Annotated in this window: 88 protein-coding genes and 5 tRNA genes (1 of these 93 running past the window's edge); 57 read left to right on the forward strand and 36 right to left on the reverse strand. The window is 34.8% G+C overall.

Features of this window, described 5'->3' with window-relative positions; genetic code table 11:
* The 3 genes from T420_RS0102285 to uvrA form a co-directional block, all read right to left on the reverse strand.
* Positions 1-731, reverse strand: a 731-nt coding sequence (locus T420_RS0102285; RefSeq protein ID WP_026501109.1) for a glutamine synthetase beta-grasp domain-containing protein, incomplete at its 3' end; no start/stop codon positions are given.
* A 56-nt stretch (positions 732-787) separates the two neighbouring features.
* Positions 788-1,126 (reverse strand): P-II family nitrogen regulator, encoded by a 339-nt coding sequence (locus T420_RS0102290; RefSeq protein ID WP_026501110.1) that lies wholly within the window; start codon positions 1,124-1,126, stop codon positions 788-790.
* A 271-nt stretch (positions 1,127-1,397) separates the two neighbouring features.
* Positions 1,398-4,313 (reverse strand): excinuclease ABC subunit UvrA, encoded by a 2,916-nt coding sequence (gene uvrA / locus T420_RS0102295; RefSeq protein WP_013544976.1) that lies wholly within the window; start codon positions 4,311-4,313, stop codon positions 1,398-1,400.
* 219 nt (positions 4,314-4,532) lie between these two features.
* Here uvrA and ssb point away from each other — a divergent pair, with 219 nt between their 5' ends.
* From ssb to T420_RS0102335, 7 genes are all read left to right on the forward strand, one after another.
* Positions 4,533-5,021 (forward strand): single-stranded DNA-binding protein, encoded by a 489-nt coding sequence (gene ssb / locus T420_RS0102300; RefSeq protein ID WP_013544977.1) that lies wholly within the window; start codon positions 4,533-4,535, stop codon positions 5,019-5,021.
* A gap of 425 nt (positions 5,022-5,446) precedes the next feature.
* Complete coding sequence (gene gyrA / locus T420_RS0102310) at positions 5,447-8,218, forward strand: DNA gyrase subunit A (RefSeq protein WP_013544979.1); 2,772 nt, start codon at positions 5,447-5,449, stop codon at positions 8,216-8,218.
* Positions 8,219-8,251: 33 nt separating this feature from the next.
* Positions 8,252-8,746 (forward strand): pantetheine-phosphate adenylyltransferase, encoded by a 495-nt coding sequence (gene coaD, locus T420_RS0102315; RefSeq protein ID WP_013544980.1) that lies wholly within the window; start codon positions 8,252-8,254, stop codon positions 8,744-8,746.
* An 8-nt stretch (positions 8,747-8,754) separates the two neighbouring features.
* On the forward strand, positions 8,755-9,345 hold the full coding sequence (locus tag T420_RS0102320) for a peptidylprolyl isomerase (protein ID WP_013544981.1): 591 nt from the start codon (positions 8,755-8,757) through the stop codon (positions 9,343-9,345).
* A 24-nt stretch (positions 9,346-9,369) separates the two neighbouring features.
* Positions 9,370-9,882, forward strand: coding sequence for a peptidylprolyl isomerase (locus T420_RS0102325; protein WP_013544982.1), 513 nt, complete (start codon positions 9,370-9,372; stop codon positions 9,880-9,882).
* Positions 9,883-10,318: 436 nt separating this feature from the next.
* Positions 10,319-11,437 (forward strand): tRNA guanosine(34) transglycosylase Tgt, encoded by a 1,119-nt coding sequence (gene tgt / locus T420_RS0102330; protein WP_013544983.1) that lies wholly within the window; start codon positions 10,319-10,321, stop codon positions 11,435-11,437.
* 457 nt (positions 11,438-11,894) lie between these two features.
* The gene (locus T420_RS0102335) at positions 11,895-13,088 is read left to right on the forward strand and encodes an MFS transporter (RefSeq protein ID WP_013544984.1); all 1,194 of its coding nucleotides are present in this window, start codon (positions 11,895-11,897) and stop codon (positions 13,086-13,088) included.
* Between the two features lie 496 nt (positions 13,089-13,584).
* Here T420_RS0102335 and T420_RS0102340 read toward each other — a convergent pair whose 3' ends face one another.
* Positions 13,585-14,799 carry an NADP-dependent isocitrate dehydrogenase gene (locus T420_RS0102340; RefSeq protein WP_013544985.1) on the reverse strand — a complete coding sequence of 405 codons (1,215 nt, stop codon included), beginning with the start codon at positions 14,797-14,799 and terminating at the stop codon, positions 13,585-13,587.
* 238 nt (positions 14,800-15,037) lie between these two features.
* On the opposite strand from T420_RS0102340, the gene T420_RS0102350 reads away from it, so the two are divergent.
* Positions 15,038-15,685, forward strand: a complete 648-nt coding sequence (locus tag T420_RS0102350; RefSeq protein WP_244392219.1) for a hypothetical protein — start codon at positions 15,038-15,040, stop codon at positions 15,683-15,685.
* Positions 15,686-16,453: 768 nt separating this feature from the next.
* Here T420_RS0102350 and T420_RS0102365 read toward each other — a convergent pair.
* Positions 16,454-16,528: transfer RNA gene (locus tag T420_RS0102365), tRNA-Glu, on the reverse strand.
* An 827-nt stretch (positions 16,529-17,355) separates the two neighbouring features.
* Here T420_RS0102365 and glpX point away from each other — a divergent pair.
* Positions 17,356-18,345 (forward strand): class II fructose-bisphosphatase, encoded by a 990-nt coding sequence (gene glpX, locus T420_RS0102375; RefSeq protein WP_013544987.1) that lies wholly within the window; start codon positions 17,356-17,358, stop codon positions 18,343-18,345.
* A gap of 108 nt (positions 18,346-18,453) precedes the next feature.
* Here the strand turns inward: glpX and T420_RS0102380 are convergent, their stop codons facing one another.
* On the reverse strand, positions 18,454-19,560 hold the full coding sequence (locus tag T420_RS0102380; protein WP_013544988.1) for a branched-chain amino acid aminotransferase: 1,107 nt from the start codon (positions 19,558-19,560) through the stop codon (positions 18,454-18,456).
* Between the two features lie 281 nt (positions 19,561-19,841).
* Here T420_RS0102380 and T420_RS0102385 point away from each other — a divergent pair, with 281 nt between their 5' ends.
* On the forward strand, positions 19,842-20,093 hold the full coding sequence (locus T420_RS0102385; protein WP_013544989.1) for a hypothetical protein: 252 nt from the start codon (positions 19,842-19,844) through the stop codon (positions 20,091-20,093).
* 168 nt (positions 20,094-20,261) lie between these two features.
* Here T420_RS0102385 and T420_RS0102390 read toward each other — a convergent pair whose 3' ends face one another.
* The 3 genes from T420_RS0102390 to T420_RS0102400 form a co-directional block, all read right to left on the reverse strand.
* Complete coding sequence (locus T420_RS0102390; RefSeq protein ID WP_157861856.1) at positions 20,262-22,688, reverse strand: SPOR domain-containing protein; 2,427 nt, start codon at positions 22,686-22,688, stop codon at positions 20,262-20,264.
* Between the two features lie 324 nt (positions 22,689-23,012).
* A complete protein-coding gene (gene argS / locus T420_RS0102395; RefSeq protein ID WP_013544991.1) occupies positions 23,013-24,779 on the reverse strand; it encodes an arginine--tRNA ligase in 1,767 nt (588 codons plus the stop codon).
* Positions 24,780-24,781: 2 nt separating this feature from the next.
* The gene (locus T420_RS0102400) at positions 24,782-26,011 is read right to left on the reverse strand and encodes a deoxyguanosinetriphosphate triphosphohydrolase (RefSeq protein WP_013544992.1); all 1,230 of its coding nucleotides are present in this window, start codon (positions 26,009-26,011) and stop codon (positions 24,782-24,784) included.
* A gap of 116 nt (positions 26,012-26,127) precedes the next feature.
* Here T420_RS0102400 and T420_RS0102405 point away from each other — a divergent pair, with 116 nt between their 5' ends.
* From T420_RS0102405 to glmS, 5 genes are all read left to right on the forward strand, one after another.
* On the forward strand, positions 26,128-26,451 hold the full coding sequence (locus T420_RS0102405; RefSeq protein WP_013544993.1) for a HesB/IscA family protein: 324 nt from the start codon (positions 26,128-26,130) through the stop codon (positions 26,449-26,451).
* A gap of 60 nt (positions 26,452-26,511) precedes the next feature.
* Positions 26,512-27,477, forward strand: coding sequence for a hypothetical protein (locus T420_RS0102410; RefSeq protein ID WP_049785185.1), 966 nt, complete (start codon positions 26,512-26,514; stop codon positions 27,475-27,477).
* Between the two features lie 49 nt (positions 27,478-27,526).
* Entirely contained in the window at positions 27,527-28,315 is a 789-nt protein-coding gene (locus tag T420_RS0102415; protein ID WP_013544995.1) for a cytochrome c biogenesis CcdA family protein, read from the forward strand.
* 15 nt (positions 28,316-28,330) lie between these two features.
* Positions 28,331-29,680 (forward strand): bifunctional UDP-N-acetylglucosamine diphosphorylase/glucosamine-1-phosphate N-acetyltransferase GlmU, encoded by a 1,350-nt coding sequence (gene glmU / locus T420_RS0102420; protein WP_013544996.1) that lies wholly within the window; start codon positions 28,331-28,333, stop codon positions 29,678-29,680.
* A gap of 174 nt (positions 29,681-29,854) precedes the next feature.
* Positions 29,855-31,672, forward strand: coding sequence for a glutamine--fructose-6-phosphate transaminase (isomerizing) (gene glmS, locus T420_RS0102425; protein ID WP_013544997.1), 1,818 nt, complete (start codon positions 29,855-29,857; stop codon positions 31,670-31,672).
* Between the two features lie 240 nt (positions 31,673-31,912).
* On the opposite strand, the gene recG is transcribed toward glmS, so the two are convergent.
* On the reverse strand, positions 31,913-34,018 hold the full coding sequence (gene recG / locus T420_RS0102430; protein ID WP_013544998.1) for an ATP-dependent DNA helicase RecG: 2,106 nt from the start codon (positions 34,016-34,018) through the stop codon (positions 31,913-31,915).
* A 396-nt stretch (positions 34,019-34,414) separates the two neighbouring features.
* On the opposite strand from recG, the gene dnaE reads away from it, so the two are divergent.
* Complete coding sequence (gene dnaE, locus T420_RS0102435) at positions 34,415-37,903, forward strand: DNA polymerase III subunit alpha (RefSeq protein ID WP_013544999.1); 3,489 nt, start codon at positions 34,415-34,417, stop codon at positions 37,901-37,903.
* A gap of 243 nt (positions 37,904-38,146) precedes the next feature.
* On the opposite strand, the gene T420_RS0102440 is transcribed toward dnaE, so the two are convergent.
* Both T420_RS0102440 and T420_RS0102445 read right to left on the reverse strand, forming a co-directional pair.
* Complete coding sequence (locus tag T420_RS0102440; RefSeq protein ID WP_013545000.1) at positions 38,147-39,421, reverse strand: FAD-binding protein; 1,275 nt, start codon at positions 39,419-39,421, stop codon at positions 38,147-38,149.
* 21 nt (positions 39,422-39,442) lie between these two features.
* On the reverse strand, positions 39,443-39,691 hold the full coding sequence (locus tag T420_RS0102445) for a zinc-finger domain-containing protein (protein ID WP_013545001.1): 249 nt from the start codon (positions 39,689-39,691) through the stop codon (positions 39,443-39,445).
* Between the two features lie 308 nt (positions 39,692-39,999).
* Between T420_RS0102445 and T420_RS0102450 the strand changes: the two genes are divergently transcribed.
* Positions 40,000-42,180: an RNA degradosome polyphosphate kinase gene (locus tag T420_RS0102450; RefSeq protein WP_026501114.1), complete on the forward strand. Its 2,181-nt coding sequence runs from the start codon at positions 40,000-40,002 to the stop codon at positions 42,178-42,180.
* Positions 42,181-42,188: 8 nt separating this feature from the next.
* Complete coding sequence (locus T420_RS0102455; protein ID WP_013545004.1) at positions 42,189-43,703, forward strand: Ppx/GppA family phosphatase; 1,515 nt, start codon at positions 42,189-42,191, stop codon at positions 43,701-43,703.
* A 57-nt stretch (positions 43,704-43,760) separates the two neighbouring features.
* Here T420_RS0102455 and rnd read toward each other — a convergent pair whose 3' ends face one another.
* Positions 43,761-44,921: a ribonuclease D gene (gene rnd, locus T420_RS0102460; RefSeq protein ID WP_026501115.1), complete on the reverse strand. Its 1,161-nt coding sequence runs from the start codon at positions 44,919-44,921 to the stop codon at positions 43,761-43,763.
* A 134-nt stretch (positions 44,922-45,055) separates the two neighbouring features.
* Here rnd and aspS point away from each other — a divergent pair, with 134 nt between their 5' ends.
* Entirely contained in the window at positions 45,056-46,846 is a 1,791-nt protein-coding gene (aspS, locus tag T420_RS0102465; RefSeq protein ID WP_013545006.1) for an aspartate--tRNA ligase, read from the forward strand.
* A 350-nt stretch (positions 46,847-47,196) separates the two neighbouring features.
* Positions 47,197-49,446, forward strand: a complete 2,250-nt coding sequence (gene parC / locus T420_RS0102470) for a DNA topoisomerase IV subunit A (RefSeq protein ID WP_013545007.1) — start codon at positions 47,197-47,199, stop codon at positions 49,444-49,446.
* 95 nt (positions 49,447-49,541) lie between these two features.
* Here the strand turns inward: parC and T420_RS0102475 are convergent, their stop codons facing one another.
* The 10 genes from T420_RS0102475 to rpe all read right to left on the reverse strand — a co-directional run bounded on the left by T420_RS0102475 (position 49,542) and on the right by rpe (position 58,694).
* Complete coding sequence (locus T420_RS0102475; protein WP_013545008.1) at positions 49,542-50,795, reverse strand: multidrug effflux MFS transporter; 1,254 nt, start codon at positions 50,793-50,795, stop codon at positions 49,542-49,544.
* A gap of 67 nt (positions 50,796-50,862) precedes the next feature.
* Positions 50,863-51,195, reverse strand: coding sequence for a Grx4 family monothiol glutaredoxin (gene grxD, locus T420_RS0102480; protein ID WP_013545009.1), 333 nt, complete (start codon positions 51,193-51,195; stop codon positions 50,863-50,865).
* Between the two features lie 100 nt (positions 51,196-51,295).
* Entirely contained in the window at positions 51,296-51,529 is a 234-nt protein-coding gene (locus tag T420_RS0102485) for a BolA/IbaG family iron-sulfur metabolism protein (RefSeq protein ID WP_013545010.1), read from the reverse strand.
* 52 nt (positions 51,530-51,581) lie between these two features.
* Complete coding sequence (gene purL / locus T420_RS0102490) at positions 51,582-53,795, reverse strand: phosphoribosylformylglycinamidine synthase subunit PurL (protein ID WP_013545011.1); 2,214 nt, start codon at positions 53,793-53,795, stop codon at positions 51,582-51,584.
* A 397-nt stretch (positions 53,796-54,192) separates the two neighbouring features.
* A complete protein-coding gene (purQ, locus tag T420_RS0102495; RefSeq protein ID WP_013545012.1) occupies positions 54,193-54,864 on the reverse strand; it encodes a phosphoribosylformylglycinamidine synthase subunit PurQ in 672 nt (223 codons plus the stop codon).
* Positions 54,865-54,875: 11 nt separating this feature from the next.
* Positions 54,876-55,115, reverse strand: coding sequence for a phosphoribosylformylglycinamidine synthase subunit PurS (purS, locus tag T420_RS0102500; RefSeq protein ID WP_013545013.1), 240 nt, complete (start codon positions 55,113-55,115; stop codon positions 54,876-54,878).
* A gap of 82 nt (positions 55,116-55,197) precedes the next feature.
* Complete coding sequence (purC, locus tag T420_RS0102505) at positions 55,198-55,962, reverse strand: phosphoribosylaminoimidazolesuccinocarboxamide synthase (protein ID WP_013545014.1); 765 nt, start codon at positions 55,960-55,962, stop codon at positions 55,198-55,200.
* A gap of 188 nt (positions 55,963-56,150) precedes the next feature.
* A complete protein-coding gene (locus tag T420_RS0102510) occupies positions 56,151-56,699 on the reverse strand; it encodes an RBBP9/YdeN family alpha/beta hydrolase (RefSeq protein WP_013545015.1) in 549 nt (182 codons plus the stop codon).
* Between the two features lie 9 nt (positions 56,700-56,708).
* The gene (gene purB, locus T420_RS0102515; RefSeq protein WP_013545016.1) at positions 56,709-58,010 is read right to left on the reverse strand and encodes an adenylosuccinate lyase; all 1,302 of its coding nucleotides are present in this window, start codon (positions 58,008-58,010) and stop codon (positions 56,709-56,711) included.
* Positions 58,011-58,019: 9 nt separating this feature from the next.
* Positions 58,020-58,694 carry a ribulose-phosphate 3-epimerase gene (gene rpe, locus T420_RS0102520; RefSeq protein WP_013545017.1) on the reverse strand — a complete coding sequence of 225 codons (675 nt, stop codon included), beginning with the start codon at positions 58,692-58,694 and terminating at the stop codon, positions 58,020-58,022.
* Positions 58,695-58,850: 156 nt separating this feature from the next.
* On the opposite strand from rpe, the gene T420_RS0102525 reads away from it, so the two are divergent.
* Entirely contained in the window at positions 58,851-59,390 is a 540-nt protein-coding gene (locus tag T420_RS0102525; RefSeq protein WP_013545018.1) for a flavin reductase, read from the forward strand.
* A 261-nt stretch (positions 59,391-59,651) separates the two neighbouring features.
* Here the strand turns inward: T420_RS0102525 and T420_RS06865 are convergent, their stop codons facing one another.
* Positions 59,652-59,945 (reverse strand): flagellar biosynthetic protein FliO, encoded by a 294-nt coding sequence (locus tag T420_RS06865; RefSeq protein WP_155914832.1) that lies wholly within the window; start codon positions 59,943-59,945, stop codon positions 59,652-59,654.
* Between the two features lie 265 nt (positions 59,946-60,210).
* Here T420_RS06865 and T420_RS0102535 point away from each other — a divergent pair, with 265 nt between their 5' ends.
* A complete protein-coding gene (locus T420_RS0102535) occupies positions 60,211-62,775 on the forward strand; it encodes a hybrid sensor histidine kinase/response regulator (RefSeq protein ID WP_013545020.1) in 2,565 nt (854 codons plus the stop codon).
* Between the two features lie 197 nt (positions 62,776-62,972).
* On the opposite strand, the gene purN is transcribed toward T420_RS0102535, so the two are convergent.
* Positions 62,973-63,584, reverse strand: a complete 612-nt coding sequence (purN, locus tag T420_RS0102540; protein ID WP_013545021.1) for a phosphoribosylglycinamide formyltransferase — start codon at positions 63,582-63,584, stop codon at positions 62,973-62,975.
* A complete protein-coding gene (purM, locus tag T420_RS0102545; RefSeq protein WP_013545022.1) occupies positions 63,581-64,666 on the reverse strand; it encodes a phosphoribosylformylglycinamidine cyclo-ligase in 1,086 nt (361 codons plus the stop codon). The genes purN and purM overlap by 4 nt, the downstream gene beginning before the upstream one ends.
* Positions 64,667-64,894: 228 nt before the next feature.
* Here purM and T420_RS06870 point away from each other — a divergent pair, with 228 nt between their 5' ends.
* From T420_RS06870 to T420_RS0102590, 7 genes are all read left to right on the forward strand, one after another.
* Positions 64,895-66,052 (forward strand): AI-2E family transporter, encoded by a 1,158-nt coding sequence (locus T420_RS06870; protein WP_013545023.1) that lies wholly within the window; start codon positions 64,895-64,897, stop codon positions 66,050-66,052.
* Entirely contained in the window at positions 66,049-66,738 is a 690-nt protein-coding gene (gene hdaA / locus T420_RS0102560; protein ID WP_013545024.1) for a DnaA regulatory inactivator HdaA, read from the forward strand. Before T420_RS06870 ends, hdaA begins: the two co-directional genes overlap by 4 nt.
* A 592-nt stretch (positions 66,739-67,330) precedes the next feature.
* Positions 67,331-67,407 (forward strand) — tRNA-Pro (locus tag T420_RS0102565).
* 87 nt (positions 67,408-67,494) lie between these two features.
* Positions 67,495-67,800, forward strand: a complete 306-nt coding sequence (locus T420_RS0102570; protein ID WP_013545025.1) for an ETC complex I subunit — start codon at positions 67,495-67,497, stop codon at positions 67,798-67,800.
* A gap of 36 nt (positions 67,801-67,836) precedes the next feature.
* Positions 67,837-67,913 (forward strand) — tRNA-Arg (locus T420_RS0102575).
* A 70-nt stretch (positions 67,914-67,983) separates the two neighbouring features.
* On the forward strand, positions 67,984-68,178 hold the full coding sequence (locus tag T420_RS0102580) for a hypothetical protein (RefSeq protein ID WP_013545026.1): 195 nt from the start codon (positions 67,984-67,986) through the stop codon (positions 68,176-68,178).
* 734 nt (positions 68,179-68,912) lie between these two features.
* Positions 68,913-69,278 carry a response regulator gene (locus T420_RS0102590; RefSeq protein ID WP_013545027.1) on the forward strand — a complete coding sequence of 122 codons (366 nt, stop codon included), beginning with the start codon at positions 68,913-68,915 and terminating at the stop codon, positions 69,276-69,278.
* A gap of 105 nt (positions 69,279-69,383) precedes the next feature.
* On the opposite strand, the gene rpsI is transcribed toward T420_RS0102590, so the two are convergent.
* Both rpsI and rplM read right to left on the reverse strand, forming a co-directional pair.
* Complete coding sequence (gene rpsI, locus T420_RS0102595; protein WP_013545028.1) at positions 69,384-69,869, reverse strand: 30S ribosomal protein S9; 486 nt, start codon at positions 69,867-69,869, stop codon at positions 69,384-69,386.
* Position 69,870: 1 nt separating this feature from the next.
* Complete coding sequence (gene rplM / locus T420_RS0102600; protein WP_013545029.1) at positions 69,871-70,335, reverse strand: 50S ribosomal protein L13; 465 nt, start codon at positions 70,333-70,335, stop codon at positions 69,871-69,873.
* Between the two features lie 242 nt (positions 70,336-70,577).
* Between rplM and recJ the strand changes: the two genes are divergently transcribed.
* Complete coding sequence (recJ, locus tag T420_RS0102605) at positions 70,578-72,362, forward strand: single-stranded-DNA-specific exonuclease RecJ (RefSeq protein ID WP_013545030.1); 1,785 nt, start codon at positions 70,578-70,580, stop codon at positions 72,360-72,362.
* Between the two features lie 16 nt (positions 72,363-72,378).
* Here the strand turns inward: recJ and parE are convergent, their stop codons facing one another.
* The 5 genes from parE to T420_RS0102630 form a co-directional block, all read right to left on the reverse strand.
* Positions 72,379-74,457 (reverse strand): DNA topoisomerase IV subunit B, encoded by a 2,079-nt coding sequence (parE, locus tag T420_RS0102610; RefSeq protein WP_013545031.1) that lies wholly within the window; start codon positions 74,455-74,457, stop codon positions 72,379-72,381.
* Between the two features lie 94 nt (positions 74,458-74,551).
* A complete protein-coding gene (gene lipB, locus T420_RS0102615; protein ID WP_013545032.1) occupies positions 74,552-75,277 on the reverse strand; it encodes a lipoyl(octanoyl) transferase LipB in 726 nt (241 codons plus the stop codon).
* Positions 75,278-75,598: 321 nt separating this feature from the next.
* Entirely contained in the window at positions 75,599-76,450 is an 852-nt protein-coding gene (locus T420_RS0102620; protein WP_013545034.1) for a TPM domain-containing protein, read from the reverse strand.
* Positions 76,451-77,098, reverse strand: coding sequence for a LemA family protein (locus T420_RS0102625; protein ID WP_013545035.1), 648 nt, complete (start codon positions 77,096-77,098; stop codon positions 76,451-76,453). It lies immediately after the preceding gene.
* A gap of 520 nt (positions 77,099-77,618) precedes the next feature.
* A tRNA-Val gene (locus tag T420_RS0102630) sits at positions 77,619-77,694 on the reverse strand.
* A gap of 225 nt (positions 77,695-77,919) precedes the next feature.
* Between T420_RS0102630 and T420_RS0102635 the strand changes: the two genes are divergently transcribed.
* From T420_RS0102635 to mfd, 22 genes are all read left to right on the forward strand, one after another.
* Positions 77,920-77,996, forward strand: a tRNA-Asp gene (locus T420_RS0102635).
* A 336-nt stretch (positions 77,997-78,332) separates the two neighbouring features.
* The gene (locus T420_RS0102640) at positions 78,333-78,698 is read left to right on the forward strand and encodes an NADH-quinone oxidoreductase subunit A (RefSeq protein ID WP_013545036.1); all 366 of its coding nucleotides are present in this window, start codon (positions 78,333-78,335) and stop codon (positions 78,696-78,698) included.
* On the forward strand, positions 78,689-79,270 hold the full coding sequence (locus T420_RS0102645; protein ID WP_013545037.1) for a NuoB/complex I 20 kDa subunit family protein: 582 nt from the start codon (positions 78,689-78,691) through the stop codon (positions 79,268-79,270). Before T420_RS0102640 ends, T420_RS0102645 begins: the two co-directional genes overlap by 10 nt.
* Positions 79,271-79,283: 13 nt before the next feature.
* Positions 79,284-79,892 (forward strand): NADH-quinone oxidoreductase subunit C, encoded by a 609-nt coding sequence (locus T420_RS0102650; protein ID WP_013545038.1) that lies wholly within the window; start codon positions 79,284-79,286, stop codon positions 79,890-79,892.
* Positions 79,893-80,114: 222 nt separating this feature from the next.
* The gene (locus T420_RS0102655; RefSeq protein ID WP_013545039.1) at positions 80,115-81,305 is read left to right on the forward strand and encodes an NADH-quinone oxidoreductase subunit D; all 1,191 of its coding nucleotides are present in this window, start codon (positions 80,115-80,117) and stop codon (positions 81,303-81,305) included.
* Positions 81,305-81,982 carry an NADH-quinone oxidoreductase subunit NuoE gene (nuoE, locus tag T420_RS0102660; RefSeq protein ID WP_013545040.1) on the forward strand — a complete coding sequence of 226 codons (678 nt, stop codon included), beginning with the start codon at positions 81,305-81,307 and terminating at the stop codon, positions 81,980-81,982. Before T420_RS0102655 ends, nuoE begins: the two co-directional genes overlap by 1 nt.
* Before the next feature lie 131 nt (positions 81,983-82,113).
* Positions 82,114-83,421 carry an NADH-quinone oxidoreductase subunit NuoF gene (gene nuoF, locus T420_RS0102665; RefSeq protein WP_013545041.1) on the forward strand — a complete coding sequence of 436 codons (1,308 nt, stop codon included), beginning with the start codon at positions 82,114-82,116 and terminating at the stop codon, positions 83,419-83,421.
* A 65-nt stretch (positions 83,422-83,486) separates the two neighbouring features.
* Complete coding sequence (gene nuoG, locus T420_RS0102670) at positions 83,487-85,556, forward strand: NADH-quinone oxidoreductase subunit NuoG (protein WP_013545042.1); 2,070 nt, start codon at positions 83,487-83,489, stop codon at positions 85,554-85,556.
* A 24-nt stretch (positions 85,557-85,580) separates the two neighbouring features.
* Positions 85,581-86,627, forward strand: coding sequence for an NADH-quinone oxidoreductase subunit NuoH (nuoH, locus tag T420_RS0102675; RefSeq protein ID WP_013545043.1), 1,047 nt, complete (start codon positions 85,581-85,583; stop codon positions 86,625-86,627).
* 13 nt (positions 86,628-86,640) lie between these two features.
* Positions 86,641-87,132: an NADH-quinone oxidoreductase subunit NuoI gene (nuoI, locus tag T420_RS0102680; protein ID WP_013545044.1), complete on the forward strand. Its 492-nt coding sequence runs from the start codon at positions 86,641-86,643 to the stop codon at positions 87,130-87,132.
* A 97-nt stretch (positions 87,133-87,229) separates the two neighbouring features.
* Positions 87,230-87,850 (forward strand): NADH-quinone oxidoreductase subunit J, encoded by a 621-nt coding sequence (locus T420_RS0102685; protein WP_013545045.1) that lies wholly within the window; start codon positions 87,230-87,232, stop codon positions 87,848-87,850.
* A gap of 13 nt (positions 87,851-87,863) precedes the next feature.
* Positions 87,864-88,172 carry an NADH-quinone oxidoreductase subunit NuoK gene (gene nuoK, locus T420_RS0102690; RefSeq protein ID WP_013545046.1) on the forward strand — a complete coding sequence of 103 codons (309 nt, stop codon included), beginning with the start codon at positions 87,864-87,866 and terminating at the stop codon, positions 88,170-88,172.
* 8 nt (positions 88,173-88,180) lie between these two features.
* Complete coding sequence (nuoL, locus tag T420_RS0102695) at positions 88,181-90,145, forward strand: NADH-quinone oxidoreductase subunit L (RefSeq protein ID WP_013545047.1); 1,965 nt, start codon at positions 88,181-88,183, stop codon at positions 90,143-90,145.
* Positions 90,145-91,614: an NADH-quinone oxidoreductase subunit M gene (locus tag T420_RS0102700; protein WP_013545048.1), complete on the forward strand. Its 1,470-nt coding sequence runs from the start codon at positions 90,145-90,147 to the stop codon at positions 91,612-91,614. The genes nuoL and T420_RS0102700 overlap by 1 nt, the downstream gene beginning before the upstream one ends.
* A 17-nt stretch (positions 91,615-91,631) precedes the next feature.
* The gene (gene nuoN, locus T420_RS0102705; protein ID WP_013545049.1) at positions 91,632-93,086 is read left to right on the forward strand and encodes an NADH-quinone oxidoreductase subunit NuoN; all 1,455 of its coding nucleotides are present in this window, start codon (positions 91,632-91,634) and stop codon (positions 93,084-93,086) included.
* Positions 93,087-93,896 carry a biotin--[acetyl-CoA-carboxylase] ligase gene (locus T420_RS0102710; RefSeq protein ID WP_026501116.1) on the forward strand — a complete coding sequence of 270 codons (810 nt, stop codon included), beginning with the start codon at positions 93,087-93,089 and terminating at the stop codon, positions 93,894-93,896.
* Between the two features lie 52 nt (positions 93,897-93,948).
* Complete coding sequence (locus T420_RS0102715; protein WP_013545051.1) at positions 93,949-95,625, forward strand: ribonuclease J; 1,677 nt, start codon at positions 93,949-93,951, stop codon at positions 95,623-95,625.
* 162 nt (positions 95,626-95,787) lie between these two features.
* On the forward strand, positions 95,788-97,116 hold the full coding sequence (gene proS, locus T420_RS0102720) for a proline--tRNA ligase (protein ID WP_013545052.1): 1,329 nt from the start codon (positions 95,788-95,790) through the stop codon (positions 97,114-97,116).
* 8 nt (positions 97,117-97,124) lie between these two features.
* Entirely contained in the window at positions 97,125-98,393 is a 1,269-nt protein-coding gene (locus T420_RS0102725; protein ID WP_013545053.1) for a lipoprotein-releasing ABC transporter permease subunit, read from the forward strand.
* Positions 98,393-99,073 (forward strand): ABC transporter ATP-binding protein, encoded by a 681-nt coding sequence (locus T420_RS0102730; RefSeq protein ID WP_013545054.1) that lies wholly within the window; start codon positions 98,393-98,395, stop codon positions 99,071-99,073. The genes T420_RS0102725 and T420_RS0102730 overlap by 1 nt, the downstream gene beginning before the upstream one ends.
* A gap of 72 nt (positions 99,074-99,145) precedes the next feature.
* On the forward strand, positions 99,146-99,436 hold the full coding sequence (locus T420_RS0102735) for an FAD assembly factor SdhE (RefSeq protein ID WP_013545055.1): 291 nt from the start codon (positions 99,146-99,148) through the stop codon (positions 99,434-99,436).
* Positions 99,437-99,441: 5 nt separating this feature from the next.
* Entirely contained in the window at positions 99,442-102,942 is a 3,501-nt protein-coding gene (gene mfd, locus T420_RS0102740) for a transcription-repair coupling factor (RefSeq protein ID WP_013545056.1), read from the forward strand.
* An 843-nt stretch (positions 102,943-103,785) separates the two neighbouring features.
* Here mfd and T420_RS0102750 read toward each other — a convergent pair.
* Complete coding sequence (locus T420_RS0102750; RefSeq protein WP_013545058.1) at positions 103,786-105,507, reverse strand: extracellular solute-binding protein; 1,722 nt, start codon at positions 105,505-105,507, stop codon at positions 103,786-103,788.
* Positions 105,508-105,920: 413 nt separating this feature from the next.
* Between T420_RS0102750 and T420_RS0102755 the strand changes: the two genes are divergently transcribed.
* Together T420_RS0102755 and T420_RS07500 are read left to right on the forward strand one after the other, a co-directional pair.
* The gene (locus T420_RS0102755) at positions 105,921-106,538 is read left to right on the forward strand and encodes an invasion associated locus B family protein (RefSeq protein ID WP_013545059.1); all 618 of its coding nucleotides are present in this window, start codon (positions 105,921-105,923) and stop codon (positions 106,536-106,538) included.
* Positions 106,539-106,657: 119 nt separating this feature from the next.
* Positions 106,658-106,819, forward strand: coding sequence for a hypothetical protein (locus T420_RS07500; protein ID WP_244392190.1), 162 nt, complete (start codon positions 106,658-106,660; stop codon positions 106,817-106,819).
* 34 nt (positions 106,820-106,853) lie between these two features.
* Here T420_RS07500 and T420_RS06875 read toward each other — a convergent pair whose 3' ends face one another.
* Positions 106,854-109,268 carry an Rne/Rng family ribonuclease gene (locus tag T420_RS06875; protein ID WP_013545060.1) on the reverse strand — a complete coding sequence of 805 codons (2,415 nt, stop codon included), beginning with the start codon at positions 109,266-109,268 and terminating at the stop codon, positions 106,854-106,856.
* 573 nt (positions 109,269-109,841) lie between these two features.
* On the opposite strand from T420_RS06875, the gene T420_RS0102765 reads away from it, so the two are divergent.
* From T420_RS0102765 to prfB, 3 genes are all read left to right on the forward strand, one after another.
* On the forward strand, positions 109,842-111,071 hold the full coding sequence (locus T420_RS0102765; RefSeq protein ID WP_026501118.1) for an N-acetylmuramoyl-L-alanine amidase family protein: 1,230 nt from the start codon (positions 109,842-109,844) through the stop codon (positions 111,069-111,071).
* Between the two features lie 161 nt (positions 111,072-111,232).
* On the forward strand, positions 111,233-113,698 hold the full coding sequence (locus tag T420_RS0102770) for a penicillin-binding protein 1A (protein WP_026501119.1): 2,466 nt from the start codon (positions 111,233-111,235) through the stop codon (positions 113,696-113,698).
* 164 nt (positions 113,699-113,862) lie between these two features.
* Positions 113,863-114,991, forward strand: a protein-coding gene (gene prfB, locus T420_RS0102775) for a peptide chain release factor 2 (RefSeq protein ID WP_155914833.1) whose coding sequence is annotated in 2 segments (ribosomal slippage) — positions 113,863-113,931 and positions 113,933-114,991 — 1,128 coding nt in all. Because the reading frame shifts where the segments join, the coding sequence is not laid out codon by codon here.
* 10 nt (positions 114,992-115,001) lie between these two features.
* Here the strand turns inward: prfB and T420_RS0102780 are convergent.
* Positions 115,002-115,343 carry the 3' portion of a peroxiredoxin gene (locus T420_RS0102780; RefSeq protein WP_013545064.1) on the reverse strand. Its footprint extends 147 nt past the window's final position, so 342 of the gene's 489 nt are visible here — the last part of the coding sequence; its start codon lies off the right edge, out of view; it ends in the stop codon at positions 115,002-115,004.

The raw sequence follows: 115,343 nt of genomic DNA on the forward strand, positions 1-115,343 counted from the left end.
TGCACAGCATATTTAAAAATTTGCATTTTATCAGCTTCACGAACAAGTGTATCAAATCGAATACCCAATTCATGTTGAGCTGCGGCTACTTCATGATGATGTTTTTCAACATGTACGCCCATATCTTTTAGCGCAGTAAGCATTTCAGAACGCATATCTTGGCAAGAATCGATAGGAGGAACAGGAAAATAACCACCTCCCATACGTGGGCGATGACCAAGATTGCCCATTTCATATTCAGTATCATCATTTGATGGATTTTCACTTGAGTCGAGTTTAAAACCTGTATTGTAAGGATCAGTTTTGTAGCGCACGTCATCAAAGATAAAAAATTCTGCTTCTGGTCCTATATAGATTGTATCACCGATTCCTAAAGACTTCATATAAGCTTCAGCTCTTTTAGCAATAGAACGCGGATCTCTACGATAAAACTCTCCAGAAATAGGATCAAGTACATCACATAATATGATCAAAGTCGATTGAGCAAAAAAAGGATCAATATGAGCTGTTTCTGCATCTGGCATCAATACCATATCGGATTCATTGATTGTTTTCCATCCAGCAATTGAAGAACCATCAAACATAACACCATCGGTAAATGTATCTTCGCAAATTTCAGCAATATCCATTGTAACATGATGCAACTTGCCTTTTGGATCAGTAAAACGTAAATCGACAAAGCGTATATCATTATCTATAATTTGTTTAAGAATGTCTGAGGCGGTTGTCATATTCAATTTCCTTATTGGATTGAGGTAAATAGAAAAGATAAAAAACTTTATAGATCTTAAAGGGCATCAATGCCAGTTTCACCAGTCCGGATACGGATAACATCATCGATAGGTAAAACAAATATTTTTCCATCTCCTATATGTTTTGTCTGAGCTGCTTTACGGATTGCTTCAATTGCTTTCTCTAAGATTTCATCGGTAACAACAACTTCAACTTTTACTTTAGGTAAAAAATCAATAACATATTTAGCACCTCGATACAGTTCTGTCTGTTCTTTTTGGCAGCCAAAACCTTTCGCTTCTGTTATTGTGATACCTTGTAAACCAATTCCTTGAAGCGCTTCTTTTACTTCATCAAGCTTGAAAGGTTTTATGATGGCTTCAATTTTTTTCATACTCAAAATTATCTCCAACGATTTTATTTTATAAAATTTATATACCATATTTATGATAACGAGACGTGCCTGAAAGTAATTTCTTCACGAAAAAATAAAAAATAGTGCAATTTATATTTTTGTTAGAAAAACTGTATTGCATCATACAATGTAGCGCTATTTACTTTATAGGATAAAAAATATAAAATTTATAAAGAGTAATAATGGTATAAATTAAGGCATTATTTTTTTATTAGTGTTTTATTAAGCATTTGATAATTTTGTGACCTATTTAAGATTTTAGATTGTGCAAAGGTCGACGTAGTAAGAGCTCTTTTAGAAACTTTCCAGTATAAGAACAAGGGACATTAATGATTTCTTCAGGGCGACCAACAGCAACAATTTCACCACCATTATCTCCACCCTCTGGTCCTAGATCAATAATCCAGTCAGCTGTTTTTATGACTTCGAGATTATGTTCAATAACTGCAACTGTATTGCCTTGCTCGACGAGTTCATGGAGTACTTCAAGAAGTTTGGAAATATCGTGAAAATGTAAACCGGTTGTTGGTTCATCTAAGATGTAAAGTGTACGACCAGTTGTTTTGCGTGAAAGTTCTTTAGCAAGTTTTACGCGCTGGGCTTCACCACCAGAAAGTGTTGTAGCTTGTTGCCCGATTTTAATATAACCAAGACCGGCTTTAACAAGGATTCCTATTTTTTTATGAATAGTAGGGATAGCTTGGAAAAATTCTTCTGCTTTTTCGACTGTCATATCAAGTATATCAGCAATGGATTTTCCTTTAAATTTCACTTCAAGTGTTTCTCTATTATAGCGCTTCCCTTGGCATACGTCGCAAGTAACATAGACATCAGGTAAAAAATGCATTTCGATTTTGATAACACCATCTCCTTGACATGCTTCACAACGTCCTCCTTTAACATTGAATGAGAAACGTCCAGCTTGATAACCGCGAGCTTTTGATTCTGGGAGTTCTGCAAACCAGTCGCGAATCTGAGTAAAAATCCCAGTATAAGTTGCTGGATTAGAGCGTGGGGTACGTCCAATAGGTGATTGGTTAATATCAATTACCTTATCAAGAAATTCTAATCCTTCAATTTTATCATAGCTTGCTGGGGTTTGATGGCTTCCCATGATATGACGTGATGCGGCTTTGAAGATGGTTTCAATAAGAAATGTTGATTTTCCTCCGCCTGAAACGCCAGTTATGCAAGTAAAAGTTCCGAGAGGAATGCTAGCACTAATATTTTTCAGATTATTACCTCTGGCACCGATTACTTTAAGTATTTTTGATTCTGATATTTTACGTCGTTGAGCCGGAAAACTAACAGTCATTTTTCCTGAGAGATATTGACCTGTTAGTGAAGAGGGATTGTTCATAATTTCTTGTGGTGATCCTTGAGCTATGATTTTTCCACCATGAACGCCTGCAGCAGGGCCAATATCAACAACATAGTCTGCAGTGAGAATAGAATCTTCATCATGCTCAACAACGATAATTGTATTTCCAAGATCACGTAGATGACATAGCGTCTTTAAAAGGCGTTCATTATCACGTTGGTGTAAACCAATGGATGGTTCATCTAACACGTATAGAACACCTGTGAGACCAGAGCCAATCTGTGATGCTAAGCGAATACGCTGACTTTCTCCACCTGAAAGTGTGCTTGAATTTCGAGATAAGGTAAGATATTCGAGTCCCACACGGTTCAGAAATGCTAAGCGCTCACAGATTTCTTTTAAAATCCGTGTTGATATATTACGCTGTTTTTCATTGAGATATTGATGGATGTTTGAAAACCAATCACTTGCTTTTAAAATGGACAGTTCTGATATCTGTCCAATGTGCATTCCGTGAATTTTTATAGCGAGTGCTTCTGGTTTTAGACGGTAACCATTGCAGGCTGGGCAAGGCGAAGAAGACATATAAGGTTCAATTTCTTCATGAAAATGTGTAAAATCTGTTTCTTTCCATCGTCGCTCCATATTCGGAATAACACCTTCAAAAGCTTTTTTTGTAGTGTAAGATTGTGCACCATCTTTATAGAAAAAGGAAATCTCTTTTGTTTTTGTTCCGTATAAGATAGCGTGTTGTGCTTCATTTGAAAGCGTATACCATTTGTCTGTGAGTTTAAACTTATAAACTTTGCCCAATGCCTCTAAAGTTTGATGATAATAAGGTGAAGATGATTTGGACCAAGGAGCAATAGCTCCAGCTTTTAAAGTAAGATTTTCATTTGGTATGATTCTTACTGGATCAATTACTTTTTTTATACCAAGTCCACCACAAGCAGGACAAGCACCAAAAGGATTGTTGAATGAAAACAAACGTGGTTCAATTTCAGGAATTGAGAATCCAGATATAGGACAAGAAAATTTTTCTGAAAAAATGAGTCGTTTGTGCGTTTCATTTGTTGATTTATTGACAGATTCCTTTGCGGTTTCATTTTCTGTTAAAGGCTGATCTGTCATTTCAGCAATTACAAGCCCATCTGATAATTGTAAGCAGGTTTCTATACTGTCAGCTAGCCGAGAATTGATATCATTACGCACGATAATGCGGTCTACTACTATATCTATATCATGTTTATATTTTTTATTAAGAGGAGGTATATCAGCTATTTCATAGAATTTTCCATCAATTTTTGCACGTTGAAATCCTTTTTTTAAAAGTTCTGCTAATTCTTTTTTATATTCACCTTTTCTTCCTCTAACTAAAGGTGCCATAATAAAAATTCGAGTACCTTCTGGAAGAGACATAATTTGGTCAACTATTTGACTCACTGTTTGACTTTGAATAGGGAGACCCGTAACAGGTGAATAAGGAATACCAATACGAGCAAAAAGCAGGCGCATATAATCGTAGATTTCAGTGATAGTACCAACTGTTGAACGAGGGTTGCGGTTAGTTGTTTTTTGTTCAATAGAGATAGCAGGGGAAAGGCCATCTATTTGGTCAATGTCTGGTTTGTGCATCATTTCCAGAAACTGGCGTGCATAAGCGGAAAGGCTTTCAACATAACGACGTTGGCCTTCGGCATAAATTGTATCAAAAGCTAAAGATGATTTTCCTGAACCGGAGAGTCCCGTTATGACGATAAGTTTATCACGAGGGAGGTCAAGATCAATATTTTTGAGGTTATGTTCACGTGCGCCGCGAATAGAGATATATTTTTGAGGAGACATGTTAATCCTTGGCGTATATGACAAAAATTGAGTACTGAATGTGAAATAAGACTATTTCTTTTAAATTACAATGTGTTCAATCACTGTGAAGGGAGAATACAAGTTTTGGTAAATAGATAAAGAAGATAGCAGCTTTTTATTTTTTATGATGAAATAAACTATACGCTGTTGTTAGCTTTTGCTATAATGTGAATGGTTTAAAATTGTGGAGTTTATACAATGGCTGGGAGCCTTAATAAAGTTATTTTAATTGGTAATCTTGGTGCGGACCCTGAAATCCGCCGTTTGAATTCTGGTGATCAAGTAGCAAATTTACGTATTGCTACTTCAGAGAGCTGGCGTGATCGCAATACAAATGAACGTAAAGAGCGTACAGAATGGCACAATATCGTTATTTTTAATGAAAATCTGATTAAAGTTGTTGAGCAATATTTAAAAAAAGGGAGTAAAATTTATATTGAGGGTCAGTTGCAGACACGCAAATGGCAAGATCAAAGTGGTAATGATCGTTATACGACAGAGATTGTTTTACAAAGATACCGTGGTGAATTACAAATGCTTAATAGCCGTGAAATAGGAAGTGGAGAGCAAATATCTAGTGTAAATCAGTCAGGTGGTGGTTTCGATCAGAGAGATAATTTTGACCAGAAGAACAATCAATTAGAAGGGAATTTTTCACACCAACTGGATGATGATATTCCTTTTTGATAATCTTTATAAAAATGTTATTGTGATTATTAGCATTGTTCAAAGAGAGGGATTCAAAGAGAGGGATAATGAGATTCACCTTCTAAATAGTAGTATAATTAGCTTATTGTAGATGAAATGATTATAAGTGCTATTTTATTATTATGATGATGAATGATATTATAATTGGTCATGAAAATATTTGTTTGTTTTTCATTAAGATGATAGTTAAAGTGATGTAAAAGATATATTTGTGTGGTCATTTGTTCTAATTTTAATTTAGGAAAGCACACGCTGTCGTTTCATACACGATTTTTAATAAAAGCAAATAACATATTGAAAATTATCGTTAAATTTTTACTCTATTGTAGAGAGCTGAATTAGCATTTTGCAATTTTTTTCGATATAAAAGATCAAAATGATTCTTTTTTGAAAGTATTGAAGTTGTGACCGATCTTACTACACAATCAGAACATGACGTACTAACCGGTATTGAACCAGTTAGTATTATCGAAGAAATGCAACGCTCTTATCTCGATTATGCGATGAGCGTTATTGTATCGCGTGCATTACCTGATGTACGCGATGGTCTTAAGCCTGTTCATCGACGCATTCTTCATGCGATGAATGAAATGGGTCTTTCTTTTAATAAATCTTATCGTAAGTCGGCAGGTGTTGTTGGTGAAGTTATGGGGAAGTTTCATCCGCATGGTGATGCTTCAATTTATGATGCATTGGTGCGTATGGCACAGGATTTTTCATTACGAAATCCGCTAATTGATGGACAGGGAAATTTTGGTTCTGTTGATGGAGACCCTCCTGCGGCAATGCGTTATACAGAATGTCGTTTAGAAAAAATTGCGGAAGAACTTTTAGCTGATATCGATAAAGAGACAATTGATTTTCAGGATAATTACGATGGACGTGAGCGTGAGCCTGTGGTTTTACCGGCACGTTTTCCTAATCTTTTAGTCAATGGATCGGGCGGGATTGCTGTAGGAATGGCGACCAATATTCCGCCACATAATCTTGGTGAAGTCATTGATGGATGTATTGCTTTAATTGATAATCCTACCATAACGCTTGATGAAATAATTGAAATTATTCCTGGTCCGGATTTTCCTACTGGTGGTATTATTCTTGGTCGTTCAGGTATTCGTTCAGCTTATGAAACGGGACGTGGTTCAATTATTATGCGTGCTAAGGTTGATATTGAAGAAGTTCGCAATAACCGACAGGCGATTATTGTAAGCGAAATACCTTATCAGATTAATAAAGCAACGATGATTGAGAAGATAGCTGAATTGGTGCGTGATAAGCGCATCGAAGGAATCTCTGATCTACGTGATGAATCTGATCGTGATGGGTATCGGGTTGTTATTGAACTTAAGAGGGAAGCAGTTGCGGATATTGTTTTGAATCAACTGTACCATTATACGCCATTACAAACTTCTTTTGGTTGTAATATAGTTGCTTTGAATGGGGGAAAGCCTGAGCAAATGACGTTGCTTGATATGCTTCGTGCTTTTGTTTCTTTTCGCGAAGAGGTGGTAAGTCGGCGAACAAAATATCTTTTGCGTAAGGCACGTGAACGTGCGCATATTTTAGTTGGTCTTGCTATTGCTGTTGCAAATATTGATGAAATTATAGCGTTAATTCGTGAAGCACCTGATCCTCAGACGGCGCGTTTACAGTTAATGGAGCGGCGTTGGTTGGCTGCTGATGTAGCATTTTTAGTTAAGCTTATTGATGATCCTCGTCATATTATCCATGAGAATAACACATATAATTTATCTGAAGAACAAGCTAGAGCTATTCTGGAATTACGTTTACAAAGGCTCACTGCACTTGGACGTGATGAAATTGCTGATGAGTTGAATAAAATTGGGGTGGATATTACAGATTATCTTCATATTTTGGCATCACGTTTACGGATTATGGGTATTGTTAAGGATGAATTAAGCACTCTTCGTGAAGAATTTGCAGCTCCCCGACGCACTATCTTTGGTTTCGGTAATATTGAGATGGACAATGAAGATCTAATTGTGCCCGAGGATATGGTGGTAACGGTTAGCCATAGTGGTTATATTAAACGTGTACCTCTCAATACATATCGTGCTCAGCGTCGTGGAGGTAAAGGGCGTTCTGGTATGTCGACAAAGGACGAGGATTTTGTAACCCGTTTATTTGTGAGTAATACTCATACACCTGTTCTTTTCTTTTCATCACGTGGGATTGTTTATAAAGAAAAAGTTTGGCGTTTACCTATTGGTACACCGCAATCGCGTGGGCGCGCTTTAGTCAATATGCTTCCTTTACAGGAGGGGGAGCGTATAACAACAATTATGCCATTGCCAGAAGATGAAGCAAGTTGGAGTAAATTAGATGTCATGTTTGCAACAACGCGTGGAACAGTACGCCGCAATAAATTATCAGACTTTGTTCAGGTAAATCGTAATGGTAAAATTGCTATGAAACTTGATGAAGAAGGAGATGCAATTCTATCTGTAGAAACTTGTACAGAGCGTGATGACGTTGTTCTGACAACAGCCAATGGACAATGTATTCGTTTCCCAGTTATTGATGTTCGTGTTTTTGCGGGTCGTAATTCGGTAGGGGTACGTGGTATCAATATGGTTGATGGTGATAAGGTTATTTCTATGACTATCTTGGAGCATGTTGAGGCAACATCGGTTGAGCGTTCTGCTTATATTAAACGTGCAATTAATGAGCGACGTGCTGCTGGTGCTGATGCCGAAGATGTTGTAATTGTTGATGAGAATGGAGAGGGAACAGAAACAGAATTGACAGATGAGCGTTATGCAGAGCTTGCTGCTCGTGAGCAAATGCTTTTAACAGTTAGTGAGTTTGGATATGGAAAGCGATCTTCTTCTTATGAATTTCGTATTTCAGGGCGTGGTGGAAAAGGAATTCGTGCAACCGATCCAACTAAAACTGCTGAAATAGGCAAGTTAGTAGCAGCTTTTCCAGTAAAAGCGCAAGATCAAATCATGCTGGTTTCGGATGGAGGACAGCTTATTCGAATTCCCATTGAGGGTATTCGTATAGCTGGTCGCTCTACAAAGGGAGTAACAATTTTCAATACAGCAAAGGGTGAAAAAGTTGTATCGGTTGAGCGTATTTCCGATCCTGAAGATGATGCGAACCAATTAGATGATGATAGTGAAAAACATTCTGGTACGGTTGATGTTAGTTAAAATAAATAACTCTGGAAGTATCGGGAAAAATAGATGACAATTGCTCTTTATGCAGGATCTTTTGATCCTATTACAAATGGTCACCTTGATGTTTTGCGAAGTAGTTTAGTTTTCTCTGATAAAGTAGTGATGGCTATCGGTATGCAAGCTACGAAAAGGCCATTTTTTAGTTTTGAAGAGCGTGTTGCTTTAATTGCAGAAGTAAGAAAAGATTTATTGAATATAAGCTCTGATAGGTTACAAGTTATTTCATTTGATAATCTTCTCATTGATAAAGCACGTGAAATTGGTGCCTCATTTCTCATTCGTGGATTGCGTGATGGTACTGATTTTGATTATGAAATGCAGATAGCAGGAATGAATGAAATGATGGCTCCTGAGTTGCGAACAGTTTTTTTACCAGCAAGTATTGCTAGCCGTATGATAAGTTCCACATTGGTGCGTCAAATTGCCACTATGGGAGGGGATGTTACACCTTTTGTTCCTCAAAACGTAGCACGAGCTTTGTACTTAAAATTTAAATCTTAAAGGGAAGAATGATTGTGTTTTTTAGAATTTTTAATATTTTAACATGTATTTTTTGCTTTTTTTCATTTAATGCTGCTGCAGATGATCATAATATTCTTGTTTTATCTCTTAAAAATGGTGATGTGATTATTCAGCTGCGTCCAGATCTTGCACCAAAACATGTTGCGCAAATTAAGAAATTAACAGAAGAAGGTGCTTATAATAATGTTGTATTTCATCGTGTTATTCCTGGTTTTATGGCACAGACTGGTGATGTGAAATTTGGAAAAAAAGACAGTGTCGATTTTGATCTTAAAAATGTTGGTAAAGGTGGTTCAAACTATTCTAATTTACCAGCAGAGTTTTCAGAACAACCTTTTAAGCGAGGCACTGTCGGTATGGCTCGTTCACAAGATCTAAATTCAGCAAATTCTCAATTTTTCATTTGTTTTGATGATGCTACTTTTTTAAACGGTCAGTATACTGTTGTTGGAGAAGTTGTAAAAGGAATGGAAGTTGTTGATAAAATAAAAAAAGGAACTGCAGATAATAATGGATCTGTAAAAAATCCTGATGTTATTAATGCTGCCTATTTGAAAATTGATAAAAAATATGATTAAAGATAAAAACAAAGGAATAGCACTATGGTCGAGCTTAAAAATCCGGAAAATACTTTAATTCTTGAAACAACAAAAGGAAAAGTAATAATTGAACTTTTCGCTGATTTAGCTCCTGGTCATGTTGTACGTATCAAAGAGCTTGTGCGTGAAGGCGCCTATGATAATGTTGTTTTTCACCGTGTTATTGATGATTTCATGGCTCAAACTGGTGATGTTCAGTTTGGCAAAAAAGATGATGAAAAATTCAATTTATCACGTATTGGTATAGGTGGTTCAGATAAACCCGACTTAAAAGCAGAGTTTTCGAGTCTTCCTCATAAACGTGGTACAGTTTCTATGGCACGTAGCCAGAATCCAAATTCGGCTAATTCGCAATTTTTCATTTGTCTCGCAGATGCTCCTTGGCTTGATCGCCAATATTCCATATGGGGACAAGTGCTTGAAGGTATGGAAAATATTGATAAGATCAAGCGCGGTGAACCTGTTGTGGATCCAGATGCAATTATTAAAGCCACAATTGCTTCAGATATTCAATAATATAGGGATGCTATGCAATATTCTTTTGCATTTTTTTAATGATATGAAGAGCATATGTAAATAATAATATATTTTCATGTATAGAGAGTTTTTAATGTTGAGATTTCAAAATAAAAGATTGAACTAAAGATTTGCTTGTCTATGTGAAAATACATATTTCATAAAATTTTCATTTTTATAATTTTCTAGAAATTTTCGATTAAAAGAAAATACATTGGTTAGCATAATGAAATATTAGATATTTTTTTATTGCAATAAATAATCATTTTAATTTTGTTGATCTTTTAATAGCAGATTTTATTTATTTCCTTTAATTTTTTTGACTAATTTCAGTATTAGTGAATAAAAGCAATCTATAATTTATAACTGCGGTAAAAAGGCAATTGCTTTTATTTTAGTAGTGATATGAGTTTCTGAAATCAAAAAGATAAGAATGATGATAAAAGCATTTCACTATAAAAAAATTTCTCAAGATGGATATGCTCGACAAGGTGAGATTATAACGGGACGAGGACGTATTCGCACACCTGCGTTTATGCCAGTTGGGACGGCTGGAACCATTAAGGCTATGTATATGGACCAGTTGCGTGCTCTTGGGACAGATATTATTTTAGGTAATACTTATCATTTAATGTTACGACCAGGAGCTGAGCGTGTTGCACGTTTAGGAGGGTTACATGAATTTGCCCGTTGGCCTGAACCTATTTTAACGGATTCTGGTGGTTTTCAGGTTATGTCTCTTTCAGGGATATGTAAGATTACGGAACAGGGCGTGATTTTCCGCTCTCATATTAATGGGGCGCATTATGAAATGAGCCCAGAGCGTTCTATCGAAATCCAAGGGCTTCTTGATTCTGATATTCAAATGCAGCTTGATCAGTGTATTGCATTACCGACATCTGAGAGAGAAATGGAAGCTGCTATGGAACTTTCATTGCGTTGGGCACAGCGTTGTAAAAAAGTTTTTGGTGATCAACCAGAAAAAGCAATGTTTGGTATTGTTCAAGGTGGAGATAATATGAAATTGCGTGAACGCTCTGCTCAAGCATTGAAAGAAATGGATTTGAAAGGCTATGCCATTGGAGGGCTTGCGGTCGGTGAACCTCAGGATGTTATGACAACAGTATTAGATGTTACTTGTTCAATTTTGCCGCAAGATAAGCCACGCTATCTTATGGGGGTAGGAACGCCAGATGATATCTTAAAAAGTGTAGCTCGAGGGGTAGATATGTTTGATTGTGTTATGCCAACGCGTGCAGGCCGTCATGGCTTAGCTTTTACTCGTTTTGGTAAAATTAATTTGCGAAATGCACGTTATGCAGAAGATCCGAATCCTCTTGATCCACAATCACCTTGCTCTGCTGCACGAGATTATAGTTGTGCTTATTTGCATCATTTAGTTAAATCTGGTGAATCTCTTGGAGGTATGTTATTGACTTGGAATAACCTTTTTTATTATCAACAGCTAATGCAGGGTGTCCGTGACGCTATTAAAGCAGGGCGTTACGCTGACTTTTGTGCTGATGTTGCAACATTGTGGATGCAAGGAAGATAAGATAATTAGTAAAGAAAACTGTGCTAATAAAGTAAAGCGTTAAGATAGCTTTTTCAGTAAATGCAAAACTGCGCTATCTTAAAGGTAGCTAGTATGCGTATATTTATTTCTCTTTTATATGCAATATTGAACAAAAATTATTGCTCCGGTACGCACTACCTGATCCGGAGAGAAGCAGTTTATTTTCTGTTTCTGGTAACTATCTAAATCAACAATGTTAATTCTAAGTTAGTAAATCCTTAAAGAAGTATGGAAATATCTTTTTAAGATGTTTTGTGTTTATTTTTGTAAAATATCATAAAAGTAAAACATGTAAATTGTATATCTTTTATTTTAGAAATTACTTTTGATATTAAAAGCGTATTATTTCCTGGTTTTACAGCACATTTAATAGAATATAATAGAATTCAGTATATAAAAATAATAAGATGAAAATTTTCTATGGATAAAATTTTTGATGTCTTTCAGAATTGATTTTAAAATCCAGCATTTGGGCATTTTAGCTCTTGCAGTAGGAAGTTTTGCTATTGGTACTGCTGAGTTTGTTGCAATGGGGTTGCAACCGGAGATGGCGCATAGCTCACATGTTAGTATTTCCACAGCGGGACAATATATTTCTTCTTATGCTTTAGGAGTTGTGCTTGGAGCGCCTATTTTAGCTGTTGTAACAGCTAAGCTGTCATATAAGGCTGTTTTAATAGGATTGATGTTTTGTTATGCTTTGGCGAATATTGCTAGCACATTTTTTTCTGACTTTAACGTATTGGTGATATTGCGATTTATCAGCGGTTTTCCACATGGTATTTATTTCGGTATTGCGACTGTGGTTGCATCTTCAATGGTAGAAAAAAATGAACGCTCAAAAGCTGTTGGTAGTGTTATGCTTGGTTTGACAGTTGCAACAGTTATTGGAGCACCAAGTGCAACTTGGATCGGTCAATTTATTGGTTGGCAAATTGCATTTCTTCTTGTAGGTGCTATTTCTTTGGTGTGTTGTTTTCTTATTTGGAAATTTTTACCTTCTGTTTCTAACATTGCAAAAACAAGCATTTTTAATGAATTAAGTGCATTAAAGAAAAAGGAAGTGTGGTTCCTATTGGCTATGGTTTCGATTGGTGCATCAGGATTATTTTCTGTTTTTACTTATATTAAGTCCACATTGCTTTGTGTTTCTAATGTTTCTCTTAAGTGGGTACCATTTATTATGCCATTGATGGGATTGGGAATGGTTGTGGGTAATATTTTAGGGCCTAAATTTGCAATTAAGATTGGTTCTTCAGCAACGATATTTTTTGCTATGCTTTGGAGTGCATTGGTTTTTTTTCTTTTTTTCTTTTTATCATATACTCCACTAACAGCAGCATTAGGATGTTTTCTTATTGGGACTTCTTTTGCATCTATGCCCTCTATACAAGCAAAAATCATTGATGTTGCTATGCCTGCACAGATGTTGGGCAGTGCTTTAATGCAGTCCGCTTTTAATATTGCCAATGCTCTTGGAGCAGAATTTGGAGCGTGTATTTTGAAATTAGGATATAGTTATGAATATACAGCTATTCTTGGAGGTATTTTAACTTTGTGTGGATTATTGATTTTTTGTTTTTTATGGTACATGGAAAAATATAATCAACATTTTTCTGATGATCTGTAAAGTAGAGAGTTTTTTGAAGCTATTTTGTTTTTTTTATTCAATTTTTTCAATGTTTAAAATCTAATTAGAAATACATTGAGCCGTAAAAATAGTCAAAAACAATAAGTGATAAAGTATTTATTATCAAGTTATTAATAAATGCTATAAAGAGTTTTTATTTAAAAATCATCTTTAAGTATTTCTTCAAAATTAATAATGTATCAAAATTATTGATGATTTTTTCTAATTCGATGTTTAACACCATTGAAAATAATTGAACGAAAGTGTTGGATTTACTAGCATGTAGAGTATTTTATAATATTCACGTTCGTAGATACAACCTTGCTATCAATGACAACTTCAATAGAAAATAATACTACACAGATAATAACAGTATCTTTATATAAAAATACAGGGATTTTTATTAGAATGAATCATAAAAACGTTTATTCTTAAAGGATTCATATAAAAAACTCAAACCTTTCTATATTTAGAGGGCTTTGAGTTTGAAATGATATTAGTGAGTCATTTCTTTTTTTAGATTTTCATCAATTTTATCAAGAAATCCTGTTGTAGATAACCATTTTTTTTCGGGACCGATTAAAATAGCGAGATCTTTTGTCATAAAACCTTCTTCAACAGTGTTAATACAAACTCTTTCCAATGTAGTGGCAAAATTTTTTAATTTTTCATTATTATCAAGTTTGGCACGATGCGCTAGCCCACGTGTCCAAGCAAAAATCGAAGCAATAGAATTTGTTGATGTTTCTTCATTTTTTTGATGCTGACGGTAATGGCGAGTTACTGTACCATGTGCAGCTTCTGCTTCAACAGTTTTACCATCTGGTGTCATGAGAACAGAAGTCATCAGACCAAGAGAACCAAATCCTTGAGCAACGATATCTGATTGAACATCACCGTCATAATTTTTACATGCCCAAACATAACCACCTGACCATTTAAGTGCAGAAGCTACCATGTCATCGATGAGACGATGCTCATAATATAATTTACGATTTTCAAATTCGACTTTAAATTCTGCGTCAAATATTTCCTGAAAGATATCTTTAAAACGACCATCATAGGCTTTCAAAATAGTATTCTTTGTCGAAAGATAAACAGGAACATTACGTTGAAGTCCATAATGAAAGGATGCACGGGCAAAATCACGGATTGATTCATCAAGATTATACATTGCCATCGCAACTCCTGCACTTGGAGCATTAAAAACATCATGCTCGATAACCTGACCATCGTCGCTAACAAACTTAATACTTAATTTTCCTTTACTTGGAAATTTGAAATCAGTTGCTTTATATTGATCGCCAAAAGCATGACGTCCGACAATAATTGGTTTTGTCCAACCTGGAACGAGACGTGGAATATTTTTGCAGATAATAGGCTCACGAAAAATAACACCCCCTAAAATATTGCGAATTGTGCCATTTGGTGATTTCCACATTTTTGTTAAGTTGAATTCTTTAACGCGTGCTTCATCAGGAGTAATGGTTGCACATTTCACACCAACCCCATATTGTTTGATAGCATTAGCAGAATCAATAGTTATTTGATCATTGGTTGCTTCTCTATTTTCAATGGAAAGATCATAATATTTAAGATCAATATCGAGATAGGGATGAATGAGCTTATCTTTAATATATCTCCAGATAATACGAGTCATTTCATCGCCGTCGATTTCAACAATGGGATTTGTCACTTTAATCTTTGCCATTAGGAGTCCCTTTTTTATTTAAATAATATTTTCCTATAGCATTTTCAGACTCATGATGGAAATTAAAAAAAAATAGTAGAAGAATATTAAATTTCAATTAAGGAAAAGCTCTTTGCGTATATAACTAGGTTTTTATTTTAAATGTTTGTTCTTTTAATTCTTCGTTTTCATTTTGAAATTTTTTTTATCTGTGTTATGTTAATCACAATATAGAGTATTATTGGGGTGCTCCACTTGAATGGGGGGAAGGATGATTTCTATTGACTCATTTCGATTAAATCCAAGAATTGATGCATACCAAAACCATAGCTCACATAAAAAAAATTTCACTGAAATACTTCAGCATACTGTTCATGTGCCATCTGTGCACATTAGTAGTAAAAGTATTATTCATTCGGATTTGCATGGTACATTATCATATCTTCAAGAGTTTGCTGATAATAAGGATCGATTTACAACAGTCTTACCTTCTTTAATTGATGGTAGTCATTCTATTGCTTCATGGGGAAGTTTGATTGAAGTTGATGCTTCACAATTTCAAGGTTATGATGGTGTTCCAAATGATCGTTTTCAGGTTTATGTTCCCTTGATAATGCATGATAATCAATTGAAAGATTTTGTGTATTATTTAGCAAAAAAAGGGAAACTATTTGGCGGACCACAGGCTTTGTTTAAAGCTCTAGAAAATAATGCTGTTGAAATATATAACCAATCAGATGTAGAAAATCTTATTGGAAAATCAGTTGATTGGAAACAAGGTAATATGTTTGGTACAATGTGGGATCGTCGTATGATTGATGAGCAATCAATCCAACAATTTCAACAAGAAGGTAAGCAAATATTTACTGGAGCTATAGGATCTATTCGTTTTTCTATTGTTTATTAAATATCATCAGTAGATTATATGATTTTTAAGGATATTAGTTTTTTTGTATGAATAAGTAAAAAGATTTTTCTAATAATATTCAATTTTTTGAATTGAAGAGACACAATTTATTTATATCAAGTTCTTTGTTTATTAAATGATAAAAACTCACAAGATAACTGAGAGAGTGCATTAGCAAAACTAAAATTTTTAAATTTAGTTATTGTATAAGAAATAGCATAAATAACAGGAGCGAGAAGCACTATGTTTATCTTGCAAGATATGCTTAATCTGTCAGAAGAAGATCGGATCAAAGCCTTAAAATTCCAACCTTTACTTTACAAAGAGAGAAAAGATTTTGTGAATAAAGTCAAAGATTGTCTTATACCATGGGAGTATCAAGTACTTGCTTTATAAGCAACTTGCTAAAAGTATCGGCATATCAGAAAGTAGAGCATGGGAAGTTACAGAAATTAATAAGAAAGCTCAAGAAGTATGCCAGGTAACCAGAAACAGAGCTCATGAGTCGAAAACGATAAGTATAGCCTGTTAAAAATATAAGGCATTGCATCTTTTTATTCATCGGGAAAGCTGTTGGGGTAGAGTATTGATTTAAAATACTTGTATCTATCTCAATTTTAATAATTTAAGGTGTGATAATTCCTTAAAAACTGGATTTATAGTGTGTTATTAAAGAAAAATATAAAATTCTACTCCTTCACCTTTATTAGATTGTCCTTGTCTTAAAAAACAATAAAATCAATAGACTATGTAAACAGAAAAAGCAACTGGTACGCCCAAGGGGAATCGAACCCCTGTTTCCGCCGTGAAAGGGCGATGTCCTAACCGCTAGACGATGGGCGCAAACCAGTGATGAGGCTTATAGAGAGGATCTTTTTACTTCGCAAGTCCTATAAGTGATTTTTTTAAAAAAAAATGCATTTTGTTGAATTATTTTTGAGACATGCATAGGATTATATAATCCAGATCATTTTACAAAACTTCAAATGATATAATATCTTATAAAAATCGATAATAAATTTTGATACGTAACAATAGTAATATTTTTATTGTTTTCGATAAAAAAATAGATGAAGATAATCAAATCAGGGTTTTATAATATGCAAAATAATTTTAAGTATCGTTTTATTAGTTTTTTATTATTTATTGTAGGATTTATGTATAGTGAAAACGTTACTTGACATAAACAAAAAGATTTATTCAAAAAAAATCACTATTTGCATTTTTTAATAAAACCGAAGATTGCTATAGAATAATTTACTAAGGTGCAGCAATATACATTTATTGGTCAGTTAAAAAATGAATAAATTGCAGGTTATAGATTTATTTGATGTAGTTAAACTAGAAGAGGATAAGCATCGCGAAGCTAAGATAATGTATTATGTTGAGAAAAAAGGTGAGAAACGGTAATTAATTTTCTTCTTTAATATTCACTTTAAAGCAAATTCTATAAATTTTTTCATTTATTATTTTTATATTTAGACAGATGAAATATTTGCGAACTGCAGCATTATATCAAAGATTCTTGATTTAGTTAATGAGCATTAAGAGGAATTGAATTATAGTTTTTTCTTGTGAAAATCTTTCATCTTTGCAAAAGCTGTATTATTGATATTTAGGAATAAAATGCTAACGTCGTTTTATTAATACTAATCCAATAGGACTTTTATATGACCCAATTAACTCAGAAGATTTTAAATGGACTCGATCGTATTTTAACTCTTGAATTAGTGCGTGTGACTGAATATGCTGCTGTTGCAGCTGCACGTTGGCGAGGACGTGGTGATGAAAAAGCAGCTGATCAAGCTGCTGTGGATGCAATGCGTCGAGAACTTAATTGTTTACCTATTGATGGTACGGTTGTAATTGGTGAGGGGGAGCGTGATGAAGCTCCTATGCTTTATATTGGAGAGAAAGTAGGACTTCAAAATGGAGTAGCAGTTGACATTGCACTTGATCCACTTGAGGGAACGACTATTTGTGCTAAAAGTCTTGCTAATTCACTTGCCGTGATTGCGATTGCCCAAAAAGGGAATTTGCTTTACGCTCCTGATGTTTATATGGAAAAAATTGCCATTGGTCCTGGTTATCCAAAGGGGGTGGTTGATATAGATGCTAAGCCTGCTGAAAATATTTATGCTCTTGCAAAGGCTAAGGGAGTGGATGCTAATCAAATTACTGTCTGCATTATGGATCGGCCTCGTCATACAGAATTGATTAATGAAGTGCGCAGAACGGGTGCGTCAATTCGTTTAATTGGTGATGGAGATGTTGCTGCTGTTATTCATACAACCGATTCAGATGCAACAGGTATTGATATTTATATGGGTATTGGCGGCGCACCAGAAGGTGTATTAGCTGCAGCAGCTTTACGTTGTATCGGTGGGCAAATGCAAGGGCGCTTACTACTTAATACAGAAGAGCAAATTGCTCGTGCTGCTAAAATGGGTATTAATAATCCTAATAAGGTTTATACAATGGAAGAAATGGCCAAGAGCGATGTTTTGTTTGCTGCAACGGGTGTGACTGATGGCAATATACTATCTGGTGTTAAATTTACTCGTGATTATATTCAAACAGATAGCCTCATGATGTGTTCATATACTGGGACAATTCGGAATATTAAAACAAAACACAGAAATCAGTCAAAATTTAACTGATTTCTTTTTAGTAGTGTTGCAAAAAATAAGGATGCATTGCTCAGAGAAATATATCCTTATGAATTCTTGAATATGAATTTTAAAGATTCTTTGTTCTTCATATATACGCTATGATATCTGAACAGAGTGTACCCAGCCGTTTTTATCTTCTATATTTCCTTTTTGTATATCGACAAGTTGTGTGCGAAGTTTTTCTGTGATCTCACCACATATTTCGTTCCCAATGATACATTCTCCGCCTTTATATTTAATACGGCCGATTGCTGTTATAACAGCAGCAGTGCCGCATGCAAAAGCTTCTTTAAGGCGACTATTTTTCACATCTTCTTTAAGTGTTTCAAAAGAATAAGGGCGCTCTTCTATTGTTAAACCCATTTGCTGTGCTAACTTTAAAATGGAATGACGAGTTATTCCTGCAAGAATAGTGTCGTTAAGTGCAGGTGTTACAAGTGTATTATTAGTCATAATGAAGCAAATATTCATTCCCCCGAGCTCTTCAATCCACCTATGCTCCACCATATCAAGAAAGAGTACCTGACTACAATTATTTTTAATTGCATTGTTTTGCGCGATTAGACTTGCTGCGTAGTTCCCACCACATTTGGCAGTTCCTGTCCCACCAGGACCAGCACGACTGTAGTCTGTTTCAAGCCATACACTAACAGTTGTTGCTTGCCCTGTAAAATATGATTCAACTGGAGATGCTATGATACAAAAAATATATTCTCGAGAAGGATGAACTTTCAATAGGCTGTCATTGCCAAACATAAAAGGGCGTAAATAGAGGCTAGCATTCGGGTAATCAGAAACCCATTTTTGGTCAATTTTTACTAATTGGTTCACTGCATCCAAAAAGATGTCTTTTGGTAATTCAGGCATAACTAATCGTTTCGCTGATTCTACAAAACGCTGTGCATTGGCATCAGGGCGAAATAACAAAATACGTCCATCTTTTGCACGATATGCTTTTAAACCTTCAAAGATTCCCTGCGCATAATGTAAAATAACACTTGCTGGACTAATTTCTAAAGATTTATATTGAGAAATAACAGCATCATGCCAACCTTTATCTTCATTCCATTTAATAATAACCATATGGTCTGTAAAAAACTGACCAAAACCAGGGCTTTGCAAAATTTCTTCACGTTTTTTATCTGACAAAGGTGAGGGATGCTTTTCTATTTTAAACAGAAGTGGTGATTTAAGAGAGTCCATAAGTTAAACCTTCTGAAACAATGTCTTATTTCTATATTTTTTGGTAGGATAATAAAATGTTTCTATTATAGTATTATTATTGGCAATTTCTTCGTTTCAATATTTTCTTACAGGATTTAGATTGTAGCAACTATTGATGTTTTGTTATTAGAATTTTGATTATAATCCTTATCGAGGAGTTTGGAACCTTTATAAGCGAATATCGTTTTCTGAGATACTGTAAATGTTTTTATCATTGAATGATGATTAAAAAGTAAGGAAACTGAGAAAAAGGATTCGCTATGATTGAAAAAAACTATCCAGTACATGAGGAGCGGAAAGCTGAAGAACAAGGAAACTGTAAATGGTTCAGTTCAATTGGTAAAAGTATTTTTACTATTGTTCTTGCTCTCCTCATTATTTGGTTTATTGCAGGATTTTTAGGAGCTTTTTGGAACAAATCACAAAGACATATGCCTGACAATAATACAACAGGGGTAAATCAAACGACAACAAATCCAAAAAAAAATCCAACAGCACCTTCAATACCTTAAAAAGTAATATGATTTTATCATTTTGAGAACCAGATATCTTTATAATATAAAAAGGATACAATTGAGCACAAGTAAAGAAAACTAGACATCTTAAAAGATAATCTGATACGAACTGAATATATTGGGAATATAATATAATGACAGCTGTTTAGTTTGTCACTATATTTGTTAATTTGTAATAAAACAGCTTCCCCCGGATCGTCTGATATCTTCACAAAGGTTTATAGCTTCATCACGATTTTGTGTTTGAACTCGGACACGATAGTAAGTACCTTTCCCTGATATAAGAGCAGATTGAATATTTAATGGTCGGGAGCCGATAACAGACCCAAATTTAGATTTTATTTTTCTCAAAGAATTTTTTGCTAGTTCAGAAGTAGGTTGGGATGAAAGTTGTACATAGTACCTTTCTCCATTTTCCATTGTTGTTTGTCTTGAAGAATCTGAATGAGAAGAAATAGGCATTGGAGCCTTTGAATTCAACTGGGATGGTGAAGGAACAGGTATAAATAAATCTCGCGTTTTTTCTTTAATAGCAGAGACAGAATTACTTTCTGTGGTGACATGACCAATATCAGTTATAGGAGTATGTCTTGTTTTTCCGCGATCCGTGAAGTTATATTCTGCTTCATTGTTCTTTGTATCAGATGATTGTAAAGGAACAGATAGCTGCTTTTGAGATTGTTCAGGTATAACTTTATGAGATTGTTCAGGTATAACTTTATTAGTTATTTCAAATTGAGTAACAGGTTTTTCATCTGTATGGCTACTCGAAGCCAATATAATTTTACCATCTGATTTTACAACAACAGTCTTAACTTCTCGTGTCGGAATAATATGATTAAGGGCTGTAGTGATTGCATCTTCAACATAAGCCTCATTAAGAGGAGAAGATGCAGGGTTCTCAGGTACTTTCTTGTTTAATACTGTTAAATCTTCAGGTGTTTCAGAATTGTCAAAAAGAACTTTTTGTGTACTTTCTTGTTTTGTATTTTTTTCAGTTATCTGTTTGTAAACGTCTAAATTGTGAGTAATATTATTCTCAGACTCAGTTATTTCTGGTTTGACTTTAAAAGGCGTATTATCAGCACGAATAATATTTAGATCTTCATTTGTATCTGATAATATAAAAAAGTGAATATAGCTAACGAGACCAATTGTTGCTATAATAAGAAAAGCAAGGCTTTTAGCGAGAATTCTTCCGATAGTAAAGCTTTTTGAGGAAGGATTCGCTAACGTATTAGTGGATGTTTCATTTGCATACTCATATTCTGAATCCTTAGGAAAGGAAGAGGAATAAAGTTTTCTATTTTCAGTGGAAGAATAGTTGGTATTTTGTTCTTGAGTATTTATGTTTAAATCTGCCATCAGATTTTGCTTAGCAGGATAAAAAGATTCATTTTTTTGTATTTGAGAAAAGTTTTCCGTTATAGTATTACCTATGCTAAATACATCAGCAAACTCTTTCTCTAAACTATCATTAGGCCCATCATATTTGGGTTCTTCATATGAAACTGCTGAAACCATAACTGGTTCAGTTTTTTCTACTATCTCCTCTGCAAATTTATAGGTATCAACATTGGGAGGAGAATTATCGCTATGTGTGAGATTTTCTATAGAAACACTACCCATTTGTGCGTTATCAAAGGTTCCTAATGTGGGGGGGAAATTTAAATTGTTTTGGTTATATTGCTTTCTTTGTTCATTATTTTTAGAGATGTTTTGAGTATTATGGATATCATTTCTAGTATATTGAATTTGGGCATTATTATATACTGAAGTTTTTGCAATATTATTTTCTTGTTTTAAATTTTCTTTTTCATGAGCATGAATAATACATTTTTCTTGTGAAAAATCTTCTAAATTAACGAATTTATCAGTTTGTGACGAATTCATGGTGGATGCAATATTAGTTAATTCATTTATTGCAATGCTGTTTATATTTGAAGCTGCATTAGAAGATGAATGTAATATACGCGCATTCGTGGAAGAAATTGGTGTATCGGTACAATGATTTTCAAGAGAATTTTGTTGAGAGGCTGCTGCTTCATATGAATAGTTTACAGATGTCTTGTAAGTACTTTTCTGATAATTATACTCCGGCTGTATGCCATAAACATCTATTTGCTGTGCCTTCACTGGAAAAGGAGGATTGGCCTCTTTATGTAGAGCTGCAGTAGATATATTATTACTCCTTGGATCTACACCATCAGTAAAAGAATTTCTTGTTTGTGCATTAAAATTATTTTCTTCAGAGGAACTAATATTAACAGGCTCTGATCTATTTTGCATTGCCTGAGCATTCCGGATCGGTAATGGAGAAAGTGTGTTTAAAATTTTCTCTTCATTATTATTGATATGATCATTGTTATTGATATGAGGAGAATGTTCTACTTTAGAAAAAAAATTATTTTGATCTGAAAGATTTACAGCAAAATCTTTTAACATATTTATGTGGTTTTGGTTATTAGCATTTAATTGCGTGTTCGATTGTTCATTGTTATCAAATGGTAATTCGCCACCTAAATTATTTTCAGTGATGTCTTCCAAAAAAGGTAAATCAAATGAAGAATAATCTCCAGAAACTTGAGACACTGAATGTTCTGCTTTTAATGGAGATTGGGCATTTTGAGCATTCTTTTTTTCATTTTCTAGATTTGAATTGAAAATTTGCGTAAGCCTTTCCACAGGATCATAATGCTCATGATCTCGCTCGGTTTTCTCTAGATTTTTGCGATCATTATCGCTCATAGGTCTTCTCACATGACAATCTGTATCTTTTTATGTACATCTATTAATTCCGATTTTATTATGCACTAAACTAATTTACTGTATATTAAATTTAGGTCTTTATAAATTAAAGAATATACAAAAAATATTTTAAATTAAATACCCATTTTATATATTTATAGAACTTTTTCAACGCATTTCTGTTGGTGCTTTTACTCCAATAATTGTGAGTCCCGATGATAAAATATTAATAATAGCTTGAATCAAACCAAGTCTGGCTAATGATAGTTCTTTATTATCAGTTTTAATAAAACGTAAATTAGGATTATCATTGCCTTTATTCCAATGTCCATGGAAGTGTGATGCAAGATCATAAAGATAAAATGCTAATCGATGTGGTTCTTTATGAATGACGGCTTGTTCAATGATACGTGGATATTCCGCGAGTTTGCGTATTAATAATATTTCACTCTCATCTACTAATTGGTCAAGATGTGCGATCATTGTATCGTTTGAAAGATTTTCAGTAAGAAAGCTTTCTTGTGTTTGACGAAAGATTGAGTGACAACGTGCATTTGCATATTGTACATAAAAAATTGGATTATCTTTCGATTGTTCTGTCACTTTTGCAAAATCAAAATCAAGAGGTGCTTCACATTTACGATAAAGCATCATAAAGCGAACTGGATCATAGCCAACTTCTTCTACAACATCACGAAGAGTAACAAATGATCCAGCCCTTTTGGACATACGCACTGGTTGACCATCTCGAAAAAGCTTTACTAACTGACACAATAAAACGGTTAGTGTGGCTTTATTGCCAGAAATTGCTTTTGCTACAGCTTCTAATCGCTTTACATAACCAGTGTGATCTGCACCTAGAATATAAATCATTTCATCAAAGTGGCGATTAAATTTATCACGAAAATAAGCAACATCAGCGGCAAAATAAGTATAAGAACCATCTGATTTAATTAAGGCACGATCTTGGTCGTCACCAATATCAGTTGAACGAAATAAGGTTTGCTCGCGCGGTTCCCAATCTTCTATGTTTTGCCCTTTTGGTGGTGGTAATGTGCCCTTGTAGATATAACCACTTAAAGTAAGGTCATTAATTGTACTACGAATGGCTTGCGCATTATTTTCATAAAGTGTGCGTTCCGAGAAAAAGACATCATGATAAATATTAAGAGCAGCTAGATCTTTGCGGATAATTGCCATCATTGAATCGATTGCATGTTCTTTTACTATGGATAAAGCTTCTTCTTGATCTATGATTAATAATTTTTCACCAAATTTTTGAGCAAGTGATTGCCCTAATGGTATTAAATATTCACCTGGGTAAAGCCCTTCTGGAATTTCACTAATTGTTTGTCCAAGTGCTTCACGATAACGCAACATTACAGAGTGAGCGAGTATTTTTATTTGTTCACCAGCATCATTGATGTAATATTCTTTAGTAACTTCATGACCAGTAAATTGAAGCAAATTAGCAAGAACATCCCCAATAACAGCACCGCGGCAATGACCAACGTGCATGGGGCCAGTTGGATTTGCGGATACATATTCTATATTGACTTTTTTCCCTTGTCCTATTTCAGTTCGGCCATAGGATATCCCTTTTTCAATCATTGTCTTTAAGGTTTCTTGCCAAAATGATTGTGTGAATTTAATATTAATAAATCCAGGACCAGCTACATTAATATGATCAATGTAGTCAAAAGATTGATCATTATTTAGAAGTTCTATAATTTTTTCTGCAAGAGCACGTGGATTTAGTCCAACAGATTTAGCAAGTACCATAGCAGCATTTGTTGATAAATCGCCATGTAAAGAATCACGTGGCGGATCAGCAACGATTTTTGATAAATCTAAAATTTTTCCATTTTTTTCTTTTATATCAGATAATTCGATTAGTTTTTTAATTTTATTTTCGAAATTCTTAAAAACATTCATGTTCAAATTCCATGTTGTATTTGAAATTGTAAATCGAAATCATCTGTATGGTTAAATAATCGATAATATTCACGCAAGGCATAATGATCGGTCATACCTGATAAAAAATCAGCAATAAGCCGCGCTAATTTTTGATCGGTTAAATCAGTTATTTTAATGTACCAATTTTCAGGCAATAAGTTTGGATTTTTATAATAACAGTCGAATAATTTTCGCACAATGCGTTTTGCTGTACTGCGACGTGCAAGGATTTTATCGTGATAATAAAGATTTTGAAAGAGAAAATGCTTTAACTGTTTTTCTTGAATAGCCATTATTGGAGAAAAGGTAACAATAGTTTGCTTCGCTTGATAAATATCGTTTATACTCTTTGGTTTGATGAGTGCTAAATTTTTTTGTGATTGTTCAATAACATCTTCAACCATGATCGTTATTTGTCTACGTACCAATTCATATCCGTATAGAGTTTGGTCAAGTTTTGGATATTTTTTTTTGATATCTTTTAATAATGAAGCGGTCAAAGAAACTTGCTCAAACTGATTAATTGTTAAAAAGTGTGAACGTAGACCATCGTCGATATCGTGAGCGTTGTAAGCAATATCATCAGCAATAGCTGCACATTGCGCTTCTAATCCAGCAAAGCAATTAAGCTCAAGATTCTGTTGTGCATTATATTGCAAAATATCAATAGAAACATTTTTATTGCTAGAATGAGAACCTAAAAGAGGACCGTTATGCTTTACAAGTCCTTCAAGTGTTTCCCAGGTAAGGTTTAATCCATCAAAATCTGCATAGCGTTGTTCTAATTTTGTAACAATCCTTAGCGCTTGTGCGTTATGATCAAACCCGCCATAAGGTGCCATCGCTTCATTCAGAGCATCTTCTCCTGCATGGCCAAAAGGCGTATGCCCAAAATCATGAACAAGAGCAATAGCTTCTGCGAGATCTTCATCAAGGCTTAGTGCACGGGCTAATGTGCGGGCAATTTGAGAAACTTCGATTGAATGGGTAAGTCGTGTCCGATAATGATCACTTTCATCAGCAATAAAAACCTGAGTTTTATGTTTAAGACGTCTAAATGCATTGGAATGAATAATACGATCACGATCTCGTTGAAAAGGTGTACGTGTGGTGTTTTCTACCTCATAAAATAGTCTGCCACGGCTTTTTTGGGGGTTCGTGCTATATACAGCTCGAGATTGATAATTGTAATTGATATTGTTTATATCCATTGCAAGTTATCCATTCTCACTTTAAATTTAGAATCAGTCATTATTAACAAAATTCTATGTATTTTGGATACTCTTTCTTTACAATTGAGTTCATTAATTCAAGGATCTAGTAACTTATGAGTGTGAATATTTCAGATTTTGCTGCCAAACAAATTGCAAAGATACTTGCAGGACAACCCGGAAAAATAGCTTTACGTATTTCTGTTGAAGGGGGTGGATGTTCAGGATTTTCTTATAAATATGATTTGGTCTCTGAAAATAAAGAAGATGATTTTATTATTAAAAAAGATGGAGCGGTTGTATTTATTGATTCAATATCTCTTCCTTTCATGGAGGGAGCTGAAATTGATTTTGTTGATGATCTTATGGGGCAATCTTTTCAAATTCATAATCCTAATGCTAGGTCATCATGTGGTTGTGGCGTTAGCTTTTCAATTTAGAATAATTGCTTTTCTATATTACTTCTTGAAAAGATTATTGATTTGATCAACAATGTAAAAATGGGAATTTTTATAAAAAAATCATATCAGATTTTGTGGCTGATAATGGCGTGTGCCTTATTAATTTGGAGTAGTTTTACATTTTCTGAAGAAAGGGAATTTAGAAGGAATCAAGGAGAACAATCAGCTAATTCCATTATAGATTCTCATGATCATAAAAAGGAAAATTCATATCTTTCGCAGCTTATATTAAATGCCCAACTAACGAATAATAATGAAAATATTATGAGCGGGTTAGTATGGCGTGTTTATGCACCTATTTTAGGGAATGAAAATAAGTTACTCTTGGTTGCAATTTATGAGGGTGGTACTGCACGTTTTGATTTAAAACCAGGGAGCTATCTTATTCATGTTTCATTTGGTCATGCAAGCTCTGTGGAACATGTTAGCTTAGAAAATGGGCAACATCTTATTAAGAATTTTAATCTTGATGCTGGTGGTGTTGTTTTCAATAGTACATTATTTAATGGTACAATTAATGAAAAAGAATTGCGTTTTACTATATATGAAGATGAAAAAGAAAATGATGATACGGGTGTAATCCTAGCAAATGTTAAAGCACAATCAGTTGTGCGTTTAAAAGCTGGTCACTATCACGTTGTTTCTCATTATGGTTCTGTTAATGCCATTATACGCTCAGATATTCAAGTAGAGGCCGGTAAAATTACTGAAGTGACCCTTGAACATCAAGCTGCTCAAATTATCTTAAAGTTGGTACGTCAAGAAGGAGGAGAAGCATTAGCAGATACAAGTTGGTCTATTACTAATGATTCTGGTGATATCATTTATGAAACAGTTGGTTCTTATGTTTTGCTTGTGTTAGTAGAGGGTGATTATATTGCTATTGCTAAAAATAAAGACAAAATTTATCAAAAGGTTTTTTCGGTAATTTCTGGCCATGATAAAGATGTGAATGTTATAGCAAATTCAAAAAATATACAACAATTTAATGAATCAATGGATTGATTCATTATTTTGAACGTAAATTATAATTATAAAGGGGATATTTAAAGTTTTGGTTTTAGAGTTTTCGACATTTAGTGTATTTTTTGCTGGTGCATTGTCTTTTTTATCACCATGTGTTTTGCCATTAGTTCCTCCTTATTTGTGCTATATGGCAGGTGTTAGCATTGATGATTTTCAATCAGAAAAACAAACTAGAAAAGCATCTATACGTTTAGTACTTTTGTCTTCTGTTATTGCTTTCGTGCTTGGGTTTACAACTGTTTTTGTTGTATTGGGTGCAAGTGCAAGTACACTTGGTAAATTTATTGGTTACTATCGTGATTGGTTCGCTATTGCTTCTGGAATTATCATTATTATTTTTGGTTTAAATTTTTTAGGTGTTTTTAAAATTGGTTTTTTACTGCGTGAGGTACGTTTTCAAGCACGAAAAACACCTGCTGGACCTTTAGGAGCTTATATTATTGGTTTAGCTTTTGCATTTGGTTGGACACCATGTATTGGTCCAATTTTGGGGCCTATTATAACACTTGCAGGAACGAAAGAAACTGTAAGTGAAGGAGCTATACTTTTAGGAGTTTATGCATTAGGTCTTGGAGTGCCTTTTCTGTTAGCTGCTTTATTTTCAAGTAGTTTCATGGGTTTTTTACGGGCTTTTCGTATTCATTTAGGAAAAGTTGAAAAAATTATAGGTATTTTTCTGATTATTACAGGTATTTTATTTTTGACAGGTTCCATGCAAAACTTATCATTTTGGCTTTTAGAAAATTATCCTTTGTTGAGTAATATTGAAACTATTAGTTGGCATGATATTTTAAGTTTATTTGGACTTTTTCGTTAGTTTTATGTGCTTTTTATGGTTAGAAGTTGTCTTTCTATTGTTCTAGCAGCAGGTGAGGGGACGCGTATGAAATCGTCTCTTCCAAAGGTGCTTCATAAAGTAGCTGGGTTGCCACTTGTGTGTCACGTGATAAGACAAATAGAATTATTAGATTTTACACAATTAGCGGTGGTTGTAGGGGGTGGTGCAGAAGATGTTACTAAAGTTGTACAATCATTTGTAAAAAATGCGATGATTTTTGAACAAAAAGAGCGTTTAGGTACTGCTCATGCTGTTTTATCTGCTCGATTTGCTTTGCAACAAGAAGTGGATGATGTTCTCATTATTTTTGGAGATACTCCTTTAATTGAACAAGATACATTGGTCAAAATTCGTGAACAACTTGCGAAAGGAGCAGATGTTGTTGTCACTGGTTTTTATACTTCTAATCCAAAAGGTTATGGTCGTCTTCTCAAGAAAAATGGTAAGATTGTAGCGATTATAGAAGAAAAAGATGCAAGCGATGAAGAGAAAAAAATTTCTTTTTGTAATGGCGGAATAATGGCCATTAATGGGAAGTATGCTCTTTCTCTATTAGATAAAGTTGATAATGACAATTTGAAAAAAGAATATTATCTGACCGATATTGTTTCTATTGCAGCGTGTGAGGGTTTAAATGTTCAGGTTGTTGAAGTACCTTTTGATAATGTTGTAGGAATTAATAATTGTTTTGAGCTTTTTGAGGTTGATATTTTATGGCAAAAACGTAAAGCGCGTGATCTCATGTTATCTGGTGTTAGAATACTAAAACCAGAAAGTGTTTATTTTTCTTATGACACGGAAGTTGAAAAAGATGTTGTGATTGAGCCAAATGTCTATTTTGGACAGGGGGTAAAAGTGCGATCTGGTGCAGTTATTCATGCATTTAGCTATTTAGAAGGTGTTGTGATTGGTATGGATGCGCAGATTGGACCTTATGCACGTTTGCGGCCTGGAACAGAGTTAGAACGATCGGTTAAGATTGGAAATTTTTGCGAAATTAAGCATGCAAAAATAGGAGAGTTTTCCAAGATTAACCATTTGAGTTATATCGGTGATGCAGAAATTGGAATGCATACTAATATCGGAGCTGGTACGATTACTTGCAATTATGATGGTTTTAAAAAACATAAAATTGTGATTGGCGACAATGCTTTTATTGGTTCTAATTCAGCACTTGTTTCTCCTTTGATCATAGGGGAAAGAGCCTATATCGCTTCAGGAAGTGTTATCACTGAAAATATTCCCGCCGATAGTATGGCTTTAGGACGTGCCCGGCAGGTGATAAAAGAAGATCGTGCAAAAAAATTACGTGAGCGTTTATCAGCAAATAAACAAAAGAATTAATTGTTTTTATTTATCTCTCAGTTTTAATAGTAATTTAATAATTCTTTAGAGAGTTGTTCTTAGTTATGACCATGTCATATCAATTTATAATGGCCGCTTAAAATCTAGAATGAAGATCATTTAATTATTTTATAGTGTCTATTATAAATTTGTGATGTAAATTGGAGTTTTTTAATGTGTGGAATTATTGGAATTCTTGGAAATAAATCTGTTGCATCCCGTTTGATTGATGGTTTGAAGCGCCTTGAATATAGAGGGTATGATTCCTCTGGTTTAGCAACAGTGCATAATGAGCGTCTTCACCGTGTTCGTGCTGAAGGTAAATTGGTTCATTTAGAAGAAAAGTTAAGAAAAACACCTTTGGAAGGTAATTTAGGGATTGGTCATACCCGTTGGGCTACACATGGAAACGCAGTAGAGCGAAATGCTCATCCTCATATGACTGAGCGACTTGCGGTTGTTCATAATGGTATTATTGAAAATTTTTTAGAACTACAAAAGGAACTAGTTGAAGATGGTTATACCTTCGAAACAGAGACTGATACGGAAGTTATTGCCCATTTGATTACGCGCGAATTAAAAAATGGCCTTTCTCCACAGGAAGCGACATACACAGGTTGGAAAAGGTTACAGGGTGCTTTTGCTCTTGCTCTTATTTTTGAAGGTGAAGACAATCTTATGATTGCTGTTCGTTCCGGTCCACCGTTAGCGATTGGCTATGGCAGAGATGAATTTTTTGTAGGATCAGATGCAATTGCTTTAGCTCCATTTACAAATCGTATAAGCTATATGGAAGATGGAGATTATGCAGTTATCAAGCGTGAAGGAATAAAAATTTACGATACAGATAATCAGCTGGTAAAACGCCCTATTACAACATTATTTGAAGGATCTTTGCTGGTTTCTAAAGGTCATCACCGTCATTTTATGCGTAAAGAAATGTTTGAACAACCTGAAGTTGTTTCACATAATTTGACGCATTATCTTGATTTTAGAAAATACACTGTGCTTGAAAATTTGATTGATTGGAGCAATATTAACCGAATATTATTCGCTAGTTGTGGAACAGCTTATTATTCAACTTTAGTTGCGCGTTATTGGTTTGAAAATTTTGCTGCTTTAAGTATTGATAATGATGTAGCTTCTGAATTCCGTTATCGTGAACCACCTATAACATCTGCTGTGTTATCAGTGTTTGTTTCTCAGTCTGGTGAAACGGCTGATACGTTGGCATCCTTACGCTACTGCAGAAATCTTGGTATAAAAACAGCAACAGTTGTGAATGTTATGCAGTCAACTATGGCAAGAGAAGCTGATTTTGTTTTACCGACATTCGCAGGCCCAGAAATTGGTGTTGCTTCAACAAAAGCTTTTACTTGTCAATTATCCACCCTTGCTGTAATGGCGCTTAGTGCAGCTAAGCAGCGTGGATATCTTTCAAAAACAACAGAACAGCAATTAGTTCAGCAATTAGCAGAAGTACCTCGGATTTTAAATGAAGTTTTAAAACTGGATGAAAAAATTGAAGAATTATGTCGTAGTTTAGTAAATGCAAAAAGTGTACTCTATCTTGGGCGGGGTACTTCTTATCCAATTGCTTTAGAGGGAGCGCTCAAACTGAAAGAGCTTTCTTATGTTCATGCTGAAGGTTATGCTGCTGGTGAGTTAAAACATGGGCCAATTGCACTGATTGATGAAAAAATACCGGTTATTATTGTTGCACCTTATGATAGATGGTTTGAAAAAACATTCTCTAATATGCAAGAGGTAGCTGCTCGCAATGGCCGTATTATTTTAATAACGGATAAAAGGGGAGAAGCAGCAATTCATTTTAATTCTTCATCAACTATTATCTTACCAAATGTTCCAGAATTTATTGCTCCTATTATTTATGCTTTGCCTATTCAGTTAATCGCTTATCATACAGCTGTTTTGTTGGGAACGGATGTTGATCAACCACGTAATTTGGCAAAATCAGTGACTGTTGAGTAAAAAGTGATTTATTTAAAAGAACTATAAAAATTATAAAAGAGCATTTACAACAAATATATAAAAATATTTTTATTTTATCGGAATTATTTTTTAAATATATCATCAATAATAATTAGAATGCTTTTAATACCCTTCTTGAAGCTCATTAAGAGTATATTTATACTTATGAGTGTATCAGAATCTTTTCTAACAACTTACAACTGAGTTTTTGGTGATTTTATTGAAAAAATTATTTTAAAATTAACCTGCACGTATTAATTGAAGAGCATCATCGCGTCCAAAAAGATAAAGAAGCAAGCGTACAGCTTGTCCTTGTTCTGAAGAAAGATTAGGATCGCGTTTTAAAAATAAATGTGCATTCCTCTTTGCTATAAGTAAAAGATCACTATGTACTGCAAGGTTTGCTATATAGAATTCAGGCATACCAGATTGTCGTGTTCCTAAAAGTTCTCCTTCACCCCGTAAACGCAAATCCTCTTCAGCAATTTTAAAACCATCTTCTGTATTGCGCATGATGTTAAGACGTGCTTCAGCTGTTTTTGTGAGAGGGCTTTTGTATAGTAGAATACAGGAAGATTTTTTATTTCCTCGTCCAACACGTCCACGTAATTGGTGCAGTTGTGCAAGACCAAAATGTTCCGCATGTTCTATGACAATGATTGAAGCATCAGGAATATCGATTCCCACTTCAATGACTGTAGTTGCAACCAAAATGCATATATTTGCATTTTTAAAAGATGTAATTACTGCTTCTTTTTCATCAGTAGACATTTTACCATGTATCATACCGACATGAGCTCCAAACCGTTTTTGTAAGCTCGCAAAGCGATTTTCAATGGAAGTAAGCTCGAGAGTTGTGGATTCTTCCACAAGGGGACAGATCCAATAAATTTTTTCTTCTTTTTGTAACGCAGTAGCAATTCGTTCTATAAGTTCGTTGATCCGTTCTGAAGGAATTGTTGCGGTTGTAATGGGTTGACGTCCAATTGGTTTGTCTGTAATTTTTGATACGTCCATATCACCATAAGATGTTAGTACTAACGTACGTGGAATAGGGGTTGCTGTCATAACAAGCATGTCAGGTTTATTGCCTTTTGCTGTAAGGGTAAGACGTTGGTGTACACCAAAACGATGCTGCTCATCAATAATAGCTAGGGCAAGATTGTTATAGGTAACATTTTCTTGTATCAGAGCGTGGGTACCAATAATGATAGAAGTTTCTCCTGATAAAATAGCATCAAGGATATTTGCGCGCACCTTTCCTTTTTCTCGTCCAGTTAATAGAGCTGTTTTTAAACCGATTTTTTCAACAAGAGGAGTGATTGTAGCAAAGTGTTGTCGAGCAAGAACTTCTGTTGGAACCATTAAGGCTGATTGTCCTGCATTTTCAGCAATTTGAGCTATTGCCATCAGTGCAACTACAGTTTTTCCTGTTCCTACATCACCTTGAAGAAGCCTTAACATGGGTTCAGGTGAAGCTAGATCACTTTCAATATCTTTTATTGCTTTTATTTGTCCATTTGTAAGCTGGAAAGGCAGGACTTCAAGTAGTTTTTTAGTATAAGCACCTGTTGATGGGCGAGAAATCCCTGAAAGTGATTTAGTTTCTAAACGTACAAGACCAAGAGCTATTTGACTAGCGAAAAATTCATCATAGGCAAGGCGCTTACGCGCTGTACTTTCTAAACTGAGATCATCAGGATTTATAGGAGCATGAATACGGCGTAAAGCAACAGGAAAAGAAGAAAAATTGTGCTCTTTTTTTACACTTTCCTCTATCCATTCTGGTAAGGGAGGAATACATTCAAGAGCTTTTTGCATTGCGCGTCTTATTGTTTTTGTAGAGAGCCCGGCAGTAGAAGGATAGATCGGTTCAATGAATGGTATTTGATCTAATTGTTCATGGAAGGCTATATGATCAGGGTGAATCATTGAGAGCTGTCCTTTAAACCGTTCTACTTTACCTGATACGATTACTTTTTTTCCTTCTGGCAATTGCTTTTCTAGCCAAGGGCGTTGGGCATGAAAAAATATTAAGTTTATTGTACCTGTTTGATCGTGACCGATGACACGGTAAGGTGATCGGCTATAATTCGTTGGTGGTGTATGTTGATCGATAGTAATCTCAAGGGTAACAATACCTCCTTCTTGTGCGAAAGCAATACCGGGTCGTTTTCTGCGGTCTATAACAGAATGAGGCATCAATCGGAGAAGATCAATAAGAGTGGGTTCGCGTTGCGTAAAATTAATATTTAAAACTTTAGCAAGTAAAGAACATATTTTTATATTGACTCCCGCAAGGGTGCTAATAGAGGTAAAAAGGGGATTCAAAAGGCTTGGACGCATACGAAAATTTAGCTTTCTTTGTTTATTTTTTCTAGTGTTTAGAAAGAATTTTTTGAAGATAAATCACGCAGTAATAGTATATGATAAGTATTTGCGTTATTGTTTTCTTAAGACTTGGATCATGAAATTAAATAGTCTGATAATGAAGAAAATGAGAACATGATAAAAAGGTAATCAACATTAGTCATTTTATATGATACTCTATTTTAGTTTATATGAGTTTTTTATTATGACTATAGGCATTTTTTTGATAGTTATTTATGGATATCAATGAAATTATTATTACATCTTCTAGATATTCTAGAATGCCAGAATTGTAGCTTAGTATAAATCAAAAATCGTTTTTACAAGATAAAAATTGCAATTTGGCATCTATTTTAATAGGAAATAGTGCAAGTGTCAGGAAAAAAAAGAAAAACACTAGATAATAAAGATTCTCTCCCTCGCTTTATTCACTTGAGGGTGCATTCGGCTTATTCACTTCTTGAAGGTGCTTTAAAAATCAAACAAATCATTCAGCACGCAATTTCTGATCATATGCCTGCCATAGCTATCACGGATACAAATAATTTATTTGGTGCTTTAGAATTTTCACAATACTGTTTTGCTGATGGTATTCAACCTATTATTGGTTGTCAACTTGCTATTGATTTTGATGATGAAAATTGTAACTCGTCTTTAGCTAAATTGCGCCATCCTTCTGATTATTCTTCCATCGTATTATTTGCTGCTAGTGAAACAGGTTATGCGCATTTGGTTCGACTTGTTAGTAGAGCATATCTTGATAAGAATGATAATGATCTTCCTCACATTAAAGCTGATTTGCTCTTGACCCATCATGAAGGAATTATCGCTTTAACTGGTGGTCGAAGTGGTCCGATTAATTTGGCTTTGGCTGAAGATAGAAAAGAACGAGCTGTTGAGCGTTTAACTTATTTGAAAAAAATTTTTGGTGATCGTCTTTATGTTGAATTACAACGGCATGGTTCTTATGATCGGAAAGTGGAAGCAGTTCTCATTGAATTAGCTTACACCTATGAGATTCCTCTTGTTGCTACTAATGAAGCGTTTTTTCTCAATAAAGAAGGATATGCTGCTCATGATGCACTCATGGCGGTTGCAGAAGGACAAGTTGTTTCTGATCCAGATCGTAAACGTGTGACACCAGATCATTATTTAAAGTCGCAAGATGAAATGATTTCATTGTTTTCTGATCTTCCAGAAGCTTTGGAAAATAGCGTTGAAATTGCTTTACGCTGTCATGCTTATGCACCAATTAGAAAACCAATTTTGCCACGTTTTATAGAGCAATCTGCAGATACATCTTCTGTTTTAGAATCAGAAGCTAAAGAATTATTAAATCAAGCTGAAGCAGGTTTAAAAATGCGTCTTGAGACAATTGGCTTAGCAGAAGGCTATACAATTGCAGATTATGAGCAGCGGCTTAATTATGAAATTTCAATTATTACGCGGATGCAATTTTCTGGTTATTTTCTCATTGTTTCGGATTTTATCAAATGGGCAAAAGCTCACGATATTCCTGTCGGTCCAGGGCGTGGTTCTGGTGCTGGCTCGCTTGTTGCTTATGCGCTGACTATCACCGATGTTGATCCTTTGCGCTTTTCTCTTTTATTTGAACGTTTTCTTAATCCAGATCGTGTTTCTATGCCAGATTTTGATATCGATTTTTGTCAAGAACGACGCGAAGAGGTTATTCGTTATGTTCAAAAAAAATATGGCTGTGATCAAGTAGCGCAGATCATTACATTTGGTAAATTGCAAGCACGTGCAGTATTGCGTGATGTTGGTCGTGTTTTAGAAGTACCTTATCGTCAGGTAGACTATCTTACAAAATTAGTTCCTGCTACTCCCGGTAGTAATGTTGAGCTAGCACAAGCTATTATCGATGAACCAAAATTTGAAGAAGAAAAGAAAAAGGATCCTGTTATTGGGCGTATGTTGGATATAGCGCTTCAGCTAGAAGGACTCTATCGTCATGCCTCCACTCATGCTGCAGGGATTGTTATTGGTGATCGTCCATTATCAGAGCTTGTACCGATGTATCGTGATCCGCGCTCTGATATGCCTGTAACTCAATTTAACATGAAGTATGTTGAACAATCTGGACTGGTAAAATTTGATTTTTTAGGTTTAAAAACGCTTACTGTTTTAAAGATGGCTGTAGATTTTGTTGCACGGAAAGGTACAAAAGTAGATTTATCCCATATTCCCCTTAATGATGAAGTGACTTACGCTATGATGTCACGTGGTGAAACAGTTGGCGTGTTTCAAGTTGAAAGTGCTGGTATGCGTAAAGCGCTTATCGGAATGAAACCAGATTGCATTGAAGATATTATTGCACTTGTAGCCCTTTATCGTCCTGGTCCGATGGAGAATATTCCGACATATAATATACGCAAGCATAAAGAAGAAGAAATTACCTCTATTCATCCTAAAATAGATCATTTGGTTAAAGAAACGCAAGGTGTTATTGTTTATCAAGAACAGGTGATGCAGATTGCTCAGGTGCTTGCTGGTTATTCACTTGGAGAAGCAGACTTATTGCGTAGGGCTATGGGTAAAAAAATCCATAAGGAAATGCAAGAACAACGTACACGTTTTGTAAGTGGAGCTGTTGATGGTGGTATTGATAAGGATCAGGCTAATGTTATCTTTGATCTTTTAGCAAAATTTGCGGATTACGGTTTTAATAAGTCGCATGCTACTGCTTACGCAATCGTTTCTTATCATACAGCTTATATGAAAGCACACCATCCTGTAGAGTTTTTGGCTGCATCTATGACATATGATATGACAAATACAGATAAGCTAAATGATTTTTGGCGTGAGGCATTAAGACTAGGAATTGAGGTTATTGCGCCTTGTGTGCAAACATCACACCGCATTTTTGAAGTTGGTGAGAATTGTATTTATTATTCTCTTTCTGCCGTTAAAGGAGTCGGAGATGTGGTGGTTGATCATATTGTGGCTTGTCGTGGAGATAAGCCTTTTAAGGATTTAGAAGATTTCTGTGAACGTATTGATCCTCGTATTGTGAATAAGCGTGCTATGGAAAGTTTGATTTATGCTGGTGCTTTTGATTGTTTTAATGTTGCACGTGAAGTTCTATTGGCAAGCCTTGTAACTCTTAATGCACGTGCTCTTCGTATTCTTGATAACAATTCTAGTGGCCAAATTGATATATTTGGGATGATAGGTGGATTAAAAGAACCTTTGATTTTATCTCAAGCTTCTCCTTGGTCTCCCGCTGAGAAACTCCATTATGAATTTCAGGCAATAGGTTTTTACTTTTCTGCTCATCCTTTGAGCGAGTACCAAGATGTTCTTATTAAAAAACGTGTTCAGACTTGGAAAAATTTTGCTGCCTCAGTTAAAGGAGGAGCAACCGCTGCTAGGCTTGCTGGGACTATTGTAGCGAGAAAAATTCGCAAAACAAGATCTGGTAAGAAAATGGGGGTTATTCAGTTTTCTGATACGAGTGGGCAGTATGAAGCAGTTATATTTTCCGAAGGACTTTCTGTGTACGGAGATATGCTGGAGTCTGGAAAGTCTTTTATCATTACAGTTATTGCAGAGGATCGCTCTGAAGGAATTAGTTTACGTATTGAAACAATTGAATCTTTAGAAGAACAGGCACTGCGACATCATAAAATGATGCGTCTTTTCATAAAAACAACAGATATGCTTCCGCAAATTAAGCAGAATTTAGATTCTAAAGGTAATGGAGAGGTAGCGCTTATACTGATTCAAGAGGATGGACTTCGAGAAGTTGAGATAGCTCTCCCCAAAAAGTATAAAGTGGATTCACGCGTAGTCAATGCTATGAAAGCCCTTCCTGGTATTGTCGATGTCGAGTTGAGCTAAATTAATAGGATAACGATTATTTATTTAGAGCAAGTAAATATTACATTTATTTGGTATTTTGAGAGTTATATTTTGAGTTAGGTTGAAATATTAAAGTAAGCTGATATTGGGAAATTTATATTTGCAAAATGAATGCCTCTATTTGCTTTACAAATTTTATTATTGAAGTTCAAAATCTTTTTATATTTACGATAAAAATAGATTAATAATTTTAGTTACTTAAGCGATTTCTGGCTATAACTTTTATAAACTGTCTATTACATGCTTTCTAATATCATTTTTTGTCAGGTTCATGGCGTCATAAGTATATAGCCAATCAAGACGAGACATAATATTTTCTGCTGTATGGATTTTCATAAAAAAATTACGAGCAATTGCTATAGGCCCAGTTGCATGATAGACAAATCTATTAAAATCTCCACGTTTTTTTACAGCTGTAACGCGCGGTCTGCGTATTTTTTCATAAAGTTTAGTAGCTTCAATAAGTGAGAGATCACTTAGAGAGAGCACTTCTGCTAATGTGGCAGCGTCCTCTATTGCCATAGCAACACCTTGTGCTGCGAAGGGCAAAAATGCATGCGCACAATCACCTACAAATACTTGCTGTTGTAGACCTAAAAAACGATTATATTTCATTTGAAATAGTGGCCAATAGCTCCATTCATCAATATGATTCAAGACTTGAAGAATTTCGGGATTCCAATCATTAAAAAGAGATTTGAGTGTCTCTTTATTTCCTATTTGTTTCCATTTTTTTCCTGGATTTTTTCCATGAGTGATGGCTACAAAATTGAATTTTTTTGCTGACTGAATGGGATAGGCAATAAGATGATTTTTAGGCCCCATCCAAGCAGTAATTGTTTTTATATTTTGTAATAAAGAACGAAAATTTGGAGGGAGATTTTCAAATTCTCTTGTTGCTCGCCATGCGATAAAGTTGCTGAAACTAGCTTTTTCATGAAAGGGAGAAAACTGTCGTAATGTTGACCAAACGCCATCACATCCAATAAGAAGTGATGTTGAGTAAAATTGATATTGTTGCGTTCTAGTTTTTTCTTCTATTGTGATTGTTTTTATTTCAATATTATCGGTTGCAGATTGAGTAAATGATATGATGTTTTCTCCCATTTTGTATTTAATGAGAGGATTTTTAATAACAGCATTATATAAAACTTTCTGTAAATCAGCTCGATGAATTGTAATATAAGGAAATTTCCAACGTTTTTCAGATAAATGGATAAGGTCAACATGCAAATGCGTTTTCAAAGATACACCATCTTTTAATTCAAGGAAATGCGGTTTAATACCCAATTTAATAAGTTTATTAAGAACTCCCCAACGAGCAAGAATGCGTGTTGCATTTGGAGTAAGTTGAATACCAGAACCAATATTATCAAGCTGTTTACGCTTTTCAATAATAATACTTGCAATTCCTTTATGAGCAAGTGCTAAGGCAGAGCTTAATCCTGCAATGCCTGCTCCAATAATTATTGGAGATTGATTTTTCAGTTGTTTCATATCAAAAGAACAGAGAATATGTTATAAAGAATCTTGGAGATGATATGTACAGCCTGTAGGATTTGTCTGATCATGTGATAATGTATGATTATAGCGATAAAGTGTTGAGCAGTAAGGGCAAATTTTTTCATCAGCTGCTCCCATTTCAATAAAAATATGAGGATGATCAAATGGTTCTGTGGCGCCTATACACATAAACTCTTTTACACCAATTTCGATTATTTTATATCCATTGTCATTTTGGAAATACGGAATATTGTGATCAGCCATAGTGCATAAACTCCAGATAAATTATCCTGATAAGGGATAATTTAGATCATGTATTTTTTATTAGTTTGTAATATGACAAACTATAATGCAAGATGCTTTTTAAAACAATTTACAAATGAAGATGGTTTCAATTGTTTTAAAATATTCTATAAGTAATATAAGAGGACTGGTCATTTTTATGGTTGAGGCAAAATGCTTGAAGCTTTTTGTAGTTTATAAATTTGATAAAAATAGACCACATAAAAATTTCTCTCTATAAGAACAAGATTTTTTATTCTGTAAAATATAAAACCGCTTAACTGAATTATATGAAAAAAACGGTTATAGATCAAATTACTATGCGGGATATAACGATGGACAATCCAGCGCGGTTTGTTAATCGTGAATTTTCGTGGCTACAATTTAATAATCGTGTCTTAATGGAAGCTGCGAATTCGAAGAATCCTTTATTGGAACGGTTACAATTTCTTTCAATTTCAGCAACTAATCTTGATGAGTTTTTTATGGTTCGTGTTGCTGGCCTTGTTGCTCAAATTCGTGCTGGGATTACAGAACTTAGTGCGGATGGGCTTACACCGCAAGAACAACTTGATTTTGTATTAACTGAGATTACGTATTTGCAAGCTAGTCAGCAACAGGAATTATGCATTTTATGTTATGAGTTAAAACAAAATAATATTGAAATTGTTTATTCTGATAAGCTCTCAGAAGCTGAAAAATTATGGCTTGAAAGGGATTTTTTTAAAAAAATTTTCCCTGTTTTAAAACCTTTTTTTATTGGTGCTACGCATCCTTTTCCATTTATCCCTAATTTAGGTCTTTCTACTGTATTTCAATTATTACGGCGCGTTGATAAGCATTCTATAATGGTATTGTTGCGTGTGCCTAATGCTTTGAACCGTTTTATTCTTCTTCCCCAAGAGGGGAATAGTTTTCGTTTTATTTCATTTGAAGATCTTGTTTCCCTTTTTATTGATCGTTTATTCCCTGGTTATGAAGTTAATGGGGCTGGAATATTTAGAATTATCCGTGATAGCGATATTGAAGTAGAAGAAGAAGCAGAAGATCTTGTTCGTTTTTTTGAAACTGCGCTTAAAAAACGTCGTCGTGGAGAAGTTATTCGAATTGAATTTAATATGAAAATGCCTGAAGATTTACGCCAGTTTATAACGAATGCACTTAGAGTTCCTAATAATTGTGTTAGTATTATCAATGGTTTATTGGCATTGAATATGATCTCAGAAATTGTTTCTATTCCGCGCAATGATTTAAAATTTATTCCTCATAGCTCTCGTGTTCCTGAATTTATCTGTGAGCATGATGGTGATTGTTTTGCGGCTATTCGTGAAAGAGACATTATTATTCATCATCCTTATGAATCGTTTGATGTTGTTATACAATTTTTACGCCAGGCTGCTACTGATCCTGATGTGGTTGAAATCAAGCAAACTCTTTATCGCACATCAAATGACAGTCCGATTGTTAGTGCACTTATTGATGCTGCTGAAAGAGGTAAGTCGGTAACCGCTTTAGTAGAATTGAAAGCGCGTTTTGATGAAGAAGCTAATATTCGCTTGGCACGTGATCTCGAACGTGCTGGAGTTCAAGTGGTTTTTGGTTTTATTGGATTAAAAACGCATGCTAAAATGTCTTTAGTGATAAGACATGAAGAAAATTGTCGTCGTTTTTATGTTCATCTTGGAACTGGAAATTATCATCCAATAACCGCTCAAATGTATACTGATCTTTCTTTTTTTACGACCGATGATGACATTGGTCATGATGTCGGGTTGCTTTTTAATTATCTCACTGAATATGTACAGCCAAATGAATCAATGAAAATAGCTTTTTCACCATTAACATTACGCAATCGTATTCTTGAACATATCAAAGGAGAAATTACCAATGCGCAAAAAGGGCAGGTGGCTGCTATTTGGATGAAGGTAAACTCATTGGTTGATCCTGAAATTATTGATGCTTTATATTACGCTAGTCAAATGGGGGTACAGATTGATTTGGTTGTGCGTGGTATATGTTGTTTACGTCCTGGTATTCCAGGGATTTCAGATAATATTCGTGCAAAATCAATTGTAGGAAGATTTCTTGAGCATAGCCGTATTTTCTGTTTTGGTAATGGTGAGGATCTACCAAATGAAAATGCTATTGTTTATTTAGGATCAGCTGATATGATGCCTCGCAATCTTGATCATCGTGTTGAAATATTGGTTCCAGTTTTTAATAAAATAGTTCACCAACAAATTCTTTCACAAATTATGTTGGCTAATATTATTGATAACCAACAAAGCTTTAATGTATTGGCTGATGGAACATCAAAACGTATAATACCGCGAGAAGATGAAAAGCTATTTAATGCGCAGGAGTGTTTTATGAACAATATGATTTTTTCTGAGTATGAAAAGTTTTTTCAGACTTCTACTTCGCATTTGATTAAATTGCTTCAGCAGCAGATGAAAACACGTAAAGACTGAAATATCGAATGACATATATAAATGCTCAAGGTCGATTGAAGGGGCATAAACCCGTAGCAGTTATTGACATTGGTTCAAATTCTGTTCGACTTGTTGTTTATGAAGGCCTTGTACGTTCACCGACAGTTTTATTTAATGAAAAAGTTCTTTGTGGTCTTGGTCAAGGTGTTGCAAAGACTGGGATTTTAGAAGAAAAAGCAATTGAAATGGCCTTGCGAGCACTGAAACGATTTCGTGCTATTTGTCAGCAGGTTGGTGCAGATGAAATCTATACTTTAGCAACAGCGGCAGCACGAGAAGCGAAAAACGGGTCAGTTTTTATTCAAAACGCTGAAAACATTTTACAAAATCAAATATATGTTGTTTCAGGAAATGAAGAGGCTGTTTATTCAGCTTATGGAGTTATTTCTACCTTTTATCGACCAAATGGCATTTCTGGTGATCTTGGTGGTGGAAGTCTTGAACTTATTGATATTCATGATTTTAACGTAGGTAAAGGGATAACACTGCCATTAGGGAGTTTGCGACTGCAATATATATCAAATAATGATCTTGTTTTGGCAAAAAAAATTGTTCATGAGCAACTTTGTAAATCTTCTATTGTTACCCATAAAGATATAGCTCATTGTTTTTATGCTGTAGGAGGAACTTGGCGTAATCTTGCAAAATTATATATGGTAATCAAAAATTATCGATTGCCTGTTATGCATAGTTATGAGGTTGATGTGCAAGAAATGGAAGAATTTTTGCTTCTTGTCATCAACGGTAGCATTGATAAGATAAAAGAAATTTCAGCTATTTCAAAAAACCGTCATCAGCTTTTAGCGTATGGCGCGGTTGTTCTTATTGAACTGATCAAATGTATAGGTTTTAAAAAAATAATTTTTTCTGGAGCAGGAGTTCGCGAAGGTTTTCTTTATTCAAAATTACTAGAAGAAGATCGTATTTCTGATCCATTAATTGCGGCATGCTTAGAAATGGCTACCTTAAGGGCACGCTCACCAAAGCAAGCAAGTGAGCTCATTGATTTTACTACAAATGCGTTTGAGGCTTTTGGAATTTCAGAAACTGAAAATGCATGTCGTTATCGTAAAGCGGCTTGTCTTCTTTCTGATATCGGTTGGCGTATACATCCAGATTATCGAGGTAATGAAGCAGCCAATCAGATAGCGTTAGGATCTTATCCGGGAATTTCACATAAGGGGCGTATTTATGCTGCATTAGCTATTTTTTTCTGTAATACGGGCTTATCGCTTGATAAGAAAGCTCCTGAGATTCTCAAATTAGCTACTAGCGATATTGTTGAAAAAGCGAGAGTTCTTGGTGGCATTATGCGTATTGCTAATCTTTTTAGTCCTTCTACTGCAGGAATTTTGCCTAATTTATCTTGGCAAAAGAAGCGAGATAATATTGCATTGCGTATTCCAGTACGCTATGCTGATTTAATAGGCGAACGACCTTTGGAGCGTTTACAGCAATTATCAAAAATAACTAAACTTTCTTTAGCTTTTGAGGTTTTTTGATACTTTTGCAATATGAATCGCAACATGGATCATAAAATTTTATTATATTTCTTATATTTATAGATAAAGTTTTTTGATTCTTACTTCTCCATTATTAAGATAAAACGCTATCTGGCCTTTTAGCATTTGTTCTGCCTTCTGACCAAAAATTTCGTAACGCCAACCATTCATAGCAGGAATATTTTGTGTTGTAGTACCATTAGCAATTTTTTTTAAATCATTAGATGTCGCTATAATTTTAGGTGTGATATCATTTTCATTTGCAACAAGCTTTAATAATACTTTAAGAAGATCAATTTTAGCAGCTATTTTATCATCAATAGCACTGTGCTTAGGAAGATCTGGTAGCGTAGTAAGATCAACTTCTAAGCCTTCGTGTATAGCTTTAATTAATGTCTGTATAGTTGATGGGTAATTCCAGTTTTTTTTAATGCTACGCAAACACTTCAGAGCAACTTCATCTTTTGGTTGTTGGATTGCGATTTCAATAAGATACTCATCTTTCATGATACGGCGACGAGGAACGTTATATTTGCGTGCTTCATGTTCACGCCAAGCTGCTATTTTTTGCAATACGGCAAATTGACGTTTTTTTGTAATTTTTCCTTTCACTTTTTTCCACGCTTCATTTTCTGGTATATCATAGGTTGTTGGTGCTAAGAGGATCGCCATTTCATCATTCATCCAATGGGTACGCTTCTTTTTCTCTAACTGCTTTTTTAATGTGAGATAAACGTCTCTTAGATATGTAACATCGGCGAGTGCGTAGAGTAGTTGTTTTTCAGAAAGAGGGCGACAGCTCCAGTCTGTAAAACGAGATGATTTATCAAGATGATGTCCAGTGCAACGTTGTACAATTTGATCATAGGAGATAGAATCACCAAATCCACAGATTGATCCTGCTACTTGTGTATCAAAGAGAGGAGAGGGAATAACTCCGCCAAGATGATAAATAGTCTCGATATCTTGGCGGGCAGCGTGAAAAACTTTGACAACTTTTTTATCGATCATCAGATCAAAAAATGGTTGTAAATTAATATCTTGTGCCATTGGATCAATAAGTGTCGTAATATCTGGTGATGCAACTTGGATTAGGCATAACTGAGGCCAGAAAGTTGTTTCACGGATAAATTCAGTGTCTACTGTTACAAAATTAGAATTGCGCAAAGCGGCAATGGTAATTTCAAGATCTGTTGTTGTTGTAATAAGTTTCATTATTTTATTATAACTAAGTAGATTAAATTTGTCTTTTATTGTATTTTTTTTTGGGTCTTTGTCGTCATATCTTGACAAATGACTGCTAAAAAGCGTTTGTAACGTATATAAGATAAATTACAACCAAAGGAAAAAATATGCACCGTTATCGCAGTCATAATTGCGCTGCTCTTCGTAAATGCGATATAGGAAGGCAGGTTCGTCTCTCTGGATGGGTCCATCGTGTTCGTGACCATGGTGGAATTCTTTTTATTGATCTACGAGATCATTTTGGGATCACACAAATTGTTGTTGATCCTAATTCACCAGCTTTTACAATTATAGAAAAGGTGCGTTCTGAATGGGTCATTTGCGTAGATGGGGAAGTACGTGTTCGTGCTGACGAAGTTATTAATACAACTCTCTCAACGGGTGAAATTGAAATTTTTGCGAAAGAGGTTGAAATTCTTTCAAGATCTGATGAGCTTCCTTTACCAGTTTTTGGTGAGCCTGATTATCCGGAAGACATTCGATTGAAGTATCGTTTTCTTGATTTACGTCGAGAAACTATGCACAAAAATATAATGCGTCGTACTGAAATTATTGCTTCCATAAGGCGGCATATGCAAGATTGCGCTTTTACGGAATTTACTACACCAATTTTGACAGCTTCATCTCCAGAAGGAGCACGTGATTTTTTAGTTCCAAGCCGCATTCATCAAGGAAAGTTTTATGCATTACCTCAGGCACCTCAGCAGTATAAACAATTGCTAATGATGTCTGGTTTTGATCGTTATTTTCAAATAGCTCCGTGTTTTAGAGATGAAGATCCACGAGCAGATCGTCTTCCAGGTGAGTTTTACCAATTGGATATTGAAATGAGCTTTGTTGAGCAGGAAGATATTTTTGCAACGATGGAACCCATTATGCGTTCTATTTTTGAGGAATTTGCAGATGGAAAATCCGTGACGCAAAATTTTCCTCGTATTTCATACGATGAAGCAATGCAAAAGTATGGTTCAGATAAACCTGATTTGCGTAATCCAATTATTATGGAAGATGTTTCTCAACATTTTCGTGATTCTGATTTTAAGGTTTTTTCTCAGATTTTAACGAACGATAAGGATGCATGTGTTTGGGCTATTCCTGCTAAAACGGGTGGTAGCCGTGCTTTTTGTGATCGTATGAATGCATGGGCTCAGGGTGAGGGGCAACCAGGTCTTGGTTATATTTTTTGGCGTGAGGAAGATGGAAATTTTGAAGGAGCTGGTCCTATCGCTAAAAACATTGGTGAGCAAAGAACTGAAGCTATTCGTGTGCAACTTGGACTTGAAAATGGTGATGCTTGTTTTTTTACTGCAGGGAATCCAAAGAAATTTGCATCTTTTGCTGGTGCAGTACGTACCCGGATAGGAGAGGAATTAGATCTTATTGATCGAGGATGTTTTTCTTTTGCTTGGATTGTTGATTTCCCATTTTTTGAATGGAATGAAGACGAAAAGAAACTTGATTTTGCACATAATCCTTTTTCAATGCCTCAAGGTGGTAAAGATGCCCTTGATTCCGAGGATCCTCTCTCTCTTAAAGCTTTTCAGTATGATCTTGTTTGCAATGGTTATGAAATTGCATCAGGCGGAATCCGTAATCATTCACCAGAAATGATGCTTAAAATTTTCAATATTGCGGGTCTTTCTAAAGAGGTTGTAGAAGAGCGTTTTGGTGGTCTTTATCGTGCATTTCATTATGGTGCTCCACCACATGGTGGTATGGCAGCTGGTGTTGATCGCATTGTTATGCTTTTGCAAGGTGTAAAAAATTTACGTGAAGTTTCTTTATTTCCAATGAATCAGCAAGCACTTGATCTTTTGATGAGTGCTCCATCCGATGTATCTGCTGTGCAGTTATGTGATTTAGGAATTCGGATTGCTCCGACTGTCAAACATAGTTGATAGAAATTGATTATACTATTTACGTGTATAATTTCGAATAAAAATTATCTGTTTTTTTATGTTGGTATGTTGGCTAAAATTACGTAAATTACAAAATAAAGCTTTTACTAGATTAAAATTCAATCTAATTTCAAAACAAAACAGCTACATGCATGATATCTGATATAATCGAAAGAATTATCCGTTATGTTATGATTTTGTTATAGTATTTATAAAGTAACTTTTTAAAATCACACTGTTTATTTTATGTTCATATAGTTTTGAATAAAAGAGTTGATTATTAAGAAGATCATTTTTGAGTGGTTTTATAGAAGACTTGTTCCTTATTTTTAAAATTGCTACCTTATATTATGTCTGATGAAATGATTCGATCTTTTGATAAGGAGCATATTGAGCCAATAGAATTGCGATCTGCTTTGCAAGAGCGCTATTTAGCCTACGCACTTTCTACTATCACACACCGTGCTTTGCCTGATGTACGTGATGGATTAAAACCTGTTCATCGGCGTATTATTCACGCGATGCGCTTACTAAGGCTTAATCCTGGAAAAGCTTATACTAAGTGCGCGCGGATTGTGGGTGATGTAATGGGGAAATTGCATCCTCATGGTGATGTATCTATTTATGACGCATTAGTACGTTTAGCTCAGAGTTTTGCTGTTCGCTATCCATTAATTGATGGACAGGGTAATTTCGGTAATATTGATGGAGATAATGCTGCAGCCATGCGTTATACAGAAGCACGCATGACTGAAGTGGCAATATTGCTTCTTGAAGGAATTAATGAAAATGCTATTGATTTTCGTTTAACCTATAATGAAGAAGATGAAGAACCTATTGTTTTACCAGGAGCTTTTCCTAATCTTTTAGCTAATGGTTCATCAGGTATTGCTGTTGGTATGGCAACCTCTATCCCACCGCATAACGTTGCGGAACTCTGTGATGCCGCGTTATATTTGATTGCTAATCCTCATGCAGATCATAAAGATTTAAACCAATTTGTGCTTGGGCCTGATTTTCCAACAGGTGGTATTTTGGTTGAACCTAAAAAAAGTATTGAGGATTCTTATCGTACAGGGCGTGGATTATTTCGATTGCGTTCGCGTTGGCATCAAGAGGAAGGGAATCGAGGTTCTTATGTGATTGTTGTTACAGAAATTCCATATCAAATACAAAAATCACGCCTTATTGAAAAAACAGCAGAATTATTACTCGCGCGGCGGTTGCCAATGCTTGAAGATATTCATGATGAATCGGCAGAAGATATTCGGATTGTGCTTGTTCCAAAAAATCGCACAATTGATCCTGAACTATTGATGGAATCACTTTTTAAATTAACTGATTTCGAAGTAAGATTTCCTCTTAATCTCAATGTACTGACTTTAGGGAAAGTGCCTAATGTCCTTTCTTTACGTGAGAGTTTGCAGCAGTGGCTTCAACATCGTAAAGAGGTGCTTATTCGCCGTTCAAATTATCGACTTAATGAAATTGATTGTCGATTAGAAATTCTGCAGGGGTATCTTATTGCATATTTAAATCTTGATGAGTTGGTTCAAATCATTCGTGAAAATGATGAACCTAAAAAGGAACTGATTGTGTGCTTTAAATTAACGGAAAATCAGGCTGAATCTATTTTAAATATGCGGTTACGTTCTTTACGTAAACTTGAAGAATTTGAGATCCGTAAGGAGTTTGATTCTCTTAAGATTGAAAAAGAAAAATTACAGAATTTATTAGCTTCTAATATCAAGCAATGGAAAATCATTGCAGAGGAAATTACAAGAGTTCGTAAAAGTTTTGGTCCTGACACTTTCTTGGGGAAAAGACGTACAACATTTGAAGATGCACCAAGGCATGATGTGAATGATATTCATCAAGCGATGATTGAAAAAGAACCAGTGACTATTGTTATTTCTGAAAAAGGTTGGATGCGTGCTTTAAAGGGCCATTTGAACGACTATAAAACACTTTCTTTCAAAGAAGGAGATTGTTTGAAGCTGGCATTTCCAGCATTCACTACAGATAAAATTATAGTAATAAGTACTGGTGGAAAGTTTTTTACTATTAGTGCAAATACTTTGCCTGGAGGGAGAGGGCATGGCGAACCAATTCGTATTTTAGTAGATATGGATAAAGAGCATGATATTCTCACAGCTTTTGTATACAATATGGAGGGGAAAAGACTTTTAATTTCATCGTATGGAAATGGTTTTATTGTTTCTGAAATCGATATTATTGCTAATACACGAAAGGGAAAGCAAGTGATGAATATCAAGTCTCCTGATAGCTTAAAACTCTGTATTCCGGTAAAGGGCGATTACATTGCAGTAGTCGGAGAAAACCGAAAGATGCTTATTTTTTCTATTGAACAAATACCGGAAATGAGTCGTGGTAAGGGTGTCCGCTTACAACGTTATAAAGATGGTGGTGTTGTTGATGCCAAAACTTTTACTTTATCAGAAGGTTTAAGTTGGCAAGATACAGCTGAGCGCAGTTTTAATCGTCAGGCTGATGAACTTGTTGAGTGGATGGGAACACGCGCAGGAGCAGGACGTTTTGTTCCGAAAGGATTTCCAAAATCAGGTAAATTTTCCAGTTAGCATGATGTAGTTATTTGATTGCTTAGTTGATAAAAGTATCATAAAGAATTTAGGGTTATAGGGATTTTGTTGTAGGAAAAAAGCTTTATTTATGGCTAAATTGATTCAGAATTATAGTGCGTAAAAAGGCGTCCATTTTCAGCCCATAAAACGAGAAGAATAGCTATGATACTGAGAAAGAAAAATCCTGCTGAATTAGGAATTGTTGTTTCATCAAAGCGTTGTGCTATGAAAAAGCCAAGACCTGTACCGATGGATGTTTGAAGAAAACCAGATACAGAGGATGCAGTTCCAGCGATTTTTCCTAGAGGTTCAAGGGCAAGTGTATTGAAGTTAGCCATAATACCACCACATGTAAACATCAGCATACAATATAATAGCATAAAAAACGGAAAAGGTATAATGCCTCCTGTTAGAACTGATTCAACAAACCAAATGCATGAAATAACACAAAATAGTAAAAGCATAGTGTGAGAAATAAGTCGCATTCCAAGGCTTTGAACAAGACGAGAATTGAAGAACGATGATATAGCTTGAAATGCAGCACCAAGAGCAAAAGCAACAGGAAACCAAATGCCTAAATTATAGATTCCTTCATAAACTTGTTGTGATGTATTAATGGCAGTAAAAATACAGCCTAAAATAATGGAAGTTGCAAGTGTATAACAAAGTGTTGAGCGATTGGTAATGATAAGCCATAAGTTATTTTTTACGGAAGAAAAAGAAAGAGATCGTTGTGTATAAAGGGTTTCAGGTAAGCGTATTTGAATCCAAATCATTAATCCAAAACCAACAATTGCCATGAATATAAAAATTAATTGCCATTGTCCAAATAACAAAATAATTTGCCCTATTGCTGGTCCAATCATTGTTGCAATAAGAAAAATCATCATGACTATAGACATAACTTCTGCCATTTTTCGACCATCGTAGAGATCGCGTACAATGGACACTGTGAGTACACGCATAGCTGCTCCTCCAATACCTTGCATGACACGCAGAATAAGCAATATAGGCAAACTCGATGCAAATATACACCCAATTGCAGCAAATGAGTAGCAGGCAAGACCAATAAGAACAAGTTTATGTCGTCCATAACGATCACTTATTGGGCCAAAGAATATTTGTGTAACACCATAGCTGATAAGATAACAAGAGATGATATAATGCTGATCATTTTCGTTAGTAGCATGCAAACTGTTTAAAATATCAGACATAGCTGGAAGCATGATATCAATTGCTATCGAATTGATTGCCATAAGTGCTGCAATGACGATAACAAATTCTTTATATCCGATTTTTTTTCTAATTGCATCTATATGCCTTTGTTCGTCGGCAGAATATGACATATGTATCCTTAAAATAAAAATTTCGACTGAACAATATCTAATAAAAATCTGAATAAATTAGAGATATTTATGATTTCGTAAAAGCTATGTTTTTTTCTTTCAGTAGTTCTTGCAGCTCATTGTTTTGAAACATTTCTTTGACAATATCACAACCACCAATAAATTCACCTTTAATATAGAGTTGTGGAATTGTTGGCCAATTTGAATAATCTTTTATTCCTTGACGTAATTCGCTAGAAGTTAAAATATTAATGCCTTTATAATTTAACCCTAAATAGTCAAGAATCTGAACAACTTGTCCAGAAAACCCACATTGAGGAGAATTAGGTGTTCCTTTCATGAATAAAACAACTTCATTTGTTTTAATTTCATTATCAATAAAATCATGAACAGTAGTCATTATTCATTCCTCAACATTGCGGATTTCGAAAAATACACATTTACCCTAATATCATTTTTTAATCGTATTAACAGAGTGAATGCAAGAGAAAATTTTGAGATTATTTAGGAACACTTGTTTGCAGAGCTAAAGCATGGAGAATGTTTCCTATATTTCCTTTAAGAGCATCATAGACCATTTTGTGCTGTTGAACACGGTTTTTTCCTCGAAAGCTTTCTGAAATAATTTCAGCTGCGTAATGTTCGCCATCTCCAGCAAGATCACGAATTGTTATTTTTGCATCGGGAAGGCTTTCACGAATAAGGGTTTCAATTTCATCTGCACTCATTGCCATGGACATTCTCCTTGATTTGTTAATTTTTTATGAGAATTAATATAAATGAATATTATTTACTCTTGTCCATAAATTTTGGAAACCAGCTTTCATAAGCATGAGTAAGTTCAGTTATTGAAAGTGTTAATACATCTTTTATATCAAGCGCATCACCTTCGACTGTACCAAGCTCTATTAAAGAAATTGCGTTTTTTTGCGCAAGCATTTTAAGATTATCTATTATATTAGGTTTGACTGCTAAAAGATAACGTCCTTGGTCTTCGCCAAAAAGTTCAGCGTGATGTGGTGATTGATTGCTTAATTCTGCTTTGATTCCTTTATCTGCTTTAATGACCATTTCTGCAAGAGCAATGGCTAATCCTCCATCAGAAATGTCATGGGCGGCATGAACAAAACCGCGATGGATAACATTGCGAACAAATTCGCCATGCTTTTTTTCAAGGTATAAATCCACATAAGGTGGAGCACCTGCGTCAATATTCAAAATGTCATGCATATAAATTGATTGCCCTAGATGTGATCCGCAAGAGCCAACTAAAACAATAATATCTTCGTTTTGCATACCACTGATCGTAGCCATTTTTGACCAATCATCAAGGAGCCCCACACCAGCTATTGTAGGTGTAGGAAGAATTGCTTTTCCGTTAGTCTCATTATAAAAAGAGACATTTCCTGAAACGATTGGAAAGTCAAGTATTTTGCAAGCTTCACTTATGCCTTTGAGAGCTAAAACGAATTGCCCCATAATTTCAGGCTTTTCAGGATTGCCAAAATTGAGGTTATCTGTGGCAGCGAGTGGTGTTGCACCTGTAGTGCTTATATTGCGCCAGCATTCTGCAACGGCTTGCTTTCCTCCTTCATAGGGATCAGCTTCGCAATAACGAGGTATTACATCAGTAGAAAAAGCAAGAGCACGTTTATCATTACTGCTTACACGGATAACACCTGCGTCACCTCCTGGTCTAACAAGACTATTCCCTTGGATCAGCGTATCATATTGCTCGTAAACCCAACGCCGTGAACTTTGATTAGCAGAATTCAAAAGTGTAAGAAGTGCATTGCCAAGATTATCAACTTTTTTAACTTCTTTTACTTTTAGAATAGATTTTTTAAGGGGTTCTACCCAAGGACGATCGTAGACAGGTGCTTCATTGCCAAGTTCTTTTATTGGGAGATTTGCTACTTCTTTTCCTTTATGTAGTACACGGAAACGTAAATCATCAATAGTTTTTCCGATAACAGAGAAGTGAAGTCCCCACTTATGAAAAATTTCTGCTGCTTGTTTTTCTAGTTCTGGTTTAAGTACCATGAGCATACGTTCTTGGCTTTCAGAGAGCATCATTTCATAGGCTGTCATATTAGCTTCGCGAACTGGTACTTTATCAAGATTAAGTTCTATTCCTAGATCTCCTTTTGCACCCATTTCAACTGAGGAAGATGTTAGTCCTGCAGCCCCCATATCTTGAATAGCAATAACGGCTCCTAATGCCATTAATTCTAAACAAGCTTCAAGAAGGCATTTTTCAGTAAAAGGATCACCGACTTGAACAGTTGGACGTTTTTCATCAATTGTATTATCAAATTGAGTAGAAGCCATTGTTGCTCCACCGACACCGTCACGTCCTGTTTTAGCACCAAGATAAACAACAGGAAGTCCTACACCTTGTGCCTTGGAATAAAAAATTGAATCTATCTTTGCGATACCAGCTGCAAAAGCGTTAACAAGGATATTGCCATTGTAGCGTTTATCGAAATTAACTTCTCCACCAACAGTTGGTACGCCAACAGCATTACCATAACCACCAATTCCAGAAACAACACCAGAAACAAGATGACGTGTTCTAGGATGATCAGGAGAGCCAAACCGTAACGCATTCATTATCGCAATAGGGCGGGCACCCATCGTAAAGATATCTCGTAGAATGCCACCAACACCTGTTGCAGCGCCTTGATAAGGTTCAATATAAGAGGGATGATTATGACTTTCCATCTTAAAAACTACGCATTGACCATTCCCAATGTCAATAACACCCGCATTTTCTCCAGGACCTTGAATAACACATTTTCCTTTTGTTGGTAAGGTTTTAAGCCATTTTTTGGATGATTTATAAGAACAATGCTCATTCCACATAGCAGAAAAAATTCCAAGCTCTGTAAATGTTGGCTCTCTACCAATTAACTCAAGAATACGTTGATATTCATTGGTTTTTAAACCATGATTTGCAATTAATTCTGGTGTGATGGCAATATCATTGCGAAGGGTCATTAGTTTTTCATTCCGTTAAGTTAATCAAATTAGCATCTATTATTTTTAACTCAGTAATTTGGATTATTAGATTTTTCGTTTGTTGATAATAATCCTATTAAGAATTATAAGGTAATATTTTAATAAATTGCTTTTTGAGTGAATTAATAAAAATACAATTTTTTATTAAAATTTTATGAGATATTATTAAAGTGAAATATTAAATTAAGTAGAAATAAAATTCCGGAACTAAAGTGATTTTTCATTTTCAGATCAACAACAATGTGTATTTAGAATAATATGTTTTAATGGTGGACAAAAAAAATATAATTAACAAGCTTTATTTTATATAATTCTTGTTTGGTACAGGCAGTGAATGTAAGAATAGCTAAGGAGTCTATGAAATATTTTTTTATGATCATGAATTTGCTAATTCTAAAACACTTTGAAAAAGTAAACGGCCATCAGTACCGCCATGCGCTGTTTCAATAAGATTTTCAGGATGAGGCATCATACCAAGCACGTTACCAGTTTTATTGATAATGCCCGCTATATCATTTATTGAACCATTAGGGTTCTCACCTTTTACATAGCGGAAAACAATCTGCTTGTTATCTTCCATTTGTTTCAATGTGTCATTATCAACAAAGTAATTACCATCATGATGAGCAACAGGGCAGCGGATGATTTGTCCTTTTTTATAAAGTCGGGAAAACTTTGTTTCAGCATTGGTTACTTCAAGTTTTACTTCACGACAAACAAATTTCAATGAAGTATTACGCATTAGAACACCTGGCAATAATCCTGCTTCTAGCAAAATTTGAAAACCATTACATACCCCTATGATTGTTATACCCTTTTGTGCTTTTTCGCAAACAGCTTGCAAAACTGGTGTCCGTGCACCAATAGCACCGCATCTTAAATAATCACCATAGGAAAAACCACCAGGAATAACAATCATGTCCACATCCGGAATTGTTGTTTCTGTTTGCCAAATTTTAAATGGCTCAACACCTGTTATGTGGTACAAAGCCGCAATCATGTCCTGATCGCGATTTAACCCAGGTAATTGAATAATAGCAGTTTTCATGGTTGGTTTACTTAAAGAAGTTCTATTGTGTAATTTTCAATAACAGTATTTGCAAGCAATTGCTCACACATTTTTTCAAGCATTTGTTTTGCAGATTCAATAGGCATATCATCAAGGATAATGTCAAAGACTTTTCCTTGGCGAATAGATTTAATATTTGTAAAGGCTAAACTATTTAAAGCATTAGCTATTGCTTCTCCTTGCGGATCAAGGACGCTGCTTTTTAAAGTAACTGTCACACGTGCCTTCATTTTCTTTCCTATTGTCAAAATAACTTTGTTTTGAAGATTAATATTTTATATAAAGTAAGATGAGATTGAACTGTTTTGCTTTTTATTTGACTAAGACTGGACCACTGGGACGTGGAGGTTCGTTTTCGTTCATAATACCAAGGCGTCTTGCAACATCTTGATAGGCATCAATAAGTCCACCCATATCACGACGAAAACGATCTTTATCCAGTTTCTCTTGTGTTTGCATATCCCATAAACGAGAAGAATCAGGTGAAATTTCATCAGCGAGAACAACACGCATCATTTCACCTATCCATAAACGACCAAATTCCATTTTAAAATCAACTAATTGGATACCAACGCCTGTAAAAAGTCCAGAGAGAAAATCATTAATACGAAATGAAAGTTGCATAATATCTTCTACTTCTTGTGGGGTAGCCCACCCAAAGGCAACGATATGCTCTTCTGTTACCATTGGATCATCAAGAGCATCATTTTTATAATAAAACTCAATGATAGATTGTGGAAGAGCTGTTCCTTCCTCTAATCCTAAACGCTTAGAGAGGGAACCTGCAACGATGTTACGCACAACAATTTCTAGTGGAATAATTTCAACTGCTTTGATAAGTTGTTCGCGCATATTAATGCGTTTAATAAAATGTGTTGGGATGCCTAAACGACCAAGCTGAGTAAAAATATATTCTGAAATACGGTTGTTTAAGACTCCTTTTCCATCGATGATTTCATGTTTTTTTGCATTAAATGCAGTTGCATCATCTTTAAAAAATTGAATATAAGTCCCTGGTTCAGGCCCTTCATATAGAATTTTGGCCTTTCCTTCGTAAATGCGGTGGCGACGGTTCATCATATTTCTCTATTCGTTTAGAGGTATCAAATATTACTGTTAAGAAAAACATTATCCTAATTGGTAAGAATTCTCAATGATTGCTATAATATTTACTACAGTTTTTATTGTTTGAAGTATGTAAAAGAAAGATTATAATATTTTATAGTAACATAAAGTTATAATTTTCCTGAGATTATTATATTAACTCAGAGCTTTGCAAGGAAGTGAGAAAGAATTATGAGTCCTTCTGGCCAAGGCCCATGCCCCGATTCTACATTAATATGACCAGACTGTCCAGCATCAACGAAGAGTGCACCCCAGTCATGAGCAAGTTTTTCTGCTACTGAAAATTGGCAAAATTCATCGTTACGGCTAGCTACAACCACTGAAGGGAAAGGTAAGCTTTTACGATGATATGGACCGAATGTCATCAAGCGTTTAGGACGTATTTTTTCATTCTCTATATCCGGTGGAGCAACAAAGAAAGCACCACAAATTTTCTTTGCATGATGTGTAGTTGCATGAATAGTTGTTGGAATTCCTAACGAATGAGCTATAATAACAACAGGTTTATTAGCCTTTATAATAGCAGTTTCAACAGTATTAACCCACTCTTTACAAACAGGTTTTGACCATTGAGTTTGTTGTACGCGTTGGGCGGTAGATAATTTTTGTTCCCATCGTGTTTGCCAATGATCAGGACCAGATCCTTTATAGCCAGGGATAATCAGAATATCGAGTTGATTTGCTTTCATGAATTTTTTCTATCCAAAGACCCGTTTAAAAATTGTATCAACATGTTTGGTGTGATAAGAAAGATCAAATTTTTCATGAAGTTCTGCTTTACTTAAAACTTTTGAAACATCTTGATCATTTAGCAATTCTTCTAAAAAATCTTTCCCTTGTTCCCAAACTTTCATTGCGTTGCGTTGTACAATTCGATACGCATCTTCACGGCTAGTGCCAGCTTGTGTAAGTGCTAAAAGTACACGCTGTGAATGAACAAGGCCACAAAATTTGTTAAGATTTTTTTTCATATTTTCTGGATAAACAATTAAATTTTCAATTACAAATGTTAGACGAGTAAGAGCAAAATCGAGTGTAATGGTTGCATCAGGACCAATATAACGTTCAACAGATGAATGAGAAATATCACGTTCATGCCAAAGTGCTACATTTTCCATCGCAGGTACTACAAATGCGCGTACCATACGGGCCAATCCAGTTAAATTTTCTGTTAAAACCGGATTGCGTTTGTGAGGCATTGCCGATGAGCCTTTTTGCCCAGAAGAAAAATATTCTTCTACTTCAAGAACTTCTGTTCGTTGCAAATGGCGTATTTCTATAGCTAATCTTTCAATGGATGAAGCAATAATACCAAGTGTTGTAAAGAACATAGCATGGCGATCACGTGGTATAACCTGAGTAGAAATAGTTTCAATATGCATACCTAATGCTTTTGCTACATGTTTTTCAACACGTGGATCAATATTAGCGAAAGTTCCAACAGCTCCAGAGATAGCACAGGTAGAAATTTCTTCTCGTGCAGTAAGCAAACGTTTACGACAACGAGCAAATTCAGCGTATGCGAAAGCAAATTTAACTCCAAATGTCGTAGGTTCAGCATGAATACCATGACTGCGCCCAATAGTAATCGTTTCTTTATGTTCAAAAGCACGGTTTTTCAGTGCTTCAAGAAGGCAATCTATATCTTGTAGAAGAATATCAGTAGCGCGCATCAATTGAACATTGAGTGTTGTATCTAATATATCTGACGATGTCATACCCTGATGAATAAAACGAGATTCTGGTCCAATAAATTCAGCCAAATGAGTTAGGAATGCTATAACATCATGCTTAGTGATTGACTCAATTTCATTAATACGATTCACATCAAATTTGGCAATTGCACCTTTTTCCCAGATAGTTTTAGCTGCTTCTTTAGGAATAATACCAAGCTGAGCCATTGCATCACAAGCATGTGCTTCAATTTCAAACCAAATACGATATTTTGTTTCTGGTGACCATATTGCTACCATTTCAGGACGAGAATAACGTGTGATCATGATTTTTCCTTATTGTGAGAGGATTGCAGCTTGGCGTAATGCATTAATACGTGTTTTGTAAAGATTTTTGTTACCATTTTTATAAATTGCAGAGCCTGCTACAAATACATTTGCACCTGCTTTTGCAGTTTTTCCAATTGTATCAACGGTAATGCCACCATCAACTTCAAGATCAATAGGACGATTGGCAATCATATTTTTTACTCGTTTGATTTTATCTTCCATTTCCAGAATAAAACTTTGTCCACCAAACCCAGGGTTAACTGTCATGATAAGGATGAGATCTAATTGATCGAGTAAATATTCGAGTATATGTTCTGATGTGCTTGGATTCACTGCAATTCCGGCTTTTTTCCCCATTGCTTTGATTATTTGCAACGAACGATGAAGATGAGTACTTGATTCTGCATGAATGGTTATAATATCTGAACCAACTTTTGCAAAAGCTTCAATATAAGGATCTACGGGCGCTATCATAAGGTGAACGTCAAATACTGCTTTTGTTAGTGGACGTAGAGCTTTAACAACATCTGGTCCAAAGGTGATATTAGGGACAAAATGACCATCCATAATATCAAGATGAATCCAATCAGCACCAGCATCAATGACATCTGATAATTCTTGACCAAGTTTAGAAAAATCAGAAGCTAAGAGTGAAGGTGCAATAAGATGAGAACGGGACATTAAGATCTCCTTAGTTGATCTTTTTTAGCATGTAATTTTATATGATAAATATACATTTTCATTGTTCGTATATGATATTAAGAGAGTAATAGTGTATAATAAAAGAAAATATTGAAATATATTTTGAAATTTTAAACGCTGTATAAGTCAAAAATTATGTCTAAGCATAAAACACATTTAATATCTAAACCTCAATCAATAGCTCCTGTTTCATCTCAAGAGTATCGGGATACTATGAGTCATTTCGCAGGAGCTGTGCATATTGTAACAACCGATGGTATTAAGGGAAGACGTGGAGTGACAATTTCAGCTTGTTGTTCCTTATCAGATGATCCTCCAACACTTCTTGTCTGTTTAATGCGTTATAACTCTGAAAATAAGATATTTATGGAAAACGGAAATTTTTGTGTCAATAGTTTAACAGGAAAACATCGTTTATTAGCCGATGTCTTTTCTGGGCGCTGTGGTTTTACACAAATGGAACGCTTTGCTACAGCCCAATGGAGTGTTTTGCAAACCGGAGCTCCCAGTTTATCAGGCGCTTTGGCCTCACTTGACTGTAATTTGATTTGCTGGCAAGAATATGCAACGCACTATATTTTGATTGGTGAAGTTGTTGCAATAAATCGGAATCAAGAAAAAGATGCTTTATTGTATTTTAATCGTGATTATCATACCTTAGCTTTATCCTTGTAAGCATATTTTTTCAAATATTGAAAATTTTCATTAGTACATTTAGCATTTCAATTTAATGATTGACTTAATTTCCAGGGTAAAAAATCTTTTCTAACATTTAACGCTAAAGGATCAATCAAAAAAAGCATGATTATACTTATGTATTTAAAATATATTAATCACTGAAATATAAAAAAATATATATTTAAGATTCTTATTTTGATTAATATTAATCAATATATAAACTTAGCATACAATATTTGGAATTTTTAAAGAGTCGTCTTATGCAATATGTTTGCTTATAAAATCCGATTCTACGCTGGTGATATTCGATTCTACAACAATGCCTGTTGATCCACCAATAAGAAGAACTAAATGTTCTGTATTGTCTCGACGTATTAAAACGAAACGGTGTGTACGATCAATAGAGATTGCATCGCATATAGCTAATCGTGGCTGATGCTTACTGTTAGTTCTAAATTGTATTTTATTTAAGTTAGTTAAAAACTTAATAACTACAGCGATTGCTACAATTATAATTATGAGATACAAAAAATTGATCATCATTTGTGCCATTGGCACGCCTATATAGCCTGATAACCAACCTTTCATATATATCCCTCCTAAATATTAATAATAGACTTATTATTTTTCATTTATAATATTATACAAAAACTTAGACTTTAAAAGTTACATTATAAAACATAATATTTGTATATCAATAATTTATAGAGATAAATATAATATATTTATAATTACAAGCAGATTATAGCATAAATGTAAATTATAGAAACAACAAAGGCAATTTATGACATAAAAATAGTCATAATTGAGGTAGAAAATGGATAAAAGTTTTGAGAATATTAATAAATTATTGTCTACTTCTATACGCTGGGAAATTATAATTGGCAGTACTATTTTAACAATAGTTTTTTTATTTATTATTGGATTGATAGGCATTTCTTATCCACAAGGCTATTTTTATAAAGCTGCTTTGATATTTCTTTTGATTTTAGCTATTATAGGTATTATAGCGCTTTTTTCTTTAGGAACAGGTATTTTCGGATATAGCGCTAGCGCTATGCAATTGCATAAAGATTTAAATTTTAAGATCTTTAATGAGATGGATGATGTAATTATAGTCTCTGATTTATCTGGCTTTGTTTATTATTCAAATCAAAATTATCAAAAAATTTTCACTTATAGGCCTGAATCTTCTTGTTATGTAGTTATTGCTGATCTTCCAAATGCTGGCGCACTTTCATATCGTTTAAAAGCCGCAGCATTAGGTGGTTTCCCGGCTCAAGAAGTATTAAAAATTGATCAATCAATTTTTATCCATTCAAAAAAGAAAGGCTCTGTTTGGTACAATATTTCTATTCATCCTATTATGGTTAAGAGGGGAAAAAAGCTTTTATTTTGGCGTATCACAGATGTTTCTCACTTCCAGCAATACCAGTGTAATGAAACTTTTTTCTTGAATTCACAGGAAGCTATCAATCATTTAGATCAAGCTCCTATTGGATTTTTGTCTGTGAATGCACAAGGAATAATTATTTATTTGAATACTGTTTTTGCTAAATGGTTTTTAATCGATTTAGCGAATTTTACTGTTGGTCAATATAATTTTGATCAATTATTTCATTCCGTTGGAAATAATAGTACATGGAGTGATATTTGTTGGAACAATAATAAACATCAAAATTCAAATTGCACGATACCCTATACATTCTCTTTATATTCGATTTCAGAAACTGGCAATAAAAAAATATTTAATTGTTTTATGTATGCTTCTTCTCTTGTAAAGGATGAGGCTATTTATCGCATTATTATGGTGCCACAAAAAATAGAAAAGAGTGAAAATTGTAACCAATCAAAATTGCCAAGCATATTAACCGAATATTTTAATGCAAGTCCTTTTGCAATAGCAGTAGTCACTAAAAAAGGACAATTTGTGTACGTAAATAATGCTTTTTTGTTGCTCACGGGGAAATCTAGTAAAGCTGTTAGTCTTTATGATATTATATCTCATTGTGATCATGTACAGTTAGAGTTCTTACTTCAACAGATTATAACGAATAAAAATTATTCAGCTCCAATAGAAACAGTATTAGAAGGTGATAAAAAACGCTATTTGCGTCTTTATACTATGCCTGTAACATTATACCATGATAATGCATTGCAAGATTTGGTGATTGTATCTGGAATAGAAATAACAAAACAAAAAATGCTTGAAGATAAAATAATACAAAGCCAAAAAATGCAAGCTGTTGGGCAGTTAGCTGGTGGTATTGCTCATGATTTTAATAATGTTTTAACAGCAATTTTAATGTCATGTGATTTTCTTTTAAACACACATCGCAGTTCTGATCCAGCACATGCTGATCTTATCAATATCAAAAACAATGCTAATCGTGCTGCTGCACTTGTACAACAATTATTAGCTTTTTCCAGAAAGCAAACACTTCGACCTGAAAAAGTTGATTTTACAGAGTTTTTATCAGATATACGCAATCTTATTTTACCTCTTTTAGGGAATAATATTCAGTTAAAAATCATTCATGGAAGAGATTTGTGGGATGTTAAAGTTGACCAAACATCTTTTCAACGTGTTATTATGAATTTGGTTATCAATGCACGTGATGCCATGCTTGATGGAGGAATAGTAACAATTACAACAAATAATATTACAAAACAGCAAAGTGCAGAATTTAATTATGCTGGTTTTGTTGTTGGTGAATATGTACAGTTAACCATTTCAGATACAGGTACTGGTATATCTGCTGTTATACAAGAAAAAATGTTTGAACCATTTTTTACGACAAAAGAAGTTGGTAAAGGTACAGGTCTTGGCTTATCAATGGTTTATGGTATTGTCAAACAGACAGGGGGGTATATTTACTGTGATAGTCAAGAAGGAGAAGGAACAACATTTCATATTTTTCTACCACGTTATATTTCTGATACGAGGAGTGAGATTTCTCAACAGATTGAAAAAGTAAAAGTAGAAGAACAGGAAAAGAATACAGATCTGACAGGTTCTGCTACTGTTTTATTAGTTGAAGATGAAGATTCTGTAAGAATGAGTGGTGTGAGAGCTCTTCAAATGAGAGGATATACGGTTTTAGAGGCTGCAAGCGGATTGGAGGCACTTGCTATACTTGAAGAAAATAGAGGTGTTGTTGATATTATTGTTTCTGATGTAGTTATGCCAGAAATGGATGGACCTACTTTACTTATAGAAGCGCGCAAAAATTATCCTGATATAAAAATCATTTTTGTTTCTGGATATACAAAAGATGCTTTTACTAAAAATCTTCCAAAAGATGCTGTTTTTGGGTTTTTATCTAAACCATTCACACTTAAACAGTTAGCATTAGCAGTTAAAGAAACGCTGGCACAATAAAATAGAGTGTTTTATATTTTTAGCTTTTTTCTTAAGCTATAGAATTTCAATATTTTTTGAGTATTATTACTATCTAAATAGTCAAATATTTCAGTAACTATATTGTTAATTTTTTATTTCAAGCTACAACTTTAAATCAAATAAAAAAAGTATTTAAATAAATGCTGCATTTAAAATTCTTGATGAAAAATTTTGGTTTAAAACGACAAAAGCTGTTGCTTGTAATCGATTGCTTTATTATTTCCTTGAATAAATGCTTTTAAAGCTTCTGGATAGAGTTTATGTTCAGCTTTCAAAACTCTTTCTGTTAAACTTTCTACAGTATCATTAGGGTGTATTGGGACCGCAGCTTGAGCAAGAATCTTTCCTGCATCCATTTCTTCTGTAACAAGATGAACAGTGCAGCCAGTGATTTTAACTCCTGCTTCTAAAGCTTTTTCATGAGTATTTAAACCTTTAAATAAAGGAAGAAGAGAGGGATGAATATTAAGTATCCGTTGTTCATAAAGCTTGATAAAATATGATGAAATAAGTCGCATATAACCAGCAAAGCAGATCAGGTCTGGTTGATATTGAGATAAAATAGTAAGGATGGCTTCCTCATGTGTTTTTTTAGTTGAATAATTTTTGCGATCAACGATATGAATAGGTACATTATTATCACGTGCTTTTTTAATGCCTGCAGCATGAGGATTATCACAAATAACCGCAACGATTTTAGCAGGATATTCTTTTTGTTGGCTAGCCTTAATGAGTGAAGCCATATTAGATCCGTTGCCGGAAATAAAAACAATTATTTGCTTTTTCATAAATTAAGTTTACCTTTATAAGTAACTTTTTTATTGTGGCATTTTGTTAAAATACCAAGTGGAATAACAATTTCTCCTTGAGCCTCAAGTGCTTTCGTAACAGATTCAGCTGAATTCTGTGCTACAATAATAACTATTCCAATACCACAATTAAAGGTTCGAAGCATTTCTGTTTCTTGTATTTTACCTTGTTGGGCAATCCATGAGAATACTGGTGGAATAGGAATTGCAGAAAGATTAATTTCAGCGCAAAGAGAAAATGGAAGAACACGTGGAATATTTTCAGGAAAACCACCTCCTGTGATATGCGCAAGAGCTTTAATTTCTTTGTAATTTCGTATGACTGGCAGAAGTGATTTTACATAAATACGGGTTGGCGTTAGGAATGCTTCACCAAGAGTTATTTCAGGGTTAAAAGGAGCAGAGTAATTCCATTTTAAATCACTTTGTTTAATGATTTGTCTTATCAGAGAAAAACCATTTGAATGAACTCCAGATGAACTAAGACCTAAGATGGTATCTCCTTCTGCGAGGTTTTTTGAAGGTAACAATGAATTCCGTTCAGTAGCTCCTACAGCAAAACCTGCTAGGTCATAATCTCCTTTTGCATACATACCAGGCATTTCTGCAGTTTCCCCTCCGATAAGAGCAGCCCCTGCTTGTTGACATCCTGCTGCAATACCAGAAACAATTTCTGCTCCTTGTTCCGCATCTAGTTTTCCAGTTGCAAAATAATCTAGGAAAAAGAGCGGTTCCGCACCTTGTACAATTAAATCATTGACGCACATGGCTACGAGATCAATACCAACAGTATTATGAATACCTACTTCAATTGCAATTTTTAGTTTTGTACCTACGCCATCGTTAGTTGCTACGAGAATGGGATCTATAAAACCTGCTGCTTTTAAATCAAATAGACCACCAAAACCGCCAATTTTTGTATCTGCACCTATTCGTTTTGTTGAGTGTACATAGGGTCTAATTTTTTCTACCATTGTATTCCCCATGTCAATATCAACGCCACTTCCTGTGTAGGTAAGATTATTATTAGGTTTTTTGTTTATTAGGTCTTGATTGCTCATTGGAGCCTTTCTTATGGGAAATCAGATCTTTATATTTATACAATGCCATGATAAATTTATCTCTGCAAGAGTTATTGGATTTATTATCCAAAATACAATTATTATTCGTATTGTTTGCTTGACTCAAGCGGAAGAAGTTCCATAATCTTTGTAGAATAATTTTGGGGATATTTATTAAATAGAATATCAAGTAGTTAAAGGAACTCTTTACTGCCAATGAACAAGAAAATGAATAAAAAAAACAAATCCCATGATTATTATACGGCTTATGTACCTGCTTATGCACAAGCACCATTACCAGATAGTATGAAAAAGCAAATTTTTTTCTGGCTAGGTACATTGATTTTTTTTGTTATTTTTATGTTTATTTTTGGATCAATTTTATTTCCTTTTATAGCAGGAATTGTATTAGCTTACTTTCTTAATCCGATTGTTCAAGTATTTGAAAAAATTGGAATTCATCGTGTTTTTGGTACTGTGCTAATTACTTTATTTATTATTGTTATTTTTGTGGTTGCTTTAATAATTTTGATTCCTATTGTCAGTGGACAGATACAAAAATTTGTAAGCAACGGTTTACCAATTTATGTCAATCGCATTCAAAACTTTTTTATTGAGCATAATTTTGATTGGGTAAGGCGTTACTTTGATAGTGATCCAAATGAGTTACATACTAATATTAAAGCGCTTTTAGGGCAAAGCTCCGATTTTATTACATCTCTATTGAATTCGCTTTTAAAATCAGGAAAATCTATTGTTAATATTATCAGTCTATTTGTAGTAACACCAGTAGTGACGTTTTATATTTTATTAGATTGGCCACATATGGTTGAGGCAGTTGATTCTTGGATACCACGCAGTCATCTTACAACTGTCCGCAGTCTTTTTCATGAAATGGATAGAGCTGTCGCAGGTTTTGTACGTGGGCAAGGAACTGCTTGTTTAATTCTGGCGGGCTACTATGCTATTGGTTTAACTATTACAGGGCTGAATTTTGCTCTTTTAATTGGTATGTTTGTCGGTCTCATAAGCTTTATTCCTTATATTGGTACGATGATTGGTTTTGTACTATCTATCGGTGTTGCATGGGTTCAATTTTATCCTAATTATTGGGAATGGATTGTTATTGTAATGGCAGTTTTTTTTATTGGGCAATTTATTGAAGGTTATATTCTGCAACCAAAGCTTGTTGGTTCATCAGTTGGCCTTCATCCAGTTTGGTTGATGTTTGCACTTTTTGCATTTGGTTCATTATTTGGTTTTACCGGTATGCTTGTTGCTGTTCCTGCAGCTGCTATCGTTGGCGTTCTGGTTCGTTTTGCTCTTCATATTTATCTGAATTCCCAGATGTATGCACAAAATGAGAATTTGGAGTCAATAGAATGAATAAACGTGAAATGCAATTACCACTCGATTTTTCTTATAAATCAATTTTTCAATTTGATGATTTGGTGGTAACAGATAGCAATCGTATGGCTTTTCAGCTGATTAATCATTGGCCAAACTGGGTCCCGCCTATTGCGATCTTAATTGGAGATAAAGGATCTGGAAAGACGCACTTTTCTAGTGTATGGGCTCAAAAGGCTAATGCCTTAAATATTTTTTATGATGAAATTGATCAGTTTATCGTTGAAGCTTCTTCAGGTAAACCATTTTTAATTGAGAATATTGATTCAGGTGAGATCGATGAAATTGGTCTTTTCCATTTAATTAATATCATTAAACAAGCAAATCTCCATGTGAATCATGCTACTTTATTGATGACTGCAAGGACATTACCATCTGCATGGAACTTAAAATTGAATGATCTAAAAAGTCGTCTTAATTCAGTAATGTTAGTTGCATTGGAACAACCTGATGATGAATTATTAACAGCTATTGCTTTTAAACTGTTTTCTGATCGACAAATTACAGTTCATTCAGATATTATTTATTATCTTATAAACCGTTGTGAGCGTTCTCTATTCTCATTAAAGTGCATTATTGATTCTGTTGATCGATTAGCTTTGCAAAGAAAAAGTAAGGTAACACGTGCTATTATTACAGAGGTTATTAATATGGGAATTCAGTAAATACTATTTTTAGTATAATTCTGATATTTTAGTAGAATTAGCCATATCTGCATATTATTTAAGCACATGGGAAAAATGCAGCTTAGTTCTTAGCTATAATGTCTTTATTTAAGCAATGATTGCATTTTTTTTAGTATGGCCGTATTTTCTAATTCTTTTTAGAAATCATAATGGCTTTGGAATAATTGTTAGTTTTTCTTAAAATAAGATAGACTATTTTATATGTATTTCAGTATCAATATATGCATTTTAAATAAGTCATTAAAAATAAAGGAAAATAACTCCTTTAGATAAGAAGTTTTTGAATTTTTATTGTGCTTATGTTATTTTTTCTTATAATCATTATAATAGTAAAAATACTGCTATGATGAATTGTTGCAAAATTTTTTGAGAATCTAAGGATATTTCTATTCTGCCTGATTTGGATTTTTTTGTGAGGATATTTTTCATTTCTATAGTGTATAATTCGATAAGAGAATGTTTGAAAGAATTTTTACATATTTAAATAATAGAAAAATTTTAAAAAAATGTGTTTTGCTCTTGCACTTCTGCTATGAAAATTTTAGGGAAGATACATTAAAAATATAAATGACGGAGCGTAGCGCAGTCTGGTAGCGCACCTGATTTGGGATCAGGGGGTCGTAGGTTCGAATCCTATCGCTCCGACCATGTTTCTATTGATATAATGCCATAATCGAACAGTGTGGAGTAAAAGTTATCATTTTGGTATTAATTTAATTAAAGGAAAAAAGCTTTATGATTGCGCGTATTTATAGTCCAGCAAAGACACCAATGCAGTCAGGCAAAAGAAATACGGGTTTTTGGATTCTTCAATATGAACCAGTACAGACAAAAATGATTGAGCCTCTTATGGGGTATACAGCAACAGCTGATATAAATAGTCAAATAAAAATTCGGTTTAAAACAAAAGAAGAAGCAATAGCTTTTGCTGTAAAAAACGCTATCCCTTATCGTGTAGAAAATTTGCATAAGCCTTTACAACGCGCTATTTCTTATTCTGATAATTTTCATAATAGTCGGCAGCAACCTTGGACACATTGAACGAAAATATCGCTTTTATTAATATAATTCTTATTTGGTCCCGTAGCTCAGCTGGATAGAGCAACGGCCTTCTAAGCCGTAGGTCACAGGTTCGAATCCTGTCGGGATCGCCAAATTCCAATAAAATTAATAGCGGTGACTTTTCCTAAACGAACTTGAAAACATTGTGCGGTTCTTTGATACATGATTACACCGCCACTTGTTCTTGTTGCTCTGATCCATTGTGCCGGTCTTGAATATAATTCTTCTCTTCTTCGTAATCACAAACGATTTTTTCTTGTCACTTTTGTTTCTCTTCATTTTTTGCAAGAGATGCAGGGCTGTGTGCCCTTTTTGCAAAGAGAGATCTGTGAGGCGATTAACTTTAGCGAAGCCTAGAATCTTGTCCTCTTCTGTTTGTATTTCGTGCATGAGGTTTTGGATTTGCATTATGACCTCAGGAGAGACTAATTACCTTTATGGAGTGAATCCCTAATTGATGCGTTCAGCCTTATTTTCGTTATAAATGCCTACAAACCCAAAGGCATGGTGTATGCGGCATTGGTCACGACCTTATGCCGTAGCATGTGCGTAGGGTGTTTTTCCATAGGTCTGTTCCTTATCTGTATTCACTTAAGTATTAGGTGACTTCAATAGGGTACCGTGCACTCTTGAGACAGATGGAGCATTTCATTGCGATAATGTTTCCATTCTGATCGATTTGATCTTCAAAGGTCATACCGTCAAAATGTATTTATAAATTGCATTTCAAGTTATTTAGTTGCTTCTTTTCTATTTTAAACAAAAATTTCTAGGTTATTTTAATTTTATATGATTTAAATGTTATTTTCCTGGTGAAATGATATTAAAAGTTGATCTATAAGCTAGTCAAAAATTTTAATGTTTTAATCTCAAAAATAAACAATAATGCAATTATACAAACATTATAGTTTTCTGTTTCTAGAAGTTTAAAAAAGATTATATCACTTGTATAATGAATGATAAAAAAATGGCTTTCATTATGGTTTATTTAGCTTCTTCAAAGTTTACAGTTTTTTTATTATCTTATCTTAGCGATGATAGATTTTAGTATATAATAGCCTTTTTATATAGGAAGGGTAGGAGTTATACGAATGTTAAAGAAAGTCATGATCGTGGAAGATAACGAACTTAATATGAAATTATTTCGTGATCTTATAGAAGCGTGTGGTTATGAAACAGTTGAAACACGTAATGGCCTTATTGCATTAGATTTAGCTCGTTTTTCAAAGCCTTCTCTCATTCTTATGGATATTCAATTACCTGAAGTATCAGGAATTGATATTATTAAACAATTGAAAGAAGATGGAGAACTCAAATCTATCCCCATTATTGCTGTAACAGCTTTTGCTATGAAAGGAGATGAAGAACGAATTCGTGCGAGTGGATGTGAAGAATACATGTCAAAACCTATTTCTGTTCCTCATTTTATTACAATGGTAAAATCCTTTTTGGACTAAAATTTAATTTTTAAAAAATTAGCTAAATAGTTTTAATTATTTTTTTTAAATAAAAAAAATCCCCACTGAAAATGAGGATTTAATACATCATTATAAAAATTCAAATTAACGTTTTGAGAATTGGAAAGAACGCCGTGCTTTCGCTTTACCATATTTTTTACGTTCAACAACACGGCTATCACGTGTAAGAAACCCTCCTTTTTTCAAAATAGTACGGAGTGCTGGTTCGTAATAAGTTAAAGCTTTTGAGAGTCCATGTCTTACCGCACCTGCTTGACCAGAGAGACCACCTCCAGCGACGGTTGCTATAATATCAAATTGAGTGTCTCTTTTTGTTGCAACAATTGGTTGACGAAGAATCATTCTAAGAACAGGACGAGCAAAATATTTGTCAAATTCTTTATTGTTAATAATAATTTTTCCAGATCCTGGTTTGATCCATACACGAGCAACAGCATCTTTACGTTTTCCTGTTGCGTAAGCACGTCCTTGTGAGTCAAGTTTTTGCACATGAACGGGAGCAATCTTTTCATTAACTTCTGTAGTACCTGTTGCAGCGCCAAGTTCAGAGAGGGAATTGATTTCAGCCATATCAAGCAATCCTTTTATTTTTGCAATTTAAAGCACCTACATCAAGAATTTCAGGCTGTTGTGCTGCATGTGGATGTTCGCTACCAGCGTAAACACGTAAATTTTTCATTTGGCGACGACCAAGAGGACCGCGAGGGATCATACGCTCTACAGCCTTTTCGATAACTCGTTCAGGAAAACGCCCTTCAAGAATTTGGCGAGCTGTACGTTCTTTGATGCCACCAATATAACCAGTATGCCAATAATACTTTTTGTCGGTATATTTTTTTCCGGTAAGAGCCACTTTATCTGCGTTGATAACAATAACATTATCACCATCATCGACATGTGGAGTGAAAGTAGCCTTGTGTTTTCCACGTAAGCGGTTAGCAACGAGTGTGGCAAGACGACCCAAAACAAGGTTTTCTGCGTTAATAATAACCCATTTTTTCACCACTTCAGCTGGCTTTTGTGAAAAAGTTGCCATAAGAAGTATCCTTTATTTATATCCCTTTAAAATAAGGGCATTTTTTGTTGCTTAACGTTGTGTATTATTATCACAACAAATACGCTGCAAGTATGCTATTTATCTGATATAATGTCTGATGATTTGCGTCAAGAGAAAATAAAACTTATATAAGTGAGCTATTATGATAGCTTTATTTTGATGATTTTACTCATTTAAGACTTGATTGTATTTTTGCTAATTGTGGAGTATTACCAACAATAATGCGACGATCTCATTATTTACTTAATGTCGAATCCTCGGCTTGGGGTCAGGCTTGGGTTGATGCTCTTGATATAGAGAGGGTTAATAACGCTCGTGCTATTTCTCAAAAATTTGGTTTACCGGACCAACTCGCTCGCGTTCTTGCAGCAAGAGATGTCGATGAATCCGAAGCTATTACTTTTATTAATCCAACACTACGCGTTTTAATGCCTAATCCAAAAGATTTTATAGATATGCACTGTGCAGCAGAGCGTTTGGTTAAAGCTATTATAAACCGAGAGAAGATTGCTGTTTTTGGCGATTATGACGTTGATGGTGCTTGTTCAGCAGCCCTTTTAGCACGTTTTTTACATTATTTTGGCATAATAGTAAAAATTTATATTCCTGATCGTATTATTGAAGGCTATGGTCCAAATGAACAAGCAATGAAAGGATTGGTACAAGAAGGGGCTAGTCTAATTATTACGGTTGATTGTGGTGCGAATAGTCCGGATGCATTAAGAGCAGCTAAGTTTGCAGGTGCTGATGTTATTGTTTTAGATCATCATCAAATGGAAAATGTTCACGAAGAAGCTGTTGCCCTTGTTAATCCTAATCGTCCTGATGATTTGTCTGAGCAGGGACATTTATGTGCTGCTGGTGTTGTATTTATTACATTAATATGGGTTAATCGTTTATTGCGGGAGAAAAAGTGGGGAGGAGCACTTCCTGATCTTTTAAGTATGCTTGATCTTGTTGCATTGGCTACCATCTGCGATATAGTTCCATTAAAAGGTGTTAATCGTGCTTTTGTGGTTAAAGGGCTTCAGGTGGCACGTTCTATGCGTAATCCTGGAATAGCTGCTTTAGCAAAGGTTGCGCATATAGGAGAACCACTCAATAGTTTTCATTTGGGTTTTTTATTGGGGCCTAGAATTAATGCGGGGGGACGTATTGGAAATCAAGCCTTAGGAGCATATTTGCTCAGCTGTAATGATAGAGATGAAGCGGATAGAATAGCACAACAACTAGACCAACTTAATAAAGAACGTCAAGAAATGGAAATGATTCAATTAGCTCAAGCAGAAGTTTATATTGATTCTATTTATCAGGATGAAGCAATGCCGTCATCATTTGTGATTGCTCATAAAGAATGGCATCCAGGTATCATTGGTATTCTTGCAGCTCGTTTAAAAGAACGTTTTTTTTGTCCTGTTTTGGCAATAGCTTTAAAAGAAGACGGAAGTGGTATTGGATCGGGGCGTTCAATTAGTGGTATAGATTTGGGAGCACTTGTGCATGAAGCAGTCACATTAAATTTATTAGAAAAGGGTGGGGGACATAGTATGGCGGCGGGGTTTACAATTCAATCGACAAAAATCGAAGCTTTTCGTGAATGGCTAGAAGAAAAAGTGTCTTTAATGGTTTCACAATTACGTGCTGAGAAATCTCTTAGTATAGATGGTTTTCTTTCTGCTTCTGGCGCGAATAAAGATCTTTTTGATATGATTGAAAAGGCAGGTCCTTTTGGTTCAGGAAATGCAACACCTGTTTTTGTTTTTCCTTCTCATCGGTTAGTCAATTTATACGAAGTTGGAAAAGGCCATTTGCGCCTTATTATTTCTGATATTGAAGGCAAAAAATTAAAAGGAATCGCTTTTGGTGCTGTAGGAACATCGCTTGGTAAGTTTCTTTCTAAAAATATTGGTAAAAAAATCCATTTGGCTGGTAATCTTAGCTTAAATCATTGGAGAGGAAGCATAAGTCCACAATTACGTGTTATTGATGCAGCTGCATTGGCTTGATAGATGTATTTTAATATCAAATATCTAGATTATCTGCAAAAGTAGAATTTTCTTGTATAAATCGAAACCGTGCTTCTGGCTTAGTTCCCATTAAATTTTCTACTGTATTTTTTGTTTCTTGCATGTCAACTGAATCTATAACAATACGTAAAAGTGTGCGTTTTTGGGGATGCATAGTTGTTTCTTTAAGTTGTTCAGCGCGCATTTCTCCAAGGCCTTTAAAACGTCCAATTTCAATTTTAGCCTTTTCAGTAAATTCAGTTTTTAGCAATTCGTCTTTATGTATATCATCACGCGCATAAGCAACTTTTCCTCCTTGTGATATTCTATAAAGAGGAGGCACAGCGAGATATAAATGCCCTTGGCGAATAAGATCAGGCATCTCTTGAAAGAAAAAGGTAATTAAAAGTGATGCAATATGAGCACCGTCAACATCTGCATCTGTCATAATAATGATACGCTCGTATCTTAGATCATCTTCACGATATTTAGAACGCGTTCCACATCCTAGTGCGAGGATAAGATCACTGATTGTTTGGCTTGAACTCATTTTTTCACGTGCTGCACTAGCTACATTTAATATTTTTCCACGAAGGGGTAAAATTGCTTGATTAACTCTATTTCGTGCTTGTTTAGCAGAACCACCAGCAGAATCACCTTCAACAATAAATAATTCAGCTCCAGCAGCAGAGTTTTGGCTACAATCTGCTAATTTTCCAGGTAGTCGTAATTTACGTACAACAGTTTTTCGATTTATTTCTCTATCTTGGCGCCGTTTTACGCGTTCTTCAGCTCGTTCAATAACCCAATCAAGAAGTTTTGTCGCTTCTTGTGGAGAATTAGCGAGCCAATGATCAAAAGGGTCGCGTATTGCATTTTCAACAATACGTTGTGCTTCAATTGTAGCTAATCGATCTTTAGTTTGGCCAACAAACTCGGGCTCTCTGATGAAAACTGAGAGAATTGCAATCGCTGAGATCATCACATCATCAGAAGTAATGATGGCAGAACGTTTATTGCCTATTAATTCAGCATAAGCTTTTAAACCGCGTAAGAGAGCTTGTCGTAATCCTGCTTCATGTGTTCCACCTTCTCCAGTTGGAATAGTATTACAATAAGATTGTACGCAAGCATTGCCACCGTACCAAGCAATGGCCCATTCAACTGAACCATGATCACCATGTCGTTTTGTTTTGCCAGAAAAAACTTCAGATGTTACACGATATTCATTTTTCAATGAGGATAACAAATAGTCTTTTAATCCATCTGGAAAATGAAAAACAGCTTTTTCAGGAATAGCTTTTATACCTTCAAGCATTATAGGATCACAATTCCAGCGAATTTTTACTCCACCAAAAAGATAGGCTTTAGAGCGTGCCATCTTATAGATTTGGCCTGGTTCAAAAGCTACTTTTTCGCCAAAAATTTTACTGTCAGGATGAAAGCGAACGCGCGTACCACGACGGTTATAAACATCACCTAGATTTTCTAAACCAGATTGAGGAATACCGCGTGAAAAACGTTGGCGGTAAAGTTTGCGCTCTCGTGCTACTTCAACTTCCATATCATCAGAAAGAGCATTAACAACAGAAATACCTACTCCATGTAATCCACCAGAGGTTTGATAAGCTTTTCCATCAAATTTTGCGCCTGAATGAAGTTGTGTCATAATGACTTCAAGAGTAGATTTATCTGGCATTTGAGGATGATTTTCAACAGGGATTCCACGTCCATTATCCGTAACTGTTAAATAACCTTGCCTATCCAATGACACATCAATTAAATCAGCATAACCAGCAACAGCTTCATCCATTGCATTATCGATGATTTCAGAAAATAAATGATGAAGTGCTTTACTATCTGTTCCACCAATATACATCCCAGGTCGTAAACGTACAGGCTCTAAACCTTCGAGTACCCGAATAGATAAAGCGCTATATTCATCTTCTTCTGTATTATTTTTGGAAGAAGATACAGGAATTGCTCGAGACACTTCTTGGGAATTTAATGAAATTTGCTTATTTTTTTCTTTCGCTTCTATACGAGATTGAGCATTATTTAAAATACTAAAAAGATCTTTATTATTATCGTTCATAGTACTCAATCGTTTGTTTAAATTTAGATTGTATAAATAAACTTTTAATCAGAATTAAACTTTATGCCTGTTTTTTATTTAAAAATCAATGCACTTAGGAAATATCAATTGTTGGACCAAAAATTTGTTCAAAAGCTCGTTTCATAGCAATGTCAACATCATGCATTGTTACAGTTAAGCCTAGATCTAGTAAACTTGTTACACCGTGATTTGCAATTCCACAGGGAACAATTCCTGTATAGTGAGATAGATCAGGATCGATATTAATACAAATGCCATGAAAACTTACCCATCTACGCATACGAATACCAATAGCAGCAATTTTATCTTCAGTCAGTGTTCCATTTATTGTTAGTGGACGATCAGGTCGAATAACCCAAACACCGACGCGATCTTCACGACGTTCTCCTTTAACGTTAAATTGTAAAAGTGTTTGTATGATCCACTGTTCTAATGCACTAATAAAGGCACGTATATCTTGTTTTCGGCGTTTAAGATCAAGCATAATGTAAGCAACACGTTGTCCTGGACCATGATATGTAAATTCACCACCACGACCTGATTCATATACAGGAAGAGAATGAGGAGCTAATAGATCTTTTTGTTTAGCACTTGTACCAGCTGTATAAAGCGGAGGATGTTCAAGTAGCCAGACTTGTTCATGCGCGATTTTTGCGGAAATATTCTCTACGCGTTCTTGCATATAGCGTAATGCTTCAGGATACTCGACTAAGTTATCACTTATTTTCCACTCAACTGGTGAAGTATGACCAGTTGTTTTAAACTGATGTGATAAATGATTGCGATCAGTATATTTCATTTAGACGTCATCAAAAATATGTATGAAGTTATTTGGTTTTTTATCAGTAAAAATAATGACGTACGATATAGAGTTGTTGATTGAAATGAAAATGAAAAATTAAAGGTGTCGACATTTTTCTTTCAAAGTAGTTAAGAATGAGCCTTATTATTCTAAATTATTGTAGTCTAACAAAACCTTAAAATGATTAGAATTTTTATAATTAATAATTTAATTTATTATTTTTTATTATATTTTTGTTTTTAAATAACTATTTTTTATTACATAGAGATAATATTCAACATAGAAGCGATGAGGCGATCAATTTGTACTAAAGATATTTTACCATCTTCCTGATGCGCCACCACCACCTGATGAGCCCCCTCGACCTCTAAAACCACTACCACTTGAATGCCTTCTAAAGGTACCATTGGAGCGTCTACCATTAGCACTTAAATTGATAAACCAAAGAGTAAAAACGATTCCCATCCAGCGATATTTTTGTGGACCTACTTTTTTGCCAAAAATCATTGCTAAAATAGGTAAACCAATCACCGTAAAAAAGACTAAAAATATAACTGTATTAGCTATCATTTCTTCTATTTTTTCCTGTTTACGTTGTATTTCAACAGCTTTAGCCTTTTCTTTGATTCTGTAAGTAAAATCAGAATCATTTTCTATAATAATTCTGATAATTGCATTGATCGCTTCGATAATTCCTTGTTGATAATTTTTATTACGAAAATTAGGAAGAATAAAATTATTGATAATGACTGCAGAAACTGCATCCGTTAATTCTCCTTCTAAACCATAGCCTACTTCAATACGTACTTCACGTTCGTTTGGTGCAATGACAAGTAATACGCCATTATTAATCTTCTTTTGACCTAAGGCCCACTTTCGGAAAAGGGAATTACTATAGGTTTCAATATCAATTCCAGAAAGAGTAGGGACAGTTACAACGACAATTTGATCACCTGTTTTTTCTTCCAAAGCAGAGAGCTTTATCGTCAGATTTTCTATTGTTGCACGATCAAGTAAACGAGCTGTATCATTAATGTGACCAATTAAGTGGGGGAATGAGATTTGCGAGTAAACAACACTATTCAACGTAATAACTAAATATAGAAAACTTGTAAAAGCTAAAAAAAATAAAATAACGCTGCGTTGAATAGAATATCGAAATGATTTCATTTAATTAAAATTAACCTGCGGTGTTTGTTGAACATTACTATCAATAGTAAATGTTTGCATAGATTTTGCATCCCGAAACCACAACTTTGCCCAAATCATTGTTGGCATTGTTTTGAGTGCAGTATTATACACGCGTACTGCTTCAATATAATCACGGCGAGCAATAGAAATACGATTTTCAGTTCCCTCTAATTGTGATTGAAGAGCTAAAAAATTCTGATTTGTCTTAAGATCAGGATAATTTTCAACAATAGCCATCAGGCGTGAAAGTGCACTTGATAAATTTGCTTGATTACTGAGATATTGTTGCATAATGTCTGGGTTATTTAACATATCAGCATTAATGGTTGTTTGCGTTGCTTTTGAACGTGCCTCGATAACATCAGAAAGTACAGTTTTCTCGTGTGATGCATAACCTTTAACAGTTTCTACAAGATTAGGAACGAGATCTGCACGACGTTGATATTGATTTAGAACTTCACTCCACGCCGCATGGGCTTTTTCTTCATTTGTTGGTATTGCATTAAACCCACATCCACTTAAAAGCGGTATTAAAAACGCTAAAAAAATGATAACAAAAAATCGTTTTAGTATGTTTAATATAGGATAGATAGCTACAGTTTTTTGTGCAGTTAGTGCGTCTGACATAAAATATCTCCAAAAACTTATTCACAATAATATAGAAATATAGAGCGTATCTTATTATATGACAAAATATTTTAGATTTTGCAAATTTAGTCATTTATATTGATGAATTAGTTTATTATTTTCTAATAATTTGTTTAGTGGAAAGGCTATTATAAATTCTTTGATGCTTTGATGAGAATTAATGAATTTTTGCCACTTACTAATAATTGGAATTTGAATTAATTGTTAAAATTATTATATTTTCTCTCATCTAGAGCTAAATACATTATATGACTATTTTGATTAATTTTAATGGTTTCTGATTCTTATTTCTTATTCAAAATTTATAGTTTTGAATATTTGGCTCCTAATTTCATGTCCATTCTAATTAGTTTTTTTTAATGTCTGATTATGAATTAGATGCACTGATCTCTCTTTTTAAAGCTACATTTGAAACTTATTCCCACACCTTTATTATAATACCATGCCATAACTTAAAAAGGATCAATAAAATCAGTATCTTATGTGTTATATAGATGCATGGTGGGCGATGAGAGACTCGAACTCCCGACATCCTCGGTGTAAACGAGGCGCTCTACCAGCTGAGCTAATCGCCCGATGTAATAATTTACAATTGGATGTGCACTTTATTAAGGAAAAAAAAATTTAAACGCAAGAATAAAAGATATTATTTTTTAATGTTTTTTAGAGAATAGGAGAGTTTTTAATTTTTTCATTGTTTATTTGATTTTTTTAAAAAAAACGTTTCATTCTTCTTGACAGGAACGAATGAAAATCCTACACGACCGTTTATACCAATATTAATTGGTTTGAAGAAGTGCGCGGGTGTAGCTCAGTTGGTTAGAGTGCTGGCCTGTCACGCCGGAGGTCGCGGGTTCGAGCCCCGTCACTCGCGCCATTTCGAAATATTTTTAATTTTCTATGTCTATAGTATACGCTTTTTTCTTTGCAGGATGCTACTCAGTATGCTTAGAACTAATAATTATAGCATATTCTATAAAATTTTTAGCTGATATTTAATTTTTTTCTTTTTTCATATAGTTTTATGAGAATAAGGGCTTGCGTCTTTCTTTTCTCTGCGATACCTATAAGAAATGAGATGAATACTGCGCGGCATGCCCTAATCTGTAAGAGCGAAATTAGTGTTATAATTAATTATTGTATATTATATGTTGATCTAGACAATATTCGATGATTACGTTAATTCAAAACCTCATTAAGGTGGAAAAGGATTATGATTGATTTATTGAGCTCTTATTTACCGGTATTAATTTTCATTACTGTTTCGGCAATTATAGCTGGGGTTCTTTTAATCATACCTTATATTGTCGCCTATCGTGCTCCTGATCCTGAAAAATTATCAGCTTATGAATGTGGGTTTAACTCATTTGATGATGCTCGAATGAAGTTTGATGTTCGATTTTATCTAGTTTCTATTTTATTTATTATTTTTGATCTTGAGGTTGCTTTTCTTTTTCCTTGGGCTGTTTCATTTGCTTCAATAGGTATATTTGGTTTTTGGTCAATGATTTTATTTTTAGTAATCTTGACGATTGGGTTTATATATGAATGGAAGAAGGGAGCACTTGAATGGAATTAGGATTTAATAATTCAACGGTTGTTACTCCGAAACCGAAAGGAATCATTGATCCAAATACAGGTGAGTTAGTAGGCTCTAATGATAAATTTTTCAGTGATATTAATACTGAATTAGGAGACAAAGGCTTTTTGGTAACTTCGGCAGATGCTTTAATAACTTGGGCGCGCACAGGTTCATTGATGTGGATGAGTTTTGGTTTGGCCTGTTGTGCAGTTGAGATGATGCAATGCTCAATGCCTCATTATGACAACGAACGTTTTGGATATGCACCGCGCGCTTCACCGCGTCAATCTGATGTTATGGTAGTTGCTGGTACTCTAACAAATAAAATGGCACCTGCTTTACGTAAAGTTTATGATCAAATGCCTGAACCACGTTATGTGATTTCTATGGGGTCCTGTGCAAATGGTGGGGGATATTATCATTATTCTTATTCGGTTGTGCGTGGATGTGATCGTATAGTCCCAGTCGATATTTATGTTCCAGGATGTCCTCCTACAGCAGAAGCGTTGCTATATGGTATCTTGTTGTTGCAAAAAAAAATCCGTCGTACTGGATCTATAGAGCGATAGGGGCTTTATGATAATGAATGAGGTATTAATCGAGCTTTCTAATTATTTGAAAGATAAATTGGGAGATAAAATAGAAGAAAGTGTCTTTGCATTTGGAGAATTGACGATTGTATCGCGCCTTAATGCAATTATTGATGTTTTAATGTTTGTTCGTGATGATTCTCGTTGTCAATTTATCAATATTACAGATATTAGTGGTGTAGATTATCCTTCTCGTGAAAAACGTTTTGATGTGTCTTATCAGTTATTATCTCCACGACATAATTTACGTTTACGTATTAAAGTACGTACTGATGAAAATACTCCTATTGCTTCTGCTTGCTCCGTTTATCCTGGAGCTGAATGGTATGAGCGTGAAACCTACGATATGTATGGCATTTTATTTTCAGGACATCCAGATTTGCGGCGCATTTTGACGGATTATGGATTTGAAGGGCATCCTTTGCGCAAAGATTTTCCCGTGACAGGATTTGTAGAGTGTCGTTATGATAATGAAGCTAAACGCGTCATTTATGAGCCTGTTATTTTACGACAAGAGATGCGTAGCTTTGACTTTCTTTCACCTTGGGAAGGTAATGAATATGTTTTGCCATGTAATGAAAAGTCAGGAAGCAAAAAATAATATTAAGGCATTGAAGATGCGGTTAAAAATTATAGCTTTTGTAAAGTAATTGATAATTTTCAATAAGGATAGTGTATAGAAAGTTGTATATTGCATATGAATTATTTGCACATAATAAGGGATAAGGGGCTATTTTGTGTTTCGCATTATAATAACAATAATAACAGAATATTGTTCGTGTTCAATTTTTAAGAGTACATTGAGAAAAATAAGAGGTTGATAGTGGCTGAAGTCAATGTTCGGAATTTTAATATTAATTTTGGTCCACAACATCCTGCTGCGCATGGTGTTTTGCGTATGGTTTTAGAGTTGGATGGTGAGGTTGTTGAGCGTGTGGATCCACATATTGGATTGCTACACCGTGGCACAGAAAAATTAATGGAAACAAAAACTTATCTTCAGGCAGGTCCTTATCTTGATCGTTTAGATTATGTTGCTCCTATGAATCAGGAACATGCTTTTGTGCTTGCTATTGAAAAATTATTGGGTGTTGAGGTTCCTAAACGAGGGCAATTGATTCGTGTCCTATTTTCTGAAATTGGACGTATTCTTAATCATTTGCTTAACGTAACAACACAAGCAATGGATGTTGGTGCTTTAACACCACCACTTTGGGGTTTTGAACAACGCGAAAAATTGATGATTTTTTATGAACGTGCATGTGGTGCGCGTCTTCATGCAAATTATTTTCGTCCTGGTGGTGTACATCGAGATTTGCCAGAATCTTTAATCGAAGATATTGGTAATTTTATTGATCCATTTCTTATTGCTCTTGATAAACTTGATGCGCTTATAACACCCAATCGGATTTTTAAACAACGGAATGTAGATATTGGTGTGGTAAGTATTAATGAGGCTTGGGCTCGTGCTTTTTCTGGAGTAATGATACGTGGAGCTGGTGTTCCATGGGATTTGCGCAAAAGTCAACCTTATGAATGTTATGATGAAATGGAGTTTGATATCCCTGTAGGTAAAAATAGTGATTGTTATGATCGTTACCTCATTCGTATGGAAGAAATGCGTCAATCAACAAAAATCATGCGACAATGTGTGAACCGTTTACTTGGTTCTGAAAGAAATGGGCCGGTCTCGAGTTTAGATCGTAAGATTGTGCCCCCAAAACGCAGTGAAATGAAAAATTCAATGGAAGCGCTTATTCATCATTTTAAACTTTATACGGAAGGTTTTCATACTCCTTCTGGAGAAGTTTATGTTGCTGTAGAAGCTCCAAAAGGTGAATTTGGCGTTTATCTGGTTTCTGATGGAACAAATAAGCCTTATCGTGTTAAATTACGTGCTCCTGGTTTTGCTCATCTTCAAGCCATGGATTTTCTGACACGAGGCCATATGCTAGCAGATGCAACGGCTATTCTGGGTTCGATTGATATTGTTTTTGGGGAGATTGATCGTTAATGTCTGTACGCCGTCTTGCAGATGATATCCACCAACCAGCAGAATTTTCTTTTACAAAAGAGAATCAGGTGTGGGTGCAAAATACCATAAAGAAATATCCTATAGGGCGTGAGCAATCTGCTGTCATTCCCTTGTTAATGCGTGCTCAAGAGCAGGAAGGTTGGGTAACGCGTGCTGCGATTGAACATATCGCTGAGTTACTTTCGATGGCTTATATTCGTGTTTTAGAAATTGCAACTTTTTATACTCAATTTCAACTTAAGCCAGTTGGAACAAAGGCGCATATTCAAGTTTGTGGTACCACTCCTTGCATGCTACGTGGTTCTGGAGAATTGATCAAAGTTTGTCAGAAAAAAATTCATTATAAGCCTTTTATTACTAATCAAGATGGAACATTATCATGGGAAGAAGTAGAATGTCTTGGTGCTTGTGTTAATGCTCCAATGGTTATGATTTTTAAAGATACTTATGAGGATCTTACAGCTGAGCGTCTTGAAGAAATTATTGATGCATTTGAGGCAGGTAAAGGTTCTGATATAGCTGTAGGACCACAAAATAATCGTAAATCATCAGAGCCTATCAGTGGCTTAACTTCTTTAGTTGATGGAAATGAAAATAAAATAAAATCATTCAAGTCTTCAAGGAAAAAGAGTAATGAAGAAATGGAAGTTGGATGAATATTTCTTTAAATTAGGAAATATTAATTACTTATCGATTGTAAAAATATTTTAATATAAAATAAAAGTATTAAAAAATTGAATTAGGAAAATGCTAAAAATGCATTCAGTGATAGAAAAAAAGGTGGTGTATGCTCGCTGATAAGGATCGCATTTTCACCAATATTTATGGTTTTAAAGATAAATCGTTGAAAGGTGCGATGTTGCGTGGACATTGGGATAATACCAAAGCGATTATTGAAAAAGGCCGTGATTGGATTATTGATGAAATGAAGGCATCAGGCTTGCGTGGTCGTGGTGGTGCTGGTTTTCCTACTGGTATGAAATGGTCCTTTATGCCGAAACAAAGTGATGGTCGACCCCATTATTTGGTTGTAAATGCAGATGAGTCAGAACCAGGAACATGTAAAGACCGTGATATTTTAAGACATGATCCTCATACTTTGATTGAAGGATGTGTTATTGCTACTTTTGCAATGGGAGCAAATATTGCTTTTATTTATGTCCGTGGTGAATATATTCGTGAGCGTGAAGCGCTTCAGGTTGCAATTGATGAGTGTTATGAAGCAGGTTTGCTTGGCAAAAAGACTAAATATGGTCATGTTTGTGATATTATAGTTCATCATGGTGCTGGAGCTTATATTTGTGGTGAGGAGACAGCTCTTCTTGAGAGTCTTGAAGGAAAAAAAGGTCAACCTCGACTTAAACCTCCATTCCCTGCAAATATGGGAGTTTATGGTTGTCCAACAACCGTTAATAATGTAGAATCTATTGCAGTTGTTCCTACGATTTTGCGTCGAGGTGCTTCCTGGTTTTCATCGATTGGTCGTGCAAATAATGTTGGAACAAAATTGTTTATGATTTCTGGACATGTTAATGCACCTTGTACATTTGAAGAAGCTCTAGGTGTTTCTTTTCGTGAATTGATTGAAAAACATACAGGTGGTATTCGTGGTGGATGGGATAATCTTTTAGCAGTTATTCCAGGGGGTGCTTCTTGTCCGATTGTTCGTGGAGAAGATATGATAGATGCCATTATGGACTTTGATGGGATGCGGGATATTGGATCTTCTTTTGGTACGGGTGGTGCGATTGTCATGGATAAATCAACCGATATCATTAAGGCGATTTGGCGTATAGCAGCTTTTTTTAAACATGAAAGTTGTGGTCAATGTACACCATGTCGTGAAGGCACCGGGTGGATGATGCGTCTTTTGGGACGTATGGTTGAAGGAAGAGCGCAAAAACGCGAAATTGATCTTCTATTTGAAGTTTCTAAGCAAGTTGAAGGGCATACTATTTGTGCACTTGGGGATGCTGCAGCATGGCCCATACAAGGGTTAATACGTAATTTTCGTTCAGAAATTGAACAAAGAATTGATGATTATACGCGAAGTGCAATTCAAAGCAAAAATATTGCTTTGGAAACATTAAAATAAAGAGTTTAGTTAAAAAAAAATAATGAAATACAATTTAAATAGGTTATTCGCGAGCTGGATTGGTGATGATAAGTATTAAAGTTGATGGTAAAGAAATTGAAGTTCCTGACTACTACACATTGCTTCAAGCCGCTGAAGCTGCAGGTGCTGAGGTGCCACGTTTTTGTTTCCATGAAGCTCTATCAATTGCTGGAAATTGTCGTATGTGTTTGGTTGAGATCAAAGGTGGGCCTCCAAAACCACAGGCTTCTTGTGCTATGGGAGTTCGTGATTTACGATCAGGACCAAATGGTGAATTACCTGAAATATTTATTAACACGGAGATGGTCAAAAAAGCCCGTGAAGGCGTTATGGAATTTCTCCTCATTAACCATCCATTAGATTGTCCCGTATGTGATCAAGGTGGTGAATGTGATCTTCAAGATCAAGCAATGTTTTATGGACGTAATTTTTCTCGTTATACAGAAGATAAACGTGCTGTTGAAGATAAATATATTGGACCACTTGTAAAAACTGTTATGACACGATGCATTCATTGTACACGTTGTGTTCGTTTTACAACAGAGATTGCAGGTGTTTCGGATCTTGGCTTAATTGGCCGTGGTGAAGATGCTGAAATTACGACATATCTTGAAAAAGCTATAACATCCGAATTGCAGGGCAATATTATTGATCTTTGTCCAGTAGGTGCTTTAACTTCAAGGCCTTATGCATTTCGTGCTCGTCCATGGGAATTGGTTAAAACAGAGTCGATTGACGTAATGGATGCTCTTGGTAGTGCTATTCGCATTGACAGCCGAGGGCGTGAAGTTATGCGAATTGTGCCACGCATTAACAAAGATGTAAATGAAGAATGGATTTCTGATAAGACACGTTTTATTTGGGATGGATTACGCACTCAACGACTTGATAAACCTTATGTTCGAAAAGATGGAAAACTTCAGCCTGTAAGTTGGTCAGAGGCTTTTGAAAAAATTAAAATAGTTGTATCTGAGACTTCAGCAAAAAAAATTGGAGCAATTGCTGGAGATCTTGCATCTGTTGAAGAAATGTATGCACTTAAATCATTATTGCTTTCATTAGGTTCAAAGTTATTTGATTGTCGTCAAAGGGGTATGGTTTTATCCCCTGAACTAGGACGTTCGAGTTATATTTTTAATCCCACTATTGCAGGCATCGAATGTGCTGATGCATTGTTAATTGTAGGATCTAATCCACGTGCTGAAGCTGCTGTTTTAAATGCACGTATTTTAAAACGTCAACGAGTAGGAAGAATTCCAATTGCGTTAATCGGAGAGCAGGTCGATTTGCGCTATCCATATTCTTATCTTGGAGCTGGTACTGATGCCTTAAATATGCTTATCAGTGGAGAGAATATATTTTTTGATGTATTGAAAAAAGCTGAGAAGCCGCTTATTCTTATTGGGGAAGGTGCTATTTCAGGCAAGGAAGGTTTATCTATTTTAAAAAATCTTGCAAAATTAGCTGATCTTGTTGGTGCTCTTAGTGAAGAATGGAATGGATTTGGTATTCTTCATAATGCTGCATCAGCTGTTGGAGGACTAGATATTGGTTTCACTTCTAAATTGGGAACTAAAAATATTGTTAAAACCTGTGAGGTTTTATTTTTACTTGGTGCTGATGAAGTAGAATTAACCAATAACAAATCCTTTATCATTTATATTGGTAGCCATGGTGACAATGGTGCGCATGCTGCTGATGTGATTTTACCAGCATCTGCTTATACTGAAAAATCAGGGCTTTATGTTAATACAGAAGGTCGTGTTCAAATGACAAATCGAGCTGGTTTTGCTCCAGGTGAAGCAAAAGAAGATTGGGCTATTTTACGCGCTTTATCTGATGTTTTAAATAAAAAGCTTCCTTTTGATTCATTATCTCAATTGAGACAAAATTTATTTAATGATTTTCCACATCTTTGTGCTATTGATGATATAACACCTTCATATATAAGTGATCTTAAAGCTCTGGGTTCACAAATGATTGTTCTGAATCCACAAAAATTTACTTCTATGATTAAAGACTTTTATTTGACAAATCCAATAGCACGTGCTTCTGCAGTTATGGCAGAATGTTCGTCTCTTGCGAAAAGTCACACTACAGAGATTATGAAGTAAGGACAGAGAGGAAAAGGAACAATTATGTACGATTTCTTTATAATCTGGCTATTGCCATTATTGATTATAGTGGGCAAAACGCTTCTCCTTTTAGTTGTTCTTTTGGTTTTGATTGCTTATTTGCTTTATGCGGATAGGAAAATTTGGGCAGCTGTACAGTTACGACGTGGACCGAATGTCGTTGGTCCATGGGGCTTATTGCAGTCTTTTGCAGATTTAATTAAATTTGCTGTTAAGGAGCCTATTATCCCTGCAGGTGCTAACAAAGGTGTTTTTCTTCTTGCTCCGTTTGTTTCAGCAGCACTTGCATTATCAACATGGGCAGTTGTTCCGGTTAATGAAGGTTGGGAAATTGCAAGTATTAATGTTGGTTTATTATATATACTGGCTATTTCATCTCTTGAAGTTTATGGTGTTATTATGGGAGGATGGGCATCAAATTCAAAATATCCTTTTTTAGGAGCTCTTCGTTCAGCAGCACAAATGGTTTCTTATGAAGTTTCAATTGGTCTTGTTCTTGTTACAATTGTTTTAGTAAGTGGTTCATTAGATCTTACAACAATTGTTCTTGAACAAAATAAAGGTTTTGGAAAGAGTATTGGTTTACCATTCAGCAGTTTTCTTGATTGGAATTGGTTAATTCTTTTTCCAATGTTTATTATATTTTTTATTTCTGCACTGGCAGAAACAAACCGTCCCCCATTTGATTTGGTTGAAGCAGAATCTGAGCTTGTTGCTGGGCACATGGTTGAATATTCTTCAACCCCTTATATGCTTTTTTTTCTTGGAGAATATGTTGCTATCGTTTTAATGTGTGCATTGACAACTATTCTGTTCTTAGGTGGTTGGTTGCCTCCTTTTGATGTTTGGTGGCTTAATTGGGTTCCTGGTGTGATTTGGTTTGTTCTGAAAGTTTGCTTTGTATTTTTTGGATTTGCTATGGTTAAAGCATTTGTACCCCGTTATCGCTATGATCAGTTAATGCGTCTTGGTTGGAAAGTATTTCTTCCTATTTCATTGGCAATGGTTGTAATGACCGCTTCTGTTTTGCAATATACTGGTTTAGTTTAAGAGGAAATTTTATATGTCAAGTCTTATTCAAGCAGCAAAATCACTCCTTCTATTGGAATTCGTGAGTGCCTTTTTTCTGGCAATGCGTCAATTTTTTGCTCCAAAACCTACAATTAATTATCCCTATGAAAAAGGTTTTGTTTCTGCACGTTTTCGTGGTGAGCACGCTTTGCGTCGTTATCCGAATGGAGAAGAACGGTGTATTGCATGTAAATTATGTGAAGCAATTTGTCCTGCACAGGCTATTACAATTGAAGCAGGACCTCGGCGTAATGATGGCACACGTAGAACTATTCGTTATGATATTGACATGGTTAAATGTATCTATTGTGGTTTTTGTCAAGAAGCTTGTCCAGTTGATGCTATTGTGGAAGGACCTAATTTTGAATTTGCAACAGAAATGCGTGAAGAACTTTATTATGATAAAGAAAAACTTTTAAACAATGGAGATCGTTGGGAACGAGAAATTGCTCGTAATATATTAATAGATGCACCTTATCGTTAGGTGTATTATTAAATGGAGAAGTCGGATAATGTATCCGATAAGTGGTAATCTGGTATGAATTCTCATACCAATTGTTTAATTAATTGAGGGGAAGCCCATGCTAACAGGTCTAGCGGTGGCATTTTTCTATATTTTTGCTTTCATCATGCTTATAAGCGCGGTCATTGTTGTTTCTGCGCGTAATCCTGTTCATTCAGTATTATTTTTAATATTGGCATTTTTTAATGCTGCAGCTTTATTTTTACTCGCAGGAGCGGAATTTTTAGGACTTATCCTATTAGTTGTCTATGTTGGTGCTGTAGCAGTTTTATTCTTATTTGTAGTTATGATGCTTGATGTTGATTTCGCTGAATTGAAAAGCGGTGCACTAAAGTATGCTCCCATTGGTGCTTTTATTGGTGTTATTATCGCCATAGAGCTTATTTTTGTTTTTATTAATAACCGTTTTTCTCCAATTTCAGAAATTCATGTTACACAACCAACATCAGATTCAACACAGCGGACAAATACACAAGCACTAGGAGATATTCTTTATACAGATTATGTCTTCTATTTCGAAATTTCAGGGTTGATTTTATTGGTTGCGATGATTGGTGCTATTATTCTCACACTTCGTCACAGATCAGGTGTTAAACGACAGTCGGTTGCAGTTCAAGTTGCTAGAACAGCAGAAAATGCAATTGAAATAAAAAAAGTTGAATCAGGTAAAGGTATTTAGTGGAAAGATTATTATGTACATTGATATTGCTCATTATCTCACTGTTTCTGCATTGACATTTACAATTGGTATTCTTGGTATCTTTCTAAATAGAAAAAATGTGATTGTTATTCTTATGTCAATTGAGCTTATATTACTCTCAGTCAATCTCAATTTTGTTGCGTTTTCAGCTTTTCTTCATGATTTAGTTGGGCAGGTATTTTCTTTGTTTATTTTAACAGTAGCTGCTGCTGAAGCAGCAATTGGTTTAGCAATTCTTGTTGTTTTTTTTCGTAACCGCGGTTCTATTGCGGTTGAAGATGTTAATGTGATGAAGGGCTGATAAGTGTGATGTATTATATAATCGTCTTTCTTCCGCTTTTAGGCTTTTTAATTGCCGCAATAGGTGGAAAAACTTTAGCTCCTCGTGCCAGTGAGCTTATAACATCTAGCTTTATGGTAATTGTTGCTGGATTATCATGGATAGTTTTTTTGAGTATTATTTTTGGTAATGATTCAACAGTCGATATACCATTATTGCAATGGATAACTATTGGTAAACTAGCATTCAATTGGTCTTTGCATATTGATACATTGACAGCTGTCATGCTTGTTGTAGTAAATAGTGTTTCAGCATTAGTTCATATTTATTCAATTGGGTATATGCATCATGATCCTTCAAGACCTCGTTTTTTTGCTTATCTCTCTTTGTTTACATTTATGATGCTTATGTTGGTGACAGCTAATAATTTAATTCAAATGTTTTTTGGATGGGAAGGTGTTGGGCTCGTATCTTATTTGCTGATTGGTTTTTGGTTTCAGCGAGCTTCTGCTAATAAAGCAGCAATGAAAGCTTTTGTGGTTAATCGTGTTGGAGATTTTGGTTTTCTTTTAGGAATTTTTAATATTTTTGTTTTGTTTCAGTCAGTTAATTTTGTAGATATTTTTACAAAAGCTGCAGACAATAATTTTATAAAAGGTATGACTTTTTTAGAAGGCTATTTTGGTGGACAAACAGTAATTACTATTACATGCCTTCTTTTATTTGTCGGTGCTATGGGTAAATCAGCACAATTTCTTTTACACACATGGCTTCCTGATGCAATGGAGGGACCAACTCCAGTATCTGCTCTCATTCATGCAGCAACAATGGTAACAGCTGGTGTTTTTATGATTGCACGTATGTCACCAATTTTTGAACTTTCTCCGAATGCTTTAACAGTCATCATTATCATTGGGGCAACAACAGCATTTTTTGCTGCAACTGTGGGACTTGTACAAAATGATATCAAGCGCGTCATTGCTTATTCTACTTGTTCACAGCTTGGTTACATGTTTGTTGGGTTAGGAGTTGGGGCTTATGGAGCAGCTATTTTCCATCTCTTCACGCATGCTTTTTTTAAAGCCTTATTATTTCTTGGTGCGGGTTCTGTAATTCATGCTGTATCTGATGAGCAAGATATGCGAAAAATGGGTGGATTATATAAACATATAAAAACAACTTATTGGATGATGTTTATAGGAACCATTGCATTAACAGGTTTTGGAATTCCTGGAACTCTTTTTGGTGCTGCAGGCTTTTTTTCAAAAGATGCTATTATAGAATCTGCTTTTGCATCGCATAATATTGCTTCAGAATATGCTTTTTGGCTTCTTGTTGTATCTGCTTTATTAACGAGTTTTTACTCTTGGCGGCTTGTATTTATGACATTTCATGGTAAGACGCGAGCAACTGTTGATGTTATGCATCATGTGCATGAATCGGCTTCGGTTATGTTGGTTCCATTATTTGTTTTATCTATTGGAGCATTGTTTTCTGGTGTAATTTTCCAACCTTACTTTTTGGGTGACTTTTATGATTCTTTTTGGAAAGGTGCATTATTTACAGGAAGTCACAATCATATTCTTCATGAATTACACAATGTACCCAATTGGGTAAAGTGGTCACCATTTACAGCGATGATCCTTGGGTCCATTTTAGCTTATTTATTTTATATTTTAGTTCCTTCAATTCCTAAAAAAATTGCTGAATTTTTGCCTATATTATACCGATTTCTTTATAACAAATGGTATTTTGATGAAATTTATAATGTTTTGTTTGTTCGTTCTGCTTTGGGAATTGGTAACTTTTTTTGGAAAGTGGGTGACAATAAGATTATTGATGGTTTAGGTCCAAATGGTATTGCAGCACGTATTATTGATATCACTAATAAAGTTGTTCGAATACAAACAGGTTATCTTTATCATTATGCATTTACAATGCTGATTGGTGTAGCAGCACTGATTACATGGATGATGATCGGGAGCTTGAACTAATGACAGACTGGCCTATTCTTTCTACTGTTACATTTTTGCCACTTGTTGGTGTATTTCTGATTTTATTAATCAAGGACGATAGTGAAGAAGCAAAATGCAATATACGCAATGTGGCATTTTTTACGGCTATGTTTGTTTTTGTTATTTCTTTAGTTATTTGGGCAGGTTTTGATAATACAAACTCTGATTTTCAAATGGTTGAAAAATTCCATTGGTTAGGTGGTGATATTAGTTACCATATGGGTATTGATGGTATTTCTGTACTTTTTGTTGTTCTTTCAGCTTTTCTGTTACCTTTCTGTATTTTAGCAAGTTGGAACACTATTCAAGATAGATTAAAAGATTACATGATTGCTTTTCTTCTTCTAGAAGTCGCAATTATTGGAGTTTTTTGTGCTCTTGACGCGATCTTATTTTATATCTTTTTTGAAGGTAGCCTTATTCCAATGTTTATTATTATAGGTGTTTGGGGTGGAGCGCGTCGTGTTTACGCAAGTATGAAATTTTTCTTATATACTTTGCTTGGTTCAGTACTTATGCTGGTTGCCATTATGGCTATGTATTGGGAAGCAGGTACACTTGATATACCAACTTTGTTGACCCACCAGTTTACTACACATATGCAGATATGGTTATGGCTTGCATTTTTTGCTTCTTTTGCAGTTAAAATGCCAATGTGGCCAGTTCACACATGGTTACCTGATGCTCATGTAGAAGCACCAACAGCAGGCTCTGTTATTTTAGCTGGTATATTACTTAAATTGGGTGGTTATGGCTTTATTCGTTTTTCGTTACCAATGTTTCCTATTGCTTCAGCTGATTTTGCTCCTTTAGTTTTCACGTTATCGCTTATTTCAATTATTTATACATCGTTAGTTGCGCTTGTTCAAAATGACATAAAGAAACTTATCGCTTATTCATCAGTAGCGCATATGGGATACGTAATGATGGGCATTTTTTCTGCTAATGAACAAGGTATTCAAGGTGCTATTTATCAGATGCTATCGCATGGAATTATTTCAGCAGCTTTATTTCTCTGTGTTGGAGTGATTTATAATCGTCTGCATACGCGTGAAATTTCGGCATTTGGCGGTTTAGTAAATAACATGCCCAAATATGCTGTTGTCTTCTTGATTTTTACTATGGCAAATATTGGTTTACCTGGAAGTTCTGGATTTATAGGTGAATTTTTAACCCTAATAGGTGTTTTCCAAATTAATAAATTTATTGCTGTTTTTGCTACAACTGGTGTTGTTTTATCAGCGGCTTATGCACTTTATCTTTATCGGCGTATCATTTTTGGTTCTTTAGATAAAGAAAATTTGAAAGTTCTTCTTGATTTATCACCAAGAGAAAAATTCACCCTTTATCCAATGGTTATTCTTACAATATTTTTTGGTGTCTATCCAACACCGATTTTTAAAACAACAACGTCTGCAGTAAAAGCCTTGATCAACCAGCTGCACTAAATAAAAGATGAACGCTCATGCAAACTGAAATAATAGCTCAATTAGTGTTAATTTTTCCTGAGATTTTAATTGCATTGGGAGCGATATCACTGCTTTTAATCGGTGTTTATTCCGGTGTGCACTCATATTTAACTGTTACGGGGTTAACAATCGCTCTTCTTATTGCAACTATTGTTATCATGATAGTCTTTCCGAAAAGTGGTATTTTTTGCATAGATGCACTCATTATTGATTCTTTTAGCCGTTATATGAAAATCTTAACGCTTATCGGTGCATTATTTGCTCTTATTATGTCTGTTTCTTTTACCTGTACTCAAAAATTTGATATATTTGAGTTTCCAGTATTGGTTCTATTTGCAACCCTTGGCATGATGTTCATGATTTCAGCAGGTAATATGTTATCTCTTTATATGGGCTTAGAGCTACAATCTTTGTCTTTGTATGTTTTAGCTGCAATTAATCGCAATAATATTAAATCCTCTGAAGCTGGATTAAAATATTTTGTTCTAGGTGCATTATCTTCAGGATTACTTCTTTATGGTATTTCATTGCTTTATGGTTTTACCGGTCAAATTGGCTTCCATGAAATTGCATTAGCTTTAAAAGGTGAAACCTTACAGTTAGGCATTATTTTTGGAATTGTCTTTATTTTAGCTGGTTTGGCGTTCAAAATTTCTGCTGTTCCATTTCACATGTGGACTCCTGATGTCTACGAAGGTGCGCCAACACCTATTACAGCGTTTTTCGCTGGTGCTCCTAAAATTGCTGCAATGGCATTAACTATTCGTATAATTGTTGTTGCCTTTATTCCACTTAATAATTCTGATGATCTTATGCCTGCGTGGCAGCAAATTGTAATATTTATAGCGATTGCATCAATGATATTGGGTGCATTTGCTGCAATTGGTCAAAGTAATATTAAGCGTCTAATGGCTTATTCGTCGATTAGTCATATGGGGTATGCGCTTGTTGGGTTAGCTGCTGGAAATATGGTTGGGGTAAAAGGTGTTATCATTTATATGACTATTTATCTTGGTACGATACTTGGTTCATTTGCTTTTATTCTTGGCATGCGATCGCATGACGGAAATGTTGAAAATATTTATGATCTTGCAGGATTGGCAAAAAGCAATCCATTTATGGCTATTATTATGACAATCCAGCTTTTTTCTTTAGCAAGTATACCACCTATGGCAGGTTTTTTTGGTAAATGGTATACATTCTCTGCGGCTGTTCATGCAGGTCTTACTCCACTTGCTGTCGTTGGTGTATTGGCTTCTGTGGTTGGTGCTTTTTATTATTTACGTCTCATCAAAATCATGTGGTTTGATGATGCAAAATCTAGCTTTATTTCTTTATCGGGTGAACTTAAGTTTTGTCTTAGTCTTTCTGCATTGTTTATTTTATTTTACGTATTTTTTGGAATTTGGTTTTCTAAATTAGCAGAACAAGCAGCTGCAGCATTGTTTTAGTTGAACATGGTTTATGTGTTATCAGATTTTGCACAAAAACAAGGATATGATATTGAAGCATATGAAAGTGTTGACTCAACAAATCTTGTTGCACAGCAAAAAGCACATGCTGGTCATCATGGTTATCTTTGGATTGTTGCGAATGAGCAAACACAGGGAAGAGCCAGAAGAGGGAGAATATGGAGTAGTCCAAAAGGAAACCTTTATTCTAGCCTTTTATTAATTGACGATATTATTCACCAGACTGCTGCTCAACTTAGTTTTGTTGCTGGAGTGAGTATGGTAGAGGCTATAAAACAATTTATAAAAAATGAAAAACAAATTAATAACCTTGTTAGTTTGAAATGGCCGAACGATATTTTGCTTAAAGGAGCTAAAAGCTGTGGGATTTTGCTTGAGCTTTTTAAATTAACTTCACAAAAATATGCATTGGTTATTGGTATTGGTATGAATGTAGAACACCATTATGAAGATGCACCATATCCAACTTCAAGTATAAAAAATATTGGTTTGAATGTTGATAGAAAACAATTATTTACGGTTCTAACACAATATTTTGCTGAAAATTATCTTCTTTGGAAACAATCGAATGGATGTGACATAATTAGTAAAAAATGGCTTTTATATTGTTCTCATGTTGGGCAACATATTAAAGTAATCAACGATAAAAGGATCATTGAAGGTACTTTTGATGGTCTTGATTGTAATTTTAACTGTATTGTAAAACAAACAAATGGTCAGCAAACAATCATAACATCTGGAGATGTTCATTTTGGTTTAGGTTTTTCTGCTAATGCCGGTTGTAATTGACTTATAAAGTTTTATTTCAGCATGAGTTATCTTAATGATTTAGGAGACATCTATGACTGCTGCTAAAAAGAATGAATTGGTTTTTCTACCTTTAGGAGGAGTCGGAGAAATAGGAATGAATCTAGCTGCCTATGGATTTGGTCCTAAAGATTGTCGTGAATGGTTACTTGTTGATATGGGGGTTAGTTTTGCAGGTCCTGAATTACCTGGAGTAGATCTTATTTTGCCGGATATTCGTTTTTTAGAAAATGAAAGACATAATATATGTGGCCTTATTTTAACCCACGCTCATGAAGATCATTATGGTGCTGTTCTTGATTTATGGCCAAAGCTTAAAATTCCACTTTATTGCACTCGTTTTACAGCTGGATTGTTAGAGAGTAAAAGGCAATCAGATTCTGAACTTCATGAAATTCCAGTCAATATTTTTCAATCTGGCGATTGCTTTCAGGTTGGATCGTTTTCAATTGAAGCGATTGCTGTTAATCATTCAATTCCAGAAGCTGTTTCTTTAGCCATTACAACATCTTTAGGAAATGTCATTCACACTGGAGATTGGAAAATTGATCATACACCTTCACTTGGAGCTGTAACAAATGAAAAACGGTTTCGCGCTTTAGGAGATAAAGGTGTATTAGCCTTACTATGTGATTCAACTAATGCACTTCAAGATGGTATGTCGCCATCAGAAAAACAAGTTCAGGAAAGTCTTTCTGAAATTATTTTGCAAGCTAAAGGTCGAGTTGCTATTGCAACTTTTGCCTCTAATATTGGGCGTATACGCTCAATTGTTCTTGCTGCTATATCTGTTGGACGTCAAGTTCTATTAGTAGGGCGTTCTTTAAAGCGTAGTGTTATGGTAGCGCAAGAGCTTGGTTATATGGATGGTTTAGCACCATTTATAACAGAAGAAGATTATGGCCATACTCTGAGAAAAGATATTGTTTTGGTGGTAACTGGTAGTCAAGGTGAACCACGTGCTGCATTAGCAAAACTCTCGCGAAATGAAATAAAAAATATTGTTCTCTCTCCTGGTGATACAGTTATTTATTCGTCACGTAATATTCCAGGCAATGAAAAAGCTATTATTGATATACAAAATCGTTTTATTGATCAGGGTATTAATGTTATCACGAATCGTGATGCTCTCGTTCATGTTTCAGGCCATCCCCGTCGTTCAGAACTTTTGCAAATGTATGATTGGACAAAACCACAGATACTTGTTCCTGTACATGGTGAAGCAGTACATCTTACAGCTCAGTCAACTTTAGCACATCAAGTTGGCATAAAGACAGTCGCTAGGATTAAAAATGGTGACATATTTCGTCTTGCACCAGAACCAGCAGAAGTTACCGATCAAGTCCTTGTTGGTCGTATCTATAAAGATGGTTTTCTTCTTGGTGATGAAGACGAATTAGGTATTCGTGAACGTTGCAAACTAAGTTATGTTGGTCATGTTGCTGTTTCTCTTCATATGAATAGTAAGCATGATTTAATTGATGATATTGGACTTATCACATGTGGTCTCCCTAAAAGTAATGGGGCAGGGGAATTATTAGAAGATATTCTTTTAAATGTTATCGAAAATGCCATTAATGGTATTCCACGTATTAAGAGAAAAGATAATGAACTTGTCCGGAAAGCAGCAAGGCGTGCAGTAAGAGCATCTGTTAACAAGATTTGGGGGAAAAAGCCTATCTGTGTAGTTTTTTTACATCAATTAAAATAAAAAAGTATTTTAATATTCACTTATTATTTTTAATAAAAAGATAGAACATAATATTTTCAATATTATTATCGTCATATTTGCAAGCTTTCAGAATGTAGCTATAAATATAATTTTTAAAATTGCTGCACTTTGATAAGTTTAATTAGGAGTTGATAAATTTTAATGCGTCTTTCTCAATATTTTCTTCCTATTTTAAAAGAAAATCCTAAAGAAGCAGAAGTTGTTTCACATCGATTTATGTTGCGCGCTGGTATGGTGCGTCAACAAACATCAGGAATTTATTCTTGGTTACCATTAGGCAAAAAAGTTCTTGACAAGATTTGCAAGATTATTCGTGAAGAGCAAGAACGAGCTGGTGCTGTAGAAATATTGATGCCAACGATTCAATCTGCCGATCTTTGGCGTGAAAGTGGCCGTTATAATGATTATGGTCTTGAAATGTTGCGCATTAAAGACCGTCAAGACCGTGATTTACTCTATGGTCCAACCAATGAAGAGATGATAACAGATATTTTCCGTTCATATGTTCGTTCTTATAAAGATCTTCCACTTAATCTTTATCATATTCAATGGAAATTTCGTGATGAAATTCGTCCACGTTTTGGTGTAATGCGCGCACGCGAATTTTTGATGAAAGATGCTTATTCTTTTGATCTTGATTATGCGAGTGCAAAAACATCCTATAATCGTATGTTTGTTGCTTATTTACGTACCTTTTCTCGCATTGGCTTGAAAGCAATTCCTGTGCGTGCTGATACAGGTCCAATTGGTGGTGAACTTAGTCATGAATTTATCATTTTAGCTGAAACAGGTGAAAGTTCTATATTTTGTGACAAACGATTTCTTGAATTTACTGTTCCACCTATTTCAATTGATTTTACTGATAAGGATATTTTGGCTGACATTGTTAGGCAGTGGACATCTTTATACGCTGCAACGGAAGAAATGCACAATGAAGAGGAGTGGAGTAAAGTTTCTACCAATAATAAGCTTGCGGCGCGCGGTATTGAGGTAGGACATATTTTTCATTTTGGTACTAAATATTCTGCTCCAATGGGAGCAAAAGTTATGGGGCAAGATGGAAAAGAGCACTTGATCTCTATGGGATCTTATGGAATTGGACCTTCGCGTCTTGTGGCAGCGATCATTGAATCTTCTCATGATGAACATGGTATTATTTGGCCAAAGCCAATTACACCATTTGATTGTGGTATCATTAATATGAAACCAGATGATGAAAAATGTAGCTATATGTGTGAAACTCTTTATCAGCGACTTATACATGGCGGTTTTGATCCATTGTTAGATGACACGAATGAGCGTCCTGGATCAAAATTTGCAACAATGGATTTGATTGGTCTTCCAATACAAATGATTATTGGTCCTAAAAGTGCTGCACAAAATGAAGTTGAAATTAAAGACCGAAAAACAGATGCTAGAGAAATTTTAACGGTTGAAGCTGCACTCAACCGATTCTCTATAATGTGTTAGGCAATATTATGAATGTTTTGAGAAATAAAGGATTTTCATCTTATGAATGGATGATTGCTTTCCGTTATATGATTCCTAATAAAAAACATATGTTTACATCTATTGTTTCAATTATTTCTTTAATTGGAATTATGTTGGGAGTTTTTGCTTTAGTTGTTATTATGGCAGTCATGAATGGTTTTCGGACAGAGCTTCTTAGTCGTATTTTAGGGATGAATGGGCATCTTGTTGTGCAAACAATTGATTCCAATTTTACTGATTATAATACTCTTATTTCTTCTCTGGAATCTACCAAAGGTATAAAATTTGTTCTACCTATTATTGAAGGACAAGCTCTTGTTCAGGGTAATTTTGAAGGAGGAACTGGTGCTTTAGTTCGTGGTGTACGTCAAGAGGATTTAGAGAAGCTTAAAACAGTAGCTCAAAATATTATCTCAGGTACACTTGCTCAGTTTGATAAAGAAGAAGGTGTTGCAATTGGAAGTGGTTTGGCGGAAAAATTAGGTCTTACAGTCGGAAGTGATCTTCGCATCATTACACCAAATGGTGATGACACGCCCTTTGGAGTTACGCCACGTGTCAAAGCTTATAAAGTGGTTGCTATCTTTGAAGTTGGTATGTCAGAATATGATTCAATATTTATTTTTATGCCTCTTCATGAAGCACAGATTTTCTTTAATCTAGGGGAAAAAATTCAATCTCTAGAGTTATTTCTTAATGATCCTGATGCCATTGATCAAATAAAGCCGGTGATAGAAAAAGCAGTTAATCAACAAATTAATTTAATTGATTGGCGTATGCGGAATCAAGCTTTTTTTTCAGCCTTACAAGTTGAACGAAATGTTATGTTTTTTATTCTCTCTCTTATTATCCTTGTTGCTGTTTTGAATATCATTTCAGGATTGATAATGCTTGTAAAAGATAAAAGCTATGATATTGCAATTCTGCGCACAATGGGAGCAGATCAAAGTGCGATTATGCATATATTTATTATCACTGGTATGGTAATTGGACTTATTGGAACGATATTGGGTTTGATTTTAGGAATTATAGTTACTATCAATATTAATCATGTTCAGGATTTTATATCTTGGTTGTTTAATGTCGATGTTTTTAATCCTCAGCTTTATTTTTTAGCAAAATTGCCAGCACGGATTGAATGGGGGCAAACTGCTATGGTAGTTATGATGGCTTTGTTTTTATCCTTTCTTGCGACACTTATTCCGGCCTGGCGTGCTGCTAAATTAGATCCTGTACAAGCTTTGAGGTATGAATAATGTCTATTGTTTTAGAGCTTGTAGAGATTGAGAGATATTTTTTTGATAATGACAAACCTTTAGTTATTTTGGACAAAGTTAATTTTGTTCTAAAACGTGGAGAACTTGTAGCACTTGTAGCGCCGTCTGGTTCCGGAAAATCAACACTTCTTCATATTGCTGGATTATTGGAAAAACCAACATCTGGTGATATTTTATTGCGCGGTGTCTCTTGTGCAAAATGTTCTGATAATGAGCGGACAGCAATCAGACGAAATCATATTGGTTTTGTCTATCAATTTCACCATTTGCTTCCAGAATTTACAGCTTTAGAAAATGTTATGATTCCTCAAATGATCGCAGGATTGAAAAAATCAGTTGCGGGAAATCGTGCCCTTAAATTATTAACCTATCTTCGCGTTGCTCATCGCGCTAAACACCGTCCATCAGAATTATCAGGAGGTGAGCAACAACGTGTTGCGATTGCACGTGCTGTAGCAAATGCACCTTCTGTACTTTTAGCTGATGAGCCTACAGGAAATCTTGATCCTATAACTTCAGCTTATGTATTTCAAGCTTTATCATTACTTGTTCGCCAATCTGGTCTTGCGGCTCTTATTGCCACACACAATTATGGTTTAGCTAAACAGATGCACCGTCGAATTACACTTAAAGAAAAAAAAATTATTGAACTTCCTTAATATGAGATACAAAATTTATTCTAAAAAGAACACTATAGTATATGTTTATTTTCACCTATTAAGGAGATTTTTATGACAAATTTAGCCATTGATGAAAATCAATTGGATTCACGTCGTCGTCGATTGATTTTTCGTGCATGGCATCGAGGCATTCGTGAAATGGACTTGATTTTGGGCCAATATGTTGATGCACATATTGCTAAGATGAATGATCAGACAGTTTCTGAACTTGAATATATTATGTCTTTTGAAGATCGTGATTTATTAACATGGATTACAGGGGAAGTTTCTGTACCATATAAGGTAGATAGTCCACTTTTTCGCGACATTATAAATTATCGTTCTCGTATAAATTTTAATTAATTAAAATGGCTATATTAAAAAAAATTATTATTCCAAAAAATACGCATGGTTATATGATTTTTGATGGTGTTGTTGACGGATTTGAAGCTTTTGCACTTGCTAAATTAAGTGCAGAAATTGCTAAAGATAAACCACTTGTTTACATTGTCCGTGATGGAACAAAAATGGCTTATTTACAGCAAGCTTTAAATTTTATTAAACCTAATTTACCTGTTCTTCAGTTTCCGGCATGGGATTGTTTACCTTATGATCGCGTATCACCTGGGATAATTATTACTGCACGTCGGCTTTCAGCTTTGGCTCATATGTCAGACCTGCGTAAAAATCCACGTTCTGCAATTATACTAACAACAGCAAATACAATTATTCAAAAACTGCCACCTTGTGTAATGATTGATGAACAAATTATCCATGCGCGTGTTGGTCAATGCATGGATATGACACATTTGATTCATTATTTAGAACGTAATGGCTTTGAACGCGTTGCAACTGTACGTGATATTGGTGAATTTGCTGTAAGAGGAGGAATTATTGATATTTTTTCTCCTAGTTATACAGAGCCTCTGCGTCTTGATTTTTTTGGCCATACCTTAGAGGCAATTCGCGTATTTGATTCAGCTACACAACGAACAATAGCGAACAAAACAGAATTATTTTTGCAGCCAATGAGTGAAATTATCCTCACTCCTAAGTTCATCAGCCGATTTAAAAGCAATTATATTCGTGTTTTTGGTGTACCCAAAAAAAGTGATATGCTTTATGAAGCTGTTTCCCAAGGGAGGCGTTTTCCAGGTATGGAGCATTGGCTCCCATTTTTTTATGAAAATCTTAATAGCTTTTTTGATCATTGTGGTAATTTACCTGTTGTTTTTGAGCATCTGATAGAAGAAGTTCTCATTGAACGCCATCGCCTTATTGAAGATTATTATAGTGCTCGCAGAGAATGCGAAAGTAATCAAGAAAATGCTGTTTCTTACAATCCAATAGATCCTAATCTTCTTTATTGGACACCAGAACAAGTTTTAACATGTATAGAACAATCTGGTCAGCGTATTGATTTTACACCTTTTAATATTTCACAAACAGTTGAACAAACAGTTATTCATACGAATGTTACACAAGGCTATGATTTTATAAAAGAACGTAATGCTCTAGATAAAAATGTTTTTTCAAGTGTGGTTGATCATATTGCTTCATTACGATCTGCTGGAAAGAAAGTACTTTTGGCTTTTTGGAGTGAAGGATCTATGGATCGTTTACTGCAAGTTCTTGATGAACACGGGTTACAAAAAGTAGAAATTGCAAAATCCTTGCAAACTGTAAAAGCGACACCACGTGATCGTATCTTAGCTGCTGTTCTAATGATAGAACATGGCTTTGAAATTGGAGATTTTGTTATTATAGCAGAACAAGATATCCTTGGTGATCGACTAGTAAGATCACTAAAAAGGCGCAAGAATAAGGCGCATTTTATTTCTGAAATTACTTCATTAAATTCTGGTGATATCGTTGTACATGTTGATCACGGTATTGGACAGTTTATTGGTCTCAAAACTATTATGACAACTGGAATTTTACGTGATTGTTTAGAAATCAACTATGCTGGAGGCGATCGGCTATTTTTGCCCGTTGAAAATATTGAACTTTTATCTCGTTATGGATCAGAAAACACGAATGTAACATTGGATAAATTAGGGAGTGCTGGTTGGCAAACACGTAAAACACGTCTTAAAAAGCATTTGTTGAAAATTGCTGGTCAATTGATCTGTATAGCTGCAGAACGCGCTACGCGTTCTGCACCTGCTTTAACCCCACCAGTAGGGCTCTTTGATGAATTTGTTGCATGTTTTCCTTATGAGGAAACAGATGATCAAATGGATGCGATTGATGCTGTTTTAGATGATTTAGCATCAGGAAAACCAATGGATCGTTTAATCTGCGGTGATGTTGGTTTTGGCAAAACAGAAGTTGCTATTCGAAGTGCTTTTGTTACAGCATTAAATGGTTATCAAGTTGCTGTTGTTGTGCCAACAACTTTACTTTCACGACAACATTACAAAACCTTTATGTCACGTTTTGAAGGGTTACCGGTTAAGATTGCTCATTTGTCAAGGCTTGTAAAAACGAAAGAACTGGCACAAGTTAAAAAAGGTATTTCAGAGGGTACTATCGATATTGTTATTGGAACACATGCATTACTCAATGACTCAGTCAATTTTTCACGGTTAGGGCTTCTTATCATTGATGAAGAACAGCACTTCGGAGTAAAACATAAAGAGCGTCTAAAAAAGCTAAAAAGTGATATTCATGTTCTTACACTTTCAGCTACTCCTATACCAAGAACTTTAAGCCTTGCTTTATCAGGGTTACGTGAACTTTCATTAATCACGACTCCGCCTATTGATAGAATGGCTGTACGTACTTTTATTTCACCTTTTGATGTGATGGTTATACGCGAAACATTATTGCGCGAATATTATCGAGGTGGACAAAGCTTTTATGTTTGCCCTCGTATTTCTGATCTTTCTTATGTAGAAGAATATCTCAAAACGCATGTGCCTGAACTTAAATTTGTTATAGCACATGGACAAATGCCAGCTCGACAACTTGATGATATTATGAATGCATTTTATGATGGACAATATGACGTATTACTTTCAACTACCATCATTGAATCAGGTCTTGATATTCCGACAGCAAATACATTAATTGTGCATCGTGCTGAAATGTTTGGTCTTTCTGCACTCTACCAGTTACGTGGTAGAGTAGGGCGTTCAAAACAACGCGCTTATGCGCTTTTTACTTTTCCTTCTGGCAAAGTTTTAATTCCTGCAGCAGATCGTCGTCTTAAAGTTTTACAATCTCTTGATACATTGGGTGCAGGTTTTCAACTAGCTAGTCATGATATGGACATTCGAGGTTCAGGTAATTTATTGGGTGAAGAGCAATCAGGACATATTAAAGAAGTTGGTTTTGAACTCTACCAAAAAATGCTTGAAGAGGCAGTTGCTGAATTAAAAGATGACGAATATAACACGGATAATCAGTGGTCACCTCAAATTTCTCTCGGTACAACAGTGATTATACCAGAAAGTTTTGTTCCTGATTTATCATTACGTATGGGGCTTTATCATCGTTTGACAGAGCTTGATAATCTAGAAAAAATTGATGAATTTGGAGCTGAATTAATTGACCGCTTTGGTCCTTTACCACTCGAAGTTCAAAACCTACTTAAAGTCTTTTATATAAAAACATTATGTAGAAAAGCACATGTGGAAAAATTAGATGCTGGACCAAAGGGGATTGTTATACAGTTTCGTAATAATTACTTTGAAAGTGGTATTGCTCTTGTTCAGTGGATTGAGAAACAAGGCTCGATGGCAAAAATTCGGCCAGACCAAAGTATTGTTCTTATTCGTGATTGGACTACAATAAATGAAAGACTTGTTGGTGCTACAACTATTATGACACAGCTTGCAGAAATGGCAACAGAATGCGCCGCTTAATAATTGCGACAGATAACGTAATGGTTAAACAGTTATAAGAGTTTTATCTAACTTTTGTAAAGAAATTAGAATAATATGGCTACATTCCAAAATTACTAATTATAACTTTATGTAATATTTAAGCAAAATATGCTTATCTGAGTCTACTTTACTAAGGAATCTCTCACAGTCAATCCCTTTCTGATTTAACTCTTAGTAAAAAATCAAATATCTTATGCAAAAAAAGGAAATCATTGAAGAAAAAAATCTACTATGGTATTAATTTGAATGTAATTCGTAAAAAAGTCTGAAAATTCTCTTATACTTGTAGATGCTTTTGCTGAAGAAAAGAAGATCCGATTGAAATGAAGAAGCTTTCGGAGGATGATAAGATATTTCGTGATGAATAGCGATTGTAAGGTTACTCTTAGAAAACGATATCATAAAAAAAGAGTATGAATAGGAGAATGTAAAAAAAAACAAATTAAAGAACAAAACTGCGAATGACCAGTTAGAGTCTGAGTTGTGCAAAAAATTTGGTTGGAAAGAAGATTTTAGTTGGGTAAAAGACGCAATCGATTTAAATCTAGTATTAAGAATTGAATTAAAATTTATGTATAGCGGAAATACTTATTATTCTAAAATTATTCTAAAAAAACGTCATAGGAAAAGAAAATTTATTACATATAGTAATAATCTTGCACAGGAATAATCCAAAACACGTCTTTTTGTTCTGCAAGAATTACAAAGGATTATATAATATAATGTTTCCAAACAAATCGCATGCACTTTTATATAAAAAAATTTTTGAATAAATAAAATTTAAAACAATTTTTGTAACGGTTGTTTTCGTTTTTATTTTCCTTATTCTCGCCACCAAGTTTGAAGGCGAGAGCCATATAATGATGTATATGCAGGATGTTTAAGATATGACCACCTTGCTATAAACTGTTTAGGTAAATGATAAAGCGGTATATAATAACTGCCAGAAATCAGAATTCTATCCAAAGCACGCACTGCTGCAATGAACTCGGTATCTGAGCGTGCATCAAGTATTGCTGTTATCATAGCATCTATAGCGGGATCAGATGCTCCTGAAAAATTAAAACTTCCTTTCAAATTTCGAGAAACAGAAGCCCAACGATTTATTTGTTCATTACCTGGTGACAGAGAATTTTTTAATTTGCCAATAATCATATCATAATCAAATATCCCTAAGCGATTTTGATATTGGCTATCATCAACAGTTCTTATCTCAACATCAATACCAAGACGTGATAAAGTACTCTGAAATGCAAGAGCAACTTTTTCTTCTTCAAATGCTTGAGTCATAATCTCAAATTTAAAAGGCAAACCATCAGGTGTGATAGCTTTATTGTTTTTTCTGGTAAAGCCTGCTTCTTTTAGAAGTTTCCAAGCCTTTTGAGCAGACTGACGCTCCATACCTGATCCATCTGTTTTAGGAATATGCCAACGTCCATTCATTACTTCAGGAAGAACAGCACCAGGATAAGGCGCTAAAAGTTCTTTTTCCTTTTCACTTGCTGGTTTTCCAATAGATGAAAGAACAGATCCATCCCAATAGCCTTCTGTTCTAGTATAGATATCATTAAAAAGGTGATGGTTAACCCACTCAAAATCAAAAAGCATCGAAAGTGCTTGGCGTACTTTTCTATCTTTAAAAATAGAACGGCGTGTATTAAAAACAAAACCAATGAGATCGGCAGGTGTACCTTTCGAGAAATTTTCTTTTATAACCCGCCCTTCGCGAATAGCTGGAAAATTATAAGAAAGCTGCCAGCGACTTGGATTGGTTTCAATAAAAATATCAACAAGACCTTTTTTAAAAGCCTCAAAGTGTGCGGTATTATTGCGAAAATATTCTATTTGAATGGTATCAAAATTATTTAAGCCCTTATTAACAGGGAGATCCTTGCCCCAATAATTGGGATTACGTTTATAAATAATCCGCTCTCCTGGATCAACATGCTCAATAATATAGGGACCACTTCCCGGAATTTTAACTAAGCCGTTTTTTTCAAAATCATCAACATTAATAGCATGCTTTGGTAATACTGGCATTACACTCGCCAAAAGAAGCGGAAATTCACGATCTTTTGAATGTGGAAAACGCATTTTAATACCATGAGAACCAATTTTTTCGATAGACTCTATACGTTTCATATATCGATCAAAGGGTGGCCTTCCTTTATCTTTTAGCAATTTGACTGTAAATAAAACATCTTCAACTGTTATATACTTTCCATCTGAAAAACGAGCTTTTGGATTAAGAAAAAAGATAATTTCAGTACGTTCATCATTTAGCTCAACTTTTTCTGCAAGAAGACTGTATAGCGTAAAAGCTTCATCCCGAGAACGTACCATCATTGTTTCATAAACAAGACCAGAAAATTGCTCATCAGACAACAGACCTCGCGCAGTTGTTCTAAAGCTACGGATAACAAATGGATTTAATCCATTAAATGTCCCAACAACTCCATAGGTAATTTTTCCTTTTTTATTTGCATTAGGATCAGCATAAGGAAAATAGTCAAAATTATCTGATAATTTTGGTGTTCCGTGCATAGCGATACCATTCGCTATAGCACTACGACAACAAAGAAGAATTATAATTATAAAAGTCAAAAAAAATTTAAAATAACAAGAGCTATGACATAACATAGAATTTTATTTTCATCATAATCAAAGGTGATTCTTTAATTCTATTTCATAGATGAGGATATTTTATGAATCAATTTGAAAAAAAGCTAATAAGATAAAAAAATATGCTATGCATAATACAAAAGAGTTAATTATTTATTTAATGAGCTTTCTTTTTCTAGATTTTACTTTTTTCTTTGTGTTAAATTAAAAAGAATAAAAAAATACCATTCTGTAATTTAATTATACTTAATTGAAAATTATGTTTAATCTCCTATTTAGAAATTATTATATTTAGGAAATTATTCTAAAAGCGTATTGAAAGGATTAACTTAATCATGTCGCATAAAAATACTTACTTTTCTGTTTCAGTATTAGCTGGAGCTATTGCTTCTTTTCTTGTCATCCATACTCCAGCAAATGCACAGAGTTTATCTCAAGGGTGGTATAAAGTTTGCAATAAACAGCATGATGTTGATATTTGTAATACGATGAACACTGTTGTATCACATACCGGTCAGCCTTTGACAGCTATTAATTTAGTCGAAATAAAAGGCAAACAAAATGAAAAACGCATAGGTCTTCAAGTGCCTACGGGACGCTTGCTACCAGAAGGTGTTCATATTCAAATTGGGAATGATTTCTCTAAAAAGATTCCTTATGTTATTTGTAATGGAACGAGCTGTATTGCCAATGATGTTTTAGATGATAAACTAATTTCTGCTATGAAAGCTGGCTCAAAAATGGTTATAACCACTGTTAATTTCCGCGGTACAGCCAATCCTATAGAATTTTCTCTTAAAGGATTCACTACCGCGTATACAGGTCCTGGTATAGACGAAAAGGCATTCCAACAAGAACAAACAAAATTGCAACAAGCTATTCAATCAAAACAAAAAGAGATTGAAGATCGTATGAGAGCTGAACAAGAAAAAGCAAAGAAAACAGCAAATTAAAGAAAAGATTTGAAAAGTGTTTTAAAGGTATCTTTTGATATTTATTTGCTTAAATCGCTATAGAATATTATATAATTCTATAGCGATTCTTTATTATTTATTTTTTTGAGAAAAAACCTTTGCGTTTCCACCAACCAATACGCCCAGTTTTTTTATCAGTTTCAGTTTCTACCCCTGATGATGTCACAACAGGTTCAATAGGTGGTGCTATTGTAACTGGAGAAGTTTGTTCAACATTTTTTTCGATTACAGGTTCTTGTTCTGTTATTTCAGTCGTTTGAACAAATTTCTTAGTCTCTTCTTTTCTTCGTGCCCTTAGCGTTGATTTTTTTTGTTTATAGAAATCTCTTCATTCACTTCATTTGCGAATTCATTTATTGCTTTTATTTTAGGTTTTCGATTAGATTTGGTGACTAATTTTTCTTCAACAAATTCTTCTTGTTTTGGTGTTGTTATATTTTTATCCTTTACAAGGCTCCGTTTATTTTTTAAAGGCTCTGAAGACTTCACATTATGCTTTGTAGATTTAATAGCAACATGAGTTTTTATAATTTCATCTTGTTGTGTGCTGATTAAGTGCCTTTTATAACCACGAGTACCTTTATTAAACCCAACTGGTTCAGCAGCTGGAATATTATAATATTGGCGATATTCTGCTTTAATTTCTTCTAAAGCTTGCTTGGCAAAATCCCCAATAGGTTCTGCATAAGGGACACGAAACTGATAATTATTATCCTGATTACGCCGACCTCCGCGGCGTCCACGACGACGTCCACGACGACGAGTATCATCATCATTTTGAGTATTATCTTTATGAGCATCAGCAAGAATGCCATCGTTATTAGATTCAATTTTGTTGTTTTTACGCCGACGCCGTTTGTTATTTTCAACTGATGTTGTATCTTTAGTAGTTTTGCTTGTCATTAAGACAGTGTTTTTATCATTATCTTCGATAACCGTCGAAGTAAAAGAATTGCCCTTTGCTATTGAGCCTTTAGAAATAGCAAGATGTTGCGTTCCAATACTATCGTCCGCTTCAATATTAATACTAAGCCCAAAACGTGTTTCTAAATTAACAAGAATATTGCGTTTATGATTTAGTACATAAAGTGCTGTTGCTACGGATGTGCGTACAATAATATTATACTGTGAGTTGCGGAGAAGATACTCTTCAATTGAACGCATAACATGTAAAGCGATTGATGATTCAGAGCGTATATTTCCAGTTCCAGCGCAATGTGGGCAAGGTTGTGTAGTGCTTTCTAGAACAGATACACGAATACGTTGACGACTCATTTCCATAAGGCCAAAATGTGAAATATGACCAACCTGAATACGAGCGCGATCGTTCTTTAAACAATCTTTCAATTTTTTTTCTACAAGCTTAATATTACGGGTTTCTAGCATATCAATGAAATCAATCACAATTAAACCAGCGAGATCACGTAAACGTAATTGACGCGCTATTTCTTCTGCAGCTTCAAGATTGGTTTGTAATGCTGTTTTTTCAACAGAATGTTCTTTAGTAGAACGACCAGAGTTTACATCAATAGCAACGAGTGCTTCTGTTTGGTTAATGACAAGATAGCCTCCAGATTTTAAACTAACCTGCGGATGCAACATTTTATCAAGCTGAGTTTCGATATCATTATGCGCAAAAATAGGAATAGGATTACGATAGGGTTGAACAACTTTTGCGTGACTTGGCATAAGCATGCGCATAAAGTCTTTAGCTTCACGATATCCTTGATCACCTGCAACAAGAATTTCATTAATATCTTTACTATAAAGATCACGAATAGAACGCTTTATAAGATTACTTTCTTCATGAATTAAACAAGGAGCGGTTGATTTAAGTGTCAAGGCGCGAATAGTATCCCATAACCGCATGAGGTATTCATAATCACGTTTAATTTCAGCTTTTGTTCTATTTGCTCCAGCTGTTCGTAAAATAACTCCCATACCTTTTGGAACCGCTAATTCTTTTACAATTTCTTTAAGACGTTTGCGATCTTGTATATTGGTGATCTTCCGTGAAATACCACCCCCCCGAGCTGTATTGGGCATTAAAACAGAATAGCGACCGGCTAGTGACAAATAAGTCGTAAGTGCTGCACCTTTATTACCACGTTCCTCTTTGATGACTTGGATTAATAAAATTTGACGACGTTTAATTACTTCCTGAATTTTATATTGACACCCCTGTTTACGCCGATAGGTAGGTAATTCTTCAAGTGCATCTTCTGCTCCAACCATTTCGATGTCATCATTGGAAAAATCAGGTATTTCTTCGGCATCATCAGCTATAATTGTTTCAGATATGATATCATTTTCAATATCCGTTGCCATAAAACTATTGCTTTTATCTTTTTTTGTTTTCCTTAAGCTTTTTTTATTTTGGATTGTTTCCTCAATGGGATCATCCCCATAACTTTCGTTAATAACGGCCTTCTCTTCCTCAAGGAGAGCAAGACGATCGGCAACAGGAATTTGATAATAATCAGGGTGAATTTCTGCAAAGGTTAAAAAGCCATGACGGTTACCACCATACTCAACAAAAGCGGCTTGAAGTGATGGTTCTATACGCGTAATACGCGCTAAATAAATATTCCCTTTAAGTTGTTTTTTATGTTCTGACTCAAAGTCAAGTTCTTCAATTTTATTATCGTGAACGACGACAACACGTGTTTCTTCTGGATGAGAGGCATCGATAAGCATTTTGTTTGACATAAGTTAAAATCCTGAAGGCGACATGCATAACTTTATTCAAACCAACAGTACAACTATTTGCAAAAATAAAGGGCTGTCTGCCATAAAAAAAGGAGGCCGATGTAATAGAACAGACTCTTATACGCACACACATTATAGCATTTGCTACTATTGTTTCTGTCTGTTTTATGTGACTCATATTTTTAAGTCTCCGGCAAAACAATTTCGAAAACAGTTCAGATAACCGAACCAACGAATCTTAAATAACGCAATCCTACTTTATTAAGGAATAAAGACTTTTAAAAAGCCTAAATGCATAGTATGCGATAAACCTTTTAAAGACAACTTAACATGAATTATCAATAAATTTGTCAATATTAGATCGTTACATCGCCTAAGAATCTTAAAATATTCTTTTATGTTGATATTGTGCTTTTGGCAAGTAATAATATAAATTCTGGACAATACAGTACAATATAATCACTGCATTAATTTGATTTTTTTAACATTTATGGCTAAAAAATTCAGCATTTAATTGAAAAATATAACGTATACTTTTAAATTAATAACGAATATGAAAAAAGCATTTCACTAATGATTAAACGATTCTTTAACAAAAAGTCGAAAACTGATTATAGGAATGTTTTTTTACATTTTGCATGCTATTTATTATTTTTTTTAATGTTTCAGCCTCATATTCAAGCCGCTAATGCATTAAAACTTATTAATTTGCGAACCATTAATGATAACTCATCTACACGTATCATTGCAGTTTTTAATGCTGAACCAAATTTTCACTTACAGATTTTAGATACACCTACACGTTTAGTTATTAATTTACCCATAGTTGATTTTTCAATGCAGGATAAATCTCCAAATAACCAAAATATGTTGTCGGATATGCTATTGGATGTGCATTATGATTTTTCTGATATGCGAGCTTCACGCATTATTTTCACGAGTAAAAACACTTTTGCTGTAAAGAATAGTAGAGTGGAAAAATTAGACAATGGCTTATGGCAAATATTAATTGACATTACTCAATGCTCACAGAAAAATTTTAATGAAATATTGAAAAATCAACAACAAATCTATCATAATATAACAACACAAATAAATCCAAAGAGTCATTTTCGTGTTGTTCTTGATCCTGGTCATGGTGGAATTGATAGCGGTGCACGAGGTATTACTGGAATTTTAGAAAAAAATATAACACTTATCTTTGCTCGTGCATTACGGGATGAATTAGAAAAAGACTCTAATATTCATGTCATTTTAACGCGTGACTCTGATGAATTTTTAAGATTAAGCGAAAGAGTCAAAAAAACAAAAGATTTTGATGCTGATCTTTTTATATCTATCCATGCAGATAGTATTAACATTCATTCTTTTCGTGGAGCTACAGTATATACTCTTTCTGATAAAGCATCTGATGCGATTGCAAAATCTTTAGCTGATCATGAAAACAAAGTAGATCTTCTTTATGGATTAACAGCAGAAGAAATACCCGAAGTTACAGATATTTTAATTGATCTTACTCGACGTGAAACTCAGATATTCTCGATTAATTTCGCTGATCGCGTTATTTTAAACTTATCAAAGAGTAAAATCAATTTGATAAATAAACCTCATCGATACGCTGATTTTTTAGTTTTAAAAGCCTCAGATGTTCCTTCTATATTGATAGAAATAGGCTATTTATCTAATAAAGAGGATGAGAAATTATTAAATGATCCTCAATGGAGAAAGCGAATGGCTGTTGCTATTGCTGATTCCATTCGCCAATTTGCAGCAGACCGACAGAAAATTATGGAATCGCTTTAAATATATGGAGAAATAAAGTAAACGATATTAATCTTAGTATGAAAAATAAATAATAATCTTGTATTTGTCTCAATTCAGTGAAAATTACATCCTATCAGGGATAAATGGTAAATAAAGTATGTTCCTTCTGATCAATTCTAAAGAAAGCGATGCCTATTTCAATGATGATTTTTTTTAGATATTTTCTGAGTTTTTCTAGAGCTATTGGGTTTTGTGGAACTATGATGTGGGCTATAATGGCTCTTAGTCAAGCTAAAGGGATTCCTGATTATGAGGTTCTTTCGTTATATGAACCACCTGTGATGACACGTGTCCATGCTGCGAATGGTCGTCTTATGGCAGAATTTGCTACAAAACATCGTCTTTATTTATCAATCAAATCAATACCAAAAACTCTTAAAGAAGCTTTTATTTCAGCTGAAGATAAGAATTTTTATCATCATTTCGGTTTAGATCCTAAAGGGCTCTCTAGGGCCCTAATCAAAAATATTATGAATATTGGTTCTGGCCAACGTCCAGAAGGGGCTTCAACAATTACACAGCAGGTCGCTAAAAACTTCCTTTTAAGTTCAGATGCAACACTTGAACGTAAACTAAAAGAAGCTATCTTAGCAATGCGTATTGAGAAAACTTATTCAAAAGACCATATTCTTGAACTTTATCTCAATGAAATTTACCTTGGTCGTGGTACCTATGGTGTTGCAGCGGCTTCATTGGCCTATTTCAATAAGTCTGTGGGTGAACTTACTTTAGAAGAATGTGCCTATTTGGCTGCTCTTCCTAAAGGCCCAGCAAATTATGATCCATTCAAGTATACACAACGCGCTATTGATCGGAGGAATTGGGTTATAGATAGGATGATTGTAAATGGATACATAACATCAGAACAAGGTGAACAAGCTAAAAAAAAGCCTTTAGGAACAGTGATACGTGGTCGTGACAACTATGTTTTTGCTGCTGATTATTTTACTGAAGAAATACGCCGTCATTTAATAAATCTCTATGGATCTACAACCCTTTATGAAGGTGGACTTTCAGTTCGTACAACTCTCGATCCGAATTTGCAGCTTATTGCGCAGCGTTCTTTGAGAAATGGTTTAATGAAATTTGATCATTTGAAAGGATGGCGTGGAGCTTATAAACATATCAATATTCAAGATGATTGGTATACTGCGCTCAAAGGCATTACGGGACTCAGCGATTTACCTGAATGGCGCTTAGCAGTTGTTCTTTCTACTGATGGTAATACAGTAAAGATTGGTTTGCAGCCACAGCGTCAAAATTCAGTTTTACTGTCACAAAAAAAAGAAATTGCTATATTATCTCAATCTGAATCAAAATGGGCATTGAGTGTTATTGACAAAAATGGTCATCGGAAAACTGTTCAGAGTTTATCGAATGTCTTGCATGTTGGAGATGTTATTTTTGTTGAAAAAGTATCAAATAGTAATGATATTTATCGTTTGCAACAAATCCCCAAAATTGAAGGGGCGATTGTTGCTATGGAACCTCATACAGGACGTGTTCTTGCAATGGTAGGAGGATTTTCCTTTTCTGAATCTCAATTTAATCGTGCAACGCAAGCTTATCGCCAAACAGGTTCTGCTTTTAAGCCCTTTGTTTATGCCGCAGCGCTCGATAATGGATATACACCAGCATCAGTAATTTTAGATGGTCCCCTTGAGATACGTCAAATTAATGGGCAAATCTGGCGACCTAAAAATTATGGTGGTACATTTGCAGGACCTTCTACATTACGTTATGGAATTGAATACTCCCGTAATCTTATGACTGTGCGGCTTGCCAATGATATGGGTATGTCTCTTGTTTCTGAATATGCAGAGCGTTTCGGTCTTACAGATAAATTGCAACCTTATCTTCCCATGGCTTTAGGAGCTGGAGAAACGACACTTTTACGGATGGTAACAGCTTATTCAGTTATTGCTAATGGTGGACGTTCTATTAAACCTTCTCTTATAGATCGAATTCAAGATCGTTACGGAAGAACTATTTACCGTCATGATAATCGTCTATGTGCAAATTGTAATGTTCAATCGTGGGATAATCAAAGTGAACCGACATTAATTGATGAACGAGATCAAGTCCTTGACTCTATGACAGCTTATCAAATTATATCTATGATGGAGGGAGCTGTTCAGCGTGGTACAGCTGCACGTTTACGTTATCTTAATCGACATATCGCTGGTAAAACAGGTACAACCAATAATTCTAAAGATATATGGTTCATAGGATTTACACCTGATCTTGTGGTTGGTGTTTTTATGGGGTATGATCAGCCGGCTTCATTGGGATACAACGAGACAGGAAGTTCATTAGGGGTACCAGTTTTTGGTGAGTTTATACAAGCTGCTCTGCAAGGGAAACCAGATGTACCGTTTAAAATACCAGAAGATATGATTTTAATGCCAATTAATCGCAAAACAGGTATGCTCGCTCAAGCAGAAGATGATGACGTTATCATAGAAGCATTTAAACCAGGAACGGGCCCTGCTGATATATATCAAGTGATTGGTGGAACAGATTTTTTTCAAGAAGGGGTTCCAACAGTTACTACTTCTCCACAGGTCAATAAAGCTCTCCAAGATGGTGGCGGTGGATTATATTAATTGGAAAATAATTCTTTTAATATGATAGATAAACATGAATAATATTTGCCTTGTTATTCATAATTGAGATGGAATAAATAACTTTATAAAACTTATTAGAATGGAAAAATCCAAAGAATTATAATTTTAAAATATTAAAAATATAATGGCTAAGGTGTTAAATTATGCGAGCAGAAATAGAAACATTAGTCGATGAAATTCAGCAAGCAATTGGCTTGCTAAGGAGGCATCTTTAACTGGGATCAGTCACTAAAACGACTTGAGTATCTCAATCAAAAAGCAGAAGATCCATTGCTTTGGAATAATGCACAAAAAGCGCAAGATGTGATGCGTGAACGTCAAAATCTTGAAAATTCGATGAATAGCACTCAATTATTCACACAAACGCTTGAGGAATGTATCGAACTAATAGCAATGGGTGAAGAAGAAAATGATATGGGAATCATTGCTGAAGCTGAAAATACAATACTTCAACTTAAAAAGGAAATAGACAAGCGACGAATTGAGATGCTTCTTTCAGGAGAAGCAGATTCAAATGATACTTATTTAGAAATTCATGCTGGAGCAGGGGGAATAGAAAGCCAAGATTGGGCTTCTATGCTTTTGCGTATGTATAGTCGTTGGGCTGAACAGAATAAAATGAAAGTTGAAGTACTAGAAACTCATGATGGTGAAGAAGCAGGTATCAAATCAGCTACTCTTCTTATAAAAGGGCATAATGCTTATGGTTTATTAAAGACAGAATCAGGTGTTCATCGTTTAGTTCGTATTTCGCCATATGACTCAAATGCAAGACGACATACCTCTTTTGCAAGCATTTGGATATATCCAGTTGTTAATGAAAATATTGAAGTTGATCTGTCAGATGCAGATGTTCGTATTGATACGTATCGTGCATCAGGAGCTGGAGGGCAACATGTTAATACAACAGATTCAGCAGTACGTATTACGCATATAAAAACTGGTATTGTTGTTCAATGTCAAACGGAGCGCTCTCAACATAAAAATCGAGCAACAGCTTGGTCGATGTTACGTGCACGCCTTTATGAAGAGGAACTAAAAAAAAGAGAAGAAGAAACTAACGCAGTTGAGGCTTCTAAAACAGAAATTGGTTGGGGTCATCAAATTAGATCTTATGTTCTTCAACCCTATCAACTTGTCAAAGATTTGCGTACAGGAGTTGAAAATACTGACCCACAAACTGTACTGAATGGTGATCTAGATATATTTATAGAAGCAGCACTTGCCCAACGTGTTCAAGGAAAAAAACAAAAGCTTGAAGATATTAATTAATTATGTAGCATTACCGTACTGTACAGCCGCCGCACATAGCACATGCAGCTGCTAAAACATTTTCGGCGTGTCCAGATACGCTAACTTTACGCCATTCTTCAGCGATTTTTCCAGTTGAATCAATTAGAAAAGTACTCCGTTCGACACCCATGTATTTACGCCCATACATGCTTTTTTCAACCCAAACGCCGTAAGCATCAAGTGTAGTTTTTTCTTCATCTGAAACAAGGATAATATCAAGTTTGTGTTTTATTTTGAATTTATCATGTTTAGCAATATTATCTGGAGATATACCAATAATAGTGACCCCGATTTCATCAAATTTTTCTTTCAATCGGGTAAAATTAATCGC

The organism is Bartonella clarridgeiae ATCC 51734, from assembly GCF_000518185.1.
Taxonomy (GTDB): Bacteria; Pseudomonadota; Alphaproteobacteria; order Rhizobiales; family Rhizobiaceae; genus Bartonella; species Bartonella clarridgeiae.

What these genes read in the sequence shown, in the direction of transcription:
- T420_RS0102290 (WP_026501110.1), bottom strand. Translation starts at nt 1,126, where the DNA reads ATGAAAAAAATTGAAGCCATCATAAAACCTTTCAAGCTTGATGAAGTA.
- uvrA (WP_013544976.1), bottom strand. Translation starts at nt 4,313, where the DNA reads ATGTCTCCTCAAAAATATATCTCTATTCGCGGCGCACGTGAACATAAC.
- ssb (WP_013544977.1), top strand. Translation starts at nt 4,533, where the DNA reads ATGGCTGGGAGCCTTAATAAAGTTATTTTAATTGGTAATCTTGGTGCG.
- coaD (WP_013544980.1), top strand. Translation starts at nt 8,252, where the DNA reads ATGACAATTGCTCTTTATGCAGGATCTTTTGATCCTATTACAAATGGT.
- T420_RS0102320 (WP_013544981.1), top strand. Translation starts at nt 8,755, where the DNA reads ATGATTGTGTTTTTTAGAATTTTTAATATTTTAACATGTATTTTTTGC.
- T420_RS0102325 (WP_013544982.1), top strand. Translation starts at nt 9,370, where the DNA reads ATGGTCGAGCTTAAAAATCCGGAAAATACTTTAATTCTTGAAACAACA.
- tgt (WP_013544983.1), top strand. Translation starts at nt 10,319, where the DNA reads ATGATAAAAGCATTTCACTATAAAAAAATTTCTCAAGATGGATATGCT.
- T420_RS0102335 (WP_013544984.1), top strand. Translation starts at nt 11,895, where the DNA reads ATGTCTTTCAGAATTGATTTTAAAATCCAGCATTTGGGCATTTTAGCT.
- T420_RS0102340 (WP_013544985.1), bottom strand. Translation starts at nt 14,799, where the DNA reads ATGGCAAAGATTAAAGTGACAAATCCCATTGTTGAAATCGACGGCGAT.
- T420_RS0102350 (WP_244392219.1), top strand. Translation starts at nt 15,038, where the DNA reads ATGGGGGGAAGGATGATTTCTATTGACTCATTTCGATTAAATCCAAGA.
- glpX (WP_013544987.1), top strand. Translation starts at nt 17,356, where the DNA reads ATGACCCAATTAACTCAGAAGATTTTAAATGGACTCGATCGTATTTTA.
- T420_RS0102380 (WP_013544988.1), bottom strand. Translation starts at nt 19,560, where the DNA reads ATGGACTCTCTTAAATCACCACTTCTGTTTAAAATAGAAAAGCATCCC.
- T420_RS0102385 (WP_013544989.1), top strand. Translation starts at nt 19,842, where the DNA reads ATGATTGAAAAAAACTATCCAGTACATGAGGAGCGGAAAGCTGAAGAA.
- argS (WP_013544991.1), bottom strand. Translation starts at nt 24,779, where the DNA reads ATGAATGTTTTTAAGAATTTCGAAAATAAAATTAAAAAACTAATCGAA.
- T420_RS0102400 (WP_013544992.1), bottom strand. Translation starts at nt 26,011, where the DNA reads ATGGATATAAACAATATCAATTACAATTATCAATCTCGAGCTGTATAT.
- T420_RS0102405 (WP_013544993.1), top strand. Translation starts at nt 26,128, where the DNA reads ATGAGTGTGAATATTTCAGATTTTGCTGCCAAACAAATTGCAAAGATA.
- T420_RS0102410 (WP_049785185.1), top strand. Translation starts at nt 26,512, where the DNA reads ATGGGAATTTTTATAAAAAAATCATATCAGATTTTGTGGCTGATAATG.
- glmU (WP_013544996.1), top strand. Translation starts at nt 28,331, where the DNA reads ATGGTTAGAAGTTGTCTTTCTATTGTTCTAGCAGCAGGTGAGGGGACG.
- glmS (WP_013544997.1), top strand. Translation starts at nt 29,855, where the DNA reads ATGTGTGGAATTATTGGAATTCTTGGAAATAAATCTGTTGCATCCCGT.
- recG (WP_013544998.1), bottom strand. Translation starts at nt 34,018, where the DNA reads ATGCGTCCAAGCCTTTTGAATCCCCTTTTTACCTCTATTAGCACCCTT.
- T420_RS0102440 (WP_013545000.1), bottom strand. Translation starts at nt 39,421, where the DNA reads ATGAAACAACTGAAAAATCAATCTCCAATAATTATTGGAGCAGGCATT.
- T420_RS0102445 (WP_013545001.1), bottom strand. Translation starts at nt 39,691, where the DNA reads ATGGCTGATCACAATATTCCGTATTTCCAAAATGACAATGGATATAAA.
- T420_RS0102450 (WP_026501114.1), top strand. Translation starts at nt 40,000, where the DNA reads ATGAAAAAAACGGTTATAGATCAAATTACTATGCGGGATATAACGATG.
- T420_RS0102455 (WP_013545004.1), top strand. Translation starts at nt 42,189, where the DNA reads ATGACATATATAAATGCTCAAGGTCGATTGAAGGGGCATAAACCCGTA.
- aspS (WP_013545006.1), top strand. Translation starts at nt 45,056, where the DNA reads ATGCACCGTTATCGCAGTCATAATTGCGCTGCTCTTCGTAAATGCGAT.
- parC (WP_013545007.1), top strand. Translation starts at nt 47,197, where the DNA reads ATGTCTGATGAAATGATTCGATCTTTTGATAAGGAGCATATTGAGCCA.
- T420_RS0102475 (WP_013545008.1), bottom strand. Translation starts at nt 50,795, where the DNA reads ATGTCATATTCTGCCGACGAACAAAGGCATATAGATGCAATTAGAAAA.
- grxD (WP_013545009.1), bottom strand. Translation starts at nt 51,195, where the DNA reads ATGACTACTGTTCATGATTTTATTGATAATGAAATTAAAACAAATGAA.
- T420_RS0102485 (WP_013545010.1), bottom strand. Translation starts at nt 51,529, where the DNA reads ATGGCAATGAGTGCAGATGAAATTGAAACCCTTATTCGTGAAAGCCTT.
- purL (WP_013545011.1), bottom strand. Translation starts at nt 53,795, where the DNA reads ATGACCCTTCGCAATGATATTGCCATCACACCAGAATTAATTGCAAAT.
- purQ (WP_013545012.1), bottom strand. Translation starts at nt 54,864, where the DNA reads ATGAAAACTGCTATTATTCAATTACCTGGGTTAAATCGCGATCAGGAC.
- purS (WP_013545013.1), bottom strand. Translation starts at nt 55,115, where the DNA reads ATGAAGGCACGTGTGACAGTTACTTTAAAAAGCAGCGTCCTTGATCCG.
- purC (WP_013545014.1), bottom strand. Translation starts at nt 55,962, where the DNA reads ATGAACCGTCGCCACCGCATTTACGAAGGAAAGGCCAAAATTCTATAT.
- T420_RS0102510 (WP_013545015.1), bottom strand. Translation starts at nt 56,699, where the DNA reads ATGAAAGCAAATCAACTCGATATTCTGATTATCCCTGGCTATAAAGGA.
- purB (WP_013545016.1), bottom strand. Translation starts at nt 58,010, where the DNA reads ATGATCACACGTTATTCTCGTCCTGAAATGGTAGCAATATGGTCACCA.
- rpe (WP_013545017.1), bottom strand. Translation starts at nt 58,694, where the DNA reads ATGTCCCGTTCTCATCTTATTGCACCTTCACTCTTAGCTTCTGATTTT.
- T420_RS0102525 (WP_013545018.1), top strand. Translation starts at nt 58,851, where the DNA reads ATGTCTAAGCATAAAACACATTTAATATCTAAACCTCAATCAATAGCT.
- T420_RS06865 (WP_155914832.1), bottom strand. Translation starts at nt 59,945, where the DNA reads ATGGCACAAATGATGATCAATTTTTTGTATCTCATAATTATAATTGTA.
- T420_RS0102535 (WP_013545020.1), top strand. Translation starts at nt 60,211, where the DNA reads ATGGATAAAAGTTTTGAGAATATTAATAAATTATTGTCTACTTCTATA.
- purN (WP_013545021.1), bottom strand. Translation starts at nt 63,584, where the DNA reads ATGAAAAAGCAAATAATTGTTTTTATTTCCGGCAACGGATCTAATATG.
- purM (WP_013545022.1), bottom strand. Translation starts at nt 64,666, where the DNA reads ATGAGCAATCAAGACCTAATAAACAAAAAACCTAATAATAATCTTACC.
- T420_RS06870 (WP_013545023.1), top strand. Translation starts at nt 64,895, where the DNA reads ATGAATAAAAAAAACAAATCCCATGATTATTATACGGCTTATGTACCT.
- hdaA (WP_013545024.1), top strand. Translation starts at nt 66,049, where the DNA reads ATGAATAAACGTGAAATGCAATTACCACTCGATTTTTCTTATAAATCA.
- T420_RS0102570 (WP_013545025.1), top strand. Translation starts at nt 67,495, where the DNA reads ATGATTGCGCGTATTTATAGTCCAGCAAAGACACCAATGCAGTCAGGC.
- T420_RS0102580 (WP_013545026.1), top strand. Translation starts at nt 67,984, where the DNA reads ATGATTACACCGCCACTTGTTCTTGTTGCTCTGATCCATTGTGCCGGT.
- T420_RS0102590 (WP_013545027.1), top strand. Translation starts at nt 68,913, where the DNA reads ATGTTAAAGAAAGTCATGATCGTGGAAGATAACGAACTTAATATGAAA.
- rpsI (WP_013545028.1), bottom strand. Translation starts at nt 69,869, where the DNA reads ATGGCTGAAATCAATTCCCTCTCTGAACTTGGCGCTGCAACAGGTACT.
- rplM (WP_013545029.1), bottom strand. Translation starts at nt 70,335, where the DNA reads ATGGCAACTTTTTCACAAAAGCCAGCTGAAGTGGTGAAAAAATGGGTT.
- recJ (WP_013545030.1), top strand. Translation starts at nt 70,578, where the DNA reads ATGCGACGATCTCATTATTTACTTAATGTCGAATCCTCGGCTTGGGGT.
- parE (WP_013545031.1), bottom strand. Translation starts at nt 74,457, where the DNA reads ATGAACGATAATAATAAAGATCTTTTTAGTATTTTAAATAATGCTCAA.
- lipB (WP_013545032.1), bottom strand. Translation starts at nt 75,277, where the DNA reads ATGAAATATACTGATCGCAATCATTTATCACATCAGTTTAAAACAACT.
- T420_RS0102620 (WP_013545034.1), bottom strand. Translation starts at nt 76,450, where the DNA reads ATGAAATCATTTCGATATTCTATTCAACGCAGCGTTATTTTATTTTTT.
- T420_RS0102625 (WP_013545035.1), bottom strand. Translation starts at nt 77,098, where the DNA reads ATGTCAGACGCACTAACTGCACAAAAAACTGTAGCTATCTATCCTATA.
- T420_RS0102640 (WP_013545036.1), top strand. Translation starts at nt 78,333, where the DNA reads ATGATTGATTTATTGAGCTCTTATTTACCGGTATTAATTTTCATTACT.
- T420_RS0102645 (WP_013545037.1), top strand. Translation starts at nt 78,689, where the DNA reads ATGGAATTAGGATTTAATAATTCAACGGTTGTTACTCCGAAACCGAAA.
- T420_RS0102650 (WP_013545038.1), top strand. Translation starts at nt 79,284, where the DNA reads ATGAATGAGGTATTAATCGAGCTTTCTAATTATTTGAAAGATAAATTG.
- nuoE (WP_013545040.1), top strand. Translation starts at nt 81,305, where the DNA reads ATGTCTGTACGCCGTCTTGCAGATGATATCCACCAACCAGCAGAATTT.
- nuoF (WP_013545041.1), top strand. Translation starts at nt 82,114, where the DNA reads ATGCTCGCTGATAAGGATCGCATTTTCACCAATATTTATGGTTTTAAA.
- nuoG (WP_013545042.1), top strand. Translation starts at nt 83,487, where the DNA reads ATGATAAGTATTAAAGTTGATGGTAAAGAAATTGAAGTTCCTGACTAC.
- nuoH (WP_013545043.1), top strand. Translation starts at nt 85,581, where the DNA reads ATGTACGATTTCTTTATAATCTGGCTATTGCCATTATTGATTATAGTG.
- nuoI (WP_013545044.1), top strand. Translation starts at nt 86,641, where the DNA reads ATGTCAAGTCTTATTCAAGCAGCAAAATCACTCCTTCTATTGGAATTC.
- T420_RS0102685 (WP_013545045.1), top strand. Translation starts at nt 87,230, where the DNA reads ATGCTAACAGGTCTAGCGGTGGCATTTTTCTATATTTTTGCTTTCATC.
- nuoK (WP_013545046.1), top strand. Translation starts at nt 87,864, where the DNA reads ATGTACATTGATATTGCTCATTATCTCACTGTTTCTGCATTGACATTT.
- nuoL (WP_013545047.1), top strand. Translation starts at nt 88,181, where the DNA reads ATGTATTATATAATCGTCTTTCTTCCGCTTTTAGGCTTTTTAATTGCC.
- T420_RS0102700 (WP_013545048.1), top strand. Translation starts at nt 90,145, where the DNA reads ATGACAGACTGGCCTATTCTTTCTACTGTTACATTTTTGCCACTTGTT.
- nuoN (WP_013545049.1), top strand. Translation starts at nt 91,632, where the DNA reads ATGCAAACTGAAATAATAGCTCAATTAGTGTTAATTTTTCCTGAGATT.
- T420_RS0102715 (WP_013545051.1), top strand. Translation starts at nt 93,949, where the DNA reads ATGACTGCTGCTAAAAAGAATGAATTGGTTTTTCTACCTTTAGGAGGA.
- proS (WP_013545052.1), top strand. Translation starts at nt 95,788, where the DNA reads ATGCGTCTTTCTCAATATTTTCTTCCTATTTTAAAAGAAAATCCTAAA.
- T420_RS0102725 (WP_013545053.1), top strand. Translation starts at nt 97,125, where the DNA reads ATGAATGTTTTGAGAAATAAAGGATTTTCATCTTATGAATGGATGATT.
- T420_RS0102730 (WP_013545054.1), top strand. Translation starts at nt 98,393, where the DNA reads ATGTCTATTGTTTTAGAGCTTGTAGAGATTGAGAGATATTTTTTTGAT.
- T420_RS0102735 (WP_013545055.1), top strand. Translation starts at nt 99,146, where the DNA reads ATGACAAATTTAGCCATTGATGAAAATCAATTGGATTCACGTCGTCGT.
- mfd (WP_013545056.1), top strand. Translation starts at nt 99,442, where the DNA reads ATGGCTATATTAAAAAAAATTATTATTCCAAAAAATACGCATGGTTAT.
- T420_RS0102750 (WP_013545058.1), bottom strand. Translation starts at nt 105,507, where the DNA reads ATGCACGGAACACCAAAATTATCAGATAATTTTGACTATTTTCCTTAT.
- T420_RS0102755 (WP_013545059.1), top strand. Translation starts at nt 105,921, where the DNA reads ATGTCGCATAAAAATACTTACTTTTCTGTTTCAGTATTAGCTGGAGCT.
- T420_RS06875 (WP_013545060.1), bottom strand. Translation starts at nt 109,268, where the DNA reads ATGTCAAACAAAATGCTTATCGATGCCTCTCATCCAGAAGAAACACGT.
- T420_RS0102765 (WP_026501118.1), top strand. Translation starts at nt 109,842, where the DNA reads ATGATTAAACGATTCTTTAACAAAAAGTCGAAAACTGATTATAGGAAT.
- T420_RS0102770 (WP_026501119.1), top strand. Translation starts at nt 111,233, where the DNA reads ATGATGATTTTTTTTAGATATTTTCTGAGTTTTTCTAGAGCTATTGGG.